Genomic DNA, 90733 nt, shown 5'->3' on the forward strand with positions numbered 1-90733 from the left:
CCCCTCTTCCCCGCACCCTCCGCCTCCTCCCGCCCGGAGCCCCGCGCATGAGGGTCACCGACACGAGCGACCTGTGGTGGCGCACCGCCGTCTTCTACAACCTCGATGTGAAGACGTTCATGGACTGGGACGACGACGGCGTCGGCGACCTCGAGGGCCTCGTCCACCGGATCGACTACCTGGCCGAGCTCGGCGTCAGCTGCCTCTGGCTCGCGCCGTTCTACCGGTCACCCGGCCGCGACAACGGCTACGACATCAGCGACTTCTACGGAGTGGACGAGCGCTTCGGGCACCACGGCGACGTCGTCGAGGTGATCCGGACCGCCCACGACCGCGGGATGCGGGTGATCGTCGACCTCGTCGTCAACCACACCTCGGACCAGCACCCCTGGTTCCAGGCCGCCCGCTCCTCTCCCGACAGCCCGTACCGCGACTACTACGTCTGGCGCGACGAGCCGCCCGCCGATCAGCCCGCGAACGTGTTCCCGGACGCGGAGGACGGCGTCTGGTTCCGCGACGAGGAGGCGGGCCAGTACTACCTGCACCACTTCTACCGGCACCAGCCCGACCTCAACACCGAGAACCCGGCCGTGCGCGACGAGATCGCGAAGCTCATCGGATTCTGGCTGCAGCTGGGCGTCGACGGCTTCCGGGTCGACGCGGTGCCGTACCTGATCGAGCCCGGCGCCCGCGACGAGCACGAGTGGCTGCGCCTGCTGCGCCGCTTCGTCTCGCGGCGCTCCGGCGAGGCGATGCTGCTGGGCGAGGTCAACGTGACCCGCGAGGAGCAGCTCGGCTTCTTCGGCGGCGAGGACGCGGACGAGCTGTCGATGCAGTTCGACTTCATCGGCAACCAGCGCCTCTACCTCGCGCTGGCCCGGGAGGAGGCGGCGCCGCTCGTCGAGGCGCTCGCGAGCCGCCCCGAGATCTCCGTCGGCAGCCAGTGGGCGAACTTCGCGCGCAACCACGACGAGCTCACCCTCGACCAGCTGAGCGACGACGAGCGCGACGAGGTCTTCGCGGCGTTCGCTCCGGAGCAGTCGCAGCGGATCCACGGGCGCGGCATCGTCCGCCGCCTCCCGCCGATGGTCGACGGCGACCCGCGCCGCGTCCGCCTGGTCCACAGCCTGGTGTTCTCGATGCCCGGGACCCCGGTGCTCTACTACGGCGAGGAGATCGGGATGGGCGAGAACGCCGACATCCCGGGCCGGAGCGCCGTGCGGACCCCGATGCAGTGGAGCAGCGCCGCCAACGGCGGTTTCTCGCGCGCCGACGCCTCCGACCTGATCGCTGCCCCTCCCGGCGGCGGCTTCGGACCCGAGCACGTGAACGCGGCCGCGCAGCTCCAGGATCCGGACTCCCTCCTGGCCCACGTGAAGGGCCTCGCCTGGCTGTACCGGCGGTCGCCGGAGATCGGCTGGGGCGAGTACACGCACCTCCCCTGCGACGAGCCGAGCGTGCTCGCGCACCGGATGTCCGCGTCGACCGGCACGACCGTCGCGGTGCACAATCTGGCGTCGAACCCGCGCACGGCGGACCTGACGCTCCCCGACACCCCCGCCGGGGCGCGGCTGGTCGACTCCCTCGGCGGCGAGTCGCTCCCGCTAGACGAGGACGGCGCCGTGTCGGTGCCCCTCGACGGCTACGGCGCGCGCTGGTTCCGCGTGGTCACGGAGGAGTCGCGCCGGCTGGTCTGAGCGGAGGGGCGGGGCTCTTCTCGACAGTCCAGGAGTCGTCGCAGTCGCGCTCGAGTGCGACGACTACTGGACTCTCGAGGGAGGCGGGGCAGGAACGGAGGACGAAAGCACCCACCGCACGAAACGTTACGCACACCAATCCACAGCATCGTTGACGCCGCTACCCTCCGCCGCCTACCGTGAAGCGCAACGTTTCGCCCCCGCCGCCGCACCAGGAGGATCCGCATGGCCCCCACTCCGCCGAGCCACCGCGTCCTCGCGAGCGGCAGCCGCATCCCCGCCATCGGCGCCGGCACGTTCGGCTCCGACCGCTACGACGCCGAGACCGTCGGCCTCGCGGTCGAGCACTCCCTCCGCGCCGGCTTCCGCCTCCTCGACTGCGCCACCGTCTACGGCAACGAGCCGCGCGTCGGCCGGGCGATCGCCGACTCCGGAGTCGACCGCGACGAGCTCTTCGTCATGTCGAAGATCTGGAACGACGCGCACGAGCCCGCGGCGGCCGTCGCCTCCGTCGAGCGCTCGCTCGCCGACCTCGGCCTCGACGTGCTCGACGCCGTCTTCGTGCACTGGCCCTTCCCGAACCACCACCCGCCGCACGCCGAGACCGACGCGCGCGATCCGCACGCCCGCCCGTACGTCCACGAGGCGTTCCTCGAGACCTGGCGCGCGCTCGAGAGCATGGTCGACCGGGGCCTCGTCCGGCACCTCGGCACCTCCAACGTCACGATCCCCAAGCTCGAGCGGATCCTCGCCGACGTCCGCATCGCCCCGCAGCTGAACGAGATGGAGCTGCACCCCTGCTTCCAGCAGCCGGAGCTGTTCCGCTTCTGCCTCGACCACCGCATCCAGCCGATCGGCTACTCGCCGCTGGGCTCGCCGTCGCGGCCCGAGCGCGACCGGGTGGAGGGCGACATCGTCGACATCGAGCACCCCGCGGTGCGGGCGATCGCCGACGAGCGGGGCGTGCATCCGGCCGTCGTGTGCCTCGCCTGGGCGGTGAACCGCGGCCAGATCCCGATCCCGTTCGCGGTGAAGCCGGAGCAGATCGAGGCGAACCTGGCCGCCGCCTCCCTGGTGCTCACGGCCGAGGAGCAGGAGGCGCTGCGCGGCGCCGAGCGCAACAACCGGCTGATCAAGGGCCAGGTCTTCCTCTGGCCCGGCAGCTCCGGCTGGCTCGACCTGTGGGACGCCGACGGCACGATCCCGGGCTGGAGCGGCTACGGCTCGCCCCGCGCCACCCTGTGACGTGGCCACCTACAAGGACCTGCAGCGGCTGACCGGCCTCTCGCTCTCGACCATCTCGAAGCACTACAACGGGCTCCCCGTGCGCCCCGAGAACCGGGCGGCGATCGAGGCGGCGGCCGCCGAGGTCGGCTTCCGCGTCAACGGCTTCGCGCGCGGCCTGCGCTCGCGGCGCTCCCGCACGGTCGGGGTGCTGCTGCCCGCCCTCGACAACGAGTTCCACCTCTCGATCATCGCGGGCCTCGAGCGGGCCCTGCGCGAGGAGGGCATCGGCGTGCTGGTCGGCGTGAGCCGCCCCGAGCCGGGAGCCGCGGTCGACCTGCTGCTCGAGAAGATGGTCGACGGGATCGTGGCGGTGCCGTCCGCGGGCGACGTCGACGCGCTGCGCCGCGCCTCCGAGCAGGGCACCCCCGTGGTGGCCGTCGACTGGATCGACGACGCACTGGTCACCGATCGCGTCGCGCTCGACAACGCGGGCGCGGGCGCCTCCGCCGCCCGCCACCTCCTCGACCACGGCCACCGCTCGATCGCGGTGCTCGGCGGGGAGGACGGAGTGTCCTCCACCCGGGAGCGGACCGCCGGCTTCCTCGCCGCCCTGGCCGAGCGCGGCGTCCACCCCGCCGCCGACGCCGTGGTGCGCGGCCCGCTGACGGTCGAGAGCGGAGTCGCCGCCGTCGAGCGGATCCTCGCCCTGAGCCCCCGGCCGACCGCCCTGTTCGCGAGCAACCGCGAGCTGACGGTCGGCGCCCTGATCGCCCTCGGCGACTCCGGACTGCGCGTGCCGACGGACCTCTCCGTCGTCGGCTTCGACAACGTCGAGCTGGCCCGCGTGGTCCGCCCGCACCTGACCACGATCGCCCAGCCGACGGAGGCGATCGCCGCCGAGGCCGCCGCCCTCGTCCGCCTCCGCCTCGACTCCGGGGCGGAGCAGCCCGGTCCCCAGGAGCGGAGGCTCCCCGGCCGCCTGCTCGCCGGCTCGTCCGTCGCCCACCTCCACGACCTCTAGGAGCTCCTCTTGCTGACCACGACCCTCCTCCACCCCGAGATCCTGCACGCGCTCGCCCGCGCGGGCCACGGCTCCCGCGTCCTCATCGCCGACGGCAACTACCCCGTCGGCACCACGCTCGGACCGAACTCCGCGCTGGTGCACCTGAACCTCCGGCCCGACATGCTGACCGTCGACGAGATCCTCGACGCCCTGCTCTCGGCGATCGTCGTCGAGGAGGCGACGGTCATGACGCCCGCGCCCGGGATCGACGTCCCCGCGCAGGACGCCTTCCGCCGGTCCCTCGACGGCGTCCCCTTCACCTCGCTCGAGCGGCACGCCTTCTACGCCGAGGCGCGCACCCCTGACGTCGCGCTCACCATCGCCTCGGGCGACCGCCGCATCTACGCGAACCTCATCCTCACGATCGGCGTGCGCCCGGCCGACGCGTCCTGAGCGAGGGGCGGGCGGGGCGTCGTCCCGCCCGACCCCGCTCCCTGAGAGTCCACGAGGCGTTCTCACGGCCGGCATCCCTACTCTGGTCGGCGTGGATCTCGACACCCTCCTCAACATCGGCCTCGTCGTGCTGTTCGTCCTCCTCGGAGGCGTCTTCGCGGGCACCGAGATGGCCATCGTCAGCCTCCGCGAGAGCCAGGTCCGCGCGATCGAGGCCGGCAGCGAGCGCGGCCGGCGCATCGCCGAGCTCGTCCGCAACCCCAACACGTTCCTCTCCGCGGTCCAGATCGGCGTCACGCTCGCCGGCTTCTTCTCCTCGGCGTACGGCGCCTCGACCATCGCGCCCGACCTCGTGCCGCCGCTGCAGTCACTCGGCCTCTCGGCCTCCGCCGCCTCGACCGTCGCCCTGATCCTGATGACCCTCGTCATCGCGTACCTCTCCCTGGTGCTGGGCGAGCTGGTCCCCAAGCGCCTGGCGATGCAGAAGTCCGTCGCGTTCACCAAGGCCCTCGCGCCCCCGCTCAACGCCCTCGCGCGCCTGATGCGCCCCGTGATCTGGCTGCTGTCCGTCTCGACCGACGCCGTCGTCCGCCTCCTCGGCGCCGACCCGCGCGAGAAGGGCGAGAGCGTCTCGGCCGACGAGGTGCGCGACATGATCTCCAGCAACACCGAGATCCACGAGGACAGCCGCCGGCTGCTCACCGACATCTTCCGCGCGGACGACCGCCGCGTCGCCGAGGTGATGCGCCCGCGCCCGGACGTCGACTTCCTCCGCGGCGCGCTCAGCGTGGCCGAGGGCTACGCGGCGGTCCTCGACCAGCCGCACTCGCGCTACCCGGTGGTCGGCGACGACTTCGACGACGTCCTCGGCTTCGTCCACGTGCGCGACCTGATGTCCGCGTTCCCGGAGGCGGGCCGCGCCGGCACCGCGAGCAGCGTCGCCGACATCACCCGCCCGATCCTCGCGGTCCCCGGCACGACGAAGGTGCTCGCGGCCCTGCGCACCATGCGCCAGGACGGCCACCAGATCGCCGTCGTCATCGACGAGTACGGGGGAACCGACGGCATCATCACGCTGGAGGACCTGCTCGAGGAGCTCGTCGGCGAGATCTACGACGAGTACGACGGCGCCCGCCAGGCGGTCGACGCGAAGGCGGCCGAGCAGCTGCACGACGTCGACGGCGGGATGATCCTCGAGGACCTGGCGGAGCAGCTGGGCATCGAGCTGCCCGAGGGTCCGTACGAGACGGTCGGCGGATTCGTCCTCGACCGGATCGGCCGTGTGGCCGTCGTGGGCGACTCCGTGCTCGTCGGCGACCACCTGCTCCGCGTGGCCGAGACGGACCGCTACCGCATCTCGCGGCTGACCCTCGTGCCGCAGCCCGCGTCGGAGCCGAGCCCGTCGACGGCCCCCGCCGTCTGACGGGCGACCGGCCGCGCCTAGGGCAGAGGGCCCTCCACCCAGCGCGTGGCGGCGCGGCCGCGGGCTCCGGGCTGCGCGATCCACAGTCCACCGGCGTGCGGATGACGCGCCCGCTCGTCCGCCGAGAGGTCGCGTGATGCGGAGGTGACGACCGCGATGTCCAGGTCCTCGCCCGCGAAGGCGATGCTGGAGGAGTGCGGGGCGTCGATCCTGATGCCCTCGCCCTCGACCGGGCTGCCGTCGGCCCCGAACACGCGGACGCCGCTCCCGCCCCAGACCGCGACCCACACGCGGCCCACGGCGTCCACGGTCAGTCCGTCGGCGAACACGCCCTCCTCGAGCTCGACGAAGGGCTCGCGCGGGCCGTGCTCGGCGTCCGCGTAGGAGCGGCGGTGGATCACGCCCGACTCGGTGTCGGCCGAGTACAGCACAGAGCCGTCCGGCGAGAAGCCGAGTCCGTTCGAGAGCCGCAGGTCGTCGTCGAGCACGGTGACGGATCCGTCGTGCTCGATGCGCAGCAGGACGTCGTCGCCCGCCGACTCGCCGAGGGTCAGCGAGCCGACCAGGAGGCGCCCCTGCGGGTCGATCGTGCCGTCGTTGAAGCGGTGCCCCTCCTGCAGCAGCTCGGAGCCGCGCGTGAGGGAGCCGTCGACCTCCAGGATCGCGAGCCGTCGGGTCAGCGCGACGAGCGTCCGCCCGTCGCCCAGGGGCAGCGCGGCGCCGACCTGCTCGCCGACGTCGGTGCGCGAGATCGCTCCGATCCCCTCCGCGGTGACGGGGGCGGACAGGACCGCGCCGGCCTCGATGTCGACCCAGGTGAGGCGGGCGGTGTCCGGATCCCAGACGGGCCCCTCGCTGAGGACGTAGGTGGGGGTGCCCGCGGGCGTCGCGTCGATCATGCCTCCACGCTAGGCCGAGGAGGCGGGCGGTGTCAGGCCCCGCGGGACGGATCCGGGCTCGCGTCCACCGCGCCTCGCTCCGCCTCCGGGTGGGCACCGATGCCCGGAATACACCCGCTCGGCGGTCCGTGACAAGGGGTGAATAGCCCGGCGATATGGAGCGGCCCGCGGGTCTAGTGTCGTCTCGCCGCGCTCGGGACAGCGTTCCTCCGCAACGACGCCGGGGCGACAGGAAGGCGCTCGCCATGTCGACATCCACCAGTCCGCGCGGCCCGGTCCGGAGCCTCGTGCCCGCCCGCATCGACAGGCTCCCCTGGACCCGCTTCCACTGGTCGATCGTCGTCGGCCTCGGCTTCTCGTGGGTGCTGGACGGACTCGAGATCCAGATCGTCGCCTCCGCCGGCTTCGCGAAGGAGTTCGGGCTCTCGGCCTTCGAGGTCGGCCTGCTCGGCACGATCTACCTGTGCGGGCAGATCGCGGGCGCCCTGATCTTCGGGCGACTGAGCGACAAGCTCGGGCGGCGCAAGCTGTTCATCCTGACGCTCGTCATCTACCTGGTCGCCAGCGGCCTGGCGGGACTCGCGCCGAACTACGTCTTCCTCGCCGTGTTCCGCTTCTTCGCGGGCATGGGGATCGGCGGCGAGTACGCGGCGATCAACTCCGCGATCGACGAGCTCATCCCCTCCAAGTACCGCGGCCGCGTCGACATCGCGATCAACGGCACGTACTGGGGCGGCGCGGCTCTGGGTTCCGCGGCCAACCTGTTCTTCCTGAACGACGCGCTCTTCGCCGAGAACGTCGGCTGGCGCCTCGGCTTCTTCCTCGGCCCGATCCTCGGACTGGCGATCATCTACCTCCGCCGCCACATCCCCGAGAGCCCCCGCTGGCTGATGACGCACGGCCGCGAGGAGGAGGCGGAGCGCACCGTCGACGAGATCGAGCGCCGAGTGGAGGCGGAGGGCGGCGTGCTCGAGCCTGTCGACGATGCGAAGGCGATCACCGTGAAGGCGACGGAGAGCATCCCGTTCCGCACCATCGCCCGGGTGCTGCTGCGGCAGTACCCGAAGCGGACGCTGGTGGGCGCGACGATGATGATCACCCAGTCGTTCCTCTACAACGCGATCTTCTTCACCTACGCGCTGGTGCTCGAGAACTTCTACGGAGTCGAGCAGAGCGCGATCTCGTACTTCTTCTTCCCGTTCGCGATCGGCAACCTCGTCGGGCCGCTGGTGCTCGGCCACCTGTTCGACGTGTGGGGCCGGCGGAAGATGATCTTCCTCACCTACGGCGTCTCGGGAGCGGTCCTGGCCGTCTCGGCGGTCCTCTTCAGCATGGACGTCCTGACCGCGACGACGCAGACGATCCTCTGGTGCGTGTCGTTCTTCTTCGCCTCCGCCGGAGCCTCGAGCGCCTACCTCACCGTGAGCGAGATCTTCCCGCTCGAGCTGCGCAGCCAGGCGATCTCGTACTTCTTCACCCTCGGCCAGATCGCCGGAGCGGTCGCCCCCGCCCTCTACGGCGCCCTGATCGGCGACGGCAGCGACCGAGGACCGCTGACGATCGGGTACTTCGTCGGCGCCGCCGTGATGATCCTCGGCGGCGTGATCGCCCTGATCTTCGGCGTCGACGCCGAGCGCCGCAGCCTCGAGAGCATCACCGAGCCCCTGTCGACCGTGAAGTCCTGAGGGCGGATCGCCGCCCGCCGGCCGAGCGCCGCCCGGGAGCGGCGTCTCGGAGCCGACGTCTCGGGGCCGGCGTCTCGCAACCGGCCTTCCGGAGCCGACGTGAGTCGGCGTCAGTGGGCCGGGCGGTAGCCGGTCCGGTCGTCGGGGGTGATCGAGCGGAGGACGCGGGCGGGGACGCCGGCGGCGACGGTGAGCGGAGGGACGTCGCGGGTGACGACGCTGCCCGAGCCGATCACGGCCCCGTCGCCGATGGTGACACCCTGGTTGATCGTGACGCCGCCGCCGATCCAGACGCCGTCGCCGACGACGACCGGCTTCGCGGTGCACGCGCCGGCGGCGCGCTCCGCCGGGTCGAGGGCGTGGTTCGACGTGTAGATCGAGACGCGCGGGCCGAACAGCACGTCGTCGCCGATCGTGATGGGGGCGCCGTCGAGCAGGATGCAGTCGAAGTTCGCGTAGAAGCGGTCGCCGATCGTGATGTTGAACCCGAACTCGCACCGGAACGTCGGCTCGAGGTGCGCGTCCGCGCCCACCGAGGCGACGAGCTCGCGGAGCAGAGCCTCCCGCTCGACCGGGGGACGCCCGAAGCTCGCGTTGTACGCGTTCGAGGCGAGGACCGCCCGCTCACGCGCGGCGACGAGCTCGGGGGTCATGTCGTCGTACACGGCGCCGGTCAGGATGTGCGCGCGCTGGTCCTCGAGGGTCATCGTCGTCCGTTCGTCGGTGTCGGCGCCCCGACGGGCGCCCGCGCCCACGCTACGGGGCCGCCGCGCGCCGGGACACCGCCTCCTCCGCCGACGCACCGCTCCTGCCGCGGCGTCTCGATGACGGAGCGGCGTCTCGGCGGCATCCCGCAGCAGGAGCGGCACCTCGGCGCCGCCGCGCCCCCGCCGCGCAGCAGGCGTCAGCCCACGTGCACGCCCGGCCGGCGGTCGCGGCGGGACTCCGCGCGGCGGAGGACCTCGCGGGTGACGGGGGCGACCTCGCCGGTGCCGGTGATGAGGAAGCGGAACATGTTCGAGATGGGGCCGCCCTCGGTCCACTCGAAGTAGACGTCCGGGATCACGCCGGTGAGGTCGCGGATCTCGAGCAGCACCGTGGCGATGGTGTTCGGGATGTTGCCGCTGGTCACCGTGAGCACGCGGAAGCCGTGGCAGACGCGGCCCTGCACGACCAGGTCCTCCTCGAAGTCGGAGGAGTCGGTGGTGTGCACCTCGAGGAAGAGCACCGGGCCGCGCATCGGCAGGTTGCTGTCGCGCTGCTCCTCCGCCAGCTTGTCCCGGTACTCCGCCTCGGAGCCGTCGTCGGGCTCGTTCGCGAGGATGCGGATCACGCCGTAGTCGTCGGCGTCCGTGGTGAGGAAGTCGATCGCGGCGGCGTCGAACACCACGGAGGTGGCGCGCAGCTGGAACGAGCGGTGCACGCGCGAGACGAGCGAGACCGCGAGGATGCCGACGATGAAGACCGCCGCGATCCTCACGCCGTCGGGCCTCTCGACCACGTTCACGACCGTCGTGTAGACGAAGACCAGCGCGATGACCGCGAAGCCCACGGCGCGCTTGCGCTGCTTCCTGCGCTTCGCCGAGAGGAACACGGCGACGGACGCGGAGGTGATCAGCACCAGCACGCCGGTCGCGTAGGCGCCGCCCTGCGCGTCGACGTCGGCGCGGAAGAGGATCGTGATGACGAAGGCGACGACGGTGAAGACCAGCACGAGCGGACGGACGGCGCCGGCCCACTGCGGCGCCATGCCGTAGCGGGGCAGGTAGCGCGGGACGATGTTGAGCAGGCCGGCCAGCGCGGAGGCGCCCGCGAACCAGAGGATGCAGATCGTCGCGATGTCGTAGACCGTGCCGAAGCCCTCGCCGAGGTACTCGTGCGCGAGGTAGGCCAGCGCGCGGCCGTTGGCCTCGCCGCCCGGCTGGAACTGCGCCTGCGGGATGAGCAGCGTGGTGACGAAGCTCGAGGTGATGAGGAACGCCGACATCGTGACGGCGGCGGTGATGAGCAGCCGCTTCGCCCCGCGGATGCGGCCGACCGGGGCGTCCTCGGTGTCGCCCGCGTCGCCGCGGATCTGCGGCATGACCGCGACCCCGGTCTCGAAGCCGGAGAGCCCGAGCGCGAGCTTGGGGAACACGATGAGCGCGATGCCGACCATGACCAGCGGATTCCCGTGCTGGGTCGTGAGCGCCGACCACCAGTCGCCGATGACGACGGGGTTCTCGGCCACGTGCCCGATCGCCACGGCGATCACGATCGCGTTGAGCAGGAGGAACACGGCCACGAGCACGACCGCGATCGAGATGGCCTCGCGGAACCCGCGCAGGAACACGATCCCCAGCAGGGCGATCAGCCCCAGCGTGAGCGGCACCTCCGCCCCGTGGAACCAGGCGGGAGCGAACGGGTTCTCGACCGCGTGCGCCGTCGCGTCGGCCGCCGAGAGGGTGATCGTGATCATGAAGTCGGTGGCCGCGAACCCCAGCAGCACGAGCACGAAGAGCTTGCCGCCCCACCAGGGCAGCAGGCGCTCGAGCATCGCGATCGACCCCTCGCCGCGGAAGCTCTCGCGGGCCACGCGGCGGTAGACGGGGAGCGCGCCGAGGAGCGTCAGCACCACCAGGACGATCGTCGCGAGCGGAGAGACCAGGCCCGCGGCGAGCGCCGCGATCGCCGGCTGGTAGCCGAGGGTGGAGAAGTAGTCGACGCCCGTGAGGCACATGACGCGCCACCACGAGTGCGTCCTGCCGGTGGCCGCGTGGGGGCCGGGGTGCGCTCCGGAGTCGTCGCGGAGGCCCTCGAGGAGCCACGCCTTCACCCCGCCCGCGCGCGCGGAGGAGAGAGGGGAGGGTTCGAGGGCGTCGGGGTCGCCACGGACGACGGAAGAGGTCACTGGATGTTTCTACTCGCCGTGAGGAGCGCGCCCGCCCGGAATGAGCGGATCCTCACGCTTTCCTCACGGGTAATCGGCTGGGGAGGGACGTCGGCGCGCGATCCCGGGTCGTGAGGGGGTCGTGAGCGTCGCGCGAGCGGACCGTGCGGATCGGCCCGCTACGCGTCCGCGTTCCGTCAGGATCCCCTTCCACCCGCCGTCGCGGGCCGACGATGGCGCTCGTGCACCTGCTCGTCCGCCTCCTCGACGCCGGTCCCCGCTGGGGCCGCCACACCGTCGGCGCGAGCCGGTACGGCGTCGTCCGGAGCGAGCTCGTGGTCTTCGCACCCGGCACCTCCGTCGAGGAGCGGAGGCGCCTCCGCCTGCACGCGGCCGGTCCGCAGCTGGTCGTGGCCGTGACGGCCGCCGGCGCCGTCGGGACGCTCGCGCTCGATCGGCTGCCGCTCGTCCTGCTGGCCGCGCTCGCCCTGCCGACCGCGTCGCTCCTGCTCCTCTCGGCCCGCTCGACCCGCCGCCTCCGCCGGGCCTGCGCCCGCCGGCTCGTGATCGCGGACGTCGACTCCCCCGCCGTCGCCGAGCAGGCGGCGATCGCGGCCGTGCTGCGGCGGGCCGACCGGCTGCTCGACGCCGGCGTCCTCACTCCGCTCGAGCACGAGGAGGTGTGGGCCTGCGCCCACGACCGGGTCGCGGGCCGCGTGGCTGACCGCCGCTCCCAGCCCCGGGCGGGAGGATCGGGGACGTCCGCCACCGATGGGAGCCCCTCATGACCACACCGCGCCGCGCACTGATCCTCGTCGACGTGCAGCAGGAGTACTTCAGCGGTCCGCTCGAGATCCAGTACCCGCCGCACGCGCAGTCGCTGCCGAGGATCGCCGCCGCCCTCGACTCCGCCGCCGCGGCGGGCCTCCCGATCGCCGTCGTCCAGCACAGCGCGGGCGAGGGAGCGCTGATCTTCGACCCGTCGGGTCCGTCCTTCGCCCTGCACCCGGAGATCGAGAAGCGCCGCTCGGACTCGTGGAAGAACGTCACGAAGCAGTTCGGCACGGTCTTCGCGGGGACCGACCTGCTCGACTGGCTCCGCGAGCACGACGTCGACACGATCACCCTCGTCGGCTACATGACCAACAACTGCATCCTCGCCTCGGCCGCCGAGGCCGAGACGCACGGGCTCCGCGCCGAGGTCCTCTCGGACGCGACGGGCGCGATCGCGATCGCGAACGACGCGGGCTCGATCGACGCGCACTCCCTGCACACCACGCTGATGGCGCTGCTCAACTCGAACTTCGCCGCCGTCGCCCCGACCACGGTCTGGATCTCGGCGCTGAAGGGCGAGTACACCCTCCCCATGAGCAGCCTGCCCGAGTCGGCGACGGCGGGCGCCGCTCTCTGACGGGCACTCCTCCGGACGGATCGGCCGGCTCTACTCTCGGTGCATGGCCCTTCTGCACCGTGCGACGATCACCCCCGGGAAGCTCGAGATCATGGAGGCATGGGCGCCGACGCAGCCCTGGTGCGAGGGCGGCGGATTCACGCTGCTCGGCGCCTACCGGTTCGACGACCCCGATGGCGAGGTGGGAGTGGAGACGCTGATCGTCCAGTCGACCGGGCAGCCGCCGCTCCAGGTGCCGCTGACCTACCGCGGCTCGCCTCTCGCCGGCGGTGACGCGCATCTCCTCGCGACAGTCGAGCACACCGTCCTCGGTCGTCGCTGGGTCTACGACGGTGCCGGCGACCCCGTCGCGATCGCCGCCTTCGCCACGGCGATCCGCACCGGCGCCCGGGAGGTCGAGCAGCATTTCGAGGAGGACGGGCAGCGCATCGTCCGCCCGCCGACCGCGACGGTGCAGGGCAGCGGATCAGGCGCCGGAGCGTCCGGGCCGCCGTCGACGGTGCTCGTCCGCAGCGACGCACGGACCACCACGACCTCGGCCGACGGTCTGACTCTCGTCCTCGCGCGGGTCCTCGCGCCGCCGTTCCTCGAGGGCGAGGAGCGGCTGACCGGCAGGTGGAGCGAGGCGCTCCCCGTCACCCTCGCCGTCCTGGCCTGAACCGGCTCCGGTGGTCCGCCGCCCTCCGTCGCCCGGGTCGTGGGCGACGGACGGCGGCGCGCTCCGGGAGGACCTGCTCAGTGGCCGCGCAGTGCCGCGACGGTCCGAGTGGGACTAGTCGTTCAGGTGCGCGATGGCGTAGTCGGCCTCGTCGCTCGTGAACTGCTCCCCGTACTCGCTGGTCAGCTGGTCGCGGATGGCCTCCGGCGCCATCGCCATCTGGGCCTGGTAGTCCTTGGCCTTCGCCAGCGCGTTGGCGTTCCAGTCGGCGGAGACGGTGTCCACCGCGTACTGCGCGGCCTCGGGCGAGAACTGCTCCCCGTACTCGGAGGTGAGCTGGCCGTACAGGCCCGCCTTGCTCATGTGGAGCATCTCGGAGTAGCTCTGCGCCTTGATGAGTGCCGAGGCGAACTCGGGCGAGACCTGCGCAGCAGCCGCCGTCTCGACAGGCGCCGGGGCAGGGGCGACCGTCTCGACGGGTGCGGGCTCCGCCGTCTCGACGGGTGCGGGCTCCGCCGTCTCGACGACCTCCGCCTCCTCCGTGGCCGGCACGACGGGAGCGGTCGTGGGCTCGGACGACTCGACGATCACGGCCGCCGGGCGGTCGCTCGAGGCGGAGTTCACGGCGGCTCCGAAGCCGATCGTCGTCAGGAGCGAGGCGAGGACGGCCAGACCGCCGAGGACGACGCCGGTGATCGACATCGCCTTCGACTGACCGCGGCGGAGGGCGAGGATGCCCAGGACGACGGCGGCGATCCCGACGAGTGCTCCGAAGACCGGCACGAGGCCGACGAGGAACGCGACGATGCCGACGACGAGTGCGGCGATGGCGAGGCCGGCCGGGCCGGTCGCGCGGGGGCGTGGAGGGAGGGTCGCCGTGCCGTAGGCGGGGCCTGCGGCGGGTTGGTCGGGGGACGAGGGCGGGGTGTTCTCCGGCGGGAGAGGTGTGCTCATCGCGCGAGTATCGCAGAGCGGCGACGGCCTGCCGCGACATCGAGACGTCCCGTCTCAACACGTCCCTCCCCCTCCCGCGGGATGCCGTTCGGGCACGCCGGACACAGCGCGTCGCGGACCGGAACGGCATCTCGCGGAGGGAGGGAGGACGGTGCGCCTCAGCGCAGCGACTCGAGCACGGCCTCCAGCTCGTCGACGGCGAAGTCGATCTCGGCGGCGGTGACCACGAGCGGCGGCGCCAGGCGGATCGTCGAGCCGTGCGTGTCCTTGGCCAGCACTCCGCGGGCCATCAGAGCCTCGCAGACGGCGCGGCCCGAGGCGAGCCGCGGGTCGATGTCGATGCCTGCCCAGAGTCCGGCGCCGCGGACAGCGACCACTCCGCGGCCGACCAGCGCCTCGAGGCGGGCGTGCAACTGCGCGCCGCGCTCGCGGGCCAGGGCCTGGTACTCGCCGGTCGCGAGCATCTCGACGACCGCGAGGCCGACGGCCGCGGCGAGCGGGTTGCCGCCGAAGGTGGAGCCGTGCTGGCCCGGCTGCAGGACGCCGAGCACGTCGGCGTCCGCGACCACGGCCGAGACGGGGACGATGCCGCCGCCGAGCGCCTTGCCGAGCAGGTAGACGTCGGGGACGACTCCGACCAGGTCGCAGGCGAAGGTGGCGCCGGTGCGGCCGAGGCCGGACTGGATCTCGTCGGCGATGAAGAGGACGTTGCGGCGCGCGGTGATCTCGCGGACGGCCGGGAGGTAGTCGGCCGGCGGCACGACGATGCCCGCCTCGCCCTGGATCGGCTCGATCAGCACCGCCACGGTGTCGTCGTCGATCGCGGCCTCGAGGGCTTCCGCGTCGCCGAACGGGACCGTGCGGAATCCGGGCGTGAACGGGGCGAAGCCGTCGCGCGCCTCCGCGTCGTCGCTGAACGAGATGATCGTGGTCGTGCGACCGTGGAAGTTGCCCGCCGCGACGATGATGTTCGCCCGGCCCGGAGCGACGCCCTTGACCCGGTAGCCCCAGGCGCGGGCGACCTTGATGCCCGACTCGACCGCCTCCGCGCCCGTGTTCATCGGCAGGACCATGTCCTTGCCGGCGAGCGCGGCGAGCGCCGTGACGAACGGGCCGAGGCGGTCGTTGTGGAACGCGCGGCTGGTCAGGGTGACGCGGCCGAGCTGCTCGCGGGCCGCCTCCAGAAGCACCGGGTGCGAGTGGCCGAAGTTCACGGCGGAGTAGGCGGCGAGGCAGTCGAGGTAGCGGACGCCCTCGACGTCGGTGATCCAGGCGCCCTCGCCGGTGGCCGCGACGACGGGCAGCGGGTGGTAGTTGTGGGCGGCGTGCTCCTCCTCCGCGGCGATGAGGGCGGCGGAGCGGGCGGTGTCGGTGTCGGTGATGCTCATGTCGTTCCTCCTGAGGGGACGATCGACTCTCCAGGAGTCGTCGCACTCGGCGTCGAGTGCGACGGATCGTGGACAGTGGAGGGTGGGTCGGCGCTGCGGGTCGCCGACCACGGGGAGTGGGTCAGCGGCGCAGCTCGAGCGTGCAGCACTTCACGCCGCCGCCGCCGAGCAGCAGCTCGGACAGGTCGACGCCGATCGGGTTGTAGCCGCGCTCGCGCAGCTGGCGCTCGAAGCCCGTCGCGCGGGACGCGATGACGACGTTGAGGCCGTCGGAGAAGGAGTTGAGCCCGAGCACGGACGCGTCCTCCTCCGAGACGAGGATCGCGTCGGGGTAGAGCTCGCGGAGGGTGCGGTTGCCCTCCTCGCTGAACGCGCTCGGAAGGTAGGCGATGTTCGTGTCGTCGAGCACGGCGATCGCTGTGTCGAGGTGGTAGAACGACGGGTTCACGAGCTCGAGCGTGACGACCTCGCGGCCGAAGACGCGGGCGACCTCGGCGTGCGAGTCGGAGGCGGAGCGGAAGCCCGTGCCGGCGAGGATCCGCTCGCCGACGAGGAGGAAGTCGCCCTCGCCCTCGTTGACCTCCTCGGGGACGCGGACGTCGAAGCCGGCCGAGCGGAACCAGTCCATGTACGCCCGGCCCTCGGGCTGGCGCTCGGGGTAGGTGAAGGAGGCACCGTAGGCGATGCCGTCGATCACGAATCCGCCGTTGGCCGCGTAGACCATGTCCGGCAGTCCGGCCTCGGGCTCGATCAGCTCGATGGTGAAGCCCAGATCGGCGTAGGTGTCGTAGAGGGTCCGCCACTGCCGGACGGCGAGGGAGGTGTCGGTGGGGACCTGCGGGTCCATCCACGGATTGATGCGGTAGACGACGGTGAAGTGCTCGGGACGGCACATCAGGATCGTCTTCGCGACGGGGGTTCGGGCGGGTGCCTCGGCGAGCACGGCGGTATCGGTCATTCGAGTCCTCCTGCGAAAGGATGCGGATGAGCGGACCGGGTCCAGTGGCTCCGTGCCCCGCGCATGACGCAGCGGGATGGAGCACGCTCGCGCCCAGTCTTGCACGCGCCGATCGTGCGGTTCTCGCCGTGGGGCGCACGGAACGCGCGTGGACAGCAGGTGCGGCGCGGGAAACCGCCGCGGCTCTCGCGCGGGGCGCTGTGATGCCGTCGCGGCTCCTTTCTCTCGCCCTCAGGCAGGGGCTTTCGAAGGGACGTCGTTGCGCCTCTCGGGGAGAAGGCCTTCTCCCTCTCGCCTGTCATCGCGCTGATGACATCTGTCGAATCCGTCGAATTCCGCCCTGAATGGGGGACTTAGTGCAGCGATAAGCGGCATGGGACGATCCCTCCGGCCCGACAGTCGTCGGCCTTCTCGCTCCGACGAATCCGGATGCCCTCCTCCATGCGAACGAAGACCCTCAGCGTCTCCCTTTTCCTCGCCCTGCTCCTCTCCCTCTTCGTCGCGACCCCGGCCCAGGCCGCAGGATCGCCGGCCGCGCCGACGAACGTGACCGTGACCGACAACGACTGCACCGATGCGGTCACCGTCTCCTGGACGCCGTCCGCGTCGGCGACGGCCGGATATCGGATCCACGTATATGCCAGAGATACGGACTACTACGGCGAGGGCTACTACAGCACTTACTCGCTGAGTCTCATCGAGACGGGACGGACCACGAACGCGACGCTCGATCTCCCCCGTTCGTACGACGACTACTACTTCCAGGTGTCCAGCGTGTCCGACTTCCGCGCACCCTTCACGGGCGGCGCGGACGGCGAACCGCTCGCCGCATCTTCCAGTCAGAGCGCGCCCATCGAGGCAACGTTCCGCCACTTCTGGAACGTTCCCGCACCCGGCAACGTGAGCGTCGCGGCGGACCCGTCCGTCTATCTCGCATCCGCCCGCTGGGCGCGACCGGCCGCGAACGGCCAAGCCTGCAACTTCGACGAGTACCACTACACGATCGACGATCTCTCGTCGTCCGACGACCCGTCCGACCACGGCTACTTCGACGGCAGCATCCCCGTCTCGGACGCGTCCATCGACTTCCCCTACCTGCCTGTCCACAGGTACGAGTTCTGCATCTGGGCGTCTTCGCAGGACGAGCGATCCTACGATTCGGAATACCGCTCCTATTCCGACTCCCCTGTCTCCTGCACCTCGTTCGGAGCCGAGCCGTCGGCCCCGGATGCGCCGGGCGGGCTTCGCGCCTACCCGTCGGGCACCTCCATCACCCTTACCTGGAATCCCACGTACTACGACGGCGGCAGCCCCATCACGGGCTACAGAGTCAGCCGCAACGGCACCGACGCGGCCGGCAGCGGCCCCTGGTCGACCGTCGTCTCGGCCGACCGCCGCTCGCAGACCTTCACGAACCTCCGGCCCAACACGTCCTACACCTTCACCGTCCAGGCCATCAACGCGCTCGGCACCAGTTCCCCGACGACCTTCGTCCAGACCGCTGACCCCTACGTCGCCCCCTCCGTTCCCACGCGCGTCGCCGGCACCACGAACGACAGCGTGCGATCCGCGACGATCTCCTGGGCGCCTCCGGAGTCGGCCGGCAACCCGGCGATCACCGGCTACCGCGTCTCGCGCAACGGCGTCGACAACGCGGGCGCCGGTCCGTGGTCGACGACGGTCGCCGCCACCGCACGCTCCTTCACGTTCACGCACCTGGCGGCGGGCGCCACCTACACGATGAGCGTCAGCGCTATCAATGCCGGAGGCGACAGCGGGGCGGCATCGACCGTCGTGCGCATCGGCGGCACCGCCCTCACCGCCGCGACTCCGACCGTCACCGGCACCGCCACGGTCGGCTCGACGCTCACGGCGAGCGCCGGCACCTGGGGCCCCTCCCCCGTGGCCCTCGCCTACCAGTGGCGTGCGAACGGCACCGCGATCAGCGGGGCGACCGGCACCACGTACCGTCCGGTCGCGGGCGACGCGGGCAGGGTGATCACCGTCGCCGTCACGGGCTCGAAGTCGGGCTACGTCTCGACGACACGGGTCTCCTCCGGGACCGCTGCCGTGACCGGCGGCGCGATCACCGCTGCGACGCCGACCATCAGCGGCACGGCGAAGGTCGGCTCGACCCTCACCGCGAAGCCCGGCACCTGGGGTCCCTCCCCCGTCGCCCTCGCCTACCAGTGGAAGGCGAACGGTACCGCTCTGAGCGGGGCGACGTCCGCGACGTACACGCCGACCGGCGCCACTCTCGGGAAGACGATCACTGTGACGGTCACGGGGTCGAAGTCCGGATTCACCGCTGTGACGAAGACCTCCGCGAAGACGAGCGCCGTGGTGGCGGGCACCCTCTCCGCCGCGACCCCGACGATCACCGGCACCGCGAAGGTCGGCTCCACCCTGACCGCCAAGCCGGGCACGTGGGGACCCTCGCCGGTGGCCCTCACCTACCAGTGGAAGGCGAACGGCACCGCGATCTCCGGGGCGACCTCCGCCACCTACAAGCCGACCAGCGCCACGGTGGGGAAGAAGATCACGGTGACCGTCACCGGCAAGAAGGCCGACTACACGACGGCGACGCGCACCTCCGCCGCCACCGCAGCGGTCGTCAAGTAGGGGATCCGACCCGGGTCGCCGGGGGAGCCTGCTCGCGCGGACTCCTCCGGCGGCCCCGGGAATCCACCACCATCGTCCCCCGGACGGGGGCCCATCCCGCCGACACCCGCCCTCGCCCGGAGGCGGGCGGCGGCTAGCATTCAGACACCGTGTCCGCCGCGGCCTCCCGCGGATCCTGCCGAAAGGCCCGCCGTGCCCGCACGCCCCCTCGCCGCGATCGGCGTCTCCGCTCTCCTGCTGGCCGGCCTCGCCGCCGGTCCGGCCGTCGCCGCCCCCGATCTCCCGGGCGCGAGCGCCGCGCAGGAGGCGGCCGCCGAGGTCGTCCTCTCCGGCACCATCGCGCTCCGCGACGCCGATGAGGAGCACCCCGCCCCCGCGAACCCGTCCTTCTACGTCCAGGTCCAGAACGCCGAGGGCGACGTGGTCGCCGAGGCGGACACGGGCGCCGACTTCTCCCTCCCCGTTCCCGGCGGCGAGCCCCTCACCGTCCGCGCGAACCTGATCGGCAGCGACGACTGGTACCCGACCTGGTTCGGCGACACCCCGGTCGCCGAGGCCGCGAGGACGACCCGGGGGACCGACGAGTCCGTCGCCATCTCCCTCCTGCGCAGCGCCGAGCTGTCCGGATCGGTCACCGCCGACGCGGTCCCGGGCGTCTCCTCCCCCTCCTTCGACGTGCAGGCCTGGTGGGTCGACGGAGGGACGTACTCGCTGCTCGACACCGTCCCCGTCACCGGAGCCCCCGGCGCCGCCCGCGCGTGGGACACGGGCGACCTCGCCCTGCCCGCCGGCGACTACCTCCTGCGCCTCGTGGAGCCGGGGTACCCCGCCTACGACGACCAGTACTTCTCGCGCCTGGCCCGCCTCGACGAGCGCGCGGTCGTCTCCGTGCCGCCGGGCGGCCGCAGCGGCATCGACTTCTTCCCGTCCGCCTACTCCTCCGACGTCGCCCGCCTCGCCGGGACCGACCGGTATGCGACCGCCGTCGCGGTGACCGCCTCCGGATTCGCCGACGGCGCCCCCGTCGTCTACCTCGCCAGCGGAGCGAACTGGCCGGACGCGCTGAGCGCCGGCCCCGCCGCCGCGAAGCAGGGCGGCGCCCTCCTGCTCACCGACCCGAGCGTCCTGCCCGCCGTGGTGGCGGCCGAGCTGCGCCGCCTCGCCCCGCAGCGGATCGTCGTGGTCGGCAGCGCCCTCTCCGTGAGCGAGTCGGTGCTCCAGCAGGTGAAGGCCCTCGGGATCCCGACCGAGCGCATCGAGGGCGTCGACCGCTACGACACCTCGCGCCGGATCGTCGAGGACGCCTTCCCGGACGGCAGCTACGAGAACGTCTTCGTCGCGACCGGCACCAACTTCCCGGACGCCCTCTCGGTCGCGCCGATCGCCGGCCGCCGCGCCGAGCCCGTCCTCCTCGTCGACGGCGCCCGCTCGCGCCTCGACCAGCCGACCCGTGACACCCTCGCCGGACTCGACCCCTCCTCCGTGCAGCTGCTCGGCGGTGCGCCGTCGATCTCGACCGCCGTCGAGGCAGACCTGCGCGCCGCGAAGATCGCCGGCACCGTGTCGCGCATCGCCGGGACGGACCGCCACGACACCAGCCGACGCCTCAACGACGTCTTCCCGCCGTCCGAGCTGGGCGACACCGTCTACCTCGCGACCGCCACCGGCTTCGCCGACGCGCTGGCCGTCGGCCCGGTCGCCGCGAAGCAGGGCGCCCCGCTCTACCTCAGCGAGCCGACCTGCCTGCCGCGCAGCACCCGTGTGAAGATGCAGGGCCACGACCTCGATCAGGTGCTGCTCCTCGGCAGCCCCCTGACCCTGTCGGCGCAGGTGCGCTCGCTGTCCGCCTGCTGAGACCCGAGACGCACCGCACGAGCCCTGGAGATCCATGAGCGCCACCGCCGACCGTCCCCTCCTCGTCGGCATCGAGACCGGGGGCACGAAGGTCGTCGCGGCGGTCGCCGACGCCGCTGATCCCGAGCGGATCCTCGCGACGACGACCCTGCCGACCCGCGGGCCCGCCGAGACTCTCGCCGATCTGGCCGGCTTCGTCAGCGGCCACGGAGTCGACGGCACCGTCGCCGCGGTCGGCGTCGCCTCCTTCGGCCCGCTCGACATCGACCCCGGCTCGCCGACCTACGGACACCTCACCTCCACGCCGAAGCTCGGCTGGGAAGGCACCGACGTCCTCGGCCCGATCGGCTCGGCCGCACCGGGCGCGCGGCTCGCGCTGGTCACCGACGTCAACGGAGCCGCCCTGGGCGAGGCCCGCTGGGGCGCCGGAACTGGAGTCGACGACTTCGTCTACCTGACCGTCGGCACCGGAGTCGGCGGCGGCGTGATCGCGGGCGGACGGCTCCTCGCCGGCAGCGGCTGGCCCGAGGTCGCGCACCTTCTGCCCCGCCGCCACCCCGAGGACGGCTTCGCCGGCACCTGCCCGTTCCACGGCGACTGCCTCGAGGGCCTGGTCGCCGGTCCCGCGATCTCGGCGCGCTGGGGCGTCGACGGCTCCCGCCTCGGCCCCGAGGAGGCGGCCGCCAACCTCCGCTTCAGCTCCTACTACCTCGCGCAGCTCGTCACGACGCTCGCCTACGTCGCGGGCGTGCGGCTCGCGGTCGTCGGCGGAGGCGTGTCGAAGACGCCGGGGCTCGTCCCCGCGGTCGAGGCCGAGGTCGAGCGGCTGATGGGCGCGCCCGGAGCGACGGGGACGGGCGGCGGGCGGATCCGCATCGTGCGCCCGGCCCTCGGCGACGAGTCCGGGGTGCGCGGGGCGATCTCGCTGGCGGAGTCCCTGCTCGCCTGAGCTCTACCCTCGTCCCATGAGCGACCGACCCGTCGACCCCTCCGCCCCCGACTCCGGTCGCGACGAGACGGTGGAGGAGCGATCCGACCGCAACTGGAACGAGATCCTGCAGGAGCTGCGGGTCGTGCAGACCGGCACGCAGATCCTGGGCGGCTTCCTGCTGACGCTGTGCTTCCAGCAGCGCTTCGCCGACCTCGCGCCGCCCGACGTGGCGCTCTACCTCGTGCTCGTCCTGCTCGCCGCGTGCGTCACGATCCTGGCGCTGGCGCCCGTCATCGCCCACCGGCTGCTGTTCCAGCGGCGGAGGAAGGCCGAGCTGGTGCGGTTCGGCAACCGGGTGGTCACGGTGTGCCTCGCGGCGGGATCGCTGCTGTTCGTCGGAGTCGTGGGCTTCGTGTTCGACGTCGTGCTGGGCGGGCCGGCAGGCCTCTGGGCGGGCGGAGGCGTGCTGCTGCTGCTCGCCGTGGTCTGGGCGACCGCGCCGGTCCTCCTGCGGAGGCGCTGAGGGCGGCGGAGTCTGCCCGCCCCTCCCCCGCGAGTCAACGGGGTACCCGGCTCCGCCGCGCTCTTCCTACCGTGGCCGCGAGGCGCGCACCGCGCCGACGCGAGAGGAGCACCATGACCGACCGGACCGAGCAGCCGCAGGAGAACCCGCAGAACCACGACCACGTCGACGACGCGGGCGTCGACAAGCCCTCGCAGGCCGAGGGCGACGACACCGAGGGATCGGCCGGCTGATCGCCGCCTCGATCCCCGTCCTCCCCGCGGTCGACAGCAGCGCGGCCGTCCTCGCCGACGGCTACTTCTTCGGGACGCGGCGCTTCGACGACGTGGGCGCGGACGCGTTCCGCACCCGGATCCTCGGACGGCCCGTGATCATGGCGCGCGGCATCGAGGCGGCGCGCTTCTTCTACGAGGGCGGGCGCTTCGACCGCGAGGGCGCGCTGCCCGGCTCGGTGCTGCACCTCCTGCAGGACGAGGGCAGCGTGCAGACCCTCGAGGACGAGCCGCACCGGCGGCGGAAGCGCATGTTCCTGGATCTGGTGGAGACGCCCGAGCAGCGGTCGAGGCTGGTCTCGGCCTTCGCGCGGGAGTGGCAGGCGTCCGCCGCCCGGCTGACGGGCGAGCGGGTCCGCCTCCAGGACGTCGCCGCGGAGGTCCTGGGCCGCGCGGTCCTGTCGTGGGCCGGCATCGAGGCCGACGAGGAGGAGGTGCTGCGGCGCACGGACGAGCTCCGGGCGATGATCGACAACGCCGGGCGCTTCGGCCCGCCCAACTGGGCCGCGCGACTCCGCCGCCGCTCGACCGAGCGGTGGGCGCGGGGTCTGATCGAGGCGAGCCGGACGGCCGGACCCTCCCCGACTCCCCTGCACCGGATCGCGCACGAGAAGGAGGACGGCGGCCTCCTGCCCGTCGAGGTCGCCGCGGTGGAGCTGATCAACCTGCTGCGGCCCACGGTCGCGGTGGGGCGCTTCGTGGTGCTGGCGGCGCTCGCGCTGCACCGGCATCCGGAGTGGCGGGAGCGGCTCGCCGACCAGGAGGAGCGCGTCGCGTTCGCGAACGAGGTGCGGCGCTTCTACCCGTTCTTCCCGATGGTCGGAGGAAGGGCCCGCCGGGAGCTGGACTTCCGCGGCGAGACGCTTCCCGCGGGGCAGTGGATGCTGCTCGACCTCTACGCGACGGACCACGGCTCGCACTGGGAGGCGCCGGGCCGCTTCGATCCGGAGCGGTTCCGGTCGCCCGTCGACCGCAACGGCTTCATCGCCCAGGGCGGCGGGCACTACGGAGGCGACCACCGGTGCCCGGGCGAGCCGGCGACCGTCGACCTGCTGTCCGCGGCGCTGGAGCTCCTGGCCGCGGGGCACCCGTACGACGTCGAGGACGGGCAGGATCTGCGCGTGAGCCTGCAGAGCTTCCCGACCGGGCCGGAGGACGGCTTCGTGGTGAGGTTCCGCTAGGGGCGGGCGGGCTCGGCGGGCGGGCTCGGCGGGGGCGGTCCTCCTCCACAGGCCGCGGTTCCGCGCGCTCTCCCCGGATCCGCTCGGGCACTCCCCGCCCGCCTCGCCCGACGAGCACGCTCGGGGGATGCAGAAGCCGAGTCAGTCCTCCGGAGCGTCGAGCTCCTCGAGCGCCCGCAGCGCCTCGCGGGCGCGCTCGAGACGATCGGCCTCGGGCTCGTCCCACCATGCCGGTCCGCGCTCGCCCAGCCCGTGCTTGGCGAGCCCGACCCTCCTGCGCGCCAGCGCCTCCGCCTCCGCGTCCTCGTGCAGCCTGGCGGAGCGCACTCCCGAGCGCCCGCGCCCGAGGTGCGAGGTGAGGCCGGCGACCACGTCCTCCGGCAGCGAGGGGTCGGTGCGCCGCCATCGGCGGCCCTTCACCACGAGCCAGCGCTCGTCGTCCTCGTCGCTCACCCCGTCACCGCCGCCTCGGGTCGAGCCGGTCACCGGTGCTCGTGAGGTCCACCTGCTCCGGCAGCAGGAGCGCCTCGATCCGCCCCGCGGCGGAGAGCCGCAGCAGGTCGTCGACGAGGGCGCGCGAGCCGCCGATCAGCGTCGAGTCGAAGTCGACCTCGCTCGCGAGGTACCAGGCCCGGTCCTCCGGCCAGAGCGCGAGCGGAGTCTGCACGACGAGCCCGGAGGCGTCGGCGAAGCCCGCCGCGCGCGCCCACGCGGTGTCCTCGAGCACCCGGACGTCGAGCGAGAGCAGAGGCCCCTCCCGCCCCGGCAGCTCGACCGTCGCCGCGGCGGCGGTCTCGGGGTGCTCCCAGCCGGTCGGCCGGGTGTCGCTCATCCACTCGGGTAGCTCGTCCGAGGCGTCCGCGCGGGAGATCAGGATCCGCGACCCGCCGCTCAGCACGCCGAACCCCTCCCAGAACACGGCGAGGCAGTCGTCGGGGGTGCTCGTGTGCTCCGCGAGCACGGCGGCGACGGCCGCGAGCTCGTCGAGCGGGAGCACTCCGAGGCGGGGCTCCGCGTACTCGTCGGGATGCTCGCCGGTGAGCGAGTACCACTGCGCGAGCGGATGCAGGAGCGTCCCCTCCCGCTCGGCGACCTCGCGCCAGCGCCGGGGCGGGTCGTCGGAGGGGTGCAGGATCCGCACGGCCGCCTCGAACAGCGGAGGGACGATCCCCTCGAAGCGCCCGAACGCGCCGAGAGCAGCCAGCATCGGCTCCGCCCGCGCGTCGTTCCGCTCGGCACGCAGCGGCGCGTCCTGGGGTGTCGGCTCGACCATCGGCCCAGGCTAGCGCTGGACGGTCGCTCCGCTCAGGGCGGAGAGGGCCCGCTGCGGTCCCGTCTCGCGGGCGAGGCCCTCGGCGAGCGCCGCCAGCCGTTCCCGGGCGGGAGCGTCGAGTGCGAGCATTCGCCGCGCAGCCTCCGCGAGCTGTCGCGCGGAGGCGGCGTTGGGGTCGAGCACGGCGGCGAACCCGGCGTCCTCGAGTGCGGCCGCCCCCGCGAACTGGTCCGTCGAGAACGGGAGGACGACGAGCGGCACGCCCGCGGTCATCGCCTCCGTGACGCTGTTGTTGCCGCCGTGGCTGACCGCGAGCACGGCCCGGCGCAGGAGCGCGACCTGCGGCAGGAAGCCGCGGACCAGCCAGCCCTCGGGGATCTCGCCCAGAGCCGAGCGCTCGGTCGCGCCGGAGGCGAGAGCCACCCGGACGGGCCTGCCTCCGACCTCGACGCCGGCCAGGGCCTCGACGACCCGGGCGAGCACGTCGCCGCGCACCGAGAGGAAGCTGCCGAAGCTCACGTAGACGACCGGATCCTCGGACGCGGCGAGCCACTCCTCGACCTCCGCGTCGTCGGGCTCCTCGCGGACGGCGGAGCCGAGGAACGCGTGCGGCGGCAGCTGAGCGGTGCGGGCCGAGTCGTGGAGCTCGCCAGGGTAGTTGAGCAGCAGGACGTCGCCGCTCTCGGCGAAGGCGTCGGCGCTGGGCGCCGCCCCGGGGTCGAGGGTGGTGAGGGCGGCGTTCCACTCCGAGGTGAAGGAGTCGCGCACACGCTCGCAGAGGGCGCGGAGCGCATCGAGGTCGTCCGGCTCCGGAGCGAAGGCGTCCGGCCAGACCGGGGGGAAGCCGTAGACCTCGCCGGGCACCGTGAGCGCGCTGGGGTGGCCGAGCACGACGTCGCCGTAGGGCACGTGGAGTGCCTTCAGCGCCACGCGCGCGGTGAAGGCGAGATGGTCGACCACGATCGCGTCGGGCTGCACCTCGTCGAGGATCACGCGCAGGCGCGCGGCGACGCCGGCCGGATCCCAGAGCAGGTCGGTGAGCCGTTCCCGCGCCTGGTAAGCGAGGGTCGGGACCATCCCGCGCCGGGTGGCGTCGAAGAAGCCGCGGAGGGACGCGCCCTCGTCGGGCGCCTGCTCCTCCGCGCGGATCGTGCCCGGGTTGGAGCCGCGCCCCAGCCGGAGCGCGATGTGCTCGAATCCGAAGCCGTCGACGATGGAGCGCGTCGCGTCGCCGGTGGCCACGACGACGCGCTCGCCCGCCTCCTGCCACGCCGTGCCGAGGGTCGCCAGCGGCAGCAGGTGCGACGCGTAGTCGGGGCTGATGATCAGCAGGGTCACGAGGCCCCCAGCACGAGCGGCGAGCGGAGGGGACGCTCCTGGTCCGCGGTCGCGTGCGCGTAGACGCCCGAGAGGGCATGAGCCATGGCCTGCACCGTGTAGCGCTCGGCGACCATCGCACGCCCGCGGGCCGCGGCGTGCTCGCCGAGAGGCCCTCCTGCGAGATCCAGTGCGGCGGCGGCGCCGGCGGCGAGCGCCGCGGGGTCGGCGGTGTCGACCAGGAAGCCGGTCTCCCCCTCCTCGACGTAGGTCGCGGGCCCGCCTGTCGCCGGAGCGACGACGACCAGTCCTGCGGAGAGCGCCTCGAGGAGGGCGATGCCGAACTCCTCCTTGACGCTCGCGCAGACGTAGGCGCCTCCCGGAGCAGAGAGCCCCGGTCGGCCGTGCCGGATCGCGCCGAGCCAGCGGGCCACGGTCCCGTTCGGGCGGTGGCCGGCCAGGAGCAGCCCGTCGGACGCGACGGCGCGGATGCGGTCGAGCTGCTCGCGCTCGTCGGGACTCGGGTCGGCGAGGTCGCCGCCGACCAGGAGCAGGTTGGCGCGCTCCCGGAGCGAGGGGTCGGACGCCCAGGCCTCGGCGAGCGCCGCCATCCCCTTCACCCGGTGCAGGCGGCCCACGCTGAGCAGCAGCGGGAGGCCGCGGCGGTGCTCGGGCAGCTCCTCCAGCAGGAGGTCGAGCGAGGCCAGGTCGCCGCCCTCGTCCAGCGCGACCGGCTCACCGGCGGCGGAGGCCCGTGCGGCCGACTCGCCGCGCTCGACCAGGCCGACGTCGATCCCCTCCGGGACGATCGTGTGCCGCTCCGGGTGCGCGGTGATGTCGACGCCGATCAGCTCGCGAATGGTCGCCGCCAGCTCCTCCCGCGGGAACAGGACGGTGTGCGCGGCGTCGGCGGCCAGGCGCTGCACCAGGCGCACGCGGAACCAGAAGTGCTCGGCGGCGTCGCGCTCGCCGAAGTCCGCGCGGGTGAGGGCGCCGGAGGCGTCCAGGCCCGCGATCAGGGCGTGCGGGTCCGGAGCGAGGGTGAACACGACGGGGATCTCGAGCTCCCGGGCGACCGCGGCCGCCGCGAGGGATCCGACGTCCGCCATGCGCAGGTGCAGCACGTCGACCCGGCCGGCCGCGCGCAGGATCCGGCGGATGCCGCGCTCGGCGGCGATGCGACGGCTCCACGCCTGAGGCATGGCCACGGGCGGCCCCACGAACGGGACCGGAGCGAAGCCGTGGCCGGAGTCGGGCAGCTCGCCGAGCGCGCGCTCGGCCTCGGCCGGAGTCCCGCGCGAGAGCGTGAGCACCCGGTCGATGCCCTCCTGCTCGACGAGCGAGTCGCCCAGGCGCACCAGCAGGGTCGCGATGCCGCCGTTGTCGCCGGCGCCCACCCGCGTCAGGGTGCCGTCGATGTCGGCGTGGACGAAGAGCTGCGCGACCGTCGGCCCTGCCTCCACGGCCGGTGCGGGGGCGAGGTCGCCGAGGGCGAGCCGGGCGAGGGGCCCGATGGGCGCCGCCTCCTCGGCCAGGCCGGTGAGCAGGAGCTCGGCGTCGTCGGAGCCGCGCTCGCCGAGCGCGTCCGTCGCGGCGGCCCGCGCCTCCAGCCCCTCCGCGCGATCGGCGGCCACGTGCAGGAGGGTGCGCTCGGCGATCGCACCGGGCACGAGGCCCAGGGTCTCGACGAGCCGTGCCCGGGCCGCCGCTTCGCGCTCGCCGAGCAGCGCGCCCTCGAGCGCGACGGCGACGAGGTCGGGGGTCGAGGAGGCCCAGAGCAGGACGGTGCGCTGCGCGAGCATGCCCGAGAAGCCGCCGTCGCGGACCAGGCGCAGCAGCGGTCCGAGCGCGGCGGGGCGGGGCAGGCGCCCGCCGAAGGCCCAGGCGGCGTGCTCGCGGAGGTACGGGCGCTCGTCCTCGAGCAGCATCAGCAGCGCGAGGTCGGCCTCCTCGTCGAAGACCTGCGCGAGCGAGTGCACGGCCGCGATCGCGGTGAGCTGGTCCGAGGGGTCCAGAGCGGCGCGGGTGAGCAGGCGCACCGCGCGGCCGCCGCCGTCGCTCACCGCGGCGACCGTCAGCTCATCCGCCATCCGGACGGCCTCGAGCAGAGTGGGAGCGGCGCGCACGGCGTCGAGAGCGGTCTGCGTGGCCATGGTTCACCTGGTCTGTCGGAGTGGAGAGTGCGACGGAGCGCGACTCCCGACCGCTGGAGCGGCCCGGGAGGAGCGGGCCGGTACCGAGCATGCCGCGTGGGCGGCTGGGATTTCGCCACTTGCGTCGGATCTCCTCCCGCGGTACGGCCTCCTGTCAAGGGGGTGATGGCCGCAGTTCGTTTGCGCAACGCGCGAGGATCCTCAGCCGCGGGTCCACTCCAGGAGCCGCTCGACCGGCCAGGTGGTCACGATCCGCTCCTCCGGGACGCCGAGCCGCTCCGCCCGCTCCGCCCCGTAGTCGAGCAGGCCCAGCTGACCCGGAGCATGCGCGTCGCTGTCGATCGAGAACAGGCAGCCCTCCTCGAGCGCGAGCGCGATCAGCTCGTCCGGCGGGTCCTCGCGCTCGGGGCGGGCGTTGATCTCGACCGCGGTGGAGTGGTCGGCGCACGCGCGGAACACGGCCCGGGCGTCGAAGGTCGACGGCGGGCGGGTGCCGCGCTCGCCCGACACCAGCCGCCCCGTGACGTGGCCGAGGACGTCGGTCCGCGGATCCGAGGCCGCCGCGACCAGCCGGGCCGTCATCTCACGGGAGGGCAGCCGCAGCTTCGAGTGGGCGCTCGCGACGACCACGTCGAGGCGGTCCAGCAGCTCGTTCGTCTGGTCGAGCGCGCCGTCCTCGAGGACGTCCACCTCGATCCCGCTGAGCAGCCGCAGGGGCCCGGTGTCGAGGCCCGCGAGATGGGCCAGCTGCTCCTCCAGCCGCTCCGCGCTGAGACCGTGGGCGACCCGGAGCCGCGGCGAGTGATCGGTGAGCGCCAGGTACTCGTGGCCGAGCGCGCGGGCCGCGTCCACCATCGCGAGGACGGGCGTCGCCCCGTCGGACCACTCGCTGTGGCTGTGGAGGTCGCCGCGCAGCCGTCCCCGCAGCGCGCTCGCGGGCGGAGGAGCCGAGCCGCGCAGCTCCGCGAGGTAGTCGGGCACCCGGCCCGACCGCGCCTGCTCGATCACCGTGAAGGTCGTGTCGCCGATCCCGGAGGCCCGCCGCACGAGGGCGAGGTCGTCCCGCTCGGCGGACGCCATCCCCTCCAGCACCGCGGCCGCGCGGCGGAACGCCTTCGCCCGGTAGCGGGAGGCCCGCTCCCGCTCGAGCAGTGCTGCGATCTCCTCGAGTGCCGCGATCGGGTCCATGCGCCCGGTCTACCACGGCGCCCGCCGCGGCCTCACCCCCTCGACGGCGGCCTCGGCTCCGGCCCCCGGCCTCATCCCGCCTCGGCCCCGCCCCGGTCCCGGCCGCTCGACGCTGGGAACCGGCCGAGCCCCGTTGCCGGCCGCAGCGATCGAGATATAACGTGACTCTCGTCCACTCGCGATGTATCGCGTTTCAGAAAGGCACCCCGGTGCAGGAGGAGGAGCTCATGTCCCTCGAGAAATGGCTCGTACAGGCCGGCGAGACGAAGGTCATCGACCTCGACGTCGTCCGCTCGGTCAAGGTCGCCCTCGTCGGCGGCCAGATCGACGTCATCGCCCACGACGAGCCGACCGCCCGCGTGGAGGTCCACAGCGTCGACGGCCGCCCGCTCAAGGTCTCGATGGACGGCGACCGCCTCGAGATCGACCACGTCCAGCTCCGCTGGGACACCATCGTCGACGTCGTGAAGGGCCTCGGCCGCCGCGGCGACCGCGCCGACATCAGCCTCCTCGTCCCCCGCGGCGTCGACCTCAAGTTCGACACCGTCTCGGCCGACGGCCTGGTCTCGGGCCTCCACAGCGACGCCCGCGTCTCGACGGTCGGCGGCGACATCGTCGTCGACGGCCTGCACGGCGACATCGAGGTGAACACCGTCCACGGCGAGCTCTCGGTCCGCAGCCACACCGGCCGCGTCACCGCGCGCACCGTCTCCGGCGACGTCACCGCGAGCGGCGAGCTCACCCGCTTCACCGTCGACGGCGTCTCGGGCAGCGTGTTCGTCGACGCCGAGGGCACCCCCGACCGGATCCAGGCCAACACCGTCAGCGGCGACCTCACGATCCGCGTCGACGAGGGCCTCGGCGCCCGCTACCGCATCAACACCGTCTCGGGCACGCTCCAGCTCGACGGCTCCGTCGTCAAGGGCACCTTCGGCCGGGGCTTCACCTCGACCACGGGCTCGCTCGACTCGAAGTGGGTCGACGTCGCCGCCAACTCCGTCTCGGGAGACGTGGTCGTCGTCCGCCGGTCCGTCGCCGCGTCCTCCGCCTCGGTGGGCGAGGGCTGGGGCTCTCCCGGCACCGGCCCCGCCGACGATCGCCGCCCGATGGACGGGAGCTCGCTGTGAGCCCCGTCTTCGCGCACGGCCGCCTGCGCCTCTACCTGCTCAACCTCCTCGCCGAGTCGCCGCGCCACGGCTACGAGCTGATCCAGGCGCTCAGCGAGCGCTTCGGCGGCACCTACGCGCCCAGCGCCGGCACGGTCTACCCGCGCCTCGCGAAGCTCGAGGAGGAAGGACTCGTCACGAAGGAGGCCGACGGCCGCAAGACCGTCTACTCCATCACCGACGCCGGCCGCGCCGAGCTCGCGAACCGCGCGACCGACCTGGGCGACATCGAGGAGGAGCTCACCGACTCCGTCCGCCGGCTCGCCGACGAGGTCCGCCTCGGCGTCGCGGAGGCGATGAAGAGCCTCCGCGCCGACCTGGCCAGCGCCGCCCGCGACTCGCGGGAGCCCGGACGCCGACCGGAGCACTCCGCCGAGGAGCCGCGCCCGCAGGACACGTCCGGCACCCCCTCCGAGCAGCCCGCGCCGGAGCAGACCGCGCCGGAGCAGACCGCGCCGGTCTCGCCCGACGCGCGCACCGCCTCGCGGATTGCCCTGCGCGACGCCGAGGTGCTGCTCACCGAGTTCCGCGACGAGCTGCGCGCGGAGCTGCGCACCGCCGCCTCCTCGGGATCCGTGACGACCGCGAGCGTCGACGCCCTGCGCGCCGCGCTCGACGAGGCCCGCGCCTCGGTCCGCTCCACCCTGGGCTGAGCCCGGACACCTCAGCGCCGGGAGGGCGGGGATCCCGCCCGGGGTCCCCGCCCTCCTGGCGCTACTGCCGCCCGACCGCCAGCGCCTCCTCCTCCACGTCGAGGAACGCCAGAGCGCTCACCACCGCCGGCTCCTGGTACCGCCCCTCGGAGCGCGCGCGGAGCACCGCCTCCCGCTCGGCCGCGATCATCACGCGCCGGAGCCGGTTGTAGGCCTGCGGGAGTGGCTCCACGCCCTCGCCCTCCGGCGGGTTCTCCAGGGCGTCGGCGAGGAACGTCGCGTTCCGCCGCAGCCGGTCGAGAACGCGGTCCTCCACTCCGTCCTGCGGCTCCGCGTCGAGCCGGGCGAGCCCGGCGGCCTGCGCCTCGGCGAGCAGCATCTGCTTCTCGACGTGCTCCTGCATCTCGTTCGGGGCCGGCAGCTTCAGGGCGCGGACGAGCCGCGGGAGCGCGAGCCCCTCGACGAGCGTCCCCGCCACCACGATGAAGGCGAGGAACTGCAGGAACGCGCGCTGCGGCGTCTCCGCGGGCAGGAGGAACGCGGCGGCGAGGGTGACCACGCCGCGGATGCCCGCGAACGACACCCCGATCGCGGTCGGCCAGGTCCACCCGCGCTGCTGCAGCCGGCGCGGACCGTGCCGGAACAGCAGCGTCGTCATGCACATCCAGGCCACGCGGCTCCCGACCAGCGCCGCGAGCACGGCCGCGCCGATGCCGACCGTCTGCCAGACCCCGATGCCCGAGTCGGCCGTCGCCTCCACCACCGACGACAGGCTCAGCCCGATGAAGAGGAACACCGCGTTCTCGAGCAGGAACTGGATCGTCCGCCAGTTGAGCGACTCCGCGATCCGCGCCTGCGCCGACTGGATGACCGGCGCCCGGTAGCCCAGGTAGAGCCCCGCGACCACGACCGCCAGCACCCCGGAGCCGTGCAGCAGCTGCGCCGGGATGAACGCGACGTAGGGCGTCACCAGCGAGAGGCTCGTGTCCAGGACGGACGACTGCACCTGCTTGCGCACGAACCCGAGCAGCACGGCGATGCCGATCCCGACCCCGCCGCCCACCGCCACGGCCAGCACGAAGTCGAGCGCGATGCGCCCGGGAGTGACCGTGCTGACGATCGCCAGGAGGGAGGCGTTCAGCGCCACCAGCGCGGTCGCGTCGTTGAGGAGGCTCTCGCCCTCGAGCACCGTGAGCATGCGCCGCGGCAGGCGGAGCCGCCCCGCGATCGCCGTGACCGCCACCGCGTCCGTGGGCGCCACGATCGCGCCGAACGCGAGGGCCGCGGCGACCGTGATCGCCGGGACGACCATCCAGGCCACCGCGCCGACCACCGCGACCGTGAAGACGACGAGCCCGACCGACAGCAGGAGGATGCTGTCGCCGCGAGCGCGGACGTCGAGGACGGAGGTGCGGATCGCCGCCGCGTAGAGCAGCGGCGGCAGGATCCCGAACAGCACCACGTCCGGCTCGACCACCACCTCCGGGATCCCGGGGACGAAGGAGGCGAGAGCCCCGACGGCGACGAGCGCCACGGGAGCGGACCAGTTCACCCGCCCCGACAGCCCGGTGACCAGGACGGTCACCACCACGAACGAGACGATCCAGACGATCGCGACGACGGGCTCCTCCATCGCGTCACTCCTCCCGGGCGTCCGCGCGCCACGGCCCCATTGTGGCCGCCCGGAGAGCAGCCCGGACAGCCGCCGGGAGGGTGCGGCTAGCGGCCGGCCTCGTGGATGTCGCGCGCCTTGGTGACCTTCGCCGGGTCCACCGGGTTCATGCCGAGGACGATCTTGCCGCGCGAGTGGCGCTTCTCGAGGTCGTCGAAGGCGTCCTGCACCTGGTCGAAGGGGTAGAAGCCCGAGACGAGCACCCGCAGCTTCTGCTCGCCGACGAGGCCGACCAGCTCGCCGAGGATCTCGGTGTCGCGCTGGGCGGTCTCGGCGTCGGGCCAGACGGCGCGCAGCTCGATCTCCTTGCGGTCGTCGCTGGAGTGGAAGCGGCCCGCCGCGATGCCGAGCTCGTCGGCGAGGGCGTCGTTCTCCCCGCCGAAGTTGTCGAGGAACACCGTGACCCCGCCGGGCGCCGCGGCCCGGATGCGGTCGGCGATCCCGTCGCCGTAGACCACCGGCTTCACGCCGATCTGGCGGAGGTAGTCGAAGTTGCGCTCGCCGCAGGTGCCGATCACCGTCGCGCCGCGGAGCTTCGCCAGCTGGATCTCGAGGCTGCCGACTCCTCCGGCCGCCGCGGAGACGAGGACGGTGTCGTCGGGTCCCACATGCGTGGCCTCCAGCGCGCGCCACGCGGTCACTCCGGCGAGGAACAGCGCGCCGCCGACCTCCCAGCTCACGGAGGCGGGCTTGGCGACGAGGTTGCGGCGCGGCACCACGACGTGGGTCGCGTGGGAGCCGACGAGCGCGTGGCCGACCACGTCGCTGCGGAGCTTGATGTCGGTGACGCCCTCGCCGAGGGCGACGACGACGCCCGAGAAGTCGGTGCCCTGGCGCATCGGGAAGGCCGCGGAGTGGTCGGAGTCGAACTGGCCCTGCCGGATGAACGCCTCCATGTGGTTCACCCCGGCGGAGAGCACCTCGACCAGCACCTCGCCCGCCCCGGGCTTCGGCCGCTCGACCTCGACGATCTCGAGGACGTCCGCGTCGCCGAAACGGCTGTACTGGACGACGCGGGCGGCGGTGGGGCTCAGACGGGACATGCGCTCATCATCCGCCCCCGCCGCCCGAAGCCCCCGACCCCCGAACGGGGGCGTGCGACTCAGGAGGGGTCGCTCGGGCAGTACAGCTGGGTGCGCGGACCGGAGCGGTCGATGACGTGCTCGGACATCGGCCGACCGCAGAGCGGGCACGCCTGCCCCGCGGGCGCCTCCTGCTCGGGCTGGTCGTACGGGCCGAGCGGCGGCGGGCCGATCCAGGGGAACAGCCGCGCGTTGAAGCGCTGGTAGAGGGAGCCGGTCTTCTTCCGCGTCATATCCTTAGTGTACTAACCATCAGGGCACGATGAGAGGATGACGCCGTGGAAACCGACCCGCTCGCCCTCCAGAACCAGGTCTGCTTCTCCCTCGCCGTCGCGGCGCGCACCGTCATCGGGCTGTACCGCCCCGTGCTCGAACCGCTCGGACTCACGCACCCGCAGTACCTCGTGATGCTCGCGCTCTGGGAGCGCAGCCCCCGCTCGCTCGCCGACCTCGGCTCCGCCCTCCGCCTCGAGCCGGCCACGCTCAGCCCGCTCGTGAAGCGCCTGGAGGCGAGCGGCCACGTCACGCGGGCCCGGAGCAGCGACGACGAGCGCCGCCTCGACGTCGCGCTGACCCCCTCCGGAGCGGCCCTCCGCGAGCAGGCCCTGCAGGTTCCTCCGCAGATCGTGGAGCGGCTCGACGTCCCCCTCGAGGAGCTCACCGCGCTCCGCGACAGCCTCACCGGCCTGATCGGAGCCGCGACCCGCGACGGCCGCTGACCCCCCGCTCGGGGCGCCGGCCGCGAGCACGCCGGCCGCCGCTCCCCGCCGCACCGGGAAACTCCCGGTCACAGCGCGGGATCAGCCTCCGCTCGGCCCGCTCCCGGCCGTCTTGACTGCCCCCTCGTACGGAGTAGTGTCATCGCTCGTGACACACGAGGGCCCCCCGTCCGCCGCGGACGGATCGTCGGCCGACGCGACCGAGCTGCGCACCGCCAAGCACTTCTTCATCGGCGAGCCGCTCCCCAGCGACAAGCTCGAGGGACAGCTGCTGCAGAAGCGGCTCGCGCTCCCCATCTTCGCCAGCGACCCGCTCTCCTCCGTGGCCTACGCGCCGCAGGAGCTGCTGATGATCCTGCTGCTCGGCGGGCTCTCCTTCCTCACCTTCGCCCCCTGGGTGGCCGCATGCGTGGTCGTCCTCCTCGTCGTGGTGGTGCTGAGCTACCGCCAGCTGATCCGGGCCTACCCGTCCGGCGGCGGCGACTACGAGGTCGCCCGCACCAACCTGGGCGAGACGGCGGGCCTCACGGTCGCCGCCGCCCTCCTCGTGGACTACGTGCTCACCGTGGCCGTGTCGGTCGCCTCCGGAGTCGACAACATCATCTCCGCGGTGCCCGAGCTGGCGCCGCTGCGGGTCGAGCTGGCGATCCTCTTCGTCGTGCTGCTGGCGGCCGTGAACCTCCGCGGCGTCTCGGAGTCGAGCCGCGCCTTCGCCGTCCCGACGTACCTCTTCGTCGCGAGCGTCTTCGTGATGGTCGTCGTCGGCCTGGTCCGCACCGCCTTCGGCGACACCCCGGTCGCGGAGTCGGCGGGCTTCACCGTGCAGGGCGAGCAGCTCACGCAGGCGGCCGTCGTCCTCCTGCTGCTGCGCTCCTTCGCGAGCGGCTGCGCGGCGCTCACGGGCGTCGAGGCCATCTCGAACGGCGTGCCCGCGTTCCGCGCCCCGAAGGTCAAGAACGCCCAGCGCACCCTCGTCGCGATGGGCACGATCGCGATCGTGCTCTTCGTCGGCCTGACCGCCCTCGCCCTGCTCTCGAACGTGCACTACGCCGAGAACGCCTGCCACCTGGTGGGCTTCGCCGACTGCGCCACGACCCCGCAGCGCTCCGTGATCGCGCAGGTCGCCGCCGCCACGTTCGGCAACAACACGATCCTGTTCTTCATCATCCAGGCCGCGACCGCCGCCGTCCTGCTCCTCGCGGCGAACACCGCGTTCAACGGCTTCCCGCTGCTGGGCTCCGTGCTGGCCCGCGACGGCTACGCGCCCAAGTCGCTGAACACCCGCGGCGACCGCCTCATCTACTCCAACGGAGTGATCATCCTGGCGCTCGTCGCCGCGATCATCCTGCTCGTCTACCAGGCCTCGCTCACGAGCCTCGTGCAGCTGTACATCATCGGCGTCTTCGTCTCGTTCACGCTCGGGCAGTCGGGCATGGTCAAGCACTGGGTGCGGATGATCCGCAACGGCGAGGGCTCGCGCACCGTCTACACGAGCCTGGCCATCAACCTGTTCGGCGCGACGCTGACGTTCGCGGTGCTCGTCGTCGTCACGATCACGAAGTTCACCCACGGCGCCTGGCTCGTCTACCTGGTGATGCCGATCCTCGGCGTCCTGATGGCCGGCGTCTACCGCTATTACCGCGACGTCGAGAAGGAGATCGAGGTCGACCCGACCACGACCTTCGGCGCCAACGGCGACCACGCGATCGTGCTGGTGGGCCGGATGAACAAGCCCACGCTGAAGGCGCTCGACTACGCCATCGCGGCGCGGCACGAGACGCTGGAGGCGGTGCACTCCTCCATCGACGACGCGCAGACCGCGCAGCTGAAGGCCGACTGGGCGCAGATGGACATCGAGGTGCCGCTGCGCTGCGTGGCCTCTCCCTATCGCGACATCTCGTACCCGCTGATCAAGTACATCAAGGCCCACCGCCTCGAGCACGGCTCCGAGATCACGACGGTCTACATGCCGCAGTACATCGTCGGGCACTGGTGGGAGGCGTTCCTCCACAACCACAAGTCGCGGCGGATCCGCCAGAAGCTCCTGCTGGTGCACGGAGTGACGGTGGCGCTGGTGCCGTGGCTGCTCGACTCGTCCGAGCTCATCTACGGGCGCCGCTCCCGGCCGATCCCCGGCCAGACGCGCCGCGGCGAGCCGGTGCGCCCGGTGACCCGCCGCCCGATCCCGCCCGCGTCCTCGCTCCCCCAGGGAGCCGCCGGCGAGGGCGCTCCGCGCATCCCGCAGCGCCCGGCCGCGCAGAACCGGCCGCGCTCGAAGCGGCGCTGAGGCGGCGGGAGCTCCGAGCCGGCGGGGGGCCCGGAAACGGGTAGAGGGCCCGCGGCGTGTGCCGCGAGCCCCCGATTTCCCCTTAGTGCCTTCCCCCGAAGGCGGCCCGCCCCAACGGGCCGTGTCCGACGCTATCGGTGGGCTATGCACCGGCGCATCCTCCTCGCGACGGATGCCCGTGCTCCCTTGAGACGACAGGCTCGTCCTCCGTCGTCTCAGACGACGGCCCCGCGCACCCCTCGGCCGGTGAGCCACCAGACCGCCGCGACGGCGACCGCGGCCGCCGCGCCGCCGCCCACGAGCAGGATCGCCGCCCGCACCACGTGGGCCCGGTAGGCGGCGTCGAGCGGATCGATGCCCGCCCCCGCCAGCACGATCCCGGCGGGCACCACCGCGGCCGCGAGCACCACGGCCGCGGCCGCGATGCGCACCGGCTGCCGGCCGTCGGAGCGGAGCTTCCGGGGACGGCGGCCGACGTACCAGACCACCGCGCCGATCCCGAGCCCGAGCAGCCCGAGCACGCCGCTCGCGTACTGCGCCCATCGGAAGCCGGGGAAGGGCCCGAGCTCCTGCTGCAGCAGCGGGATCGCCGAGACGAAGAGGCCGCCCCGGTGGGTGAAGCCGTCCCACATCACGTGGCTGGCGGCTCCGATCGCGATACCGGCGGCCGCGAAGACGAGCACGCGGATCCATGCGGCGGCCCCGCGGGGCGGCGAGCGCCGGGGACGCAGGCGCGAGCGGACCAGCGCGGGCGCGAGGTCGCGCCAGGCCGGAGCGACGACCGCGCTCCACAGCGCGAGGCCGAGCATCCCGAGCAGCAGGTCGACGGTGACGACGCCGAGGAGGGAGTGGGTGGACTCGCGGGCGACGGCGATCGGGAGGTACATGCCGATGTCCGGGACCATCGCGCCGATGGCGACGGCCGCGGCCGGGATCCGGCCGTTCGAGAACGCGAGCGCGACGACGGCGTGGCTCGGCGTGAAGGGCATGACACGCACGCTATCCCGGCGACGCGACCGGCGAGTGTCCGCGTCGCGAAGCGCACGTCACCGATCGCGGTCCGGCTCCTGGGCTCCACTCCGGTGCGTCGGCCTCCCGGGGCCGGCGGTCAGCCCGAGGAACGTGATCCCCAGGACGAGGAACACCGGCCAGACCGGATTCCCGAGGACCGCGAAGACCGCTCCCGCCGCGAGGAACAGCGGACCCGTGACCGCGTTCCAGCGCCGGGACGCCTCCTCCGACGACATCCGACCCGAACCCTTCCCGTCCTGTGCGCGCACCATCCCTCGACGCTAGGTCGCCTCCGCGGGGCCCGCCTCCCCCGCTCGGTGGAGCCGCGCGCTCGGGGAGCTCCGAGCGCGGCGACCGTAGAATCGTCCGGAAGTCCGGCCCTCCGGGCCCAGCGGCGACGGATCGGAGCGGGTGTGCGGAAGGCGTTCGCGATCCTCCGCCTGGCCCTCGCCGGGCTGGGCGCGGTCGGACTCGTCGGCGACTTCTTCTACACGCTGGGCTTCCGCGCGTTCCAGATCGACAACTTCTTCGCCTACTTCACGACGCAGTCGAACATGGCCGGGGTCGTGGTGCTGGGCATGTCCGGCCTGGTCGCCCTCGCGCGCGAGCGGGAGCCGCGCTGGCTCAGCACCGTGCGGGCGCTCGTGCTCACCTACATGGTCGTGTCGGGGATCGTCTTCGGGCTGATCGCGGTGGAGGCCAACAACCGCGGCGTGCGGGTCGACGTGCCCTGGTCGAGCGCGCTCCTGCACTTCGTGATCCCGACGCTCGCGATCCTCGACTGGATCCTCGGACCCGGCCGCCGCCCGGTCGCCTGGCGCGGGGCGCTGACCGTGCTCGGCTTCCCGATCGTCTGGGGCGTCATCACCCTGGTCCGCGGGGCCCTCATCGGCTGGTACCCGTACTTCTTCCTCGACCCCGGCCAGGTCGACGGCCCCGTGATGTTCGTGCTCTACGACGTGATCGTGCTGAGCCTGATCTCCGGCATCGCCGCGTTCGTCCTCGCGCTCAGCCGGGTGCGGCCGCTCGGGGCGGCGCACGCGTCGGAGTGGAGGGGCCCGCTGGCGCGGCTCCGCGAGCTCGTCAGCCGGGGACGACGGCGAACGGCTCGAGCGCCGTCTGCGCGAGGGTGACCAGCTCGTCGTCGCTGAGATCCTGCAGCGAGAGGGCCTGATCCGCTCCGACCAGCCCGACGAGCACCGCCTCGCCGGTCGACGGCTGGAGGTTGAGCCACTCGGTGATGCCCGCCTCGGAGCCGACGAGCGACCAGCGCGCGGGGGCGTCGGCCTCCCAGAACGCCTCGTCGAAGCGCAGCCACAGCGTCTCGACGACACCGGAGCCGAGGGCCGCGACGGCCGCGCGCTGCGCGAACGGGAGCGGCGGGTCGAAGGCGATCGCGTCCGTCTGGAGCACCCCGATCGGCACGGTGACCAGCACCCGGTCGGCTGTGAACGACTCGCCGGTGCCCAGGCGGATGCTGACGCCGGTCTCCGTGTAGCCGATGCCGCTCACCACGGCGCGCAGCGAGACCTCGACGTCGGCGAGCAAGGTGTCGACCAGCGGCGCGAGCCCGTCGGTCAGCAGCGCGTCGCCGGAGTCGTCGCTCAGCTCCTCCGCGGTCGTGGCGGCGGAGGCGTCGCCCAGTCCGTACCAGGAGGAGAGCTCCTCGGGAGCGGCGCCGGTGCGCAGCGCGGTCGTCCCGGCGAGGTGCGCCGCCACGCGGGCGGCGTCGCCGTCGCCGGAGCCCGGCTCGGCCTCGGCGGGATCGGGCGCTCCGGAGCCGGCGAACGACTCGGCGAGCGCCAGGTCCTCCGGCTGCTCCGCTCCCCACTCGAGAGCACGGGTCAGGGCGTCGGCACCCGTGGTGCCGGTGTCGAGAGCCGCGCCGTCGGCGTCGCTCGAGCGGACGTCGGCGAGGTCGACCGCGGTCGTGACCACGCCCGCGTCCGCGATGCTCTCGCGCAGGGCGGCTCCTGCGCCGGTGAGGGCCCATGCGCCGGTCTCGACGGCGATCGGCCAGCCGTCCGGAGTCGCGGTGGCGATGCGGCCGCCGGTGCGCTCGCGCGCCTCGACCACGGTGACGTCGAAGCCCGCGTCGGACAGGCGCCGCGCGGCGACCGCTCCGGCGAGACCGGCCCCGATGATCGCGATCCGCTCGCCCTCGTCGGCGACGGCGCTGATCTCGGCGGCCGCGCGGACCCCGGAGCTCCAGGCGCCCTGGAGCGTGCCGGGCGCCTCCGTGTCCGTGGCCTCGCCCGCGAGGAAGACGCGGTCGAGGACCGCGGTGCCCAGGTCGGTGCGGTGCTGCGGCGTCGCGCCGACGGGCAGGTAGGAGACGGAGCCGAGCGCGTACGGATCCTCGGCCCAGCCGGAGCGCACGAAGGCGGCCGGCGCGGGGACGGCGGTGGTGCTCGGCGTGGGCACGGGGGCCTTCGTGACCGAGCGGGTCGGCGTCGGACGCGACGGCGTGCAGCCCGCGAGGGCCAGGAGCCCGACTCCCGTGGCGGCTCCCGAGAGGAAGAGGCGGCGTCCGATCGTCATCCCGGACATCCTACGTTCTCGGCGTTCGGCCGGGGCGGCGCGGTGCTGACCCCACCCGGGCACGCGGCCCACTTCGAGGTGCTGGGTGACGGCGGGACGGCGAGCGGATAGCGTCGGGGCAGCACGGACCGGACCGCGGCGACGGGGGACGCGGCATGGACACGACACGGACGCGGACCGCGACGACGACGGCCGGGGCCCCTCCCCGCAGTCCTCCTCCGACACGGCTCCATCGAGCAGACCCGGGCGGTGCTCGCCCGCCGGACGGCGCAGTGGGCACGGGACGACCTCAGCAGCTGGGTCGTCCGGCTGCGGAGTCCCGAGGGCGGCGCGGACGGCGCGATCGGGATCGGCGGATGCAGCCTCCTCGCCGACACGGCCTGGAACGTCGCGTTCACCGTCCATCCGGACCACTGGGGCAGGGGGTACGCCCAGGAGGTCGCCTCCGCAGGCATCGCGCGGGCGCGGCGGCTCCGGCCGGAGCTCCCCGTGACCGCGGTCGTCGCGGAACGGAACGAGCGATCGCACCGCACGGTCGCTCGACTCGGTCTCGAACAGAGGTGGGCGGGCCCGGACGCGCACAGACCCGACCCCGCGGCTCGCATCGTGCTCTCCTCCGACCGCCTCCTCTCCGATGACGAGATCGGCCGCCTCACGAGCTGAGGGGCGCCGCGTGGCGCTGATCGCCGCCGGCAGCCGCGGGCCCGAGACGCCTGCGCGAGACCGCGACGTCACGTTCCGGTGCGCCTCCCGGCCCCATCTTTCTTCCCGGCGGGCGGCGCTGCGCACGAGTGGGTGGGTGGGCGGCACTCGCGCCGACCCTCCTCACGATCGCGCTCGGTGGCCAGCCGGCGAGTCGGGGCAGGAAGGGCGCGGAGGTACTCGCCGGACCGGGCATCCGAAGCCGGTCGCCGCGAGGGGCGTTAGCGTCGTCGGATGGCGAGCATCACGTACCCCGCGCCCCTTCGCGTCGGAGGCCGGGTGGAGGTGCCCGCGCCCTCGATGGGAGTCCCCGCGCACCTGCACGACCGGCTGCAGGACGCCGCGCGCCGACTCGGCTCGGCGGGCTACGACGTTCGGCTCAGGCCGCACGCCCTCCTCGGCGGACTCGCTCCGGCGTCCGCCGCGGATCGGGCGGCCGACCTGCACGACGCCTTCCGGAGCGGGGACGCGGTCCTTCCTCCGTGGGGCGGCGAGCTCGCCGTCGAGCTGCTGGAGAGGCTCGACTGGCACGCCCTCGCGGAGGCCCGGCCCTGGTTCGTCGGCTGGTCGGACGTCTCGACGCTGCTCCTGCCCCTGACGACGACGACCGGGCTCGCGACGATCCACGGCGCCAACCTGATGGACGAGCCGTGGGAGCTGCCGGTCGGGTTCCACCGCTGGACGGAGGTCGCCGGCCTCGAGCCCGGAGCCGCGTTCACGCAGCACGCCGCGCCGCGACGCCGGAGCCGTCCGTGGGGTGCGTGGGCGGACGAGCCGCTCGACCGCGATCGGGCCTACGAGGAGCCGACCCGCTGGCGCTCGCTCGACGGGTCAGCGGACGCGGCGATGTCCGGCCGCTTGATCGGCGGATGCCTCGAGACGGTGTCCCTGCTCGCGGGCACGCCCTACGGCGACGTTCCGGGCTTCGCTCGCCGGCACGCGCCGGAGGGCACCGTCGTCTACCTGGAGGCGGCCGGGTCCGACTCCGTCTCGGTGCTCCGGATGCTCACCTCCCTCCGCCTCGCGGGGTGGTTCGAGCAGGCGACCGGCGTCCTGATCGGCCGGACCGAGGGCGCGTCCCTGCCCGAGCTGAGCCAGGAGGACGCGGTGCGGCGCGCTCTCGGCGACCTCGGTGTGCCGGTGATCCTCGACGTCGACACCGGGCACCAGCCGCCGCAGATGCCCCTGGTCAACGGCGCGCTCGCCGAGATCGCGCTGAGCGGGCCGACGGCCTCGATCACACAGCGGCTCGTGCCCTGACGGCGCGTGCGGAGAGATCCCGTCGAGCAGTGCCACCGCCTCGCGGCCCGGTCGTTGCCGCTCCCGGCCCTCCTCCGCCCGCCGAGCGCAAGGCCGAGCGGCGGGGAGGCACCGAGTGGTAGACCTGGGGGCATGAGCAACGACATCCGCGCACTCGCCGAGGGCGAGAGCTACCTCGCCTTCTTCCAGGGCGGGCCGTTCGACGGCCAGACCGAGAACCGCGTCAGCACCGAGGGGGGCTACGAGAAGGAGGTCGACGTCTACGCCGCCGTCGACGGCCAGGAGACGCACCTCGTCTACAACGCCGTCTCCGCCAAGGAGGTCGGCGAGGCGGTCCACGTGACCTACTCGATCGACACGCCCGACTCCGACCCGATCGAGGACCCGGAGGACCGCGGCGGCGGATTCCAGTAGTCCGCACCACCCTTGGGATGCCGCTCCGGCGTCGCGCTCAGCGCGGCCGGGGCGGCATCGGCATATGAGGACGCGCCACTCCGGGGACGACGCCTCCCGCCGCTCCTAGGATGATGGTTCCTCACTGTCTCGGCCGATTCAGGTCCGCGTTCCTCGGGAGCCGCCGTGTCCGATCCGCTGATCCACCCGATGCCCCTCCGCGGCGACTCCGCCCGGCACTGGCTGCGGGCCCGCCACGCCGAGGCCGGGCCCGACCCCGCCCTCGCCGTCACTGGGCAGGAAGCGGCCGCCGAGGGCGTGCTCCTTCGCCGGATCTGGCACACGGCCGGCACGATCGACTTCCGCCCGAGCCCCCGCGCCGACCCGGGGTCGGTGGTGCTCCTGCTCCCGCTCGAGGGCGCGTTCACCGTCGCCAGCCGGGAGGAACGCGAGTTCGTCGGCCGCGGCACCCTCGCGGTGCTGCCCGCCCGATCGGGAGCGACGATCAGCACGAGCGCTCCCAGCTCCCGGCTCGTCCTGGTCGTGCGGCCCTCGGGCGACGCGGATCCGCCCGCCGGCCTCACCGTGGTCTCCTCCCCCGCGGCACCGGTGCTGGTCGCCGCCGCGAACGCGGTGCTCGACGCCGGGCTGCCCATGAGCCCCGGGCTGCACACCGCGCTGCGGGGCCTCGCCGCGGCCGTCGTCGCGGAGTGACGGGAGCTGTCAACCCTCCCCGCCCCGGCCATCCGCTCGCAGGGACGTCCTCGAACATCGAGTGACGCCGATCGTCGGCGTCGGAAGGAGCACTCGCCATGGCCGAGATCACCGCCCACCACGGACTCTTCAAGGACACGGACCTGCACGTCGACGACACCGGCGGATCGGGCCGCCCCGTGGTCCTCATCCACGGCTGGCCCCTCTCGGGCGAGTCGTGGAAGGAGCAGGTCCCCGCGTTCGCCGAGGCCGGCTACCGCGTCGTCACCTACGACCGCCGCGGCTTCGGGCGCAGCGACAAGCCGCTCACCGGCTACAGCTACGACACGCTCACCGAGGACCTGCACACCCTCCTCACCGAGCTCGACCTGCAGGACGTCACCCTGGTCGGCTTCTCGATGGGCGGCGGCGAGGTCGCCCGCTACTTCACGAAGTACGGCGCCGATCGCCTGCACAGCGTCGTCTTCGCCTCGGCCGTCCCGCCGTACCTGATGAAGACGGACGACAACCCGGACGGCCCGCTCGAGAAGGCGCAGGCCGCGCAGATGACCGCGGGCCTCACGAAGAGCGAGGACGACTTCTACGACCAGTTCACCACCGACTTCTTCTCGGTCGACGGCGTGCTGAAGGTGACGGAGGAGCAGCGCCAGGAGGCGATCGCTCTGGCGAAGCAGTCGGCCAAGCACGCCGCCCTCGCCTGCATGACGGCGTTCGCGACCACCGACTTCCGCGAGGACCTGCCCAACGTGTCGGTGCCCGCGCTCGTCATCCACGGCGACGGCGACGGCACGGTTCCGTTCGAGGGCTCCGGCGCCCGCACCCACGCGGCGATCCCCGGCTCCGAGCTGCACGTCGTCCACGGCGCCCCGCACGGAGTGACCGTGAGCCACCCGGAGGAGTGGAACCGCGTCGTCCTGGAGTTCCTCGCGAAGTAGCGGCGGCACTCCCGCATGCTGGTCGAGCAGCCCCGCAGGGGCGTATCGAGACCCGTCGCACGGACACGGATCTCGATACGCGCCCTGTGCGCTGCTCGATCAGCAGGAACCGGTCACCCACGCGTGATGCTCGCTCAGCAGGAGCCGGAGCCCCCGCGTCAGCCCTTCTCCGCGCCCCCGGTCGTGTTCATGATCCGCCACTGGAAGACGAAGAACAGCACGGCCACCGGGATCGACATCAGCACCGCGGCCGCGAGCTGCAGCGGGTACTGGTTGCCGGTGCCCAGCTGCTGCCCGCTCTGGAGGCGGCGCTGCGCTGGCTCCGCGACGACGGCGACTCCGACGGCGACGGGTTCCTCGAGTACGTCGACACCACGGGGCACGGCTTCGCCAACCAGGGCTGGAAGGACTCGGGCGACTCGATCCAGTGGCGCGACGGCACGCTCGCGGAGGGTCCGATCGCGCTCCGCGAGGTGCAGGCCTACGCCCACGAGGCCATGGTCGGCGGAGCGGCGCTGCTCGAGCACCTCGGCCGTGACGGCTCGGAGTGGCGCGAGGCGGCGTCGACGCTGAAGGCGCGCTTCGCGGAGGCGTTCTGGATCGACGACGCCGACGGCGGCTACCCGGCGATCGCGCTCGACGCGGCCGGGCGCCCGGTCGACACGATCACCAGCAACCTCGGCCACCTCCTCGGCACCGGCATCCTCTCCCCCGAGCACGCCGCCCGAGTCGCCGAGCTGCTGGTCTCCCCCGGGCTCGACTCGGGCTTCGGCCTGCGCACCCTGGACACCGGCTCGGGCGGCTACTGGCCGCTGTCGTACCACGGCGGCTCGGTCTGGGCCCACGACACCGCGATCGCCGTCGCCGGGCTCGCCCGGGAGGGCTTCGGGGCGGAGGCGACGACCCTCTCGCGCGGACTGATCGCCGCGGCCGAGGGCTTCGGCTACCGGATGCCCGAGCTGCACTCGGGCGACCCCGCCGCCGAGGTGCACGCGCCGGTGCCGTACCCGGCGGCCTGCCGACCGCAGGCCTGGTCGGCGGCCGCCTCCGTCGCCGTGCTGTCGGCGGCGCTGGGGCTCGCTCCCGGAGGCGACACCCTGGTCGTCGCGCCGCTCTCGCCCGCGCTCGCCGGGCGGATCCGCGTGGACGGGATCCGCTACCGCGGCTCCGTCGTGCCGGTGGACTGGGACGGCAGGATCTGAGGCGCCGCGCCGCTCAGGGCAGACCGGCTCAGGGCAGACCGGCTCAGGGCCTGCGCGCTCAGGGCAGGCGCGCCACGACCGCGCGCGCGATGCGCCGGCCCGAGCGGTTCGCCCCGATGGTCGAGGCCGTCGGGCCGTAGCCGGCGAAGAAGACGCGCGGATCCGTCAGCGAGGCTCCGTCGGCGACCGCGATGCCGCCCTCGCGCTCGCGCAGCCCGAGCGGAGCGAGGTGGCGCAGCTCCGGCCGGAAGCCCGTCGCCCAGATGATCGCGTCGGCGCGCGTGAAGGAGCCGTCCGGCCAGCGCACGCCCTCCTCCTCGATCGACGAGAACATCCCCCGCTCGTGCAGGAGCCCGCGCTCGATCCCGGCGACCACCCGGCGGGTGCGCTGCACGCCCGTGCCGCCGACGATGCTCGGGAGGGGCAGCCCGGCGCGGGCGGCGCGGTCCTGCTCGGCCACCGCCTCCACCGCCGACTCCATCGCCAGCTGCTCGCCGTCGTGGTAGACCACCGGTCGCCGCGTCGCCCACGTCAGCGAGCGCGCCACCCGCTCGAGCTCCAGCAGGAAGCCGATCGCCGAGGTGCCGCCGCCGACCACGAGCACCTGCTTCCCGGCGAAGTCCTCGGCGCGGACGTACTCGGTCGGGTCGATCTGCACGCCGCGGAAGCGGTCGCGCCCGGGGTAGTGCGGGACGAAGGGCGATCCCCAGGTGCCGGTCGCGTTGACGAGCAGACTCGCGCGCTCGACCGCGCGGTCGGACTCGACGACGAGCGGCGACCCCGTGTCGTGCGGCGTCGCACTCGTGACGCGCCGCACCGACTCCGGACGGCGGATCTCGAGACCGAGCTCCTCCTCGTAGCGCCCGTAGTACTCGCGGACCACGTCCCGTGCCGGTCGCCGCTGATCGGCCGTCCGGAACGACAGCCCCATCCGCTCCATGCCCGGGAGATCGTGCACGCGGTGCGCTGAGCCGAGCCGCAGGGCCTCCCAGCGGAACTGCCAGGCCCCGCCGGGCTCCGGACCGCGGTCGAGGACGATCAGGTCGCGCCCGGGGACGAGGCCGAGACGGCGCAGGTAGTAGGCCACGGACAGGCCCGCCTGACCCGCGCCGATCACCACGACGGGACGCGGTGGGGCGACGCTGTCCACGGTGCTCCTGACGCGGTCGAGGATGGGCGGCCGTCCGGCAGATCGAGGCCCGGGGTGGCGTGTCCCCCGTCTGCTAAACTACCGCGTAGATTTCAACTTTCCCTGTCTGCTCTTTTCCCCAGCCGGCTCACTGCCCGTCTGGCCTGTCATCGTGAGGGGGTCACCCATGGGGCGCGGCCGTCAGAAGGCGAAGAACACCAAGATCGCCCGTGAGCTGAAGTCGTTCAGCCCGGCGGTCGATTACAGCGCGCTCGAGCGCGAGCTCAGCCACCCGGACGAGCCGGACTACTCGAAGTGGATCGACGCCGAGGACGACGGCGACGACACGGACCTCGTCGAGGAGCCGCACCAGAAGCGTGCGTGACTCCTCTCGTGAATCGGGGCCGCTCCCTCGGGGCGGCCCCGTTTCACGTGTGGGCGACGATCCGGCGGGCGAGGGACCCGACCTGGAGCGCGGGTCGCTCGGCTGAGCACGTTCTCCCGCTTTCCGCCACTGAGTGCAGAATGTCGGTGCCCCCTGGGACACTGACCGGATGAGCACTTCCCCGCCCGCACGGCTGCCCGTGTGGCAGTCGGAGCGTCGCGGGAACGACCTCGACGAGGCGCGCGACTTCTACGCCGGCTCGTACAACGGCTCCGGCTTCCGGGCCGAGCGCTCGGTCGTGCCGTTCGCGTTCCGCTACACGACGACCGGGCCCGGGCCCGTGAGCCTCCACTCCGCCTCCTTCCTCGGCCGGGTGCGCGGCACGGTGGCCCCGAGCGACGTCTACGTCGCCCTCTGGCTGACCGCGGGGCGCGCCTCCCTCGACCTGGGGCGCGACGAGCACCGCCTCGTCGTCGGGCGCCCGGCCATGTTCCCGAGCGGCCGGCCCTTCGGCTTCGAGGCCCTCGAGTACCGCGACGCGCTCGTGCACTTCGAGGCCGCCCACCTCGAGGCGATCGCCGCCGAGCTGCACGGCACCGAGCCCGGCCCGCTGCGGTTCGCCCCCGTGGCGCGCGACACGACCGCCTGGTGGGCCGCGATCCGGCTCCTGCGCGACACCCTCGCCTCCGCGCACACGCCGACCGCGCTGCAGCGCGACGGCGTCGCCCGCATCGCCGCGCTCGCCGCCCTGCAGACCTTCGCCCACCGCATCGCCCCGCTGCCGGCCATGCCGCCCTCGGTCAGCGCGCGGCGCCTCCGCCGGGCCGTGGAGTTCGTGCAGGCCAACGCCGACCTGCCCCTCGGAGTGGCCGACATCGCCGACGCGGCCGGGCTCACGGTCCGCGGCGTGCAGCTGGCGTTCCAGCGCGCCTTCGGCGAGACCCCGCGGCACTACCTGCGCGACGTCCGCCTCGAGCGCGCGCACGAGGAGCTCTCGGCCGGATCGATCGGCTCGCTGGTGGTCGGCGACGTCGCCGCACGCTGGGGGTTCATCAGCGGCGGCCGCTTCGCCCAGCACTACGCGACGCGGTTCGGCGAGCTCCCGAGCGAGACCCTCCGGCGCTAGCCCCGCCGATCCCCGACGACGGTTCCGCCGAGGGGCGTTCGGGCGTACTGTCCGAGGACCGCCCGCTGCCCCGCGGGCCGCGTCGATGGAGCCGCGAATGTTCGAACCCGGAGGATCCGCGCGGCCTGTCGCGCGGATCGGCTACGTCACCGCCGCCCTGCTGGTCGGCGCGATCCTGGTGGGCGGCGCGGTCGGCGCCGCCGTCGCCCTGGTCCTCTACCTGCCCGGCGTCCTCGCCGCCGACGGCCCGCCCGGGCTGGTGAGCTTCGGCCTGCTCATGGGAGCGGCCTCCGGCGCGGGCATCGGAGTCGTCGGAGGCGCGGGAGCGGTCGCCGGCATGGTCGCGGTGCGCGTCGCGAGCCGCCGCGACGGCCCGTTCGTGCTCGGCACCAGCGCGGGCGCCGGCCTCGGCGTGCTGGTCGCCTGTGCGAACCTGCTCGTCAGCCGCGACGCCCCGACCTGGGCGACCGCTCTGCTCGCCACCGCGGCCGCCTGCGCGCTCTGCGCTGCGGGCTCGTGGCTGCTGACCCGGCACGAGCACTCCTGGGAGCGCGCGCACGCCGCACCGCGCTGATCCGCGGCGCCTCCGGAGGTCAGCCCGCGTAGGACCCGACCAGGCGGACCGCTCCGCCGTCGACGCCCTTCGCGCCCTGCTCGAAGCCCTCGAACCCGCGCGCGGCCGTCGAGACGCGGCCCGCGACCCACGACGGGACGCCCGAGCGCTCGAGGCGTGCGATCACGCCGTCGGCCGCCTCCGCCGCGACCACGGCGAACATGCCGATGCCGAGGTTCCAGGTGCCCTCGGTGCTCTCGAGCGTCGCGCCGGACATCCCGGCGAGCGCGCGGAACACGTCGGACGGGCTCCAGCTCGCCCGCTCGACCTCGACCCAGGAGCCGCGCGGCAGCACCCGGGCGAGGTTCGCCGCGATCCCGCCGCCGGTGACGTGGCTGATGGAGTGGACGGCCGGGCCGAGCTCGGCGTCGTCGAGCAGGTCGAGGAGGGGCCGGGTGTAGAGGCGGGTCGGCTCCAGCAGCACCTCGCCGACCACGCCGCCCAGCTCCTCGGAGCGGTCGGTGAAGCCGATGCCGCGCTCGGCGAGGATGTGGCGCACGAGCGAGTAGCCGTTCGAGTGCAGTCCGGAGGAGGCCATCGCCACCACGACGTCGCCGTCGCGCACGCGGTCGGCGCCGCGCACCTGGTCGGCCTCGATCGCGCCGACCGCCGCGCCCGCCACGTCGTAGTCGTCGGGTCCGAGCAGGCCCGGGTGCTCGGCCGTCTCGCCGCCGACGAGCGCGGTGCCCGTCTCGGAGCAGGCGCGCGCGATGCCGGCGACGATGTCGGCGATGCGGGCCGGGACGACCTTGCCGCACGCGATGTAGTCGGTCATGAAGAAGGGGCGGGCGCCGACCACGACGATGTCGTCGACGACCATGCCGACGAGGTCCTGCCCGATGGTGTCGTGCTTGTCGATCGCCTGGGCGAGCGCGACCTTGGTGCCGACGCCGTCGGTCGAGGTCGCGAGGAGGGGGGCTCGGAAGTCGCGGAGGAAGGAGACGTCGTAGAGGCCCGCGAAGCCGCCGACCCCGCCGAGGACCCGGCTGTCGTGCGTCGCCGACACCGCCGACTTCATCAGCTCGACGGCGAGGTCCCCCGCCGCCGTGTCGACTCCTGCGCGGGCGTAGCTGCTCGTCTCATCACTCACGCGACGACCCTACCGACTGCCCTCTCCCGCCGCGGCGCGGATCCGGGTCCGCCGCACCGGCGGCTCCCGCTCCGCGCCCGCGGTCACGCGTCCCAGGCCACGTAGTGCAGCTCGGCGCGGTCGCGGCTGCGGTGGAGGTCGAGGTAGGACCGGGCGATGACCTCGGCCGCCGCGTCCGGGTGGCCGCCGTCGATGAGTGCGGTGATCGCCACGTGGGCGGCGTAGACGCCCCGGGGCTCGAGCGCGCAGTGGAGGTTGAGGACCCAGTTCCGCAGGCCCCCGACGCAGTCGCCCTCATCGACGCCTGCGACCGCTCGATCGAGCTCGGCCGGGATCTCGTCGAGGCCGCCCACCGCGACGGATCCCTCTCCCCCGACTTCACCCACGACGACCTGATGGCCCTGCTCTGGATGGCGGGCACGACCAGCCGCGAGTCCGCGGCTCCGCAGGGCTGGCGCCGCGTCCTGGACCGCAGCCTCGCCGGAGCCTGGACGGCTCCGAGCAGCTGAGCGGCCGCGCGGCTCCCCGACCGACCGCCCGGCCGATCCGCCGGTCGACGCCGCCCTGAGCACCCCCGCGACCACGGATCCGCCCACGGCGAACCATTAGGGGATGAGTCCCCCGCGTGCCAGGATGGACCGTCAAACCCCCCTGCTATCCCCTTGGGAGCCCCTCCGGCATGTGCGGAATCGTTGGGATCGTGTCCTCCGGACCGGTCAACCAGTCCATCTACGACAGCCTCTCCCTCCTGCAGCACCGCGGCCAGGACTCGACCGGCATCGCGACCGCCGACGGCAGCACCCTGCACATCAAGAAGGCCGCGGGACAGGTCCGCGAGGCGTTCCGCACCCGCGACATGCGCTCGCTGCTCGGATCCATGGGCCTCGGCCACGTGCGCTACGCGACGAAGGGCAACGCCGAGCGCGAGGAGGAGGCCCAGCCGTTCTACGTGAACGCGCCGTACGGCATCATCCTCGTCCACAACGGCAACCTCACGAACACGCGCGAGCTCACCGAGGAGCTCTTCCGCATCGACCGCCGCCACCTCAACACCACCTCCGACACGGAGCTGCTGGTCAACGTGCTGGCGAACGAGCTGCAGGCCTCGATGTCGGGCCGCGACCTCGACGCCGACGAGGTGTTCGACGCCGTCGCCCGCGTGCACGAGCGCGTCGAGGGCTCCTACGCCACCATCGCGCTGATCGCCGGCGTCGGGCTGCTGGCGTTCCGCGACCCCTTCGGGATCCGCCCGCTCATCGTCGGCCGCCGCAGCAACACCGGGGCGCCGGACGACTGGGTCGTCGCCTCCGAGTCGCTCGTGCTCGAGGCGCAGGGCTTCGAGATCGTCCGCGACGTCGCTCCCGGCGAGGCGGTCTTCATCACCCCCGACGGCCGGATGGCCAGCCGCCAGTGCGCGAAGGATCCGCGACTCATCCCGTGCTCGTTCGAGTACGTCTACCTCGCCCGCCCCGACTCCGTGATGTCGGGCATCTCGGTCTACGAGGCGCGCCTGCGCCTGGGCGACCGCCTCGCCGACACCATCGCGCAGTACACCCCGGGCGGAGCGATCGACGTCGTCATGCCGATCCCCGACTCCTCCCGCCCCGCCGCGATGCAGGTCGCGCAGAAGCTCGGGATCGAGTACCGCGAGGGCTTCTACAAGAACCGCTACGTCGGCCGGACGTTCATCATGCCCGGGCAGGCGGTGCGCAAGAAGTCGGTGCGTCAGAAGCTCAACGCGATGTCGAGCGAGTTCAAGGGCAAGAACGTCCTGATCGTCGACGACTCGATCGTCCGCGGCACCACCTCCAAGGAGATCGTCGACATGGCCCGCGCGGCCGGCGCGAACACGGTCACCTTCGCGTCCGCCGCGCCTCCCGTGCGCTACCCGCACGTGTACGGGATCAACATGCCCTCGCGCCAGGAGCTCGTGGCCCACAACCGCCGCATCCCCGAGATCTCGGAGGCGATCGGCGCCGACCAGCTGATCTACCAGGAGGTCGCCGACATGAAGGCGGCGATCCTCGAGGGCTCGGACGTCACCGACCTCGAGACCAGCTGCTTCACCGGCGAGTACGTCACGGGCACCGTCACCCCGGAGTACCTCGACTGGGTGGAGCGCACTCAGCTGAGCTGAGCTCTGCACAGCGCCGGGCGCGGCGCAACGGGTGCCGCGGATCCCTGCGCCGCTCCATGATCGGAGGGTGCGCGGCCCCGCGCGCATGCACCCGAGGAGTCCCCCGTGATCTACCGAATCCTGCCGTTCCTGCTCACCTTCGTGGCCAAGAAGATCTCGAAGTCGCAGAAGGCCAAGCGCGCCGCCGCCAAGCGCCCGACGTCCACGACGAGCAGCAGCCGCCGCTCCTCGTCGCGCCGGGGACGCTGACGCCGCGGTCCCGTCCGCGAGCGCGAGCCGCGGGCGGGACACTCAGCGCAGGGCGGAGTGCCGCGGCCGCAATGCGGCCCGCCTCCGCCGGCTAGACCCGGTCGGACCCCGTCCGCGGTTCGTCCTCGTCGGACGTCGTCCGCGCGTCGGGCAGGGCCTCCTCGGCCACGGGCTCCTCGGCCGCGTCCTCGCGCTCGACGATCCGCTCGGCGGTGGTCCGGACGACCTTCCGGCCGACGACCCGGTCGAGCAGCACCACGACGAGCCCCGCGAGAGCGCCGAACAGCGTCACGAAGAGCAGCAGGCTGAAGCCGAAGACCTGCCCGCGGGAGAAGCCCTGCGTCTCGGGCAGCGCGAAGGTCAGCACGAAGGCCGCGATCGCTCCGAGCCCGACGCCGAGGGTCAGGATGCGCCAGACGCGCGGGGAGCGGCGGACGTCGACCTCTTCGCGGGTGACCTCGGGGCGGGCGGGATCGCTCATGCCTCCATTCTCCCCCGCGCGGGCGAGGGCGAGGCACCGTGATCGCTCAGAGCGCGTGCACGAGCCGGCCCGCCTGCGCGCGCAGCTCGCGGACGACGGTGCGGACCGAGAGCCGCTCCGCCCGGTCCGGCCGCATCAGCGCGACGATGTGCCGCACGGAGTTCACTCCGCGGAGCGGCTTCACCACCACTCCCGCGCCGCCCGCCGTGTAGCGCGGGAGCACCGCGATGCCCAGGCCCGCCGCGACGAACGCCTCGGTCACGCGGGTCGACGCGAAGCGCTGCTCCACCCGCACCGCCTCGCCGGACGCGGTCTCGATGTCCTGCATCACGCGCTCGAACGGGAACCCGTCCGGGACGCCGATCCAGGTCTCGCCGACCAGATCCGCCGCCGAGACCGTCGCCCGGTCCGCGAGGCGGTGCCCGGCCGGCAGGCCGATGTCGAGGGGCTCGATCATCAGCTCCGCCATCGCGAGTCCGCGACCGGCCCAGGCGCTTCTGCCGGTGGGCGAGTGGGCGAGCACGATGTCGAAGTCGGCGGTCAGGTCGGCGAACTCGTCGGTGCCGGGGTCCGCGTCCTCGCACTGCACGACGAGCCCCTCGACGCTCCGGAGCGCCACCAGCGCGTTCGGGAGGAGCATCTGGCCCGCAGTGGGGAAGGTCGCGATGGTGACCTCGCCGATCGGGTTGTTCTTGAACGTCTGCCAGACGGCGTCGGCCCGCTCGAGCGCGATCGCGATCTCGGTGGCGCTACGGGCGAGCTCGCGTCCCGCCGCCGTGAGCACCACGCCGCGGCCGGAGCGCTCGATCAGCGGCACGCCGGCCTCGCGCTCGAGCACCTTGAGCTGCTGCGAGACCGCGGAGGGCGTGCGGTGCGTCGCCTCCGCCACGGCCGTGATCGAGCGGCGCATCGAGAGCTCGCGGAGCAGTTCCAGCCGTCGCACGTCCATGTAGAGAAACTACACGTCAGGGCAAGAACAGTTCGATTGTCCTACGGAACACGGGGCCGGACACTGGACGTTGTACACAGCATCCCGGCGGATGGATCAGAAGCCGCCGCAACGAAAGGCAGAACACTCATGAGCATCGCAATCCTTGTCGTCCTCAGTGGCCTCGCCGCGTGGGGCACGGTGTCGACGGTGCTCGTCGCCAGCCGCGACGGCTACCGTCAGGTCCCCGCGCAGCACTGAGCCCCGCCGCTCCGCGACAGCACCTCATCGCGTTCCGACGCCGTCTCCCGACCGGGAGGCGGCGTTCTCGCGTCTCCGGGGGCTGCTGCCGCTCCTCGGGGAGCGCCCCCCGCCACGGCTCCCGGGGGTCGACCATCGGCTCGCCCGCACACGACGACGGGCCCCCGACCGGAGTCGAGGGCCCGTCGTGCGCGCGGTGCGGCTACTTCGCGGCGGTGCGGCGGCGCAGGCGCGCGACCGTCATGCCCAGACCGAGCAGCAGAGCGGCGATCCCGGCGGCGAACGCGGGGGTCGCGTCCACTCCGGTCTCGGCGAGGTGGTGCGAGCCGGCGACCGGAGCAGTGGTCGGCGTCGGCGCGGGGCCCGTGGTGGGCGGCGTGGTCGGCGCGGGCGTCGGCTCCGTGGTCGGTCCGGGAGTCGGGGTGCCCGCTCCGGCGCCGGCCGCGACGGCGAAGCCGACGCTGATCTCGGTGCCGGTGGTGTCGAGCACGAACGTCGCGGTGTGCGCGCCGCCCGCCAGACTCTCGTCGATCGGGACCGAGAACGAGGCGCGACCGGTCGAGTCGTCGGTGACGGCCCGGGTCGGGTCGATCGTCGCGGTGCCGACGACGGTGCCGTCGACGCTCGCGGTCACGGTGGTGTCGGCCGCGGCTCCGGTGCTGAACAGGAGCGAGGAGAGGTCGACGGTCATCGTGTCGCCGACCGCGTACTCGCCCGAGTCCGGGACGTTGTCGGTCAGGCCGATCGTGCGCTGCACGGGGTCGGGGCTGACGGTGCCGAGGTCCTGGATGTAGCCGACGAAGGCGTCCAGGTCGATGCGGCCGGAGTCGGCCGTGCCGGTGCCCTCGGTGAAGGTGCTGAAGCCGTCGCCGCCGCTCGCGAGGAAGCTGCTGGTCACGACGGTGAAGGTCGCGGCCGGGTCGATCGGCTCGTTCTGGAAGAACACCTGCGAGATGCGCGAGCCCTCGGGCGCCGTGGCGTCGAAGACGTAGGTGAGGTCCTTCGAGGTGGAGAGGTTCAGCTGCGGGTGGCTGGAGCTGCCCACCCACTGCTCCTCGAGCAGGTCGGAGATCTGCTCGCCGGTCAGCTGCAGGGTCACCAGGGTGTTCGCGAAGGGCTGGGCGTCGGAGGCCTCGGCGTAGGTGACCACGCCGTCCGCGTCGCCGGGCTGGTCCGGAGTCGCGGTGTAGGAGAGGTCGTCGCGCAGGCCGCCCGCGTTCGAGAAGGCGATCTGCGTGCCGAGCTCACGGGTGGCCCACAGCTGGGCGTCCGAGACGAGGTTGCCGAGGGTCGACTCCGAGCCGCGGTTGGTCGTGGTGCCGTCCGGGCGGTAGGCGCGCGAGATGTCCTCGGTGATGGTGCCGACCTTCACGCTGCCCTCGCGGACGGCGACGGCCTGGGCGTCGGCGACGATGGTCTCGACCTCGGGGTCGGGCTCGAAGGCGCCGACGACGATCGTCTTGGCCGGGTCGTCGGAGGTCGGGTCGTCGACGACCTTCGTCAGCGGCACGACCTCGCTGGTGAGCGACGTGAGCTGCTTGGTCGCCGGGTCGACGGTCAGGGACATGCGGCCGATGTTCTCGGCGTAGCTGCCGGTCTGCGACACGACGGTCGGGAAGGCCCGGCCCGCGTCGATGCCCGCGTCGTACTCCTGGTGGCTGTGGCCCGAGACGATCGCGTCGACGTTCGGGGCGACCGCGTCGACGATCGCGCCGAACTTGGGGTCCGCCTCCGGAGTGTTCAGCTCGGCCGCGTCGGCGTCGGCTCCCTCGTGCAGGAGCAGGACGACCACGTCGGCCTCGTCGTTGGCGGCGTCGCCGTCCTGGAGCTGCGCGGCGACCTCGTTGACGTTCTCGGCGATCGGCTCGACGGAGAGCGTCGAGATCGTGGCGGGGCTGACGAGCTTGCCGAGGTCCTCGGTGATCGCGCCGATGAAGGCGACGGAGACGCCGTCCTGCTCGGTGATCACGTACGGGGAGTAGGCGCGCTCGCCGGTCGCGGTGTCGTAGAGGTTCGCGTTCACGTAGGGGAACGCCGAGGCGTCCACGACGCGGCCGTCGACATCGGCGCGGCCCTGGTCGAACTCGTGGTTGCCCAGCGTGCTGACGTCGAGGCCCATCGCGTTGAGCGAGTCGAGCGTGGGGATGTCGCCCTGCACCTTCGACACGAAGGTCGAGGCGCCGATGTTGTCGCCGGCCGAGACGAACAGCGTGTTCGGGTTGGCGGCGCGGTAGGAGTCGACGGCACCGGCGAGCACTGCGGCTCCGGCGACGGCGCGGTCGGCGGCGAGCCGCCCGTGGAAGTCGTTGATCGAGAGGATGTCGATGGCGACATCGCCCTCGGCCGCCGCGGCGGGCGTGGCGCCGAGGAGGGCCGCTCCGGCGACGGCGCCGACGGCGGTCGCGGAGAGGAGTCGGGTGAGGCCGCGTCGGCCCGGGGAAGTACTGCGCATCGTGAAGGGGACTCCAAGCATCGAGCGGTGGATCCAGAGAGGATTCGTGCCGCGTGAGGGGGTTATTCCCAGACAACCCGACGGCGGAGCCCAGGTCAAACGTTCTGACGACGGCTCGCCGCCGCGTTTACGAGAAGTTAACTCGCCGACGCTCAGCCGACGCGCAGGATGGGGAGGAACGGCGTGAGGTCCGCGCGCACTCCGGAGGCGTGGATCCGCCCGCTCGCGAGGCCCTCGCTCCACGGCAGGGAGCCGGTCGCGAGCGGCAGCCAGGTCGCCGCGTCCATCTCGATCACGTTCGGCGGAGTCCCGCGGGTGTGGCCCGGGCCCTCGACGCACTGGGCCGCGCCGAACGGCGGAACGCGCACCTCGACGCTGCGTCCGGGGACGTTCGTCTCGATGATCTGCAGGAGGAACCGCACCGCCGTCGCCGTCGTGTTCCGGTCCGCTCCTCCGGCGAGCGCCGCCCGCACCGCGGACTGCCCGCTCGCCTCGTCGATCCTGCCCTTGGCCATCCACCCATCCTGCCGCCGCCGCTCGCTCCCGGAGGCCTCCGCGGGGCTCCGCCCGGCGTGTCGGCGTCCGCAGCGCCGCCCTGCGGAGGAGGACGTCACAGGGACCAGCCCCGGCGCGGGGCGCCCTATCCTGTCAGGGTGAAGATCCTCGTCCTCGGTTCGGGTGCCCGTGAGCACGCCATCATCACGGCTCTCCTCGCGGAGGAGGAGCACCACGAGATCATCGCGGCGCCCGGCAACGCCGGCATCGCGCGCGACGTCGAGGTCATCCACTTCGACACGAACAGCCCCCGGCTGGTCAGCGACTTCGCGGTGGAGCAGGGCATCGAGCTCGTCGTCATCGGCCCCGAGGCGCCCCTGGTCGCCGGAGTCGCCGACGCGCTCCGCAAGCGCCGCATCCCCACCTTCGGCCCCGACCGGGCCGCCGCCGCACTCGAGGGCTCGAAGACCTTCGCGAAGCGCGTGATGGACATGGCCCGCGTGCCCACCGGCCGCGCGACCCGCGTCTCCACCCTGGTCGACGCCACCCGCGCCATCGACGAGTACGGACTCCCCTCGGTCGTCAAGGCCGACGGCCTCGCCGCGGGCAAGGGCGTCCTGGTGACGGAGTCGCGCAGCGCCGCGATCGCGCACGCCGAGTTCTGGCTGCAGTCCGGCGACGTCCTCATCGAGGAGTTCCTCGCCGGCCAGGAGGTCTCCCTCTTCCTCCTCTCCGACGGCCACGACGTCGTCCCCCTCTCCCCCGCGCAGGACTTCAAGCGCCTGAGCGACGGCGACGAGGGGCCGAACACCGGCGGCATGGGCGCCTACTCCCCGCTCCCCTGGCTCGCCGACCGCTGGGAGAGCGAGCGCGCCTTCGTCGACGAGGTGATCGACACGGTCGCCATCCCGACCATCCGCCAGCTCGAGCGCGAGCGCACCCCCTTCGTCGGACTCCTCTACTGCGGCCTCATCGTGACCGACGCGGGCCTGCGCGTGATCGAGTTCAACGCCCGCTTCGGAGACCCCGAGACCCAGGTCGTCCTCCCCCGCCTCGCCTCCCCGCTGTCCGCGCTGCTGCACGCGGCGGCCACCGGCGCGCTCGCCTCCGTCCCGTGGCCCGCGTTCACGGACGAGGTCGCCGTCACCGTCGTCCTCGCGAGCGAGGGCTACCCCGAGAACGCCGTCACCGGACGGACCATCACCGGACTCGACGCGGCGGCGGACGTCCCCGGCGTCACCATCGCCCACGCGGCGACCCAGCTGGTCGACGGGAGCTTCGTCGCCACCGGCGGCCGCGTGCTCAACGTCGTCGCACGCGGCGCCGACTTCGCCGAGGCGCGGGAGCGGGCGTACCGCGCGCTCGACCTGATCCACCTCGACGGCGGGCTGTATCGGAGCGACATCGCGGCGAAGGTCGCGCAGTAGCGCGACCTCAGCGTGATGTCGGCCACGCCGCTCCCCGCGCGGCGTGGCGCGGTCGACTCAGAGACCGGCCGGGTACTCGGAGAGCGGGGCGCGGTCGGCGCGTCCAGAACGCTCGGCACGCGTTCCGGTCGACGCCTCGAGGGTGGCCGGGGTGGGGTGGATCCGCACTCGGACTCGGACCTCCGCGACACGGGCTCGCGGCGGAGGTCGGTCGCCCTGCGGGGGCGGGTCAGGCCAGGGTGCGGAGAGCCTCGGTGAGGTGGGGGTGCGCGAAGGTGAAGCCGGCGTCCTCGAGGCGGGCGGGCACGACCCAGCGGGACTTGAGCAGGAGCTCGGACTCGGTGCGGAGCAGGAGCGTCGCGGGCTCGAGGACGAAGCGCGGAGCCGGCACGCCGATCCGGCGGCCCACGGCGGCGCGGAGCAGCCGGGAGAGCTCGGTGTTGTCGCTCGGATTCGGCGACGCGAGGTTCACCGGCCCGTCGAGGGTCGACTCCTCGAGGAAGCGGATCGACCGGTGGACGTCCTCCACGTGGATCCAGCTGAAGTGCTGACGGCCGCGGGTGCGCCGGTGCTCGTGGTGCACACCGGCCTCGCGGCGCGCGCGCGTCGAGGGCCACGGCCCGTCGAACTGCGGACCGCCGAGGCCGAGCCGCGCCAGCCGCAGCAGGATCGCCGTCGCCGGACCGTCTCCGAGCACGATGGACATCCGCAGCGCCACGCGCCGCACGCCGGGCGTCTCCCCGGCGAAGAACTCCGACTCCCACGCCCGCGCCACGTCGACCGAGAAGCCCTCGCCGAGCACGCCCTCGTCCTCGGTGTTCGCCCGCTCCTCCTCGTGCCGGTAGATCGTGGCCGTGCTCGCGTTCATCCAGACCGGCGGAGGAGTCGCGGCCGCCGCGACCGCGCGGTGCAGCTCCGCGGTGGTCGCCACGCGCGAGCGGAGGATCTCGGCGCGGTTCGCCGCGGTGTACCGGCAGTCGACGCTCTTGCCGGCCAGGTTCACCAGGAGGCGCGCACCGTTGAGGACCCGGGTGATGCCGGCGGTGTCGCCCCAGCGCGCGTCCGGCCCGGAGCGGCCGATCCTCCGCACCGTCCAGCCGTCTGCCGTGAAGCGGCGGGTGAGGTCCGTCCCGAGGAATCCGCTCGCACCGGCGAGGACGACGACGGGGTCAGCGGTGCTGCTCATCGCCCCATCGTGCCGCACGGCGCCGGAGTCACGGGGAGGACTCGTCGCAGGCGCGCTGCCGGTATGCGAGGTGAGTGGAGGCGGGTCTCGATCAGCCGCCGAGCGACCCCGCACCGCGGAGCAGCCGCGCCGCGGCGAGCGCCCCGGCCAGCCGCTCGGCGAACCCCGGCGGCACCTCGGCGGGCAGCGCGTCGACCGGCCACCAGGCCACGTCGTCGCTCTCGTCGCTGACCGTCACGGGAGCGTCCGGATCGGCGATCGCGCCGTAGCCCACGTCCCAGTGTCGGGAGCAGCGGCCGAAGCCGTCGCCGAGCGCGTGCCGGTCGAGGTCGAGGGGCAGGACGCCGAGCGGCTGCAGCCGTGCCGCTCCGCTCTCCTCCCGCGCCTCGCGGAGGGCCGCGTCGGCCGTGGAGTCGTCGCCGGGCTCGACATGACCGCCGAGCTGCACCCAGAACCGGCCCTTGCGGTGGAAGCAGAGCAGCACCTGCGCCAGATTCGGCGAGAGCACGAAGCAGCTCGCCGTGACGTGCTCGGATCCGCCGTCGCGCTCGAGCGCCGACTCGCCGCGCTGCTCGAGGAACGCCAGGTACTCGTCCCGCAGGTCCGCGAGCGCGCCCGCGTCCCACTCCCGCAGCTCGCCCGCCAGCCGCGTCCCTCGCTCCCCCGTCACGCGAAGGACCCTACCTCCCTCCGCAAGCTGCCCCTCCGGTGCGCGGCACGGCGTGCGTGGCGTACCGGAGCGGCGTCTCGCGGAGGGAGGAGGGACGGGAGCGTCAGACGGAGAGGCCGGAGAGGCCCTCGCGGTCGACGCGGCGGTGGAAGCGCATGCCGGCGAGACCGCCGAGCACGGCGCCGACCAGCGCGACGACCAGGGCGGCGAGCGCCGTCACGACCGCCGCGGCCGTGGCGTCGCCTGCGTCCAGGGGGATCGTCGGGAAGCCGCTCACCGCGGAGAGCGCCTGGCTGCCGCCGGTGATCGCCGAGACGATGCCCACGACGATCGCGACGACGACCGCCCAGGCCCACACTCCGACGCCCTGCTTCGCTCCGCTGAAGCGGGCCATGCGGCCTGCCACGTAGCCGCCGCAGTAGTAGGCGACGAGGAGGATGACCAGCAGGGCGATCGCGCCCGCCCAGCCGAACGCGGCGGGGTCGGCCGCGAGGTCGCCGGTGACGTCCTGGGTGCCGATGACGGCGGCCCCGATCGCGGTGACGAGGGCGGTCAGGAGGACGGCGAGTCCGGTGGCGGCGAGCCAGCCGAAGAAGGCGCAGCCGATCTTGAAGCCGCCGAAGCGGTCGCGCTCGCGCTGGTGGATGTCCTTGCGCGCGGCCGCACGGGCCTGCTTCGCCTCGGCGGAGTCGGGATCGACGGGCGCGCGGTGCTCGGGGACCGAGTGCGCGGAGGCGGAGCGGTCCGTCGAGGCGGAACGGTCCGAGGAGGCGGAACGGTCCGGAGTCGCGGAGCGGTCCGTCGCCGCAGCCGCTCCCGTATCCCCCGCGGAGTCGATGCGCGCCGTGCCGCCCGCCGCCGAGCCCTCTGCCCGTCGCGGCAGTCCGCCGTCAGCCGGATCCCTGTCTGTCGTGCTCATGTCGAACCTCCTGGCCGAGCGCCCCGAAGAAGGGCGACACGCTCAGTCAAGACCCAGGGAGCCCTCGGTGTCGCGGGCTTGACGACACGACGGAGCGTTCCGGTCGTCAACCCCCTGCGCCCCCTCCCTCCCACCCGCTTGCATGGAGGCACCGACCGACGACACGAGAGGGAGAGTCATGACTCCGGAATCCCCCGAGCAGACACCGCCCGGCACCGAGGCCGAGCTGACGCCGAAGGCCGACCACGGCGAGACCACCTACCGCGGCACCGGCCGCCTCAGCGGCAAGGTCGCCCTCATCACGGGCGGCGACAGCGGCATCGGCAAGGCCGTCGCGATCGCGTTCGCGCGCGAGGGCGCCGACGTCGCGATCTCGTACCTCGACGAGCACGACGACGCCGAGGACACCGCCAAGTGGGTCCGGGAGGCCGGCCGCGAGGCGCTGCTCCTCCCCGGCGACCTGCAGGACCCGTCGCACTGCCGCGCCGTCGTCACCGAGACCGTCGAGCGCTTCGGCCACCTCGAGGTGCTCGTCAGCAACGCCGCCTTCCAGATGAGCCGCGAGAGCGTCACCGACATCCCGGACGAGGAGTGGGACCGCACGATCGCGACGAACATCAGCGCCTACTTCCACCTCGTGAAGTCGGCGCTGCCCCACCTGAAGGAGGGCGCGTCGATCATCGCGACGAGCTCGGTGCAGTCCGACCAGCCGTCGTACCAGCTGCTTCCCTACGCCGCCACGAAGTCGGCGATCCTCAGCCTCACCGCCTCGTTCGCGCAGGCGCTCGGCGAGAAGGGCATCCGCGCCAACTCGGTCGCGCCCGGCCCGATCTGGACGCCGCTGATCCCCTCGACCATGCCGGAGGAGGCCGTCGCCGAGTTCGGCGAGCAGGTCCCGCTGGGCCGCCCCGGGCAGCCGGCCGAGGTGGCCCCCGCCTACGTCCTCCTCGCCTCCGACGAGGCGAGCTACATCAGCGGGTCGACGATCGCCGTCACCGGCGGGAAGCCGATCCTCTGATCACGCTCCAGGGCACCGCTCACCCGCAGGATTCCGCGATAGGTTCCTGCGGGTGAGTGTCCACATCCGCAGCATCGAGACGGCGGTGCCGACCACGGTCCTGCGCCAGTCCGAGGTGCGCGACCTCTTCGCGTCCCAGCCCGCGATGACCCGGCTCGGGTCCCGCCTGATCGGCGCGGCCTTCGACGCGTCCGGGATCGACACCCGCAGCACGGTGGTCGACGAGCTCGACCGGGTCGAGCGGGAGGGTGCGAGCGTCTTCTACGACGCGGGGAGCGGCATGGTGCTCGACCCGGGGACGGCCGCGCGCAACGCCGTCTACACCGAGCGCGCTCCCGAGCTCTTCACGGAGGCGGCCCGCCGCGCCCTCGCGTCCGCGTCGATGACCCCCGAGGACGTCACCCACGTGGTGACGGTCTCCTGCACCGGCTTCTACGCCCCGGGGCCCGACTACCAGCTGGTCCGCCGCCTCGGCCTCGCGCCCTCGACGCAGCGCTTCCACCTCGGCTTCATGGGCTGCTACGGCGCCTTCCCCGGCCTGCGCGCCGCCCGCCAGTTCTGCGAGGCCGACCCGGAGGCGGTCGTCCTCGTCGTCGCGGTCGAGCTGTGCACCATCCACCTCACCAGCTCCAACGACCCGGAGCAGATCGTCGCGACCTCCGTCTTCGCCGACGGCGGTGCGGCGGCCGTCGTCACCGCCCGCGAGGCCGCGCCCGGCACCCCGGTGCTCGAGCTCGACGCGCTCGCCACGACGCTCACCGACGAGGGCGAGACCGAGATGGCGTGGACGATCGGCGACCACGGCTTCTCGATGCGGCTGAGCACCTACGTGCCCTCGATCATCGGAGCGAACATCGAGGCGGCCGTCGCCCCGCTGCTGGCCGGCGCCGAGGTCGAGCGGAGCGACGTGCGGCGCTGGGCGATCCACCCCGGCGGCCGCAGCATCCTCGACAAGGTGCAGGCCTCGCTCGCCCTCAGCGACGAGCAGCTGGCCCCGTCGCGCGAGGTGCTGCGGACCAACGGCAACATGTCGAGCGCGACCGTCCTCTTCATCCTGCGGCGCCTGCTGTACGGCGAGGCGGCCGGCGGCGAGCGGATCGGCGCGATGGCGTTCGGGCCCGGCCTCACCGTCGAGCTCGCGCTGCTCACCAAGCGGGGCGGGGAGTGACTCCGCGCGCCCCTCTCGCGCCGGATCTGCGCCACCGCGAGGTCTCCGAGCAGGAGCTGATGGACGACCCGGACTGCGACCAGACCCTGCTCGACGCCACCTACGCCCGCTTCGGCACCGTGAACCGGCTGGTCTCGGGGTGGCGCGTCCTCTACCGCTCGCGCCTGCGTCCGCTGCTGCGGCCCGACGAGCCGTTCCGCCTGCTCGACATCGGATCGGGAGGCGGCGACGTCGCCCGCTCCCTCGCCGGCTGGGCCCGCGAGGACGGCCTCCGCCTGGCGATCACCGCCGTCGATCCGGACGAGCGCGCCTCCGCCTTCGCCACGTCGACGCCCGCGCCGCCCGGAGTCGAGTTCCGCCGCGCGAGCAGCGCCGACCTGGTCGCCGAGGGCGAGCACTTCGACCTGGTGACCTCCAACCACGTGCTGCACCACCTGTCGCCGGAGTCGCTCGCCGACCTGCTCGCCGACAGCGAGCGCCTGGCCCCGCGCGCCCTCCACAACGACATCGAGCGCTCGCGGCTGGCCTACACGGCCTACCTGCTGGCCACACGACCGATCGCGGCCGGCTCGTTCCTCCACTACGACGGGTCGCTGTCGGTGCGGCGCAGCTTCACCGCCGCCGAGCTGCGGGCTGTGGCGCCCGAGGGGTGGCGGGTCGAGCGCGCGGCGCCCTACCGGCTGCTGCTCGCGCGGGGCGAGGTGTGAGGACGCGGCGGAGGGCGAGCGCTTCCGGTCCGCTCTGGCTGGGCGCCGCCGCTGTCAGCTACTCCGCCAACTGCGCCCTCGGCACCGCCGTCGCCACCGGCGCTCTCCGCACGGGCCGCTGGCACTGGATCCATCACGCGCTCTACATCTGCACGTCGACGCTCACCGCTCTGGCCTGGGCGACGCTGCGACGGTCGGACACCCGCGCCGCGTCCGCGCTGGCTCCCGCCGCCGTCCCGCTGGCGGTGATCCCCTTCGCGGGGACGCACGGACGTCGGCACCCGGCGATCGCGCTGGCGGCGGCTCCGTTCGTGCTCGCCGCTCTCGGGCGGACGCGGCGGCCGGCGCGGCGCCGAGGAGTGCTCCAGCGTCTCAGGGCCGGGTCAGCCCTGCGCTGACGCGCCCCGGCTTCTAGCGCGGGGGCTCGACGTCGCGGTCGGGGTCGGAGCGGTACGAGCGCAGCGCCTGCCAGCCGGCGATCGCGAGGATCAGCGCGCCGCAGAGCATCGTCAGCAGGTTCGGCACCGAGAAGCCGCTGCCCACGACCGAGTTGATGCCCGCGCCGAGCACGAACACACCTCCGAGAAGGTAGAAGATGACCCTCGTCTTCACCGTTCCACCGCTTCCCTCGAGCCTGCACAGGACCCTCGATGCTACCGCGCGCGCCCCGGGCCGCCGCCGCTCCCCCCTCTGCGCGATCGATCGGGGCAGGATCGAGGCATGGAGTTCCTCGATGTCGTCCGGCGCCGGAAGACCACCAACGGCGCGTTCCTGCCCGACCCCGTCTCCGAGGAGCACCAGCGGCTCCTGATGGAGGTGGCCGGCCGGGCGCCCTCGCAGCTCAACAGCCAGCCGTGGCGGTTCGCGCTCGTCGAGGAGCGCGAGACGATCGACCGGATCGCCGCGATCAGCGGCGAGAGCATGACCACCGCGATGTCGAACGGCACGTTCTTCGAGCGCTACAAGCCCTACTTCCGCTTCAGCAGCGAGGAGATGGAGCAGCGGCGCGACGGGATGCTGTTCGACAAGCTGCCGGCTCCGCTCCGCCCCTTCACGAAGCAGGTCTTCACGAAGCGCGGGCAGTTCCTGATGAACTCCCTCCGCGTCCCGCAGACGCTCGGCGAGGAGAACCGCCGGCTCGTCGCGGGATCGCCGCTGCTGCTCGGGGTGATGCTCGACCGCTCCGAGTACCGGCCGGGCGAGCTCTCCTCCTTCTACTCGGTGTTCAGCATGGGCGCCGCGATGGAGAACGTCTGGCTGAGCACGGTCGAGCTGGGGATGGGGATCCAGTTCGTGTCGTTCCCGATGGAGGTGCCGGGAGCGTGGGCGCGGATCGAGTCGCTGCTCGCCGTGCCCGACGAGCTGGAGCTGATGGCGGTGTACCGGCTCGGCTACCTGCCTCCGGAGCAGCGGCGGCCGGCGATCGACTGGTCCTCGCACCAGCGGAAGCTGCCGTCGCAGTACGTCTTCCGCGGCACCTGCGCGACTCCGCAGGAGGGGTGGGACGCGCCGGCCGGGCCGTGACGGGATCCTGAGCGGCGCGGCCGGCAGCCGGAGGTGCCCGCGCTCGCTCCCGGGCCGGCCCCGGCCGACGGGAGATCCGCGACGGAGCATCGACTCTCGCTACATGCGTCGGCTAACGTGGCGCCCAGCACGCCCGGCAGTGCTACGTCCCGTCTGCGGGACTGTCAATGGGGGTCCGGCGTGTCTCCCGCCCGATTCCCCGCACCGGGGTCCGAGCGGATACCGTCCCCCGAGGAGCCGTCCGCCAGGGCCGGCCCGATGAACGAAGGGGGCCCGTGGCCACGCTCATCTACGGACCGCAGAACCTCGAGATCGAATTCGAGGAGCGCGTCCTCGCGCACCTGAAGGTCGCCGTCCTCTCGAAGCTGCGCCGCAACGAAGCCTTCTCGCTCTCGTGGATGGAGGACGCCTCCACCGGACACGGCCGGAGCTCCGTCTGGCTGCACCCGTCGGTGCCGCTGCACTTCCGCTTCACCGAGGCGCACCAGCCCAAGCTCAACCGCGCGTGGATCGAGCAGATGCTCAGCGTCGCCAGCATGCACGGCGAGCTCTCGGTCCTGCCGGAGCCCGAGGAGCAGCGCCAGGGCTCCTGAGCTCCGCCGCTCCTGGGCCCCGCTGCCCCCTGATCGCACAGCCGTCAACCCCGTCCCCTCTGCGGGGGACGCGAAGTACCGTCGAGAAGACGTCCCCGGAACCATCGGCGGACGTCGACGGACGGAGACGACCATGACGGACACCGCGCGAGCGACCGGCCTGCCCACCCTCACCCCGGTGCGGACGCTCCGCAAGGAGCAGCCGATCGAGCCGCGCCGCGTGCCGGACTCCGTCTCCGTCGGCTCCCAGCCGGTCATCGGCTGCCGGATCGACGTGAGCGGCCGCTCCTTCGTCGTCGAGCTCGACATGGCCGGCATCTTCCTGCGCCAGGTGCGCCGGAGCCTGCGCGAGGGCGAGGGCGGCCTCGTGCTGCTGCGCCACGTCGACGGGATCGAGATGATCCCGTTCTCGCGCGCGACGCCGTTCGACGTCTCGGACATCGTCTGCCCCGAGGGCGTCGAGCCCGCGGACGCCCGCTCGGCCCTGGGGCTCCGCGACCGCTGAGCCGCGACGGGTGGCGTGCTCCGCCCCGCGCCCGCCGCTGAGCGGGATCAGGCGGGGAGCGACGCCTCGATCAGGTCGACGATCCGCGGGTCGTCGGGCTCGACCGTCGGGCGGAACCGGTGGACCGTGCCGTCGGCCGTGATCAGGAACTTCTCGAAGTTCCACTTCACCCGGCCGGCCTTGCCGTTCTCGTCCTCCGCCTTGGTGAGCTCCGCGTAGAGCGGGTGCGCCGAGCGGCCGTTGACGCGGACCTTCTCGAACATCGGGAAGGTGACCCCCCAGGTCGTCGAGCAGTACGCCTTGATCTTGTCCTCGTCGCTCAGCTCCTGGAGGAACTGGTTGCTCGGGAAGCCGAGGACCGTGAATCCGCGCTCCCCGTAGCTCTTCTGCAGGGCCTCGAGCTTCTCGTACTGCGGGGCGAGGCCGCAGCGGGAGGCGACGTTGACGATCAGCCGCACGGGCGGGTAGTCGGCGAGGGTCGACGTGGTGCCGTCGATCGTGGTGAGGGGGATGTCGGCGATCGTGTCGGGCACGGAGGGCTCCTTCGGACGTGGTGCGTCGACGCTACTCCCCGCCGCCGAGGGAACCCCGAGTCGTGGAGGCGGCTCGCTGCGGGTTCCCGCGACGGTCCGGGGTTCCCTCGGCGCGCACCTGCCTCCACCATGGGGGGATGGCCGCCTCGCAGCAGATCGTCTCGGTCGGCGGGCGGAGGCTGCGGCTGACGAACCTCGACAAGGTCGTCTACCCGGAGACGGGCTTCACCAAGGCCGACGTGCTCTCCTACTACGCCTCCGTCGCCTCCGCGATGCTTCCCCATCTCGCGCGCCGCCCGGTCACCCGGAAGCGCTGGGTCGACGGAGTGGGCACCGCCGAGCATCCGGGCGAGGTCTTCTTCGAGAAGAACCTCCCCTCCTCCGCCCCCTACTGGCTGAGCCGGACCCGGCTCGCGCACTCGTCGCGCGACGTCGAGTACCCGCTGGTCGACGACGTCGCCGGGCTCACCTGGCTGGTGCAGCAGGCGGCGCTCGAGCTGCACGTCCCCCAGTGGCGGGTGGGCTCCGACAGCGAGCGCCGTCCGCCCGACCGTCTCGTGCTCGACCTCGACCCGGGCGAGGGGGCGGGCCTCGCAGAGTGCGCCGAGGTCGCGTTCCTCGCCCGCGACCTGCTGGAGGGGATGGGGCTGGCTCCGCTGCCGGTGACCAGCGGGAGCAAGGGGATCCACCTCTACTGCCCGCTGGACGCCTCCGCCTCCAGCGACCAGATCTCGGCGGTCGCGCACGAGCTGGCGCGCGCGCTCGAGTCGGACCACCGCGACCTCGTCGTCTCGGACATGAAGAAGACCCTGCGCGAGGGCAAGGTCCTCGTCGACTGGAGCCAGAACAGCGCGGCGAAGACGACCATCGCCCCCTACTCCCTCCGGGGGCGCCTCAGGCCGGCCGCCGCCGCGCCCCGCACGTGGGAGGAGCTGGGTGCCGACAACCTGCGCCACCTGTCGCCCGACGAGGTGGTGGAGCGGCTGCGGAGCGACGGCGACCTCCTCCGCCCGCTGCTCGCCGCCCGGGGTGCCGGGCTCGAGCCGACCCCGGAGCGGATGGCGGGCTTCGCCGCGACGGACGCCTCCTCCGACCGCCTGGCGACCTACCGCAGCATGCGCGACGCGTCGAGGACGCCGGAGCCGGTGCCCGAGGCGGGGTCCGCGGGCACCTCCTCGGGCGACTCCTTCGTCATCCAGGAGCACCACGCGCGGCGCCTGCACTACGACTTCCGGCTCGAGCACGACGGCGTCCTGGTCAGCTGGGCGGTGCCGAAGGGTCCGCCGCTGGAGGGCGACCCCAACCGGCTCGCGGTGCAGACCGAGGACCACCCCCTCGAGTACGCGACCTTCGAGGGCACGATCCCGGCCGGCGAGTACGGCGGCGGCGAGGTGCGCATCTGGGACGAGGGCACCTACGCGCTCGAGAAGTGGCGCGAGGGGAAGGAGGTGATCGCGGTGCTGACCGGCCGCCCCGACGGCGGGCTCGGCGGCGAGCCCCGCCGCTACGCCCTGCTGCACACGGGCTCGAGGGAGGGCGCCGAGAAGAACTGGCTCCTGCACCTGATGGCGGCGGGTCCCGCTCACGGGCACGGGACGCAGCGACGGGGCCGGGCGGCCGCGTCCGCCGCGTCGCCCGCTCCCCGCCCCGCACCCTCCGCCGACCGCCCGGCCGAGGACTCCGCTCCGCGCCGCCACCGCCCCATGCTCGCCACGGCCGGACGCCGCGGCGACGTGGACCCCGGGGCTGCGATCGAGATGAAGTGGGACGGCTACCGCGCTCTCGTGCGGGTGCAGGGCGGCACCGCGACCCTCACGAGCCGCAACGGCAACGACCTGACCGCGGCGTTCCCCGACCTGCTCGCCCCGCTCGCCGAGGCCGCCGCCGACGCCGTGCTCGACGGCGAGATCGTCGCCCTCGACGCTCGCGGGCGCCCCGACTTCGGCGCCCTGCAGACCCGCGGCGGGCTGACGAAGCCGCGCGAGATCGAGGCGGCCGCCCGGTCCACTCCGGTGCACCTGATGGTCTTCGACCTGCTCGAGCGCGCAGGAGAGGACCTGACCGGGAGCGACTACGACACCCGTCGCTCGGCACTGGTCGAGCTGGTCGCCGAGAACGAGCGCGTGCACGTCCCGTCCGTGTTCGACGGCGACCTGGAGGAGGCGATGGCCACCAGCCGCACCCTCGGCCTCGAGGGCGTGGTCGCCAAGCGCCGCGACTCGCGCTACCAGGAGGGCAGCCGCTCGCGCGACTGGATCAAGCTCACCCACCACCGGCTGCAGGAGGTCGTGATCGTGGGCTGGCGCGAGGGCGAGGGCGGCCTCCAGGGGTCGGTCGGGGCGCTGCTGACCGCGATCCCCGGCGAGGACGGGCTCGCGTACTCCGGCCGTGTGGGCACCGGCTTCAGCGACCGCGAGCGCCGCGGCCTGGTCGACCGCCTGGCCGAGCACGCCACCGAGGAGCCCGCCGTCTCCGTCCCTCCGCTCGAGTCGCGCGGCGTGCACTGGGTGTCGCCCGTCCTGGTCGGCGAGGTCCGCTACCGCGAGCGCACCGCCTCCGGCACCCTCCGCCAGCCGGTCTGGCGCGGCTGGCGCGCCGACAAGGCCGCCGAGGACGTCCGCGTGGAGGAGCCGGGCAGCTGACCCTCCGGTCTTCCGACGGAGAGGCCCGGGAACGCGGCTCGCGCCGCCGATCCGCTGCGCCCCCGGGCACCTCAGTCCAGGCGCACCCCGCGCAGCAGGAGGAGGGTCGCGCCGACCGCGGCACCGGTGCCGATGAGGACACCGCCCGCTCCGGCCGCCGCCGCGAGGACGCCGAGCAGGCTGGGCAGTGCGATCAGCCCGAGGCGGTTCCCGGCCAGGCGCAGCGCGAGGGCGCGGCCGTGGCGGTCGGCGGGGGTGCGCTCGATCAGCCAGGACATCGTGATGGGCTGGCCGATCCCGAGGCCCAGGCCGAGGGCGGCGACCGCGACGAAGAGGAGCACGGTCGGCGCGGGCAGGGCGACCAGCACCAGGCAGAGCGCCGAGATCAGGATGCCGCCCACCATCACCCGGGTGCGCCCGAGCCGGGCGGTGGCCGCGCCGAGGAGGAGCCGCGAGGCCATCGACGCGAGCGCGCGCACGGTGAGCAGGGCTCCGACGACGCCGGCCGGGAGCCCGCGCTCGGCGCCGAGGGCGGGGAGGTAGACGACGGTCAGGTCGACGGCGGCGACGACGGTCGCGCTGGTCAGCAGGGCGCGCGCGAGGCCCGGCACCCGGAGGAGACCGAGCGTCGAGCCCGGAGCCGCCGCCCCTTCCGCCGCGGGTCCGCGCGGGGACGGGCTGCGGATCCCCGCCGTCGAGACGAGCAGCAGCACCGCGAGGATCCCGCCCACGAGGAACAGCGGCGCCGGGTTGGGCCGCACCGAGCCGCCCGCGAGCACCGGGATGAATGCGGGCCCGATCGCCTGCCCGAGCGACGCGGCGAACGTGTAGTAGCCGAAGCGGCTGTCGAGCCGCGTCCCTCCGGTGCCGCCCGCGACGACGGTCTGCTGCCCGACCACGCAGCCCAGGTGCCCCGCGCCGAGCAGGGCGATGCCGAGGAGCAGCCCCGCGACGCTCCCGCCCGCCAGGAGCAGCACCGCGGCCGCTCCCACCGCGACGAGCGAGCCGACGACCATCACGGCCCGGGCGCCGACCCGGTCGACCAGCCCGCCCACCGGCAGCGCGATCAGCAGCGGCACCAGCGCGAACGAGGCGCCGAGCGCCCCGAGCGCCCAGGCCGGCACATCGAGCCGGATCGCCTGGTAGACGGCGGCCGGCCGGAGCAGGAACGCGACGGCCTGGATGAGCACGGCGTGCGCGAGCAGGGACGGAGTCGCCAGGCGGTTCCGCACGCGCGCTCCTTCCCGCGGCGCTCGGCCGAGCACCCGCTCCCCCATCCTCCTCCCGGTGCCGCCGCCGAGTCGCCCGGAAGGGATCGTCCTGCCCCCTCGAGAACGGGCCTTCTCGTGCGACTCAGCCCTGCGGCGGCGGCGAGGGGAGCGCGTGCGCGGGCAGGGTGCCGAGGCGGTGCCGGCCGCGGAGGAGGAACCAGGCCAGGCCGATCCCGACGACCGCGGCGATCACGACGACCGCGCTCCAGCGCAGCTCCTCCCCGTAGACCTCGACGCGCGGCCACGCGAGGTCGACCGTCATCGCCGCGCCCCAGAGCACCGCGACGACGTTCACCGGCAGGCCCGCGCGGCCGAGCGAGAAGCGCCCGGGCGCGGCTGCGGGCCACCGGCCGCGGAGCCGGGCGATCAGCAGCGGCACCGTCACCAGCAGGTAGGCGAGGTAGATCAGGATGACCGCCACGCTCGTCACGGCCGTGAAGATCGCCGGCGTCCCGATGTTCACGACCAGGATCAGCACCGCGAGCACCCCCACGACCAGCGCCGGCGCCACCGGTGTCCCGCGCCGCGGGTCGACGCGGGCGAGCACGCGGCTGCCGGGCAGGGCGTTGTCGCGGGCCATCGCGAAGATCAGTCGGATGGCCGCCGTGTGCACCGCCAGCGCGCACACCGTGATCGCGACGACCACGCAGAGCAGGAGGACCGATCCGAGGGGGCCGCCGAGCACCTGCAGCACGATCCGCTGCAGCCCGCCCGACGCCTGCCCGAGCGCCGGGTCGGCGAGGTCGGGCGCCGAGAGGATCCCCAGCAGCAGGATGAGGCCGCCGAGGACGAAGGAGGCGGTCACCGCCCGCAGGATCGCCGTCGGCGCGGTCCGGCGCGGATCGACCGTCTCCTCGCCGAGCGAGCCCGCGGTGTCGAACCCGTACATCACGTACGCCGACGCGATCGCGGCGATGAGGAACGCGCCGGCGTACCCGCCCGGCGTGCTCCCGCCGTAGCCGCTGGTGTCGAGCAGCACGGTCGGCGGATGCACCACGTTCACCGCGAGCACCGCCACCAGCAGCACCGCCGCGACGAGCTCGATCAGCACGCCGACGCTGTTGATCCGGGCCATCAGCTGCACGCCGCGCGCGTTGACCGCGGTGGTGAACGCGATCAGCAGTCCTCCCCAGACCACCGCGCTCACCCCCGCGGAGCCGCCGAGCTGGAACCCGCTCCAGATCTGCGGGAGCGTCGCCTGGTACGCCAGCACGACGGCCGCGAGCGTGACCACGGACGCGGTGGCCATCAGCCAGCCCGCCATCCAGCTCACCGTCGGCCCGGCGAGGCGCTTGCTCCAGTTGTAGACGGAGCCGGCGACCGGGTAGCGGGCGGCGAGCTCGGCGAAGCACAGCGCGACCATGAGCTGCCCGGTGAACACGATCGGCCAGGACCACCAGTAGGCGGGACCGCCGAGCGCGAAGCCGAAGGAGAAGAGCTGGAACGTGCCGGTCAGGATCGAGATGTAGCTCACGCCCGCGGCGAAGCTGCCGAAGCGGCCGATGCCGCGGGTGAGGGAGGGGCGGTACCCGAACTCAGCGGTCCCGTCGTCGACGTCCTCGGTGGTGCTCATCGGGCTCCCCCTCGCGGGCGCGCTCGTCGCACCGAGGTCAGGATGCCAGCCGCCGCCCGGCCGCACGACTCCCCCGTCCCGGGCGTCCGCCGGCGGGTGCTCAGCGCTCGCCCCGCTCCCGGTGCACAGGACTCGGGCGGCCCCCGCGGACGAGAGCGGCGTCAGCCGTGCGCCGCGAGCCGGGTGCGCTGGGGCACCAGGAGCTCGAGCAGCTCCTCGACCCCGTCGACCCGCTGCGGCTCGACCGGGTGCCCGGGTCCGCACGGCTTGTAGGCGGGCGGATCCACGTTCAGGACGTGCCCGACGGGCCGCCCCTTCTCCCAGACCGTGAGGAGGAAGGCGCCGTCCCGCTCGTCGGGGGCGCCGATCTCGAAGACCCGGCCGCGCACGATGGCGCACTGCGGCTCCTTGCGCGCGAGGCGCACCCAGAAGGGATGGTCTCCGGTCATCGTGCCAGTCCTCCCCGGCCGACCCGCGGCCGTGCCCGTAGCGGTCGACCGGTGATCGTGTCGTCGGCGACCCGCAGGGCCACGGTACGTCCGCCTCCCCTCAGCCGATCAGGGGGTTCACTGCGGAGCCTCGCAGTGGTAGCGGACGCCGGTCGCGCCCGGACGCGCACGACGGGGAACCACTCACTGCTCGTAGGAGTCCTCGTAGTCGGCACCACTGGTCAGCTCGCCGTCGCCGGGCTGCACGGGATGCTCGCCGGTGAGCGCGTCGATCCGCTCGCGCAGCCGTGCCACCTCCGCCGCGTTGTCCGGCTCGGGCAGGTCGCTCGGCGTGGTCTCGACGATGAGGGCGGCCGCGGCGTTCACGAGGAAGGTGGCGTCGACCGTCCCGCCGTCCGCGCCGATCCCCGTGTACTCGACGGTGTCGGCCGCGCCTTTCGCGGCGAGGGCGACGGCGTACTCGACGAGCGCGTCGGCCGCCTCGTCCCCCACGAGGATCGTCTTGTCGGCGAAGAGGATGTGCTTCATGCCGTCCATGCTCGGCAGCGCCGGCTGCGTGGAGGGAGGAGGTTGACAGAGGACCGCCGCTGACGGAAGACCTGGACAGATCGAGCAGAGAATGGCAGGCCGGGTTGTCGGATCCCTCCGGTCTGCGGAAGGGTGGTGGCAACGGCGGGCGCCTGCCGGCCGGAGATCAGGGGCTGGAGACGCCGATGGGGAAGCTGCACTACGACGGGACCGTCGAGATCGATTTCGAGGACCGCGTGCTCGCGCACCTGCAGATCGTCATCACCGCGAAGCTGCGCCGCAACGAGTCGTTCCTGCTCAGCTGGCGCGACGACCACAGCATGGGCGACGGCCGCAGCGCGATCTGGATCCACCCCTCCCACGCGCTCCGCTACAAGTACTTCGGCGGCCGGATGCCCCGCATCAACCCCGCCTGGATCTCCGCGCTCACCGACCTCGCGAACTCCGCGGGCGGGCTGTACGTGATCTCGGAACCCGCCGAACCGGTGCGTCCTCCGGCGAAGGGCGATCAGCTGTGAAGCGCATCGACCTGATCTACAACGGCACCGCCTACACGGTCAACAACAGGAGCCTCGAGGAGTTCCGCGCCGAGGTCGAGGCCGCCCTCGCCTCCCCGACCCCGCAGTGGCTGACCGTCAACTACGGCGAGGGACGCGCGAATCCGGCGCTCCTCCTCATCACGCCGTACACCCCGCTATCGATCATCACGAACGACTTCGACGAGCTCAACGCAGAGCACAAGTAGCGGCGGACCTCGGGGAGGTCAACCACGTCGTCCGGTCGATCCGCGCCCCGTACCGTCGGGCAGGACCTCGTCGACGTCGTGCGCGGACCCCGCACGGCGACACCCGATCGACACCGCCCGCGCCCCGGCGCGCAGAACAACGGCCGCGGACACCCGGCCAGGAGCCGTGATGACAGATCCCGCCTTCGCCGTCCTCGACGACCTCATCGCCGCCCTCGAGCGTCCCGGCTCGATCGACCCCGGCCTGAGCCGCTCCGTCGCCGTGCAGGCCGCCGTCCTCCGGCTCCCGTCGCCCCGCACCATGCACCGTCCGCGCCCGACGAGCCGCTTCACGGGCCGTCGCCTCGTGCGCCCGGGCAGCGCAGCCAGGCGGGCTCCCGCGCGTCACCGCGTCGTGGTCCCCGCCGGTCCGGCGGAGCGTCGCTCCGAGCGGAGCCGACGGCTAAAATGGGTGCGGTGACCGACTCCGACGCTCTCTGCGACCCGTATCTGCGCGGGTATCCGATCGACGGCGTCGCGATCTCCACGCTCGGCAGCCCCTTCGGCGGCGAGACCGTCGCCGCGAGCGACAGCACCGCGAGCCGGCTGGACGAGATCCAGATCGACCTCGGCGAGGGCCCGTGCTGGGAGGCGATCCGCGCTGCCGGCCCCGTCTCGGTGCCGGACACCGGCGCGGAGGAGCGCTGGCCGCTCTTCACCGAGGCGATCGGCCCCACGGCGGTGCGCGCGGTCTTCGCCTTCCCGCTCTCGATCGCGGGGCTCTCGATCGGCGCGGTCGACCTCTACTCCCGCCGCCCCACGTCGCTCAGCGACTCCCTCCTCGGCCGGATCAGCGCCTCGACCACCGCGACGGCGCTGCTGGTGCTTGCCGCGGTGCTGCGCGACAACGAGGTCGAGGAGAGCACGAATCCGCGCTCGCGACGCGTGGTGCACCAGGCGACCGGCATGATCATCGCGCGCTACGGCAGCACGGCCGAGGAGGCGCAGCTGCTGCTGCGCGCCCACGCCTTCGCCCAGCAGCGCTCCGTCGTCGATGTCGCCTCCGGCATCGTGGCCCGGCACGACGGGTTCCCCGACCGCCCTCTCACCGCCCAGGACGACACATGGTGACGAACTCCCGCGAGCGCAGCGTCATCCAGACGTTCGTCGCCCTCTCCGACACACTGGTCGACGACTACGACGTCGTCGACTTCACCCAGACCCTCGTGGAGAGCAGCGCGACCCTCTTCGACGCCGTCTCGGCGGGGCTCGTCCTCGCCGACTCCACCGGCTCCCTCGAGGTGCTCGCCTCCACGGACGAGGACACCCGGCTGATCGAGCTGCTCCAGCTCGACAGCGGGTCGGGCCCGTGCATCCAGTGCTTCGAGACCGGGCGGCCGGTGATCGTCGAGGACGCCCGCGCCGTGGGCGAGGAGTGGGCGGAGTTCCGGACGCTGGCGGTCGAGCTCGACGTGCTCTCGGCGCACTGCGTGCCGATGCGCTCGGCGGGGACGACGATCGGCTCCCTCAACCTCTTCCAGGCCCGGCCCGGCCGGCTCGATCCGGACGACATCGCGGTCGTGCAGGCGTTCGCCGACGTCGCGACGATCGGGATCCTGCACCAGCGCGCGCTCCAGCAGAGCGCGGTCACCCAGGAGCAGCTGCAGCACGCCCTCGACAGCCGGGTGCTGATCGAGCAGGCGAAGGGGATCCTCGCCTACGCCCACCGCACCACGGTCGAGCAGGCCTTCGAGGTGCTGCGGGTCCGCGCGCGAGCGACGTCGACTCCGATCACGACGCTCGCCCAGGAGATCATCCGCGACTACCGGCGCTGACGCTCCGCACCCGCGGAGCAGGAGCGGGGCGGATCCGCGTCGGCGGCGCCGCGGCTCGGAGCTCAGTACTCGTTCTCGAGCTCCCACGTCGCGCGGGGGTCGACGTCCGAGGCGGGCACCGGTCCGCCCGCACTGTCGAGCGCGTCGAGGCGCTCGAGGATCTCGGTGCTCGACTCCGCCGCTGCGCTACCGGCCCCTGCGACCACCAGGGGGACGCCGAGCCCGACGGTGAGCGTCACGACGGAGGATGGGGCCGAGTCGTCGGCGACGCTGACCGTGCTCATCCGGTGCCGCTGCGCGAGCGCGAGCGAGTACCGGACGACGGCGTCGGCGGTCGCGTCGTCGAGGGAGAGGGAGCCACCGGTGTGGAAGAGCGTCGTCATGGTCAAGTCCTCGCAGGGCAGGCGGATGGGCATGGTTCCGTCACCGGGGGCCAGGATGCGGTGCGCTCACGCTACGCCCTGGGCGCTCGGGGGTGCAGGTCTTGCGCCGATGCGCTCCCCTGTCGCATGGTTCGCTCTCGCCGCCGGAGCAATTCCCCCATGGCTCTGAGGCGGCTCACATGTTAACGTGAACACACGCGTCGGTCCCCTCGGCTCGACGCATCCCTCCCCTGAAGGAAAGGTCTCGACGATGAGACGACGCTCCCCGGAGCCCCCTGCCGCCGCGCCTCGGCGCCGCGTGCGATCCCTCTTCCTCTCCGCTCTCGCCTGCACGAGCGTCGCCCTCACCGGTGCTCTCGTCCCCGTCTCGGCGCAGGCCGTCGACGTCCCGGCGCCCACCGCGCACTACGACATGTCCCACGCCGGCTCGGCCCTGCTCGACATCTCGGGCAACGGACGCAACGCCACCCTGACCGGCCTCACCGACGCGTCCTTCGCGAACGCCGGCGGCGACCAGGTCGCCCGGTTCAAGAACGACGGCTACGCGAGCCTGCCCCAGGGCCTGGTCACCGGAGCCGACAACGCCTTCGCCGTCGAGTACACGGTGAAGACGCAGACCACCGCCAACCAGTTCGGCTGGGTCATCGGCGACGGCGTCGGCCCGTGGAACACCACGCAGCTCGGCAACCACGTCTTCGTGAACCCGCGCAACCCCGACGGCTCGCCCAGCGGACAGGTCCTCGCGGGCATCCGCGTCAAGGAGCCCACCAACAACGGCGAGACCCGCATGCCGTTCGGCGGCACGCTGAACCCCGGGTTCACGACGCTCACGCTCGTCGGCACCGGCACGGGGTCGAGCACCGTGCTGACCCTCTACCGCGACGGCACGCAGATCTCGACCGCGAACACCACGAAGTCGATGGCGAGCATCGTCCCGACCGGGTCCACGCTCGGCTACCTCGGCCGCTCGCTCTACTCCGGCGACGCGCTCGTGACCGCCGACGTCACCGACGTGAAGTTCTGGGACACCTCCCTCACCGCCGAGCAGGTCGCCTCGAGCATGCCGACCGCCGCGGCGAAGGCGTCCGCGACCTCCGCCCTGCTGCGCTCGGACATCCAGCCCGTCCTGCTGGCCGGCAACCCGTCGCTGACCCAGGTCTCCTCGAACCTGACGCTGCCCGCCTCCACCAGCGGCGTCCCGCTCACCTGGACCTCCTCGAACAGCGCGGTCGTCTCGGCCACCGGCGTCGTCTCGCGCTCGATCGCGCAGAACACCCCGGTCACCCTGACGGCGACCACCGCCCAGGGCGCGACGATCGCCTTCGAGGTGGTCGTGCTCGCCCCGAGCATCAACGACGACCTCGACGCGCTGAAGCTCGCCACGCGCACCACCGAGAACCTCCCCCTCGCGGTGAAGGGCGCCCGGAACGGCACCGACATCACCTGGACCTCCTCGGACCCGGCCCTCGTCACACCGACGAACACCTCCTACGCGGCTCCGGCGGTCGGCGCGGCCGACCCCTACCGCGGCGGCGGCGTGGTCACCCGACCGGCCTACGGCTCCGGGGACAGGACCGTCACCCTCACCGCGACGGCCACCCTCAACGGCGTCACCGAGACGCGCGCCTTCACGCTGACGGTCGCCGAGCTCGGCCGCACCGCTCCCGACGCGGGCTACGCCTCGGCGTACTTCAAGTCGGACGGCGACGAGAAGATCTACCAGGCCGCGACCTCGGGCAACGACTTCTTCACCTTCTCGCCGGTCAACGGCGGGAAGGCGGTCATCACCTCGACGACCGACACGAAGGGCCTGCGCGACCCGTTCATCCTCCGCTCGCACAACGGCGACAAGTACTACATGGTCGCCACCGACCTCTGCATCTCCTGCGGCACCGGCTGGGGCGACGCCCAGTCCAAGGGCAGCCTGAAGATCGAGGTCTGGGAGTCGACCGACCTGGTGCAGTGGACCCGCACCAACGGCGCCGACACCGGCATCACGGTGAACCAGCCGGCCGCCGGAATGACCTGGGCGCCCGAGGCGTACTGGGACGACGCCCTGCAGTCCTACGTCGTGTTCTTCTCCTCGCGCCTCTACTCCGACGCGACGAAGACCAACAGCGACAAGCTCTACGCCCGCGTCTTCTCCGTGATCACCCGCGACTTCCGCACCTTCACCGCTCCTCCCGCCACCTGGCAGGACACCGGCTACGCGCGGATCGACTCGACGATCACGAAGATCGGCGACTACTACTACCGCTTCACCAAGAACGAGGAGGGCGGCGCCGCCGGCACCCTCGAGGCCGGAAAGGACATCTTCCTCGAGAAGTCGAAGGTCCTGACCGCCGGGACGACCTCCTCGAACTGGAGTGCCGACCCGAACACCACCTGGCAGCTCACCGACACCCGGATGACCTCGCTCGAGACCGGCCAGGCCGGTGAGGGACCCGAGATCATCAAGCTGAACGCGGGCGACCCGAACGACACCACCGGCACGGGCGACGGCTACGCGTTCCTCGTCGACAACTACGGCGACGGCGGCTACAAGGCCTTCCTCACATCCGGAGCGGCCATCGCCGGCAGCTCGCAGACGAACCGCCTCTCGCAGTCGGCCGACTGGAACGTCTCGCCCAAGAGCCGCGCCGGCCTCCCGGCCAGCCCGCGGCACGGTGCGTTCGTGAGCGTCCCGCAGACGGTCCTCACCGCCATGAAGAACTGGACCGGCGTCACTGCCGTCGACTCCACCACGACCCTCACCGCCGACGGCCGCACGGTCACGGCGACGGTCGCGGCGGCCGACAAGGGCGACGTCGTCGGCTCGGTCACCTTCACCGGCGGCTCGTGGACCTCGACCGTCCCGCTCTCCGGCGGCTCGGCGAGCGTCTCGGTCCCGGCGGACGTGACCGGCGTCACGGCCTCCTACACCGGGTACGCGGACAAGCTGGTGCGCACGTCGGTCTCGGCCGCCGTCCCGCTGGACACCCTCGAGCTCGTCTCCGCGGTCGCCACGCGCTGCGTCGCCGGCAAGATCGTGCTCACCGCGACCGTGAAGAACACCGACACCGCTGCCGCGGACGTCACGATCACCTCGGCCTACGGCTCGAAGTCGTTCACCGCGGTCGCACCCGGATCGTCCGCCTCCGCCGCCTTCACCACCCGCCTGGCCTCGACGCCGGCCGGCACGGTGACGGTGACCGGATCGGCGACCGGCCAGCCCGCGTTCACCGCGACGGTCCCCGTGGCCGCCGCGCGCTGCTGACGCACTGACGACGAAGGGCCCCCTCCTGCGCTCGCGCGGGAGGGGGCCCTTCGTCGTTCCCGGGTCAGACGGTGGGAGCGAGCAGGTCCGCGTGGTGGGCGGCCGCCACGTTCGGGTGGGCCCGGAGCCGGTAGCGCAGCGCGTTCTCGCCGTAGGTCTCGAGGATCGGCGCGTTCGTCGGGTCGACCGAGAGGCCGGACTTGAGCTCCTCGGGCAGCGGGAGCGAGGGCATGGTGGCCGAGAGCGCGGGATTGAAGAAGAACGGGATCGAGATCCGGTCCGTTCCGATCAGCGGCGAGATCACGCGGTGCAGCGTGGCCTTGAGGTAGCCGCCCGTGGCGAGCTCCAGCATCTCGCCGATGTTGACGACGAACGCGCCCTCCATCGCGGGTGCCTCGATCCACGAGCCGTCGTGCTCGACCTGCAGGCCGCCCTTGCCGGGCTCGACCAGCAGCAGCGTCAGCACGCCGCCGTCGCGGTGCGCGCCCACGCCCTGCTTGGGCTCCGGGTCGGAGGTGCCCGGGTAGCGGACCACCTTCACCAGCGAGAACGGCCGCTCGGCGAACGCCTCGTCGAACACGTCCTCCGGAGCGTCGAGCGCGACGGCCCAGGTGCGCAGCAGCCGGATGGCGACCGCAGCGAGCTCCGCGTGCCAGCGCTCGAAGACCTCGCGGAACTCCGGCAGCGCCTCGGGCCAGAGGTTCGGCCCCTCGAGGCGCTCGTAGTCGGCGACGCCGGGCCCGGCGGGAACGGCCGGTCGGTCGATGCCGATGTCGACCTGCTCGCGGTAGTCGACGTCGCCGTTGGTGAGCTCGGCGCCGAAGCGGGTGTAGCCGCGGAACTGCGGGCTGAGGGTGTTCTCGATCGCGAGCTTCTCCTCCTCCGGCAGGTCGAAGAAGCGGCGGGAGACGGCGACGACGTCGTCGAGGAGGTCCTGGGGCACGCCGTGGCCGACGAGGTAGAAGAAGCCCACGTCGTGCGTGGTCTCCCGGAGGTCGCGGCGGAAGGCGGCGGCCTCCGCCTCCCCCTGGTCGAGGCGGGACAGGTCGAGGATCGGCAGGGAATCGGTCATGCACCGACTCTCGCGCACGAACCTGCACAGCAGTCGATTGTTACGACAACCAAAACGGCGGGCCCCGCCACGGCACGGAAGAGGGTTCCTCCGCGCCGCGACCGGGCCCGCCGTGAGCGCCGAGTGTTACGGCGTGGGCATGCCGCCGTTGACGTGCAGCGTCTCGCCGACGACGTAGCTCGACTCCGGGGAGGCGAGGAACACGTAGGCGGGAGCGAGCTCGGCCGGCTGGCCCCAGCGTCCGAGCGGCGTCTGCGAGCCGACCTCGGGCAGCTTGTCGGACGGCTGGCCGCCCGCGGTCTGCAGCGGCGTCCAGATCGGGCCCGGGGCGACGACGTTCACGCGGATCCCCTTGGGCGCGAGCTGCTGCGCGAGCGCCTTCGAGAACGTGTTGATCGTGGCCTTCGTGCTGGCGTAGTCGACCAGCATCGGCGACGGCTGGTAGGCCTGGATCGACGAGGTGCTGATGATCGCGGAGCCCGGGGCGAGGTGCGGCACGGCCGCCTTCGTCATCCAGAACATCGCGTAGACGTTGGTCTTGAAGGTCTCGTCGAACTGCTCGTCCGAGAGCTCGAGGAAGTCCTCGACGTGCTGCTGCTTGCCCGCGTTGTTGACCAGGATGTCGAGTCCGCCCAGGCCCTCGACGGCCTTCGCGACGGCGCCCACCGCGAAGTCGTGGTCGGTGATGTCGCCGGGGATGGCGACGGCGGTGCGGCCGGCCTCCTCGATCAGCGCGACGACCTTCTTCGCGTCGGACTCCTCCTCGGGGAGGTAGACGATCGCGACGTCGGCGCCCTCGCGGGCGTAGGCGATGGCGACGGCCGCGCCGATGCCCGAGTCGCCTCCGGTGACGAGCGCCTTGCGCCCGGTCAGACGGCCGGAGCCGCGGTAGGTCGACTCGCCGCGGTCGGCGGGGTCGTCCATCTTCGAGTCGAGGCCGGAGCCCTCCTGGTACTGGGCCTCCGTGTCGATGTCGGCGAACATCGCGGTCGGGTCTTGGAACGTGTACTGGTCGTTCTGCGGAGTCTGGTCGTTCTGCGAGGTCATGTCTCGACGCTAGGCGCGCGGGATCGGCGGCCGCGCGTGCTTGACAGCCCCGATCCGCCAGGACACAGGAGGTCTTCAGGAGCCGCGGAGCCCCCCGGATCGGGGAGAATGGTGCGGTGACCCGCGACGACTCCCTGTCCTTCGACACCACGGCGCCGCTGCCCGGCTGGCAGCACGCCTACTCCGGCAAGGTGCGCGACCTCTACACCCCCGACGACGCCGACCCCGTGCTCGGCGCCGACCGCATGCTCGTCGTCGCCAGCGACCGGGTCAGCGCGTACGACGCGGTCCTCGAGCCCGGGATCCCCGGCAAGGGCGAGCTGCTGACCACGCTCTCCCTCTGGTGGTTCGCGCAGCTCTCCGACGTCCCCAACCACCTGATCCCGGGCGACATCCCCGAGGCGGTCCGCGGCCGGTCGATGCTGGTGAAGACGCTCGACATGTTCCCGATCGAGTGCGTCGTGCGCGGCTACCTCTCCGGCAGCGGCTGGAAGGAGTACCGGGAGACGGGCTCCGTCTGCGGCGTCCCGCTCCCCGAGGGCCTCCACGACGGCGACGCGCTCCCCGAGCCGATCTACACCCCCGCGTGGAAGGCCCCGCAGGGCGAGCACGACGAGAACATCACCTTCGAGCGCACGGTCGAGATCGTCGGGGAGGAGGCCGCGGAGGCGCTGCGCACCCTCTCGCTCGCCGTCTTCCGCGAGGCGTCCACCATCGCCCTGGCCCGCGGCGTGCTGCTGGCCGACACGAAGTTCGAGTTCGGGGTCGACCGCGGGACCGGAGTCGTCACCCTCGGCGACGAGGTCCTCACGAGCGACTCCTCCCGCTACTGGGACGCCGACGACTACGACGCCGGCATCCGCGGCCGCTCGTTCGACAAGCAGATCGTGCGCGACTGGCTCTCCGACAACTGGGACGGCCAGGGCCTCCCGCCGACCCTCCCGTCCGAGATCGTCGAGCGCACGGCCGCGCGCTACCGCGAGCTCATCGAGCGCCTCACGCGCTGAGGCACCGGAACGACCTGTGGACGATCACCACCCTCGCGTCCGGCTGGAGGCCCGCGGCGAGGATCCGGACGAGGCGCGGCACAGCCTCGCGCGGCTCTACAACGGCGACGAGTGGCGCGCCGCCACCACCGCGGCCGACTTCAGCTACCGCTACGCGGCCATCGGCGACGGCGGGATGACCCTCCGCACCTCGCGGATGTCCGGGCGCCTCGCGGGCGGCGTGGGCGACTCGGACGACGTCGTCGTGCAGTGGATCGTGGGCGGCTCCGGCCGGATCGACGTCGGCCGCGCCTCGATCGCGATGGAGGAGAACCGTCCCGTCCTCTTCCCCGTCGGCCGGCCGTTCGCCTTCGACTACGTCGACTTCGACCAGCGCCTGGTGCACCTCGACCGGGGAGTGGTCGACCGGGTCGCCGCCGAGCGGGGCCTCGTCGGGTCCCTCGTCTTCGACTCCGAGCACCGCCCCGACGCCGCGGCGATCCGCCGCTGGCGCACGGCCGTCGCCGACTCCGCCCGCGCGCTGCGCAGCGAGCGCGTCGAGCCGCTGCTCTGGGACGAGCTCACCCGCGCCACGGCCTCCGCGCTGCTCGACCTCTACCCTCCGGAGTCCGCTCCGGTCCCGCCCGAGCTCCTCGCACCCCGGAACGCGCGGGTCCGCACGGCCGTCGAGTACGTGCACGCCCACTGCAGCGAGCCGATCGGCCCGGCCGAGATGGCGGCGGCGTCGGGCCTGACCGTTCGGGGCCTGCAGTCCGCGTTCCAGCGGGTGCTCGGGATGCGCCCGATCGCCTACCTGCGCCTGGTGCGGCTCGACCGCGCCCGAGTGGAGCTGGCGGCGAGCCCGCCCCACGGGACGACGGTCGCCGCCGTCGCCCGGCACTGGGGCTTCGGGAACGCGGGCCGCTTCAGCGCGGCCTACGCGGAGCGGTTCGGCGAGTCGCCGAGCGCCACCCTGCAGAGCTGATCAGTCGACGAGCTCGGGCGGCGGCTGCCCCTCGAGGATGCGGCTGAGGCCGTCGAGCAGCACCGCGACGGTCGCGGCCTCCGACTCGGGCACCTTCGCGACCATCGCGCGGATCTGCTCGTAGGTCGGGTCGTCGGTGCCGACGATGGCCTTCTGCGCGCGCTCCGTCAGGCAGAGGATGCGGCCGCGGCCGTCGGACGGGTCGGGAGTGCGGTTCACGTAGCCGGCGCGGGCGAGGCGGTCGACGAGGAGGGAGACGGCCGCCGTCGTGATCGGCAGGGCCGCGGACAGGTCGACGGCGCGGACGATCTCGTCGCGCCGCTCCCCGACCCCGATCAGCCGCAGGGCCGCGAGATCCGTGGCGCCGATGCCCAGGCGGCGCTCCACGCGGCCGTCGTAGTCGCGCTCCGCCGTGCGCAATCGCGCGAGCAGAGCGAACAGGTCTGGCCGAGCGTCCATCGAGGTGCACCTTCCGAGCGGCAGGCGCCCCGGACGGGAACTCGCTGCCCCCATCGAACCACTTCTCCGGCGATCGGACGGCGTGTGTCCCGAAAGCGCAGTCGGCGCCGAGACTGTTAGTCAACCGACTTAGCAATACCTAGTGTCGACGGTGCGGCACGCCTTCCGTGCGCCGCCGACGGTGAGGAGGTGCGCGCGATGGGACGACTGCTCTACGGCGCACCCGCCAGCTCGCACTCCTTCGAGGACCGCGCCCTGGCCCACCTCCAGACCGTGATCACCTCGCGGTTCCGCCGCGGCGAAGGCTTCCTCCTGACGATCGAGGACGCCGAGGGCCGCCGGTCCGAACTGTGGCTCCACCCCGGCATCCCCACCCGCTACGAGTACGACGGCACCGCCGCGATCGAGCTGAACCCGCACTGGCTGCGCGAGCTCTCGAACGCCTCGAACGGCCGCCTCGGCCTCCACCTCCTCCCCGAAACCTCGTCGCCCGACGACCTCTCCGTGAAGAAGATCCCCGCATGAGCGACCACAACGGCACACTGTTCCGGCGCGGAGGCACCGTCCGCTTCGTCCGCTGGATCTCGTCCCGCGACGGCGGCTGGGCCCCCGAGATCGTGCAGGGGCGCTACCTCGAGCGCGACGACCGCGGCTGGCTGGTCGAGATCGAGGGCACCCCGACGGTGCTCGCGAAGGACGACTGGGCCGTCTACCGCTGACCGGCTCTGCGCTCGGCGTACTGTTGAGCAGGTGCGTTCTCGTGATCGCCGCGGCATCACCTCGGCTCCCCTCCTCCTGACGACCATCGGAACGACGAGCCTCGTCTTCCTCTGCGCGTTCGAGTCGCTCGCCGTGACGACGATCATGCCGATCGTCAGCGCCGACCTCGACGGCCGCGCCCTCTACCCCCTGGCCTTCGCGGCGACGCTCGCCGCCGCCGTGGTCGGGATGGTCGCGGCCGGCTCCTCGGCCGACCGCCGCGGCCCGACGCCGTCGCTCGTGGTCGCGATCCTGCTCTTCACCCTCGGTCTCGTCGCCGCGGGTGCCGCGCAGTCGATGCCGGTCTTCGTGGCGGCCCGCCTGCTGCAGGGGCTGGGCAGCGGAGGGATCACCGTCACCCTCTACGTGCTCGTCGCGCGGGTCTACCCGAGCGAGCTGCATCCGAGGATCTTCGGCGCCTTCGCCGCGGCCTGGGTCGTGCCGTCGCTGGTGGGGCCGCTGGTGGCCGGAGTCGTCGCCGAGCTCGCGAGCTGGCACTGGGTCTTCTTCGGAGTCGTCGCCCTGGTGGCCCTCGCGAGCGCCGCGATCGCGCCGACGCTCCGCTCGCTCGAGCCGCGCGAGCGCCTCCCCTTCGATCGCCGGGCCGTCGGCCGCATCGCCCGCGCCGTGGTCGTCTCGGCCGGAGTCGTCGTGCTGAGCACGAGCGCCGAGCTCGCGCCCGACCTCGCCGGGCTCCTGGCCGCGGCCGCCGTGGTGGTCGTGGTCGTGGCGGTTCGCGCGCTCCTGCCCGCGGGCACGCTGCGCGCCCGGGGCGTCCTGCCGTCGGTGATCCTCCTCCGCGCCCTCGTCGCCGCGGCGTTCTTCGGCACCGAGGTCTACCTGCCGCTGCTGCTCTCGGAGCAGTACGGCCTGCCACCCTGGCTCTCGGGCGCCATGCTCACCGCGGGCGCCGTCTCCTGGGCTCTCGGCTCGAACATCCAGGGGCGCCCGGGCACCCGCCTCAGCCACGGCGGAGCGATGCGGCTCGGCTCGTCGCTCGTGCTCGCCGGCATCGGAGTCGTGCTGCTCGTCACGGTGCTCGCCCTCAGCCCGATCGTCGCGGGCGTGGGCTGGTTCCTGGCCGGCGGCGGCATGGGCACGATGTTCCCGCGGATGGGGACGATGACGCTCGCGCTCTCCGCTCCGGGCCGGGAGGGCTTCAACAGCTCGGCCCTGCAGATCGCCGACTCGACCGGCGCCTCGGTCTCCCTCGCGCTGACGGGCCTCCTCGCGGCGGCGGTCACCGGCCTGATCGGGGCCGGGACCGGGGTCTTCGCCGCGACCTTCTCGTACGCCGCGCTGATCGCGATCGTCGCGGTCGGTCTGGCCGGCCGGCTCGACGGGCTCCTGCGCCGCGAGGGACGCCGGGAGCCCGCCGAGCAGGCTCAGCTGTAGAGCGACTCCGGCACGTCGAGGCCGTAGATCGCGCGGCCGGACGACCAGATCACCGAGCAGGCGGCCCGGAGCAGATCGGTCGCGTCGTCGCCGGCGTCCACGATCACTACGGAGTCGCCGTCGAGGCGGACCTTGGCGCCGCGGACGGCGTGCGTGCCGTTCCGCGAGACCGTCGTCGCCGGGTAGGGCAGGTGCAGCTCGCGCAGGTCGCCGAGGATGTACGTCGGCCGGAGCGTCGGCTCCGCGGCGAGGAGCTGCTTGGCCCGGTCGATCCCGGTGAGCACATGGGCGCTCTCCATGTCGGCGCCGTTCGCGCCGGCGATGTCGGTGTCGAGCCGGTCGCCGAGGAACAGCGGGTTCGTCGAGCCGAAGCGCGCGGTCGCCGCGTCGAAGATGGCCCGCTCGGGCTTGCCCGCGACGACCGGGAGCCGGCCGACCGCGGTGTGCACGGCCGAGACGAGGGTCCCGTTGCCCGGGGCGATGCCGCGCGCGACGGGGATCGTCCAGTCGGTGTTCGTCGCGACCCACGGGATCCCCGTGTGGAGCGCGAACGAGGCCTCGGCCAGCTGCTCCCAGCCGACCGTGGGCGCGAAGCCCTGGATGACCGCCGCCGGCGAGTCCTCCGCGCTGCGCGTCACGGTGAACCCGGCGCGCTCGACCTCGGAGGTGAGGCCCTCCGCCCCGACGACGAGGATCGACGAGCCGGCCGGGACCAGGTCGGCGAGCAGCACGACCGCCGCCTGCGGGGAGGTGACGACGTCCTCGGGCCGGACGCTCAGCCCCAGCTCGGAGAGGTGCCCGGCGACGGAGGCGTCCGTGCGGGAGGCGTTGTTGGTGATGTAGCCGACCCGCAGCGTCTCGGCCGCGCGGTTGAGGCTCTCCACCGCGAAGGGGATCGCGTCGGCACCCTTGTAGACGACCCCGTCGAGGTCGGCCAGGACGGAGTCGCGGCCGTCGAGCGGAGTGGGCTCAGTCCTGCTGCTGCGGAACATCGGCGTCCTCCTCGGTGGTGTCGGCGGATTCGACCGACTCGTCGGCGGTCGGGTCAGCCGAGTCGAGAGCTTCATCCGGGTCCGTCTCGGCGAGATCGTCCGACTCGAGGGACTCGTCCGCGAAGGTCGGCTCGTCCGTGTCGACGACGTCGGCCTCGGCGTCAGCGGTCGCATCGGCGTCGTCCGCGTCCGCGTCGTCGTCGTCGTCGTCGGCGATCTCCTCGGAGACGGTCCGGTGGACCTCGTCCTCGTCCGCGTCGTCGACGGCGGTCGGGCCGTCCTCGTCGTCCAGGTAGTCGTCCGCGTCGTCGACCGCGGTCCCTTCCTCAACGCGATCGGGAGCGGACTCGGCCTCCGCCGACTCGTGCTCCTCCTCGATCACCTCGATCGTCTCGTCGTCACCGCCGCCCTCGGCCGCGAAGACGGCCTGCGCCGCGATGTCAGCGCGACGCTGCCACTCGGCCGCCTCCTCGGAGCGGCCGACCTCCTCGAGGACGAGCGAGTAGGCGGCGAAGAGATCCGGGCTGTACGAGAACGCGCGGTCCGGGTCCAGCTGCGGGATCTCGAGCTCCATGAGAGCGAGCTCCGCCTGCCCGAGGTCGAGGCGGGCGCCGGACATGGCGATGGCCAGCGACACCTGCGCGCCGGGGCTCAGCGTGGTGCGGTCGATCGACCGTCCCAGCTCGAGCGCCTTGTCGGGCCGGCCCACGCCGCGCTCGGAGTCGACCATCAGCGGCACCTGCTCGTCCGAGCCGGAGATCCGACGGAAGGTCCGCAGCTCGCGCAGCGCCAGGGCGAAGTCGCCCGTCGCGTACGCCGAGATGGCCAGCGACTCGCGGACAACGGCGATGCGTCCCGCGCGGCGGGCCGCCGAGAGCACGTGGCGGTGCGCCAGCTCGGGGTCCTCCTCGAGGAGGCGGCCGGCCATCACCAGGTGACGGGCGACCCATTCGGCGTTGTCCTTCGAGAGCGTGCGCAGCTCGTTGCGGGCGACCTTGTCGAGGTCCTTGGCCTGCACGTCGTCCGGAAGGTCCGGGTCGTCGTGGCGCGGACGCACCGACTGGAGGGAGCGCCGCTCGCGCTCCTCCTCGGTGAGCTCCGGCTCCTCGCGGGGGCCGCCGCGTCCGCCGCCGAAGCCCTCGCGTCCGCGTCCGCCGCCCTGGCGGTCTCCGCCGCCCCGACGATCGTCCGACCACGGCCTGCTTCCCCCATCGCGCGATCCACCGCGGAACGGCGGACGCGAGTCCCCGTCACGCTGCGGACGAGAGTCGCCACCACCAGGGTAGGAAGGGCGGGAGTCACCATCACGCTGCGGACGCGAATCTCCACCGCCACGGTAAGGAGGACGGGAGTCCCCGTCACGCTGGGGACGCGACTCGCCACCGCGATAGGGAGGCCGAGAGTCACCGTCCCGCTGCGGACGCGAGTCGCCACCGCGATAGGGAGGACGCGAGTCCCCATCGCGCTGCGGACGGGAATCCCCACCACCACGGTACGGAGGACGGGAGTCCCCATCGCGCTGAGGACGGGAATCCCCACCCCCGCGGTAAGGAGGACGAGAGTCACTGTCACGTTGCGGACGAGAGTCGCCGCCACCGCGGTACGGAGGACGGGAGTCCCCATCACGCTGCGGACGCGAATCGCCACCGCCACGGTAAGGAGGACGGGAGTCCCCGTCGCGCTGCGGACGGGAATCGCCGCCACCGCGGTACGGAGGACGAGAGTCCCCATCACGCTGCGGACGGGAGTCCCCACCGCCACGGTACGGAGGACGCGAGTCCCCATCACGCTGCGGACGGGAATCCCCACCACCACGGTACGGAGGACGAGAGTCCCCATCACGCTGCGGACGGGAGTCCCCACCACCACGGTACGGAGGACGCGAGTCCCCATCACGCTGCGGACGCGAATCCCCACCTCCACGGTAAGGAGGACGGGAGTCCCCATCACGCTGCGAACGGGAGTCCCCATCACGCTGCGGACGAGAGTCCCCACCACCACGGTACGGAGGACGAGAGTCCCCGTCGCGCTGCGGACGGGAATCGCCACCGCCACGGTACGGAGGACGCGAGTCACCATCACGCTGCGAACGGGAGTCGCCACCGCCACGATAGGGAGGACGAGCATCACCGTCGCGGCGGGGGCGGGAATCGCCCGAGCCGCCGCGATCGTTCGAGGAGCGGCCGGGGCCGCCGGCGCGAGGCGGCCGCTCGTCACGACGTCCGGAGTCCCGGTCGTTGCGGTCGGATCCTGAGTCGTCCATGCGTTCCTCGCCTGTCGTGGTGATGCTCTGTGGAGTTGACCCGCCCGAGGGCGGGGAGGACGGCCGTAACCGTCGCACCACCCTAACCCGCACCGCGCTCCAGTGAGCAGCGGGGATCCGTGGTGGTCGTTAAACAGCGATGACCACCCATTTCTGGGTGGCCATCGTGAATGGTGTCCGGCGGTGTCCTACTCTCCCACAGGGTCCCCCCTGCAGTACCATCGGCGCTGAGAGTCTTAGCT

The 90733-nt window shown here is 73.1% G+C and carries 89 protein-coding genes and 2 pseudogenes; 51 read left to right on the forward strand and 40 right to left on the reverse strand.

Translation table 11 applies throughout. The annotated features are described in order from the left end of the window. Positions 1 to 47 precede the first annotated feature (47 nt). The 5 genes from C5C29_RS11585 (at position 48) to C5C29_RS11605 (ending at position 5803) form a co-directional block, all read left to right on the forward strand. On the forward strand, positions 48 to 1697 hold the full coding sequence (locus tag C5C29_RS11585) for an alpha-amylase family protein (protein WP_104308406.1): 1650 nt from the start codon (positions 48 to 50) through the stop codon (positions 1695 to 1697). Positions 1698 to 1922: 225 nt separating this feature from the next. After that, a complete protein-coding gene (locus C5C29_RS11590) occupies positions 1923 to 2942 on the forward strand; it encodes an aldo/keto reductase (protein ID WP_104225078.1) in 1020 nt (339 codons plus the stop codon). 1 nt (position 2943) lies between these two features. Further along, positions 2944 to 3945, forward strand: coding sequence for a LacI family DNA-binding transcriptional regulator (locus tag C5C29_RS11595; protein ID WP_104225079.1), 1002 nt, complete (start codon positions 2944 to 2946; stop codon positions 3943 to 3945). Between the two features lie 9 nt (positions 3946 to 3954). After that, entirely contained in the window at positions 3955 to 4380 is a 426-nt protein-coding gene (locus tag C5C29_RS11600) for an RbsD/FucU family protein (protein WP_104225080.1), read from the forward strand. Between the two features lie 91 nt (positions 4381 to 4471). Then, positions 4472 to 5803, forward strand: coding sequence for a hemolysin family protein (locus C5C29_RS11605; protein WP_104225081.1), 1332 nt, complete (start codon positions 4472 to 4474; stop codon positions 5801 to 5803). Positions 5804 to 5820: 17 nt separating this feature from the next. Here C5C29_RS11605 and C5C29_RS11610 read toward each other — a convergent pair whose 3' ends face one another. Continuing rightward, positions 5821 to 6702 (reverse strand): SMP-30/gluconolactonase/LRE family protein, encoded by an 882-nt coding sequence (locus C5C29_RS11610; protein ID WP_104225082.1) that lies wholly within the window; start codon positions 6700 to 6702, stop codon positions 5821 to 5823. Positions 6703 to 6947: 245 nt separating this feature from the next. On the opposite strand from C5C29_RS11610, the gene C5C29_RS11615 reads away from it, so the two are divergent. After that, positions 6948 to 8387, forward strand: coding sequence for an MFS transporter (locus tag C5C29_RS11615; RefSeq protein ID WP_104225083.1), 1440 nt, complete (start codon positions 6948 to 6950; stop codon positions 8385 to 8387). 110 nt (positions 8388 to 8497) lie between these two features. On the opposite strand, the gene C5C29_RS17590 is transcribed toward C5C29_RS11615, so the two are convergent. Both C5C29_RS17590 and C5C29_RS11625 read right to left on the reverse strand, forming a co-directional pair. Further along, complete coding sequence (locus C5C29_RS17590) at positions 8498 to 9094, reverse strand: sugar O-acetyltransferase (protein ID WP_104225087.1); 597 nt, start codon at positions 9092 to 9094, stop codon at positions 8498 to 8500. A 197-nt stretch (positions 9095 to 9291) separates the two neighbouring features. After that, complete coding sequence (locus tag C5C29_RS11625; RefSeq protein ID WP_374953067.1) at positions 9292 to 11277, reverse strand: amino acid permease; 1986 nt, start codon at positions 11275 to 11277, stop codon at positions 9292 to 9294. Between the two features lie 221 nt (positions 11278 to 11498). Between C5C29_RS11625 and C5C29_RS11630 the strand changes: the two genes are divergently transcribed. Genes C5C29_RS11630 through C5C29_RS11640 form a run of 3 tightly spaced genes read left to right on the forward strand, consistent with a single transcriptional unit; the run spans position 11499 to position 13325 of the window. Then, positions 11499 to 12044, forward strand: a complete 546-nt coding sequence (locus C5C29_RS11630) for a DUF6611 family protein (RefSeq protein WP_146076989.1) — start codon at positions 11499 to 11501, stop codon at positions 12042 to 12044. Further along, on the forward strand, positions 12041 to 12667 hold the full coding sequence (locus tag C5C29_RS11635; RefSeq protein WP_104225085.1) for an isochorismatase family protein: 627 nt from the start codon (positions 12041 to 12043) through the stop codon (positions 12665 to 12667). The genes C5C29_RS11630 and C5C29_RS11635 overlap by 4 nt, the downstream gene beginning before the upstream one ends. 43 nt (positions 12668 to 12710) lie before the next feature. Then, positions 12711 to 13325: a hypothetical protein gene (locus C5C29_RS11640; RefSeq protein WP_104225086.1), complete on the forward strand. Its 615-nt coding sequence runs from the start codon at positions 12711 to 12713 to the stop codon at positions 13323 to 13325. Positions 13326 to 13439: 114 nt separating this feature from the next. On the opposite strand, the gene C5C29_RS11645 is transcribed toward C5C29_RS11640, so the two are convergent. From C5C29_RS11645 to ddaH, 3 genes are all read right to left on the reverse strand, one after another. Further along, complete coding sequence (locus tag C5C29_RS11645; RefSeq protein WP_104292544.1) at positions 13440 to 14279, reverse strand: Ltp family lipoprotein; 840 nt, start codon at positions 14277 to 14279, stop codon at positions 13440 to 13442. 158 nt (positions 14280 to 14437) lie between these two features. Then, positions 14438 to 15667 (reverse strand): ornithine--oxo-acid transaminase, encoded by a 1230-nt coding sequence (gene rocD / locus C5C29_RS11650; RefSeq protein WP_181065570.1) that lies wholly within the window; start codon positions 15665 to 15667, stop codon positions 14438 to 14440. 121 nt (positions 15668 to 15788) lie between these two features. Next, positions 15789 to 16625: a dimethylargininase gene (gene ddaH / locus C5C29_RS11655; protein ID WP_104223737.1), complete on the reverse strand. Its 837-nt coding sequence runs from the start codon at positions 16623 to 16625 to the stop codon at positions 15789 to 15791. Positions 16626 to 17066: 441 nt separating this feature from the next. Here ddaH and C5C29_RS11660 point away from each other — a divergent pair, with 441 nt between their 5' ends. The 5 genes from C5C29_RS11660 (at position 17067) to C5C29_RS11680 (ending at position 24008) form a co-directional block, all read left to right on the forward strand. Next, entirely contained in the window at positions 17067 to 19247 is a 2181-nt protein-coding gene (locus C5C29_RS11660; protein WP_181128821.1) for a fibronectin type III domain-containing protein, read from the forward strand. A 192-nt stretch (positions 19248 to 19439) separates the two neighbouring features. Then, entirely contained in the window at positions 19440 to 21101 is a 1662-nt protein-coding gene (locus tag C5C29_RS11665; RefSeq protein WP_104223739.1) for a cell wall-binding repeat-containing protein, read from the forward strand. A gap of 34 nt (positions 21102 to 21135) precedes the next feature. Then, complete coding sequence (locus C5C29_RS11670) at positions 21136 to 22050, forward strand: ROK family protein (RefSeq protein WP_104223740.1); 915 nt, start codon at positions 21136 to 21138, stop codon at positions 22048 to 22050. Positions 22051 to 22066: 16 nt separating this feature from the next. Beyond that, on the forward strand, positions 22067 to 22555 hold the full coding sequence (locus C5C29_RS11675; RefSeq protein ID WP_104223741.1) for a DUF6328 family protein: 489 nt from the start codon (positions 22067 to 22069) through the stop codon (positions 22553 to 22555). 325 nt (positions 22556 to 22880) lie between these two features. Next, positions 22881 to 24008: a cytochrome P450 gene (locus C5C29_RS11680; protein WP_104223742.1), complete on the forward strand. Its 1128-nt coding sequence runs from the start codon at positions 22881 to 22883 to the stop codon at positions 24006 to 24008. Between the two features lie 141 nt (positions 24009 to 24149). Here C5C29_RS11680 and C5C29_RS11685 read toward each other — a convergent pair whose 3' ends face one another. The 5 genes from C5C29_RS11685 to C5C29_RS11705 form a co-directional block, all read right to left on the reverse strand. Beyond that, positions 24150 to 24461, reverse strand: a complete 312-nt coding sequence (locus tag C5C29_RS11685) for a biopolymer transporter Tol (RefSeq protein WP_104223799.1) — start codon at positions 24459 to 24461, stop codon at positions 24150 to 24152. A gap of 4 nt (positions 24462 to 24465) precedes the next feature. Beyond that, entirely contained in the window at positions 24466 to 25281 is an 816-nt protein-coding gene (locus C5C29_RS11690) for a hypothetical protein (protein ID WP_104223743.1), read from the reverse strand. Positions 25282 to 25290: 9 nt separating this feature from the next. Next, entirely contained in the window at positions 25291 to 26619 is a 1329-nt protein-coding gene (locus C5C29_RS11695; RefSeq protein ID WP_104223744.1) for a glycosyltransferase, read from the reverse strand. After that, complete coding sequence (locus C5C29_RS11700; RefSeq protein ID WP_104223745.1) at positions 26616 to 28751, reverse strand: glycosyltransferase; 2136 nt, start codon at positions 28749 to 28751, stop codon at positions 26616 to 26618. Before C5C29_RS11700 ends, C5C29_RS11695 begins: the two co-directional genes overlap by 4 nt. Before the next feature lie 201 nt (positions 28752 to 28952). Continuing rightward, positions 28953 to 29939: a PHP domain-containing protein gene (locus C5C29_RS11705; RefSeq protein ID WP_104223746.1), complete on the reverse strand. Its 987-nt coding sequence runs from the start codon at positions 29937 to 29939 to the stop codon at positions 28953 to 28955. 227 nt (positions 29940 to 30166) lie between these two features. Here C5C29_RS11705 and C5C29_RS11710 point away from each other — a divergent pair, with 227 nt between their 5' ends. Beyond that, a complete protein-coding gene (locus C5C29_RS11710) occupies positions 30167 to 31066 on the forward strand; it encodes a DUF4097 domain-containing protein (protein WP_258062281.1) in 900 nt (299 codons plus the stop codon). After that, positions 31063 to 31758, forward strand: coding sequence for a PadR family transcriptional regulator (locus tag C5C29_RS11715; protein ID WP_104223747.1), 696 nt, complete (start codon positions 31063 to 31065; stop codon positions 31756 to 31758). The genes C5C29_RS11710 and C5C29_RS11715 overlap by 4 nt, the downstream gene beginning before the upstream one ends. Before the next feature lie 61 nt (positions 31759 to 31819). Here C5C29_RS11715 and C5C29_RS11720 read toward each other — a convergent pair whose 3' ends face one another. The 3 genes from C5C29_RS11720 to C5C29_RS11730 all read right to left on the reverse strand — a co-directional run bounded on the left by C5C29_RS11720 (position 31820) and on the right by C5C29_RS11730 (position 34745). After that, the gene (locus tag C5C29_RS11720) at positions 31820 to 33391 is read right to left on the reverse strand and encodes a sodium:proton antiporter (protein WP_104223748.1); all 1572 of its coding nucleotides are present in this window, start codon (positions 33389 to 33391) and stop codon (positions 31820 to 31822) included. 86 nt (positions 33392 to 33477) lie between these two features. Beyond that, complete coding sequence (locus tag C5C29_RS11725) at positions 33478 to 34473, reverse strand: NADP-dependent oxidoreductase (protein ID WP_104223749.1); 996 nt, start codon at positions 34471 to 34473, stop codon at positions 33478 to 33480. A gap of 59 nt (positions 34474 to 34532) precedes the next feature. Then, positions 34533 to 34745 (reverse strand): hypothetical protein, encoded by a 213-nt coding sequence (locus C5C29_RS11730; RefSeq protein ID WP_104223750.1) that lies wholly within the window; start codon positions 34743 to 34745, stop codon positions 34533 to 34535. Positions 34746 to 34790: 45 nt separating this feature from the next. Here C5C29_RS11730 and C5C29_RS11735 point away from each other — a divergent pair, with 45 nt between their 5' ends. After that, a complete protein-coding gene (locus C5C29_RS11735; protein WP_104223751.1) occupies positions 34791 to 35231 on the forward strand; it encodes a MarR family winged helix-turn-helix transcriptional regulator in 441 nt (146 codons plus the stop codon). Between the two features lie 205 nt (positions 35232 to 35436). Beyond that, on the forward strand, positions 35437 to 37518 hold the full coding sequence (locus tag C5C29_RS11740; protein ID WP_104223800.1) for an APC family permease: 2082 nt from the start codon (positions 35437 to 35439) through the stop codon (positions 37516 to 37518). A 215-nt stretch (positions 37519 to 37733) separates the two neighbouring features. On the opposite strand, the gene C5C29_RS11745 is transcribed toward C5C29_RS11740, so the two are convergent. Both C5C29_RS11745 and C5C29_RS11750 read right to left on the reverse strand, forming a co-directional pair. Then, complete coding sequence (locus tag C5C29_RS11745) at positions 37734 to 38507, reverse strand: DUF4184 family protein (RefSeq protein ID WP_104223752.1); 774 nt, start codon at positions 38505 to 38507, stop codon at positions 37734 to 37736. 57 nt (positions 38508 to 38564) lie between these two features. Next, a complete protein-coding gene (locus C5C29_RS11750; RefSeq protein ID WP_146082242.1) occupies positions 38565 to 38801 on the reverse strand; it encodes a hypothetical protein in 237 nt (78 codons plus the stop codon). A gap of 141 nt (positions 38802 to 38942) precedes the next feature. Here C5C29_RS11750 and C5C29_RS11755 point away from each other — a divergent pair, with 141 nt between their 5' ends. Then, positions 38943 to 39662, forward strand: coding sequence for a Pr6Pr family membrane protein (locus C5C29_RS11755; protein WP_104223754.1), 720 nt, complete (start codon positions 38943 to 38945; stop codon positions 39660 to 39662). Here the strand turns inward: C5C29_RS11755 and C5C29_RS11760 are convergent. Further along, positions 39613 to 41070, reverse strand: coding sequence for an NAD(P)/FAD-dependent oxidoreductase (locus C5C29_RS11760; protein WP_181074944.1), 1458 nt, complete (start codon positions 41068 to 41070; stop codon positions 39613 to 39615). The genes C5C29_RS11755 and C5C29_RS11760 overlap by 50 nt on opposite strands. 231 nt (positions 41071 to 41301) lie before the next feature. Between C5C29_RS11760 and C5C29_RS11765 the strand changes: the two genes are divergently transcribed. From C5C29_RS11765 to C5C29_RS11785, 5 genes are all read left to right on the forward strand, one after another. Next, positions 41302 to 41733, forward strand: coding sequence for a GNAT family N-acetyltransferase (locus tag C5C29_RS11765; RefSeq protein WP_104223756.1), 432 nt, complete (start codon positions 41302 to 41304; stop codon positions 41731 to 41733). Between the two features lie 273 nt (positions 41734 to 42006). After that, on the forward strand, positions 42007 to 43032 hold the full coding sequence (locus tag C5C29_RS11770; protein WP_104223757.1) for an LD-carboxypeptidase: 1026 nt from the start codon (positions 42007 to 42009) through the stop codon (positions 43030 to 43032). A 132-nt stretch (positions 43033 to 43164) separates the two neighbouring features. Next, entirely contained in the window at positions 43165 to 43446 is a 282-nt protein-coding gene (locus tag C5C29_RS11775) for an oligoribonuclease (protein ID WP_104223758.1), read from the forward strand. 165 nt (positions 43447 to 43611) lie between these two features. After that, positions 43612 to 44139, forward strand: coding sequence for a hypothetical protein (locus C5C29_RS11780; RefSeq protein ID WP_104223759.1), 528 nt, complete (start codon positions 43612 to 43614; stop codon positions 44137 to 44139). A gap of 98 nt (positions 44140 to 44237) precedes the next feature. Beyond that, entirely contained in the window at positions 44238 to 45074 is an 837-nt protein-coding gene (locus C5C29_RS11785; protein ID WP_104223760.1) for an alpha/beta fold hydrolase, read from the forward strand. 158 nt (positions 45075 to 45232) lie between these two features. On the opposite strand, the pseudogene C5C29_RS11790 reads toward C5C29_RS11785, so the two are convergent. Beyond that, positions 45233 to 45379: pseudogene (locus tag C5C29_RS11790) on the reverse strand (carbohydrate ABC transporter permease); the annotation flags it as partial. Here C5C29_RS11790 and C5C29_RS11795 point away from each other — a divergent pair. Next, positions 45362 to 46276, forward strand: a pseudogene (locus C5C29_RS11795) (amylo-alpha-1,6-glucosidase); the annotation flags it as partial. The pseudogenes C5C29_RS11790 and C5C29_RS11795 overlap by 18 nt on opposite strands. Positions 46277 to 46334: 58 nt before the next feature. Here the strand turns inward: C5C29_RS11795 and C5C29_RS11800 are convergent. Next, positions 46335 to 47426 (reverse strand): FAD-dependent oxidoreductase, encoded by a 1092-nt coding sequence (locus C5C29_RS11800; protein WP_104223761.1) that lies wholly within the window; start codon positions 47424 to 47426, stop codon positions 46335 to 46337. Positions 47427 to 47592: 166 nt separating this feature from the next. Between C5C29_RS11800 and C5C29_RS11805 the strand changes: the two genes are divergently transcribed. The 3 genes from C5C29_RS11805 to C5C29_RS11815 all read left to right on the forward strand — a co-directional run bounded on the left by C5C29_RS11805 (position 47593) and on the right by C5C29_RS11815 (position 49490). Further along, positions 47593 to 47790: a DUF3073 domain-containing protein gene (locus tag C5C29_RS11805; protein WP_097167615.1), complete on the forward strand. Its 198-nt coding sequence runs from the start codon at positions 47593 to 47595 to the stop codon at positions 47788 to 47790. Positions 47791 to 47959: 169 nt separating this feature from the next. Then, entirely contained in the window at positions 47960 to 48916 is a 957-nt protein-coding gene (locus C5C29_RS11810) for a helix-turn-helix transcriptional regulator (protein ID WP_104327895.1), read from the forward strand. Between the two features lie 97 nt (positions 48917 to 49013). After that, complete coding sequence (locus C5C29_RS11815) at positions 49014 to 49490, forward strand: hypothetical protein (protein ID WP_104223763.1); 477 nt, start codon at positions 49014 to 49016, stop codon at positions 49488 to 49490. Between the two features lie 19 nt (positions 49491 to 49509). On the opposite strand, the gene purM is transcribed toward C5C29_RS11815, so the two are convergent. Beyond that, on the reverse strand, positions 49510 to 50619 hold the full coding sequence (purM, locus tag C5C29_RS11820) for a phosphoribosylformylglycinamidine cyclo-ligase (protein WP_104223764.1): 1110 nt from the start codon (positions 50617 to 50619) through the stop codon (positions 49510 to 49512). A gap of 83 nt (positions 50620 to 50702) precedes the next feature. After that, positions 50703 to 50831 carry a hypothetical protein gene (locus tag C5C29_RS17540; RefSeq protein ID WP_258062282.1) on the reverse strand — a complete coding sequence of 43 codons (129 nt, stop codon included), beginning with the start codon at positions 50829 to 50831 and terminating at the stop codon, positions 50703 to 50705. Positions 50832 to 50867: 36 nt separating this feature from the next. Between C5C29_RS17540 and C5C29_RS16830 the strand changes: the two genes are divergently transcribed. The 3 genes from C5C29_RS16830 (at position 50868) to C5C29_RS17170 (ending at position 53005) form a co-directional block, all read left to right on the forward strand. Further along, positions 50868 to 51128, forward strand: coding sequence for a hypothetical protein (locus tag C5C29_RS16830; RefSeq protein ID WP_104247385.1), 261 nt, complete (start codon positions 50868 to 50870; stop codon positions 51126 to 51128). 170 nt (positions 51129 to 51298) lie between these two features. Beyond that, positions 51299 to 52756 carry an amidophosphoribosyltransferase gene (gene purF / locus C5C29_RS11830; protein WP_104223766.1) on the forward strand — a complete coding sequence of 486 codons (1458 nt, stop codon included), beginning with the start codon at positions 51299 to 51301 and terminating at the stop codon, positions 52754 to 52756. 105 nt (positions 52757 to 52861) lie between these two features. Next, positions 52862 to 53005, forward strand: coding sequence for a hypothetical protein (locus tag C5C29_RS17170; protein WP_181065538.1), 144 nt, complete (start codon positions 52862 to 52864; stop codon positions 53003 to 53005). Positions 53006 to 53096: 91 nt separating this feature from the next. On the opposite strand, the gene C5C29_RS11835 is transcribed toward C5C29_RS17170, so the two are convergent. From C5C29_RS11835 to C5C29_RS11850, 4 genes are all read right to left on the reverse strand, one after another. After that, positions 53097 to 53486: a hypothetical protein gene (locus C5C29_RS11835; RefSeq protein ID WP_104223767.1), complete on the reverse strand. Its 390-nt coding sequence runs from the start codon at positions 53484 to 53486 to the stop codon at positions 53097 to 53099. Between the two features lie 46 nt (positions 53487 to 53532). After that, positions 53533 to 54435 (reverse strand): LysR family transcriptional regulator, encoded by a 903-nt coding sequence (locus C5C29_RS11840; protein ID WP_104223768.1) that lies wholly within the window; start codon positions 54433 to 54435, stop codon positions 53533 to 53535. 442 nt (positions 54436 to 54877) lie between these two features. After that, complete coding sequence (locus tag C5C29_RS11845; RefSeq protein WP_181074946.1) at positions 54878 to 57127, reverse strand: bifunctional UDP-sugar hydrolase/5'-nucleotidase; 2250 nt, start codon at positions 57125 to 57127, stop codon at positions 54878 to 54880. A gap of 152 nt (positions 57128 to 57279) precedes the next feature. Next, on the reverse strand, positions 57280 to 57642 hold the full coding sequence (locus C5C29_RS11850) for a sterol carrier family protein (protein ID WP_104223770.1): 363 nt from the start codon (positions 57640 to 57642) through the stop codon (positions 57280 to 57282). A gap of 138 nt (positions 57643 to 57780) precedes the next feature. Between C5C29_RS11850 and purD the strand changes: the two genes are divergently transcribed. Beyond that, positions 57781 to 59049, forward strand: coding sequence for a phosphoribosylamine--glycine ligase (gene purD / locus C5C29_RS11855; protein ID WP_104223771.1), 1269 nt, complete (start codon positions 57781 to 57783; stop codon positions 59047 to 59049). A 229-nt stretch (positions 59050 to 59278) separates the two neighbouring features. Here purD and C5C29_RS11860 read toward each other — a convergent pair whose 3' ends face one another. The 3 genes from C5C29_RS11860 to C5C29_RS11870 all read right to left on the reverse strand — a co-directional run bounded on the left by C5C29_RS11860 (position 59279) and on the right by C5C29_RS11870 (position 61824). Next, on the reverse strand, positions 59279 to 60235 hold the full coding sequence (locus C5C29_RS11860; protein ID WP_104223772.1) for an epimerase: 957 nt from the start codon (positions 60233 to 60235) through the stop codon (positions 59279 to 59281). 91 nt (positions 60236 to 60326) lie between these two features. After that, a complete protein-coding gene (locus C5C29_RS11865) occupies positions 60327 to 60905 on the reverse strand; it encodes an NUDIX hydrolase (RefSeq protein WP_258059957.1) in 579 nt (192 codons plus the stop codon). 103 nt (positions 60906 to 61008) lie between these two features. Further along, positions 61009 to 61824: a hypothetical protein gene (locus C5C29_RS11870; protein ID WP_258062283.1), complete on the reverse strand. Its 816-nt coding sequence runs from the start codon at positions 61822 to 61824 to the stop codon at positions 61009 to 61011. Positions 61825 to 62002: 178 nt separating this feature from the next. Here C5C29_RS11870 and C5C29_RS11875 point away from each other — a divergent pair, with 178 nt between their 5' ends. The 4 genes from C5C29_RS11875 to C5C29_RS11890 are packed head-to-tail and all read left to right on the forward strand — an operon-like array spanning position 62003 to position 65115. After that, positions 62003 to 62842, forward strand: coding sequence for an SDR family oxidoreductase (locus tag C5C29_RS11875; protein WP_104223773.1), 840 nt, complete (start codon positions 62003 to 62005; stop codon positions 62840 to 62842). 52 nt (positions 62843 to 62894) lie between these two features. Next, positions 62895 to 64010, forward strand: a complete 1116-nt coding sequence (locus C5C29_RS11880) for a type III polyketide synthase (RefSeq protein WP_104223774.1) — start codon at positions 62895 to 62897, stop codon at positions 64008 to 64010. Further along, positions 64007 to 64717: a class I SAM-dependent methyltransferase gene (locus tag C5C29_RS11885; RefSeq protein ID WP_258062284.1), complete on the forward strand. Its 711-nt coding sequence runs from the start codon at positions 64007 to 64009 to the stop codon at positions 64715 to 64717. Before C5C29_RS11880 ends, C5C29_RS11885 begins: the two co-directional genes overlap by 4 nt. Further along, positions 64714 to 65115 (forward strand): hypothetical protein, encoded by a 402-nt coding sequence (locus C5C29_RS11890; protein WP_104223775.1) that lies wholly within the window; start codon positions 64714 to 64716, stop codon positions 65113 to 65115. Before C5C29_RS11885 ends, C5C29_RS11890 begins: the two co-directional genes overlap by 4 nt. 13 nt (positions 65116 to 65128) lie before the next feature. On the opposite strand, the gene C5C29_RS11895 is transcribed toward C5C29_RS11890, so the two are convergent. Next, positions 65129 to 65329 carry a hypothetical protein gene (locus tag C5C29_RS11895; RefSeq protein ID WP_104223776.1) on the reverse strand — a complete coding sequence of 67 codons (201 nt, stop codon included), beginning with the start codon at positions 65327 to 65329 and terminating at the stop codon, positions 65129 to 65131. A 108-nt stretch (positions 65330 to 65437) separates the two neighbouring features. Here C5C29_RS11895 and C5C29_RS11900 point away from each other — a divergent pair, with 108 nt between their 5' ends. From C5C29_RS11900 to C5C29_RS11910, 3 genes are all read left to right on the forward strand, one after another. Next, positions 65438 to 66241, forward strand: a complete 804-nt coding sequence (locus C5C29_RS11900; protein ID WP_104223777.1) for a nitroreductase family protein — start codon at positions 65438 to 65440, stop codon at positions 66239 to 66241. Between the two features lie 275 nt (positions 66242 to 66516). Then, positions 66517 to 66834: a hypothetical protein gene (locus tag C5C29_RS11905; protein WP_244229547.1), complete on the forward strand. Its 318-nt coding sequence runs from the start codon at positions 66517 to 66519 to the stop codon at positions 66832 to 66834. Between the two features lie 133 nt (positions 66835 to 66967). Next, complete coding sequence (locus C5C29_RS11910; RefSeq protein WP_104223778.1) at positions 66968 to 67339, forward strand: hypothetical protein; 372 nt, start codon at positions 66968 to 66970, stop codon at positions 67337 to 67339. 47 nt (positions 67340 to 67386) lie between these two features. On the opposite strand, the gene C5C29_RS11915 is transcribed toward C5C29_RS11910, so the two are convergent. Further along, positions 67387 to 67872 (reverse strand): glutathione peroxidase, encoded by a 486-nt coding sequence (locus C5C29_RS11915; protein WP_244229546.1) that lies wholly within the window; start codon positions 67870 to 67872, stop codon positions 67387 to 67389. A gap of 137 nt (positions 67873 to 68009) precedes the next feature. Here C5C29_RS11915 and C5C29_RS11920 point away from each other — a divergent pair, with 137 nt between their 5' ends. After that, entirely contained in the window at positions 68010 to 70514 is a 2505-nt protein-coding gene (locus C5C29_RS11920; RefSeq protein WP_104223779.1) for an ATP-dependent DNA ligase, read from the forward strand. 71 nt (positions 70515 to 70585) lie between these two features. On the opposite strand, the gene C5C29_RS11925 is transcribed toward C5C29_RS11920, so the two are convergent. The 4 genes from C5C29_RS11925 to C5C29_RS11940 all read right to left on the reverse strand — a co-directional run bounded on the left by C5C29_RS11925 (position 70586) and on the right by C5C29_RS11940 (position 74335). Continuing rightward, entirely contained in the window at positions 70586 to 71746 is a 1161-nt protein-coding gene (locus C5C29_RS11925; protein WP_258068208.1) for an MFS transporter, read from the reverse strand. A 121-nt stretch (positions 71747 to 71867) separates the two neighbouring features. Then, positions 71868 to 73358: an APC family permease gene (locus tag C5C29_RS11930; protein ID WP_104308408.1), complete on the reverse strand. Its 1491-nt coding sequence runs from the start codon at positions 73356 to 73358 to the stop codon at positions 71868 to 71870. A 161-nt stretch (positions 73359 to 73519) separates the two neighbouring features. After that, positions 73520 to 73807, reverse strand: coding sequence for a hypothetical protein (locus tag C5C29_RS17175; protein WP_104223782.1), 288 nt, complete (start codon positions 73805 to 73807; stop codon positions 73520 to 73522). Positions 73808 to 73990: 183 nt separating this feature from the next. After that, positions 73991 to 74335 carry a hypothetical protein gene (locus tag C5C29_RS11940; protein ID WP_104226802.1) on the reverse strand — a complete coding sequence of 115 codons (345 nt, stop codon included), beginning with the start codon at positions 74333 to 74335 and terminating at the stop codon, positions 73991 to 73993. Positions 74336 to 74520: 185 nt separating this feature from the next. On the opposite strand from C5C29_RS11940, the gene C5C29_RS11945 reads away from it, so the two are divergent. The 5 genes from C5C29_RS11945 to C5C29_RS11965 all read left to right on the forward strand — a co-directional run bounded on the left by C5C29_RS11945 (position 74521) and on the right by C5C29_RS11965 (position 76894). Next, positions 74521 to 74853, forward strand: coding sequence for an ATP-dependent DNA ligase (locus tag C5C29_RS11945; protein ID WP_104223784.1), 333 nt, complete (start codon positions 74521 to 74523; stop codon positions 74851 to 74853). Then, on the forward strand, positions 74850 to 75080 hold the full coding sequence (locus C5C29_RS11950) for a hypothetical protein (protein WP_104223785.1): 231 nt from the start codon (positions 74850 to 74852) through the stop codon (positions 75078 to 75080). Before C5C29_RS11945 ends, C5C29_RS11950 begins: the two co-directional genes overlap by 4 nt. A 169-nt stretch (positions 75081 to 75249) precedes the next feature. Further along, positions 75250 to 75540, forward strand: a complete 291-nt coding sequence (locus C5C29_RS11955) for a hypothetical protein (protein ID WP_104223786.1) — start codon at positions 75250 to 75252, stop codon at positions 75538 to 75540. Continuing rightward, positions 75537 to 76190: a GAF and ANTAR domain-containing protein gene (locus C5C29_RS11960; RefSeq protein WP_104351715.1), complete on the forward strand. Its 654-nt coding sequence runs from the start codon at positions 75537 to 75539 to the stop codon at positions 76188 to 76190. The genes C5C29_RS11955 and C5C29_RS11960 overlap by 4 nt, the downstream gene beginning before the upstream one ends. Next, entirely contained in the window at positions 76184 to 76894 is a 711-nt protein-coding gene (locus C5C29_RS11965; protein WP_104223788.1) for a GAF and ANTAR domain-containing protein, read from the forward strand. Before C5C29_RS11960 ends, C5C29_RS11965 begins: the two co-directional genes overlap by 7 nt. Positions 76895 to 76956: 62 nt before the next feature. Here C5C29_RS11965 and C5C29_RS11970 read toward each other — a convergent pair whose 3' ends face one another. Next, positions 76957 to 77277, reverse strand: a complete 321-nt coding sequence (locus C5C29_RS11970; protein ID WP_104223789.1) for a hypothetical protein — start codon at positions 77275 to 77277, stop codon at positions 76957 to 76959. Between the two features lie 298 nt (positions 77278 to 77575). Between C5C29_RS11970 and C5C29_RS11975 the strand changes: the two genes are divergently transcribed. Beyond that, positions 77576 to 80533, forward strand: coding sequence for an immunoglobulin-like domain-containing protein (locus C5C29_RS11975; protein ID WP_258067679.1), 2958 nt, complete (start codon positions 77576 to 77578; stop codon positions 80531 to 80533). 64 nt (positions 80534 to 80597) lie between these two features. Here the strand turns inward: C5C29_RS11975 and C5C29_RS11980 are convergent, their stop codons facing one another. Both C5C29_RS11980 and C5C29_RS11985 read right to left on the reverse strand, forming a co-directional pair. Then, a complete protein-coding gene (locus C5C29_RS11980) occupies positions 80598 to 81605 on the reverse strand; it encodes an isopenicillin N synthase family oxygenase (protein WP_104223790.1) in 1008 nt (335 codons plus the stop codon). Between the two features lie 126 nt (positions 81606 to 81731). Further along, positions 81732 to 82652, reverse strand: a complete 921-nt coding sequence (locus tag C5C29_RS11985) for a glucose 1-dehydrogenase (RefSeq protein ID WP_104223791.1) — start codon at positions 82650 to 82652, stop codon at positions 81732 to 81734. Positions 82653 to 82768: 116 nt separating this feature from the next. Here C5C29_RS11985 and C5C29_RS11990 point away from each other — a divergent pair, with 116 nt between their 5' ends. Both C5C29_RS11990 and C5C29_RS11995 read left to right on the forward strand, forming a co-directional pair. Beyond that, positions 82769 to 83659 carry a phosphoribosylaminoimidazolesuccinocarboxamide synthase gene (locus tag C5C29_RS11990; protein WP_258062286.1) on the forward strand — a complete coding sequence of 297 codons (891 nt, stop codon included), beginning with the start codon at positions 82769 to 82771 and terminating at the stop codon, positions 83657 to 83659. A 16-nt stretch (positions 83660 to 83675) separates the two neighbouring features. Further along, positions 83676 to 84623, forward strand: coding sequence for a helix-turn-helix transcriptional regulator (locus C5C29_RS11995; RefSeq protein WP_104223792.1), 948 nt, complete (start codon positions 83676 to 83678; stop codon positions 84621 to 84623). On the opposite strand, the gene C5C29_RS12000 is transcribed toward C5C29_RS11995, so the two are convergent. Beyond that, the gene (locus tag C5C29_RS12000) at positions 84624 to 85082 is read right to left on the reverse strand and encodes a MarR family winged helix-turn-helix transcriptional regulator (protein ID WP_181065534.1); all 459 of its coding nucleotides are present in this window, start codon (positions 85080 to 85082) and stop codon (positions 84624 to 84626) included. Between the two features lie 198 nt (positions 85083 to 85280). On the opposite strand from C5C29_RS12000, the gene C5C29_RS12005 reads away from it, so the two are divergent. The 3 genes from C5C29_RS12005 to C5C29_RS12015 are packed head-to-tail and all read left to right on the forward strand — an operon-like array spanning position 85281 to position 87236. Beyond that, complete coding sequence (locus C5C29_RS12005) at positions 85281 to 85607, forward strand: hypothetical protein (protein ID WP_104223794.1); 327 nt, start codon at positions 85281 to 85283, stop codon at positions 85605 to 85607. After that, positions 85604 to 85801, forward strand: a complete 198-nt coding sequence (locus tag C5C29_RS12010) for a hypothetical protein (RefSeq protein WP_068256013.1) — start codon at positions 85604 to 85606, stop codon at positions 85799 to 85801. The genes C5C29_RS12005 and C5C29_RS12010 overlap by 4 nt, the downstream gene beginning before the upstream one ends. A 31-nt stretch (positions 85802 to 85832) precedes the next feature. After that, on the forward strand, positions 85833 to 87236 hold the full coding sequence (locus C5C29_RS12015; protein WP_104223795.1) for an MFS transporter: 1404 nt from the start codon (positions 85833 to 85835) through the stop codon (positions 87234 to 87236). Here the strand turns inward: C5C29_RS12015 and C5C29_RS12020 are convergent. Then, on the reverse strand, positions 87227 to 88228 hold the full coding sequence (locus C5C29_RS12020; RefSeq protein WP_104223796.1) for an HAD-IIA family hydrolase: 1002 nt from the start codon (positions 88226 to 88228) through the stop codon (positions 87227 to 87229). The two genes, C5C29_RS12015 and C5C29_RS12020, sit on opposite strands and share 10 nt — an antisense overlap. After that, the gene (locus C5C29_RS12030) at positions 88206 to 89285 is read right to left on the reverse strand and encodes a hypothetical protein (RefSeq protein ID WP_146083487.1); all 1080 of its coding nucleotides are present in this window, start codon (positions 89283 to 89285) and stop codon (positions 88206 to 88208) included. Before C5C29_RS12030 ends, C5C29_RS12020 begins: the two co-directional genes overlap by 23 nt. Between the last annotated feature and the right edge of the window lie 1448 nt (positions 89286 to 90733).

Origin of the sequence: Rathayibacter sp. AY1H2 (assembly GCF_002931985.1) — a bacterium.
Taxonomy (GTDB): Bacteria; Actinomycetota; Actinomycetes; order Actinomycetales; family Microbacteriaceae; genus Rathayibacter.

What these genes read in the sequence shown, in the direction of transcription:
- C5C29_RS11730 (WP_104223750.1), bottom strand. Translation starts at nt 34,745, where the DNA reads ATGACGCGGAAGAAGACCGGCTCCCTCTACCAGCGCTTCAACGCGCGG.
- ddaH (WP_104223737.1), bottom strand. Translation starts at nt 16,625, where the DNA reads ATGACCGATACCGCCGTGCTCGCCGAGGCACCCGCCCGAACCCCCGTC.
- C5C29_RS11835 (WP_104223767.1), bottom strand. Translation starts at nt 53,486, where the DNA reads ATGAGCGATCCCGCCCGCCCCGAGGTCACCCGCGAAGAGGTCGACGTC.
- C5C29_RS11845 (WP_181074946.1), bottom strand. Translation starts at nt 57,127, where the DNA reads ATGCGCAGTACTTCCCCGGGCCGACGCGGCCTCACCCGACTCCTCTCC.
- C5C29_RS11985 (WP_104223791.1), bottom strand. Translation starts at nt 82,652, where the DNA reads ATGACCTCGCAGAACGACCAGACTCCGCAGAACGACCAGTACACGTTC.
- C5C29_RS11900 (WP_104223777.1), top strand. Translation starts at nt 65,438, where the DNA reads ATGGAGTTCCTCGATGTCGTCCGGCGCCGGAAGACCACCAACGGCGCG.
- C5C29_RS11840 (WP_104223768.1), bottom strand. Translation starts at nt 54,435, where the DNA reads ATGGACGTGCGACGGCTGGAACTGCTCCGCGAGCTCTCGATGCGCCGC.
- C5C29_RS11675 (WP_104223741.1), top strand. Translation starts at nt 22,067, where the DNA reads ATGAGCGACCGACCCGTCGACCCCTCCGCCCCCGACTCCGGTCGCGAC.
- C5C29_RS11785 (WP_104223760.1), top strand. Translation starts at nt 44,238, where the DNA reads ATGGCCGAGATCACCGCCCACCACGGACTCTTCAAGGACACGGACCTG.
- C5C29_RS11775 (WP_104223758.1), top strand. Translation starts at nt 43,165, where the DNA reads ATGAGCAACGACATCCGCGCACTCGCCGAGGGCGAGAGCTACCTCGCC.
- C5C29_RS11690 (WP_104223743.1), bottom strand. Translation starts at nt 25,281, where the DNA reads ATGGTCGAGCCGACACCCCAGGACGCGCCGCTGCGTGCCGAGCGGAAC.
- C5C29_RS12005 (WP_104223794.1), top strand. Translation starts at nt 85,281, where the DNA reads ATGGGACGACTGCTCTACGGCGCACCCGCCAGCTCGCACTCCTTCGAG.
- C5C29_RS12010 (WP_068256013.1), top strand. Translation starts at nt 85,604, where the DNA reads ATGAGCGACCACAACGGCACACTGTTCCGGCGCGGAGGCACCGTCCGC.
- C5C29_RS11805 (WP_097167615.1), top strand. Translation starts at nt 47,593, where the DNA reads ATGGGGCGCGGCCGTCAGAAGGCGAAGAACACCAAGATCGCCCGTGAG.
- C5C29_RS11720 (WP_104223748.1), bottom strand. Translation starts at nt 33,391, where the DNA reads ATGGAGGAGCCCGTCGTCGCGATCGTCTGGATCGTCTCGTTCGTGGTG.
- C5C29_RS11940 (WP_104226802.1), bottom strand. Translation starts at nt 74,335, where the DNA reads ATGAAGCACATCCTCTTCGCCGACAAGACGATCCTCGTGGGGGACGAG.
- C5C29_RS11850 (WP_104223770.1), bottom strand. Translation starts at nt 57,642, where the DNA reads ATGGCCAAGGGCAGGATCGACGAGGCGAGCGGGCAGTCCGCGGTGCGG.
- C5C29_RS11660 (WP_181128821.1), top strand. Translation starts at nt 17,067, where the DNA reads ATGCGAACGAAGACCCTCAGCGTCTCCCTTTTCCTCGCCCTGCTCCTC.
- C5C29_RS11930 (WP_104308408.1), bottom strand. Translation starts at nt 73,358, where the DNA reads ATGAGCACCACCGAGGACGTCGACGACGGGACCGCTGAGTTCGGGTAC.
- C5C29_RS11645 (WP_104292544.1), bottom strand. Translation starts at nt 14,279, where the DNA reads ATGAGCACACCTCTCCCGCCGGAGAACACCCCGCCCTCGTCCCCCGAC.
- C5C29_RS11705 (WP_104223746.1), bottom strand. Translation starts at nt 29,939, where the DNA reads ATGGACCCGATCGCGGCACTCGAGGAGATCGCAGCACTGCTCGAGCGG.
- C5C29_RS11750 (WP_146082242.1), bottom strand. Translation starts at nt 38,801, where the DNA reads ATGGTGCGCGCACAGGACGGGAAGGGTTCGGGTCGGATGTCGTCGGAG.
- C5C29_RS11710 (WP_258062281.1), top strand. Translation starts at nt 30,167, where the DNA reads ATGTCCCTCGAGAAATGGCTCGTACAGGCCGGCGAGACGAAGGTCATC.
- C5C29_RS17590 (WP_104225087.1), bottom strand. Translation starts at nt 9,094, where the DNA reads ATGACCCTCGAGGACCAGCGCGCGCACATCCTGACCGGCGCCGTGTAC.
- C5C29_RS11980 (WP_104223790.1), bottom strand. Translation starts at nt 81,605, where the DNA reads ATGACCGATTCCCTGCCGATCCTCGACCTGTCCCGCCTCGACCAGGGG.
- C5C29_RS11725 (WP_104223749.1), bottom strand. Translation starts at nt 34,473, where the DNA reads ATGTCCCGTCTGAGCCCCACCGCCGCCCGCGTCGTCCAGTACAGCCGT.
- C5C29_RS11920 (WP_104223779.1), top strand. Translation starts at nt 68,010, where the DNA reads ATGGCCGCCTCGCAGCAGATCGTCTCGGTCGGCGGGCGGAGGCTGCGG.
- C5C29_RS11910 (WP_104223778.1), top strand. Translation starts at nt 66,968, where the DNA reads ATGACGGACACCGCGCGAGCGACCGGCCTGCCCACCCTCACCCCGGTG.
- C5C29_RS17175 (WP_104223782.1), bottom strand. Translation starts at nt 73,807, where the DNA reads ATGACCGGAGACCATCCCTTCTGGGTGCGCCTCGCGCGCAAGGAGCCG.
- C5C29_RS11585 (WP_104308406.1), top strand. Translation starts at nt 48, where the DNA reads ATGAGGGTCACCGACACGAGCGACCTGTGGTGGCGCACCGCCGTCTTC.
- C5C29_RS11870 (WP_258062283.1), bottom strand. Translation starts at nt 61,824, where the DNA reads ATGAGCACGACAGACAGGGATCCGGCTGACGGCGGACTGCCGCGACGG.
- C5C29_RS11670 (WP_104223740.1), top strand. Translation starts at nt 21,136, where the DNA reads ATGAGCGCCACCGCCGACCGTCCCCTCCTCGTCGGCATCGAGACCGGG.
- C5C29_RS11745 (WP_104223752.1), bottom strand. Translation starts at nt 38,507, where the DNA reads ATGCCCTTCACGCCGAGCCACGCCGTCGTCGCGCTCGCGTTCTCGAAC.
- C5C29_RS11590 (WP_104225078.1), top strand. Translation starts at nt 1,923, where the DNA reads ATGGCCCCCACTCCGCCGAGCCACCGCGTCCTCGCGAGCGGCAGCCGC.
- C5C29_RS11640 (WP_104225086.1), top strand. Translation starts at nt 12,711, where the DNA reads ATGGCCCTTCTGCACCGTGCGACGATCACCCCCGGGAAGCTCGAGATC.
- C5C29_RS11970 (WP_104223789.1), bottom strand. Translation starts at nt 77,277, where the DNA reads ATGACGACGCTCTTCCACACCGGTGGCTCCCTCTCCCTCGACGACGCG.
- C5C29_RS11965 (WP_104223788.1), top strand. Translation starts at nt 76,184, where the DNA reads ATGGTGACGAACTCCCGCGAGCGCAGCGTCATCCAGACGTTCGTCGCC.
- C5C29_RS11610 (WP_104225082.1), bottom strand. Translation starts at nt 6,702, where the DNA reads ATGATCGACGCGACGCCCGCGGGCACCCCCACCTACGTCCTCAGCGAG.
- C5C29_RS11955 (WP_104223786.1), top strand. Translation starts at nt 75,250, where the DNA reads ATGACAGATCCCGCCTTCGCCGTCCTCGACGACCTCATCGCCGCCCTC.
- C5C29_RS11635 (WP_104225085.1), top strand. Translation starts at nt 12,041, where the DNA reads ATGACCACACCGCGCCGCGCACTGATCCTCGTCGACGTGCAGCAGGAG.
- C5C29_RS11615 (WP_104225083.1), top strand. Translation starts at nt 6,948, where the DNA reads ATGTCGACATCCACCAGTCCGCGCGGCCCGGTCCGGAGCCTCGTGCCC.
- C5C29_RS11760 (WP_181074944.1), bottom strand. Translation starts at nt 41,070, where the DNA reads ATGACGATCGGACGCCGCCTCTTCCTCTCGGGAGCCGCCACGGGAGTC.
- C5C29_RS11770 (WP_104223757.1), top strand. Translation starts at nt 42,007, where the DNA reads ATGGCGAGCATCACGTACCCCGCGCCCCTTCGCGTCGGAGGCCGGGTG.
- C5C29_RS12000 (WP_181065534.1), bottom strand. Translation starts at nt 85,082, where the DNA reads ATGGACGCTCGGCCAGACCTGTTCGCTCTGCTCGCGCGATTGCGCACG.
- C5C29_RS12020 (WP_104223796.1), bottom strand. Translation starts at nt 88,228, where the DNA reads ATGTTCCGCAGCAGCAGGACTGAGCCCACTCCGCTCGACGGCCGCGAC.
- C5C29_RS11700 (WP_104223745.1), bottom strand. Translation starts at nt 28,751, where the DNA reads ATGGCCACGCAGACCGCTCTCGACGCCGTGCGCGCCGCTCCCACTCTG.
- C5C29_RS11815 (WP_104223763.1), top strand. Translation starts at nt 49,014, where the DNA reads ATGTTCGAACCCGGAGGATCCGCGCGGCCTGTCGCGCGGATCGGCTAC.
- C5C29_RS11860 (WP_104223772.1), bottom strand. Translation starts at nt 60,235, where the DNA reads ATGAGCAGCACCGCTGACCCCGTCGTCGTCCTCGCCGGTGCGAGCGGA.
- C5C29_RS11875 (WP_104223773.1), top strand. Translation starts at nt 62,003, where the DNA reads ATGACTCCGGAATCCCCCGAGCAGACACCGCCCGGCACCGAGGCCGAG.
- C5C29_RS11810 (WP_104327895.1), top strand. Translation starts at nt 47,960, where the DNA reads ATGAGCACTTCCCCGCCCGCACGGCTGCCCGTGTGGCAGTCGGAGCGT.
- C5C29_RS11945 (WP_104223784.1), top strand. Translation starts at nt 74,521, where the DNA reads ATGGGGAAGCTGCACTACGACGGGACCGTCGAGATCGATTTCGAGGAC.
- purF (WP_104223766.1), top strand. Translation starts at nt 51,299, where the DNA reads ATGTGCGGAATCGTTGGGATCGTGTCCTCCGGACCGGTCAACCAGTCC.
- rocD (WP_181065570.1), bottom strand. Translation starts at nt 15,667, where the DNA reads ATGAGCATCACCGACACCGACACCGCCCGCTCCGCCGCCCTCATCGCC.